Raw genomic sequence first — 111,516 nt, 5'->3', positions numbered from 1 at the left:
GAGCACCGCGGCGACCTGCTCGTCGGTGATGGTGAGCGGCGGCAGCAGTCGCAGCACCGCGTCGTGGCGCCCGCCGAGTTCGACGATCAGCCCGCGCGCCAGGCAGGCCTCCCGCACCCGGCGGGCGAGCGCCGGGTCGGCCGGCCTGGCCCCGCAGGCGTCCGGTTCGGCGGCGGGGTCGACGAGTTCGACGCCGAGCATCAGGCCGCGCCCGCGCACGTCGCCGATCACCGGCAGTTCGGCGGCGAGCCCGCGCAGCCGGGCGGTCATCCGCTCGCCGACGACGGCGGCGCGCTCGGCCAGCCCGTGGGCGGCGACGTGGCGCAGGGTGGCGGCGCCGGCGGCCATGGCGAGGGTGTTGCCGCGGAAGGTGCCGGTGTGGGCGCCGGGGCGCCAGCCGTCGTAGTCCTCCCGGTAGACGACGACGGCGAGCGGCAGGCTGCCGCCGATGGCCTTGGAGAGCACCATGGCGTCCGGGACGATGCCGCTGTGCTCGACGGCCCACATCGCCCCGGTGCGCCCGACGCCGGTCTGCACCTCGTCGACGATCAGCGGGATGCCCCGTTCGGCGGTGATCCGGCGCATCTCGCGCAGCCAGCCGTCGGGCGCGGGGACGACGCCGCCCTCGCCCTGGACGGCTTCCAGGATCATCGCGGCGGGCGGGACGACCCCGCCCGAGGGGTCGTCGAGCAGCCGTTCGACGTAGGTCGCGGCGAGGTCGGCACCGGCCTCGCCGCCGACGCCGAACGGGCAGCGGTAGCCGTACGGGTAGGGCAGCCGGACGACCTCGCCGCCGCTCGGCAGGGGTTCCTTGACGGCGACGTTGCCGGTGAGCGCCAGGGCTCCGGCGGTCATGCCGTGGTAGGCGCCGGTGAAGGCGAGCGCGCCGGACCGGCCGGTGGCGGTCTGCATCAGCTTGAGCGCGGCCTCGACGGCGTCGGTGCCGGCGGGCCCGCAGAAGTGGATCCGGGCGCCGGCGGCGAAGTCGGCGGGCAGGCTCTCGAAGAGGGCGCTGGTGAAGTCGTCCTTCTCGGCGGTGGCGAGGTCGAGCAGGTGCAGCGGGGCACCGCTGTCGAGGGTGCGGCGGATCGCCTCCAGCACCACCGGGTGGTTGTGCCCGAGGGCGAGCGTCCCGGCGCCGGAGAGGCAGTCCAGGTAGCGCCGCCCGTCGGCGCCCTCGACGGTCATGCCGTGGGCCCGTACCGGGACGATCGGGAAGGACCGGGCGTACGTACGGGCGGCGGACTCGCGTACGCGCTGGCGGCGCAGGATGGCCTCGCCGGAGGCCGGGGCACCGGCGGCTCCGGCGACACCGGCGGCTTCGACACCTCCGGCGGCTCCGGCGGCTCCGACAGTTCCGGAGGAGGAGGCCGGGGCCTGGGCGGGAACGGCGGCGAGCGACAAGGCAAACCCCCAAAAGAAGTTAGGTAAGCCTAACTTTACTGCCCCTGACCTGGCGGGATACCCCAGGGGCCCCCAGAACCACCCGAGTGAGTGAACCGCCCCCGGTCCTGCCAACGAGCCACCGGCGAAAAGGTCACGGCCCTCACCCCCGCCGACCCGGAGCCACCCCACCGCCCTTCCACCGGTAGCAGAGCTCCGGCCGCCCCACGCTCCCGTACTGCGGCTCCCGCACCGCCCGCCCGGTGTCGACGAGGTGTTCGAGGTAGCGGCGCGCGGTGATCCGGGAGACCCCGGCGGCGGCTCCCGCGGCGGCGGCGGACAGGCCCGTCGCCGTCTCGCGCAGTACGGCGGCGACGGCGTCCAGGGTGGGCGCGCTCAACCCCTTGGGGAGGCTGCTGCGCTCGGGCGTGCGGAGCAGGGCGAACGCCTGGTCGACCTCGTCCTGCCCGGTCGCCTCGCCGGTGCGCCCGAGGCTGTCGCGGTAGCGGGCGTAGCGCTCCAGGCGGTCGTGCAGGGCGGCGGCGCTGAACGGTTTCAGCAGGTACTGGACCACGCCCGCCGACACGGCCTGCCGCACCATCGCCAGGTCGCGGGCCGAGGTCACCGCGATGACGTCGGTGGTGTGACCGGCGGCGCGCAGCGAGCGGCAGAGCTGGAGGCCGTGGCCGTCCGGCAGGTAGAGGTCGAGCAGGGTCAGGTCGACGGGCCTCCCGGCAGCGCGGGCACGGTCCAGGAAGCGCAGTGCGTCGGCGCAGCTGTGCACCGTCCCGGCGGCGTGGAAGCCGGGTTCGCGCTCGACGTAGAGGGTGTGCGCGGCGGCGGCCACGGGGTCGTCCTCGACGACCAGCACGGAGATCCCCGGCCCGGCGGTCACCTCGGTCATCGCGACACCTCTTCCCGTCGGCCCGGCCGGCCAAGTTGCTCCGGACCCCCGGCTTGCCCCGGGCTCCCGAGTTGCCCCGGCTGTCGCTCACCGGATCGTGCCGACACCCCGGCGAGCGGCAGCCGAACGGTGAGCACCGCACCCCGGTCGCGCCCGACCTCGACGCTGCCGCCGTTGCGCCGGGCGGCCTGGGCCACCAGCGCCAGCCCGAGACCGTGCCCGCGCACGTCCTGCTTGGTGCTCCAGCCGCGCCGGAACACGTCCTCGACGACGGCCGGGTCGATCCCCGCCCCGGTGTCGGCGACGCGCAGCAGCAGGCAGTCCCCGCCACCCGGAGCCACGTCGCCGCCGCCTGAAGCCACGTCGCCGCCACCCACGCCACCCGCACCACCGCCGTCGATCCGCACGGTGACGGTGACCTCCGGCGGCACCGCGCTCTGCGCGGCTCCGGCGATGGCGGCGTCCACGGCGTTGTCGATCAGGTTGCCGAGGACGGTGATCAGGTCCCGCGCGGAGAGCCCGGGCGGCAGCAGTCCGTCGTCGATCCGACTGTCGTCGGTGAGGGTCAACTCCACTCCCCGTTCGGCCGCTTGGGCCGCCTTGCCGAGCAGCAGCGCGGCCAGCACCGGTTCGCCGACCGCCGCGACCACCCGGTCGGTGAGCTGCTGGGCGAGCGCGAGCTCGGCGGTGGCGAACTCCACCGCCTGTTCGTGGCGGCCGAGTTCGATCAGCGAGACGACGGCGTGCAGCCGGTTGGCCGCCTCGTGCGCCTGCGCCCCGAGGGCTTCGGTGAAGCCTCGCACCGAGTCCAACTCTCCGCTGAGCGCCTGGAGTTCGGTGTGGTCGCGCAGGGTGACGACCCGGCCGAGGCCGGTACCGATGGTGGAGGTGTTGAGCACCACCACCCGTTCGGCGGTCAGGTGCACCTCGTCCCGCACCGGCTCGTCGCCGAGCACGGCCGCGACCAGCGCCCGCGGTAGCCCCAGCTCCACGATCAGGCGGCCTTCCAAGTCGCCGCCCAGTCCGAGCAGTTCACGGGCCGCGTCGTTGCAGAGCACCACCCGGTGCGCGCGGTCCAGCAGGACCAGCCCCTCGCGCACCGAGCGCAGGGTCGCCTGGTGGTACTCGTAGAGGTGGCTGAGTTCGGCCGGTCCCATGCCGTGGGTGTGCCGCCGCAGCCGGGAGTTGGCGAGGTAGGTGCCCACGCCGCCGACCCCGAGCGCGGCCACCGCCACCCCGACCAGGGCGAGCAGCGGGCCGCTCAACTGCGCGGAGATGGATTCCACCGTGAGGCCCGCGCTGACCAGGGCGATCACCTGGTGCCGGTCGTCCAGCACCGGCGTCACCACCCGTACGGACGGCCCGAGCGTGCCGGTGTAGGTCTCGCTGCGGGTCTCCCCCGCGAGCGCCCAGTCGATGTGTCCGAGGAAGCGCTTGCCGATCTGCTCGGGCAGCGGGTGGGTCCAGCGCACGCCCTCGGTGTCCATGACGGTGATGAAGGAGACGCCGGTGTCCACCCGCACCTGCTCGACGTACGGCTGGAGCACCGCGGTCGGGTCCGGCGTGGTGACGGCGGCCCGCACGGAGGGCGAGTCGGCGACGGCGTGGGCGACAGTGGTGACCTGGCGGCGGGCCGCGTCCTCGGCCCGGTCGGCGGTGAAGAGGTACGCGAGCACCGCGCCGCCCGCCACCACGGCGGCGACGATGACCACCTGGACGACGAAGAGCTGCCCGGCCAGGCTGCGGACCAGCCCGCGGGGTGCCGGGAGCCGTCGGCGCGAGGGCGTGGGGGCGGTGCGCACGGACATGCCTGCCAGTGTGCACCACGCTCCCGGGGTCCCCCAGAGGCCCGCAGTCGGTCGGCGGCCTGCCGACAACCTGTCGACGACCTGCCGACGAACGCCCCCCGGCCCCGTCGCACCCCACGGCCCAGCGGCACCCGGTCGTGAACTCTATGAACGCAAACGTGACCTCCGTCACGCCCAGGCCCGATAGTCAGAGCGGCCCACCACCCGGGGCCGCCAGGACTGCACGGCGAAGGAGCCGCAGATGTCGATCGTTGGAGCCGCACCGGCGGGGGGATCCAGACGCAAGGACCGGACCCACTACCTCTACCTCGCCGTCATCGCCGCCGTGATCGCGGGCATCGTGGTCGGGCTGGCCGCCCCCGGCTTCGCCGTGGAGTTGAAGCCGGTCGGCACCGGCTTCGTCAACCTGATCAAGATGATGATCAGCCCGGTGATCTTCTGCACCATCGTGCTGGGCATCGGCTCGGTGACCAAGGCCGCCAAGGTCGGCAAGGTCGGCGGCCTCGCCCTCGGCTACTTCCTCGTCATGTCGACCGTCGCGCTGGCCATCGGCCTGGCCGTCGGCAACCTGCTGGAGCCCGGCGGCGGCCTGCACCTGACCGCCGCGCTCGCGAAGTCCGGCCACGCCCAGGCCGTCGCCGGCGGTGCCCAGTCGACGACCGACTTCCTGCTCGGGATGATCCCCACCACCACGTTCTCGGCCCTCACCGAGGGCAAGGTGCTGCAGACCCTGCTGGTCGCGCTGCTCGCCGGCTTCGCCCTCCAGGCGATGGGCCCGGCCGGTGCCCCGGTGCTGCGCGGCATCGAGCACGTGCAGCGGCTGGTCTTCCGGGTCATGTCGATGATCATGTGGGTCGCGCCGATCGGCGCCTTCGGGGCGATGGCCGCCGTCGTCGGGGCGACCGGCACGGCCGCGCTGAAGAGCCTCGCGGTCATCATGATCGGCTTCTACGCGACCTGCGTGCTGTTCGTCGTCGTCGTCCTGGGCGCGCTGCTGCGACTGGTCGCCGGGGTCAACGTGTTCGCGCTGCTGCGCTACCTGGGCCGCGAGTTCCTGCTGATCCTCTCCACCTCCTCCTCCGAGAGCGCGCTGCCCCGTCTGATCGCCAAGATGGAGCACCTCGGCGTGAGCCGCCCGGTCGTCGGCATCACCGTGCCGACCGGCTACAGCTTCAACCTCGACGGCACCGCGATCTACCTCACCATGTCGTCGATCTTCATCTCCGAAGCGATGGACAAGCCGATGTCGATCGGCGAGCAGCTCTCGCTGCTGGTGTTCATGGTGATCGCGAGCAAGGGCGCGGCCGGGGTCACCGGCGCCGGGCTGGCCACCCTGGCCGGCGGACTGCAGTCCCACAAGCCCGCGCTGGTGGACGGGGTCGGCCTGATCGTCGGCATCGACCGCTTCATGTCCGAGGCCCGTGCGCTCACCAACTTCGCGGGCAACGCCGTCGCCACCGTCCTGATCGGGCACTGGACCGGCGAACTGGACGCGGACCGCGCCCAGCGGGTGCTGGCCGGCGAGGACCCGTTCGACGAGCGGACCCTGGTCGACGCCCACGGCGGGCCGGTCACGGCCCCCGAGGCCGTCCCGGCGGCTCCGGAAGCCGTCCCCACCCGGAGCGGCACGGCCGCGGCCGCCTGAGCGGCCCCCTCATACGCCCCCGGTCCGGCGCCACCACCTCCCCCGGAAACGGCGCCGGACCGGGGGTTCCGCATGTCCGACGGGCCTTCGCCACAGGTCCTCACCGGTTCTCGCGGGGCCTCACAGGTCCCCGTAAGTCCTGACGGATTCTCGCGGGCCCCCAGGCCCCCCAAGGTCCCCCCAGGTCCTCACAGGTCCTCGGAACCGCTCACCGCCCATGCCAGGCCACAGGCCGGATCCTCCAGCGCGACGTGCAGATGGCGCAGCCCGGCGGCCGGCTCGTGCCAGATGAAGCAGCGCATCCGGGCCACCAGCGCATCGACCTCCGCCCGGCCCGAACCGTCCGTACCCTTCGCGCCGGCCATCGCGACCAGCGCCCGCCAGAGCGCCAGCCGCCCGTGCGCCGAGCCCCGCCCGCGGTCCACGACGGCGGCCTGTACCAGCGCCGGGTAGACCAGCGCGAACGGCAGGTACCCGCCGGTGACCCGGGAACTACGGGCCAGTTGGGCGGCCGCCTGCGGCGCCGGGCCCCGGACGCAGACCACCTCCGCCCAGTCCGCCAGCGCGGCCAGCGCCCGGGTCGCCCGCTGCCCGCCCAGCCGTACGCCCGATGCGGGCAGCGTCACCTCACCCAGGCCCTCCCGGCTGGCCGGCAGGGTCAGCAGCGCACTGCGCGCGCCCCCGCAGGGCAGGTACTGGCGCACCCGCGCCCCCTCGTCCCAGCCGGCCGTCTCCCACGGCGCCAGCAGCAGCGGCACCCCCTCCGGGTCAGGTTCGGCCCCGTACGAGAGGTCCTCGCCGAGCAGCACCCGGGTCTGCGCGACCAGTCGGCGCACCGGGGCCGGGACGAGCAGCGGGGCCAGCCGCAGCCAGGAATGCCGGGTCGCCAGCACCTCCCAGAGCGGACCGGCGTCATGGTCGGCGACCCCGGCGACCGTCCCCGGGCCGCCGTCCCGGTCGAACAGCCGGACGGCCAGCTCCGGCGGCGCCGAGTAGGCGATCAGGTGGCCGAGCGGCGCGGTCAGCGCCGCCGCGGGCTCCTCCCCGGCGCGCTCCACGGCTGCCGCCCGACCCTGCCGGTAGGCGGTCAGCAGTTCGGGCCAGCGGCCGTCGTCGGCCAGGGCGCGGAGGCGGTGGTCCTCGTACGTGATCACGATTTTCAGCGTACGGGCCGGGGCGGTGCATCAGCTGACTTAGCGTCAGCTCGGTGCGTCGGGTGCCGCTTCGGGCGCCGCCCCCGGGCCTGCGCCGGACCCCATAGCGGGCCCGGAAACCTCCCCCGCATCGGACCCCGCGCCGGGCGCCGCTTCGAGGGCGGGCCCCGGCCGATGATCCCGCTCGCCCTCCCGTTCATGTTCCCGCTCGCCCTCCCGCTCGTGTTCCCGCTCCCGCGCGAGGACCGCACGCAGCCTCCCGTGGGCGCGGCGACGGGTGACGGCCAGCGTGCTGCGATGCAGGCCCAGCAGTTCGGCGGCCTCGTCGACGGTGTAGCCGTCGAGGTCCACCAGCACCACCACGCGGGCCTGCTTCGCCGTCAGGCAGCCCAGCAGTCGGAGCACCTCCCAGCGCGCCTGCAACTCGGCCATCCCGCCCGACGGCGACTCGACCGGCTGCCGGTCCCGCTCCCGCTCGGCCGTCTCGCACGGATCGGGCAGCACGACCCTCCGCCGCTCCCGGCGCCACTGGTCGCGCAGGATGTTCGCCATCGTGGTGAACACGTAGGCGTAGGGCTGCGGATGGCTCAGGAACCGCTCCGGCCTGCGGGCGATCCGCAGATACGCGTCATGCACCACGTCCCCGGCGGCGAGCCCGCCGGTGAGCGACGCGGCCGCCCGGTGGAGCCTCGGCAGCATTTCCGTGAACACCTGGTTGAAATCGTCCGGTTGACGATCGGCAGGCCTCGGACCGAAGTCCTTCCCGCCGCCGCTCCCGCGCCCGCCGCCACACCTACCGCCGCATTCCGCCATGCCGCTCTCCCCGGAAATCGGCACTCCGAAAGCCCAGTTGGGCAGGTCACTACCCATCGAAGAGGTTGTGACACAGTTCACATCATAGGCCGTCGTCTCACTGTCCGCAGTCATTCGTGCGCAATACGTCATCGGCCGGACGGGAACCCGGAATTCACCCACCCCGTGGATCCGGACGGCCGGGGACGCACCGCCCGATCCGTACCGTTGAGCGAGGAGAAACCGCCATGCGAGGTCACATCGCCAGGAAGATCGCCACGTTCGGGGCGGCCGCCGCGGCCACCCTCGGCGTGCTCGGGACCACCACCCTGCCCGCCGCCGCCGCGCCCACCGTTGCCACGCCCGCCGTTACCACGCCTGCCGTTGCCGCCGCCGACCAGACCATCAGCGCCGACGCCATCGGGGCCTCGCCCGAGGTGGCCGCCGCCTCCTACCACTGCGTCATCACCGCCGACTACGGGTGGCGCTGGGAGGGCTACTGCAACGTCTACTCCGGCCAGTTGCGCACCATCACCTACTGTGCCAACGGCACGAGCACCACCGGCCTGTGGATCGGCGCCCGATCCCAGGCCTGGAACGTCTGGGGCAACTGCCCGGGCTCCAGCTGGACCAAGATCGTGTTCCAGAGCCGGGGCTGAGACACCGGCAGAGCCGATCGGGGGCGCCGTCCCACCGGGGCGGCGCCCCCGCCCCGCACCCTCACCCCCCGGTGGGCCCCGTGGCCCCCCGCGCCGTCACCCGGATCCGCATCGGGCTCGCCGCGCGGAGCGTGATGCCCTGGGCGAGCGCCACCCGCTCGTCCACCGCCTCCATCTCGAAGTCCCGCAGCAGCACGCCCAGGCTCAGCACCGATTCCAGCATCGCGAAGTGCTGCCCGATGCACGCCCGCGGACCGCCGCCGAACGGGTACCAGGCGTAGCGGTGCCGGTCCTTCTCCTGCTCGGGCAGGAAGCGGTCGGGGTCGAAGCGTTCCGGGTCCGGCCAGTGCGCCGGGTGCCGGTGGGTGACCAGCGGCGAGACGACGACCTGGGCACCCGCCGGGATCACGTACCCGTCGATGACCGTCTCGGCGACCGCCCGCCGCCCGACCAGGGCCGCCGCCGGGTAGAGCCGCATCGCCTCCTTCAACACCCGGGTGATGTACGGCAGCGACTCCAGGTCCGCCGCGGTCGGCTCCCGGCCAGCCAGCACGGTCTCCGCCTCCTGCTGGGCGAGCTTGCGCTGCTCGGGGTGCCTGGCGAGCAGGTGCAGCGCGAAGGCCAGCGAGGTGGCCGTGGTCTCGTGCCCGGCGAGCAGGAACACCAGTACCTGGTCACGGAGTTCGGCCGGGTCGAGTTGTTCCCCGTCCTCGCCGCGGGCCCGTCCGAGCAGTGTGAGCAGGTCGTCCGCGTCCTCGTCCAGGTCGCCGCGCGCGGCCCGCTCGGCGATGATCCGGTCGCATACCGCGTACAGGGCGCGCCGGGCATCGGCGCCGCGCCGGTTCGAGGGGGTCGGCCAGGTGCGCGGGATGCGGACCGCCGCGAAGCCCCGGTCCCAGACGTACTCGCCGAGCACCGGGAAGCTGCGGTCCACCACCGCCACCGCCTCCTCGACGTCCGCGCCGAACAGGATCCGGGCGACGGCTCGCAGCGCGAACCGGGACATCTCCTCCGCCGCGTCCACGACCCCGACCGGGAGCGCGCTCCACCGCTCGGTGAGCGCCCGCGCCTCCCGGGCGACGGCGCCCGCGTAGCCGTCCACCCGGCGGCGGGTGAACAGCGGCTGGACCAGCCGGCGCTGGCGCTGGTAGTCGCCGTCCTGGCTGGTCAGCAGGCCGTTGCCGACGCTGCTCCGCAACTCGTCGTAGAAGGCGTTCTCCTTGCGGAAGTTGGCGGCCTCGCTGCCCAGCACCTGCTGGACGCCCTCCGGGGAGAACACCCCGTAGAACGCGACCCGCAGCCCGGGCGGCCCGACCCGGAACCGGACCACGTCCCCGTGGTCGCGGTGGGCGGCGAGGTAGGTGCGCAGCGGGCGGCGGGTGAGGTCGAACAGCGACCCGACCAGGGGGCTTCCGGCCGGCCCGGGGATGAGGGCGGTGGCGCTGGTCATCGGCACTCCATTCTCCACAGGCGACCCATCAAGCTAACTGACGAGCCATCAGCACCGGAAGGCGCGAAAGCGCACGGGAGGGCGCGAGAGGGCGCGACGGGGCGGGGATCACTCGTACTCGGTGCCACCCTTGCGCGTCAGGTAGGCGTCACCGACCACCCGAGCTGCCCGACCACCTCAGCTGCCCGTCCACCACGGCCGACACGTCGAAGAGGCCGACCTGCGCGAGCTCCAGTGCGTCGGCGTTCGGGTGCTCCAGGACGACCAGCTTCTCGGCGGTGACGCGCAACGTGGACATGGACGGACCCCTCCTCCTCTTCTGGGCCGTTCGGCCCGGGTGGTGTGTACGGACGGCTGTACGGACTGCCGTACGAATCGCCCCCACTCTGTCCGCCCGGCCGCCCCCTGCGCGACGTAATTTCCCCGGCACCACGCGCACGCCGCCGCTCACGCCGGCCATCACGCCGCCCTCCGCAGCACTCCCGCCCCGGCGCCGTCCGTGCACGTTTGAGCCTTCGCACAGCCGGGCGGAGACCGCCGCCACACCCCGCCTGTGCGAAGCGACAGAGGACTTATCACTCGCATTTGCGGCACTATGATCACCGTAATGGCCGCACCTGCGGCCTCACTCCGCGCCCCTTCCGGCGCGCGCCCTGGAGGGGAAGCCCCGATGAGCACCCGTACGACCACCCGCAGACTCGCCGTCGCCGCCGCGGCGGCCCTCGTCCTCAGCCTCGGGGCCACCGCCTGCGGCAGCGACGGCGGTGGCAAGTCCGGCAGCTCCTCGGCCGCTTCGACGGCGGGCTCCTCGGCCTCGTCGGCGGCCGGTGGCGGCAGCGTCCCGAAGGCCACCGGCGACATCACCGTCTTCGCCGCCGCCTCGCTCAAGGAGACGTTCACCGACCTCGGCAAGAAGTTCGAGGCCGCGAACCCGGGCGCCAAGGTCAAGTTCAACTTCGGCGGCAGCTCCAGCCTCGCCACCAGCATCAACTCGGGCGCCCCGGCGGACGTGTTCGCCGCCGCCAGTCCGGCCACCATGAAGACCGTGACCGACGCGGGCGGCGCGAGCGGCGACCCGAAGACCTTCGTCAAGAACACGCTCACCATCGCCGTGCCCAAGGGCAACCCCAAGCACGTCGCGGGCCTGAACGACCTCACCGCCTCCGGTGTGAAGGTCGCGCTGTGCGCAAAGGAGGTGCCGTGCGGCGCCGCCGCCCTGACCGCGCTCAAGGCCGCCAACGTCAACCTCACCCCGGTCACCCTGGAGCAGGACGTCAAGGGCGCGCTGACCAAGGTCGAGCTCGGCGAGGTCGACGCCTCGCTCGTGTACAAGACCGACGTGAAGGCGGATGCTGGGAAGATCGACAGCGTGGACTTCCCCGAGGCCGACAAGGCCGTGAACGACTACCCGATCGCCGCCCTGGCCAAGGCCCCGAACAAGGACGGCGCCGCCGCCTTCGTCGCGTACATCCAGTCGCCCGAGGCCAAGCAGGTGCTCACCGCGGCGGGCTTCCAGGCGCCGTGAGCGACCGCACCACCAAGCGCACCACCGGCACCGGGCGCACCACCGGGCGCGCCACCGGCACCGGACGGCCCGGCGTGGCAGCAGCGGTGAAAGCCCTGCCACGCCCGCGCCGGCACACCCAGCGCGTCCCGGTCACGCTGCTGCTCCCGGCGCTGCTCGGGCTGGCGTTCCTGATCCTGCCGCTGGTCGGCCTGCTCGTCCGGGCGCCCTGGAGCGGCCTGTCCGAGCAGCTCACCAGCGCCGCCGTCTGGGACGCCCTGCGTCTGTCGCTGATCTGCGCGACGGCGGCCACGGCGGTCTCGCTGGTCCTCGGCGTCCCGCTGGCCTGGCTGCTCGCCCGCACCGAACTGCCGGGCCGACGGGTGATCCGGGCCCTGGTCACCCTGCCCCTGGTGCTGCCGCCGGTGGTCGGCGGCGTGGCGCTGCTGCTGGTCCTCGGACGGCGCGGCATCGTCGGCGCCTGGCTGGACTCGACCTTCGGCATCACGCTGCCGTTCACCACGACCGGGGTGGTCATCGCCGAGGCGTTCGTGGCGATGCCGTTCCTGGTGATCAGCGTGGAGGGCGCACTGCGCGCCGCCGACCCCCGCTACGAGGAGGCGGCCGCGACCCTGGGCGCCTCCCGGCTGACGGCGTTCCGCCGGGTGACCCTGCCCCTGATCGCCCCGGGGATCGCCGCCGGGGCGGTCCTCGCCTGGGCCCGGGCGCTCGGCGAGTTCGGCGCCACGATCACCTTCGCGGGCAACTTCCCGGGCCGCACCCAGACCATGCCACTGGCCGTCTACCTCGCCATGGAATCGGACCCCGAGGCGGCGATCGCGCTGTCGCTGGTCCTGCTGGTGGTCTCCGTCGCGGTCCTGGTCGGCCTGCGCGACCGCTGGATGTCGACCCCGTGACGGCCCTGCCGGCCCCGGGCCGGAGCCCGGCCTCCGCTGCCCCGACCCCCTGGACGCCGCCCCGATGAGCACCTCCCCCACCGACCCCACAGCTGCACCTGCACCCGCACCCGCCCTCGACGCCCGGCTGCGGGTGGAGCGCGCCGCGTTCACCCTCGACCTCGCCCTCACCGCCGCGCCCGGCGAGGTGATCGCGCTGCTCGGCCCGAACGGCGCCGGCAAGTCCACCGCCCTGCGCGCCCTCGCCGGGCTGCTCCCGCTCACCGGCGGCCACCTGCGCCTGGACGGGCGCCTGTTGGAGGAGCCCGGGCAGCGCGTGCACACCCCCGCCGAGGAGCGTCCCGTCGGCGTGGTGTTCCAGGACTACCTGCTCTTCCCGCACCTCAGCGCGCTCGACAACGTCGCCTTCGGCCCGCGCTGCCAGGGCCGCCCCAAGCGTGCCGCCCGGGCCGAGGCGGCCGGTTGGCTGGAGCGGATGGGCCTGGCCGACCACGCCTCCGTACGGCCCGGCAGCCTCTCCGGCGGCCAGGCCCAGCGGGTGGCGCTGGCCCGGGCGCTGGCCGTCCGCCCCCGGCTGCTGCTGCTGGACGAGCCACTGGCCGCCCTGGACGCCCGCACCCGGCTCGACGTGCGCTCCCAACTGCGGCGCCACCTGGCCGAGTTCGAGGCCGTGGCGGTGCTGGTGACGCACGACCCGCTGGACGCGATGGTGCTCGCCGACCGGCTGGTGGTGATCGAGGGCGGGCACGAGGTGCAGTCCGGCAGCCCGGCCGAGGTCGCCCGGCGGCCGCGCACCGACTACATCGCGCGCCTGGTCGGACTGAACCTGTACCAGGGCGTGGCCGAGGGCCACCAGGTCACGCTCACGGCCGGCACGGTCCTGGCCACCACCGAGGAGCTGTCCGGCCCGGCCTTCGTCGCCTTCCCGCCGTCCGCCGTGACCCTGCACCGCGAACGGCCCCAGTCCAGCGCGCGCAACGTGTGGAAGGCCGAGGTCACCGGTCTGGACCTGCACGGCGACCAGGTGCGCGCCGACCTCGCGGGCGAACTCCCGATGGCGGCCGACCTCACCCCGGCCGCCGTCGCCGAGCTGGGGCTGGCGCCCGGCTCCGAGGTCTGGGCCTCCGTCAAGGCCACCCAGACCCACGCGTACCCGGCCTGACCCCGACACCGCGCCGGCCCGCGCCGGACCACACCGGGCCGGACCACGCCGGGCCGGGCCGCCCGCGTCCCCGCCGAGCCACCGTCGGTGCGCCGTGCGCTACTCCGACGGCTCGACGAAGCCCGACTCGTACGCGGCGATCACCGCCTGGGTGCGGTCCCGCGCCCCGAGCTTCGCCAGCACACTGCTGACGTGGGTCTTCACCGTCTGCACGCCGAGGAACAGCAGTTCGGCGATCTCCCCGTTGCTGAGGCCGCGCGCGACCAGCCGCAGCACCTCCGCCTCGCGCTCGGTCAGCGCCGCCCGCTCCATGGTCGCGCGGGCGGCGGGATTGCCGTGGCCGGCCGCGAGGCGGCGGATCGTGGCCGGGAACAGCAGCGACTCGCCCGCCGCCACCAGCCGTACCGCGTGCGCGATCTCGGCCGCCCGGGAGCGCTTCAGCAGGAAGCCGTCGGCGCCCGCGCGCAGCGCCCGGTAGACGTAGTCGTCGTTCTCGAAGGTGGTGACGACCAGGATCTTCGGCGGCTGCTCCCCCGGCGCGCCGGGGCGCAGGAGCTCGCGGGTCGCCGCCAGGCCGTCGAGCACCGGCATCCGGACGTCCATCAGGACGACGTGCGGGCGCAGCGTGCGGGCCAGCGCCACCGCGTCGGCGCCGTCGGCGGCCTCGCCGACCACCCGCAGGTCCCCCTGCGCCTCCAGGACGGCCCGCATCCCGGCCCGGACCAGTTCCTCGTCGTCGGCGAGCAGGATGTCGATCATCCCGGCGGAGCCCCTCGACGGTCCGTCGCCCACAAGGTCGTTCGTCACGAGCCCAAGCGTAGGGGCAACCGGACGGCGAGCACCCACTCCCCGCCCCCGTCGCCCGAGACCCCGGCGGTGGCCTCCCCGCCGAGCAGCGTGGCACGCTCCCGGATGCCCCGCAGCCCCTTGCCGCCCTTGCCCGCCGCGCCGCCCGGGAGACCGGCCGGAACGCCGCCCACCGCCGAGCGGTTGGCGCAGCGCAGCTCCAACTGCCCGCCCTGGACGGCGATCCGGACGCTGACTGGCTCGCCGGGCGCGTACTTGAGCGCGTTGGTGACACCCTCCTGGACGATCCGGTAGGACTCGCGGGAGAGCACCCCGGGCAGCGCGCCCGCCGACACCTCGATCCGCGCCTCGACCGGGCTCCCGGCCGACCGGGCGGTGTCGAACAGTGCGGGCAGCTGGTCGACACCGGGCTGTTCGGTGGCCGTTCCGTTGCCGGCCGCGCCCTCCGGCGTCTCGCGGAGCAGGACGAGGGTGCGTTCGAGGTCCTCCATGGCCCGGCGGCCGGTCTCCTCGATGACTTCGAGCGCCTTGGCGGTGAACACCTGGTCCCCGACCTCCCGCGCGGCACCGGCCTGAAGGACCGTCACCGTCAGTGCGTGGCCGATGGAATCGTGCAGCTCGCGGGCCAACCTGTTGCGCTCCAGCAGCCGTTCGGCGCGCAGCTCCGCCTCCGCCAGCCGCTCCGCCGGGGAAGGCCCCAGCAGCCTTACGGCCATCGCGAGTTGGAGGCGTCCGGCGGACACCACCAGCCAGCCGTAGCCGAGCACCAGCAGCGGGGCGAGCGGGAGGTACCAGAACGAGTCCGGTCCGGTCAGCAGGTCGTAGCCGCTGGTGAGGCCGAAGGCCGTCGCGAACCCGACCACCGAGCCGAGCGCGACCCGCCCGATCAGCCAGCCGGCGGTACGCCGCCGGTCCGCCCAGGTGCGGGAGGACTCGGCGGCGATGTCCTCCTCGCGGTCGGGCAGCAGCAGCAGCCGCGCCTGCACCCCCTCGGCGCGCCGCGTCGCGGGGACGAGGGCGACCAGGGTGAGCAGGGCGGTGTCCACCGCGGCGCCCGCGACCACGATCTCGTCCAGGCTCTTGTGGTACGTCCCCGGGTAGACCATCAGGACGACGCCCACGAAGATCCACCCGACCAGCAGGTGCAGCAGGCGCGCGTACGTGGCGCCGGCCAGCAGCGGCGCGAGGATCCTGGGCATTCCACCATCCTGCCAGCTCAGCGGTCGGCCCGGGCTCCCCCGCCGGCCTGCCGCCGTCTCCCTCCCGGGAGGGAGACGGCTCCCGACCCCGGCGGGATCCGCCGGCACGGCCCGCTCCGGTCGAATGTGACCACCGGCCGGACGACCCGGCACCGGAGCACCGAGAGGGGAGCGCGGCCGTGATCGAGATCCAGGGCCTCACCAAGGAGTACGACGGTCGGCGCGTCGTCGACGACCTGTCCTTCGAGGTCCGGCCCGGACTGGTGACGGGCTTCCTCGGCCCGAACGGCGCCGGCAAGAGCACCACCATGCGCCTGATCCTCGGCCTGGACCGCCCGACCGCCGGAAGCGCCCTGGTCGGCGGCCGCCGGTACACCGAACTCGCCCAGCCGCTACGGCAGGTGGGCGCCCTGCTGGACGCCCACGCCCTGCACGGCGGCCGCACCGCCGCCGGCCACCTGCGCTGGCTCGCGGCGAGCAACGGCCTGGCGCCGCGCCGGGTGGGCGAGGTGCTCGCCCAGGTCGGCCTGACGGACGCCGCCGGACGGCGGATCCGCGGCTTCTCCCTCGGCATGCGCCAGCGGCTCGGGGTGGCCGCCGCGCTGCTCGGCGACCCGCCGGTGCTGCTGCTGGACGAACCGGTCAACGGTCTCGACCCGGAGGGCATCCGCTGGATCCGCACCCTGTTGCGCGAACTGGCCGCCGAGGGCAGGTCGGTGCTGGTGTCGTCCCACCTGATGACCGAAATGGCGCTCACCGCCGACCACTTGGTGGTCATCGGCCGTGGCCGGCTGCTCGCGGACGCCGCCACCGCCGAGTTCATCGACCAGCACGGCCGGACCAGGATCCGCGTCCGGGCCGTCAACTCGGCCAAGCTCGCCGCCCTGTTCGGCGGCGACCTGCTCCGGCAGTCGGACGCCGCCGGCAACCTCACCGCGACCGAGGTCGACGACGGCGCCTGGGAGGTGACCGGCGCCGAACCCGAGCAGATCGCCGCGCTCGCCGCCGCACACGGCGTGGTCCTGTACGAGATCGCGGTCCAACAGGACTCGCTGGAGGAGGCGTTCATGCGGATGACCGCCGACAGCGTCGAGTACCGCGCCGAGGCCACCGCATGAGCCCCGGCTCGACCCTCCGCTACCACCTGTGCGCCTTCGACGCCGAACGGATCAAGCTCACCACGCTGCGCTCGCTCTGGATCACCCCGCTGCTCGCCCTCGCGCTCACCGCGGGCACCACCACGGCGATCGGCGCGGCCCTCGGCGGCTCGGAGCACAACCTCACCGACGACCCCGGCATGGGCGTCTTCTACGGGCTCAACTTCGGCCAGGCCGCGCTGGTCTGCTTCGCGGTCCTGCTGATCGGCCAGGAGTTCAACACCCGCATGATCGACGTCTCGCTCACCGCCGTCCCCCGGCGCGGACGGCTGTACGGCGCCAAGCTGACGCTCGGCGCGCTGGTCGGCCTCGGCGTCGGCGCGGCGGGCACGGCGGGCGCCTTCGCCGGGTACGCGGCCACCGTCCCCGGCCGCTGGGACGGCCCCGCCTTCGCCCGCAGCGCCACCGCCGGCGTGCTCTACCCGGTGCTGCTGGTGGTGTTCTGCCTCGGCGCGACCGCGCTGCTCGGCAACCTCACCGCCGCCATGGCACTGCTGGTACCGGTCGTCTTCCTGCTCTCGCCGCTGCTCGGCGGCGTGGCCGGGGTGCGGCAGGTGGCCCAGTTCCTGCCCGACCGGGCCGGCCAGTACGCACTGCACTACGCCGACGACCCGCAGGTCTCGTACGGGCACTGGACCGGACTGCTGATCATGGCCCTGTGGGCCGGCGCCGCGGCCTACGGCGGCCTGCTCGCCCTGCGGCGCGCCAAGTGACCACGAACGAAGGGAAGACGACCATGAGCGCGGCCCACGCCCTGCGCGCCGAACGGATCAAGTTCACCACCCTGCCCTCCCAGTGGGCGGCCCCGCTGGTCGCCCTGGTCCTGACCGTCGGGGTCACCGCGGCCGTCAGCGCCGCCTCCGACCCCAAGACCGTGGCCCCCGGCACGGACCCGGCCAACGGGATCTACTACGGGCTGCTCTTCGGACACGTGGCCGTGGCCTGCTTCGGGATCCTGCTGATCGGGCAGGAGTTCAACACCCGCATGATCAGCACCTCGTTCATCGCCGTCCCCCGGCGCGCCCGGCTGTACGGCGCCAAGCTCACGCTCGGCGCCGGGCTGGGCCTGCTGCTCGGACTGGCGTCGACGGCAGGCTCGTTCCTGGCCGTCGACACCACCGTCGGACTGGACTGGTCAACGCCCGGCCTGGCCCGCAGCTTCGCGGCCGGCGTGCTCTACCACCCGCTGCTGGTGCTGCTCTGCCTCGGACTGACCACGATGCTGGGCAACTTCAGCGCCGCGCTCGGCCTGCTCGGCCCGATGGTGTTCCTCGGCACCACCTGGCTGGCGGCCATCCCCGGCGTCCGCGAGGTCGGCCAGTTCCTGCCCGACCGGGCAGGCCTGTACGCGATGCACACCCGGACCGAGGACGGCATCCACTACGGCCACTGGACCGGACTGCTGATCATGGCCCTCTGGACGGCCGCGACCGCCTACGGCGGGCTGCGGGCGATCCGGCGACACCAGGCCTCCGGCGAGTAGCGCCCGACGGCGGCTGGCGGTCGGCGGGCCGGTAGCCGATGACAACAAACAGATGACAGGTAACAGCGAACAGATAACAGATTTCGAAATCTGTTATCTGTTCGCTGTTACCTGTTCGCTGTCATCTGTCACTCGTCACCCGAGCCAGCCGGGCCGGACCAGGCCGGATTCGTAGGCGAGGACGACCAGTTGGGCGCGGTCGCGAGCACCGAGCTTGACCATGGCACGGCTGACATGCGTCTTGGCGGTCAGCGGGCTGACCACCAGGCGGCGGGCGATGTCCTCGTTGGAGAGCCCGAGCCCGACCAGGGCAAGCACCTCGCGTTCGCGTTCGGTGAGCATCTCGAGGCCGACCGCCCGCGGCTCCTTCGAGCGGGCGGCGAACTCTCCGATCAGGCGCCGGGTGACGCCCGGCGAGAGCAGCGCGTCGCCTGCGGCAGCGACCCGGACCGCCCGGAGCAGTTCGGCCGGCTCGGCGTCCTTGACGAGGAACCCCGCCGCGCCGGACCGCAGCGCCTCGAACACGTACTCGTCGAGCTCGAAGGTGGTCAGTACGACCACCCGCACCCCGTCGAGCTCCGGGTCGGCCCCGATCCGCCGGGTGGCCTCCAGGCCGTCGAGGCGGGGCATCCGGATGTCCATCAGCACCACGTCGGGACGCAGTTCGACGGCGAGGCGCAGGGCCTGCTCGCCGTCGTCGGCCTCGCCGACCACCTCGATGTCGGGCTGGGCGTCGAGCAACGCCCGGAACCCGGCCCGGACCAGCATCTGGTCATCCACCAGCAGCACCCTGATCATCGGTCACCTCTCGTCAAGCGGGCCCGGACCCGGAAGCCCTCGTCGTGCGGACCCGCCTCCAGAGCGCCCCCGAAGGCGGCGACCCGCTCCCGCATCCCGATCAGTCCGGCTCCCGAACCCCCCGCGTCGCCGCCGCCCACCGGGCCCGGGTCGTCGATCTGCACGGTGAGGCCGTCGGCCGTCCGGGAGAGCAGCACGGTGGCCGTCCGGGCGGCGGAGTGGCGGATCACATTGGTCAGGGCTTCCTGGACGATCCGGAAGGCGGCCCGCTGGACGGCGGCCGGGACCTCCCCGGGGACGCCCTCGGAACGGACGCTGACGGTCAGGCCCGCCCGGCCGGCCTGGTCGACCAGTTCGTCCAGCCGGTCCAGGCCGGGGGCGGGAGTGCGCGGCGCGGCGGCCCCCGGTCCGCGCAGCGTGCCGAGGACCTGCCGGACCTCGCCCAGGGCCTCCTTGCTGGCGGCCTTGATCGTCGTCAGGGCGCTTCTGGCCTGTTCCGGGCGGGTGTCGATGAGTTCGAGCGCCACCCCGGCCTGGACGTGGATCAACGAGATGCTGTGCGCCAGGATGTCGTGCAGCTCGCGGGCCATCCGCAGCCGCTCCTCGTCGACGCGGCGCCGCTGTGCCTCCTCCGCGGCGGCCCTGGCGGCGGCGGACTGCTCGCGGCGGACCCGGGCCAGTTCCGCGCCGGTCGCGACGAGCAGCAGCACCGCCGTGACGCCCAACTCCTGCCAGGCGTTGGCCTGCCAGCTCCTGGCCCGCAGCCAGTCGCGCGGAATCGCGTAGCTCATCAGTAGCTGACCGACGTAGAAGGCGCCGCCGCAGGCCCAGGCCGTCCGCCGTCGCCCGCACTGGACCGCGGCGAAGAACGCCACACCAAGGCTGACGAAGACCGGGCCGTACGGGTACCCGGCGAACAGGTAGCCGATGGTGACCGCCGTGGTGGCGACCATGACCGCCGCCGGGTGGCGGCGGCGCAGCAGCAGCGCGGCGGGGCCGAGCAGGAGCAGCGCGTAGCCGAGGGCGTCGAGTTGGACGCGGTCGGGCTGCCGGTGTCCTGCGCCGACCGTGCCCACCATCTGGAAGCAGGCGACGGCCAGCGACGAGAGCACGGGCGGGCCCGCCCGGCCGGAGCGGTTCCACGCCGGCTTCCACGACGGGCGTAACTCGTTCATGCCGGAAGGCTAGTGCGGCGCGCCACACCCGGTCATCAGCTCGCGGGTGCGGGTGCGGCTACTCCCGCCGTAGTACGCGACCGGCCCGTGGAGGGGGTGCCGCCTTCCCGACGCCACAGCGTCAGGCTCACCGCGACGAACCAGAGGAAGCCGACGTAACGTCCGACCGGGATCAGCAGCGTGGCCGGCTCGGCGACCAGCGAGAGCAGGGACGACACGCTCGCGACGGACAGGGCCAGTCCGGACCAGGCCACCCAGGCGGGCAGCGCCCGGCTCACCAGCGCGGTGCGCGACACCTGCCACAGGACCACGCCGAGCGTACCGATCGCGGGTGCGGCGCCGGTGATGAAGGCGAGGTCCATGAGGGCGCGGGACACCGACAGGTCCGCGGCGGTGCCCAGCAGCGACAGGACCCACCCCGCGCTCGCGGACAGCACCAGCAGGACCCCGGACGCACCGCCCGCCGCCCGGACCACACCCGCCCGCACCGGGGTGCCGTGGCGGCCCACGAACTCCGAGAGCCAGGGGACGAACGCCAGCAGCGCCAGCGCCGAGAGCAGTTGGAACAGGGCGCCCACCTGGAGCGAGCGGTGCAGCGCCGCCGGATCGGCGAGCAGGTACTTCCGCACCACGTCGTCGCTGGAGTACGGGGTGGCGAACGGCCCGGAGGGCGCGGTGATGCCGCTGATGACGAGACTGGCCACGAAGAGGAGCACGTACAGGATGCCGCTGAGCGCTCCCGCGGACGACCGGCGGGGCGAGGTGAAGGACGACAAGGTCGACAGCCTCCAGACAAGGGACGACGCCGGTTGGAAGGCCCACGTCCGGCGCGGTCCAGTTCACCGCGCCGGCCTCGCCGGGGCGTCCTCCGGAGGAAGGCCTCCGCCGTACGCCCGCGGAGGTACCGGATCACCGGCCGCCCTCAACACAGGCCTGGTGCTCCAGCCGTGGGTCGCACCAACGGCTGAAGCACCAGAAGCGCACTGTCCTTGGTCTGTATCAGCAGCCGCCCTGCGCCTGGTACTTCGGCCGCCTCCCGGCGTCGTACCACCGGGCCGCAACGCTACGACAGCGGGAGTATCCCGACGGCCGCCGCTCGGGCGACGACGGCGTGCAGGCGCGGCGGCGACGATTCCTGGGGTCGGCACGGGCGGCACCACAACGACCGCCGGCCGACCCACCGTCAACCGAGCATCCACGGAGCCACACCGATGATCACACCACTGCCCACCTATCCCGATCTCGCGGGTAAGGCCGCCCTCGTCACCGGAGGTTCCCGGGGCATCGGGGCCGAGACGGCAAAGGCCCTGGCCGCCAACGGTGTCAAGGCAGCCGTCGTCGGCCGCGACCGCAGTGCCGTCGACCGGACGGTCGGCGAGATCCGCGCGGCAGGCGGAACGGCGGTCGCGATGACGGCCGACTGCACCGATCCCGCCGACCTCGTACGGCTGCGTGCACAGGCCCAGCAGTCCGTCGGTCCGATCGAAGTGCTCTGCGCCTTCGTCGGCGGAGGCGGCGACCCGGTGCCGATCGAGCAGATGAGCCTGGAGCACTGGCGCTCGGTGGTCGACCTGAACCTGACCGCCACCTTCCTGGCCGTGCAGACCTTCCTGCCCGACATGATCGAGCGCGGCGGTGGTTCGATCATCACCATGGCGTCCACCGCCGGGCGGCTTCCCGGCGGTGCCGCCGCCTCCTACGCGGCGGCCAAGGCAGGCGTGCTGATGTTCACCCGCCAGATCGCACAGGAGGTGGGCCGGTACGGCGTGCGGGTCAACTGCCTGGCCCCTTCCCTGATCATGACGGAGAGCCAGGAGGAGCGCATACCCGCCGAAACGCTCCCGCTGATCCTCAGGCAGTTCCCACTGGGCCGCGCAGGAGTGCCCGCCGATGTCGCTCACGCCGCGCTCTTCCTCGCGTCCGAGTCGTCGTCCTGGCTGACCGGTCTGACGATCGACGTGGCCGGCGGGCGCATCATGCTCTGACGCCGGTGGCCGGCCGCAGCCACCGGCCGGCGACCACGGCGCTCACCACGGGGGCCTGACGCAGGCCCCCTCCCCTGGCCATCTCCCGAAGGACCCCGTATGACCACCCCCGCCGCGCCCTCCGTGGCAACGCCCCGTCCGGGCACCCGGCAGCCCAAGAACTTCCGCCTCTCACCGACTGCCCGCAAGAGCGCGGTGGTCGTGCACATCATCAGCTCGGTCAGCTGGCTGGGCCTGATGCTCTGCCTGCTCGCACTCGGCGCGACAGGGCTGCTGACGGACAGCGCGGAGACCCTGCGCAGCGCCTACCGGATGATGCCGCTCCTCGGCGACGCGCTGGTCCTCCCGCTGAGCCTGCTCTCCCTGCTGACCGGACTGCTCCTCGCACTCGGCACCCCCTGGCGCCTGTTCAGGTACCGCTGGGTCGCCGTCAAGTTCTGGCTCACCCTGGCCGCCACCGCCGCCTCGATCTTCGGACTCACCGCCCGGCTGCACGAAGCGGCCCGCCTGGTGGACCAGCACCCCACCGGCACCATCGCGGACATGCACCTCGGGTTCACCCGCTACAACCTGGTGATCATCCCGACCGTCGCGCTGTCGGTGTACGTCGCCAACGTCGTGCTCTCCGTCGCCAAACCGTCGGGACGCCGCCATGCCCGGTCACGGCCCAGCGGCGGGTGAGCCGAGGCCGGGCCGAGCCCGCTGTCAGACCTCGGCAGTCCCCCGCAGTGCCGGGTGATCCGCGATCACCGTGCAGCTGCCCGGCGCGATCTCCATGTGCCTGGGTCCTGCACCCGAACCGCACCAGTCGCGAGGGCAGCGCCCAGCTCTCCGCCACCGACACCATCCGCAACGCCCAGGAGGACGCCGTCTCCCTGGCCGCACTGGCCTGCCCTCACCGCAGGCAGAGGAGCCGCGTCAGCCCACCCTCGCCGAGCGGGCCCACCGCGAACAGCTGCTCCAGCGGGGTGGACAGTCCGCCCGAACCGCCCGGGCCGCGCCGCTCCGCCGGGTCGAAACGGCCGAACCGCGCCCCGACTCAGCACGCGGCCACGCCGCAGCCAGCGGCCCAGCCGCCACCGCGGGTCCGCCAGGACCAGCAGGCCCGCGTCTTCGGTGAACCGGGTTTCCGGCGGCAAGACGCTGGACGCTCTACTGGCCGACGCAGGCGTCACGATGCCTGACTACGATCCCGATGCCCCCGCCACAGCCGACATCTGAAACTACGCCTCAGAGGAATTTCGCCAGCCACGACTCCCTCAATACCTGGGTCGTACGAGGCACCACCGTACGACCGGACAACACCTGGGAGACGGTTGAGTTCCCCATGTTCAAGGCCAACCCCGACATCGCCTGCATCTTCCAGATCGACGCCAGCGCTGCGGTCAAGAGCTCGCCTGCTTCCGGGTGCTCCGTGACAGCGTTCCACGGGGCGGGGTCAGGGCAGGGGTGTACCGCCGGTGGCGTTGAGGATCTCGGCGGTGATGTAGGAGGACTCCTGGGAGGCGAGGAAGACGTAGGCGGGGGCCATTTCAGCGGGCTGGGCGGCGCGGCCGAGAGGGGACTGCTCGCCAAAGTGGGCAACTTTCTCCTCGTCCATGGTGGCGGGGATCAGCGGCGTCCACACCGGGCCGGGGGCGACGGCGTTGACGCGGATGCCGTCGGGGGCGAGCTGGAGTGCGAGGCCCTGGGTGAAGGCGACGATCGCGGCCTTGGTCATGGCGTAGTCGAGCAGGTGAGGGCTGGGCTTGTAGGCCTGGACGGAGGCGGTGTTGATGACGGAGGCGCCCGGGCGCAGGTGGGGCAAGGCGGCACGGGTGGTGAAGAACATGCCGTACAGGTTCGTTCTCATGACGCGGTCGAACTGCCCGGTGGTGATCGCGGTAAGTCCGTCGGGCTGGGACATCTGGTAGGCGGCGTTGTTCACGAGGATGTCGAGGCGGCCGAACATGTCGGTGCAGCGTGTCACCAGGTCGGTGCAGAAGTCCTCGTCGCGCAAGTCGCCCGCGACGGCGAGGGCAGGTCGGCCGGCGTCGACGACCAGGCGGGTTGTCTCCTCGGCGTCGGCCTGTTCCTCGGGCAGGTGGCAGAAGGCGACGTCGGCTCCTTCCCGGGCGAAGGCGAGCGCGACGGCGCGCCCGATTCCGGAGTCGCCGCCGGTGATGAGCGCGACCTGGCCGGTCAGGCGGCCGGTGCCGCGGTAGCTGGTCTCGCCGTGGTCCGGCCGGGGCGTCATCTCGTCAGCGGTGCCGGGGTGGGGCTGGGACTGTTCCGGGAACGGCGGCTTCGGGTGCTGTTCGGTCGGGTCCTGCGGCGCGGGCTGGTCACTCATCACGGCGGGTGCTCCCTGGGCTGCTGGGTGGTTCACGGGGGCGAGTCTGGCCGTACGCGAGCCGGTTCGCGCGGCGGGCTGCGGCATGCGGGTGGTCTGTTCGGCGCGTCCGCGTGCACCCCGGGCCGTCGGGTACGCGTCCGAGCGACCACCGGCCACCCGCCCAGCGAAGGATGCGTGCATGGACGCGATCGTGCTGTTGAAGGAAGATCACAAGACCGTCGAGAAGCTGTTCAAGGCCTTCGAAAAGGCAGGCGACCGGGCCTTCGCGGAGAAGCGCAGGATCGCAGACCGGGTGATCGAGGAGCTGACGGTGCACGCGGTCATCGAGGAGAAGGTCTTCTACCCGGCGGCCCGTGAGGCCGCACCTGAGACGAAGGACCACGTGCTGGAGAGTATCGAGGAGCACCACGTGGTGGTGTGGATGCTCTCCGAACTGTCCGGCCTGGACCCGGAGGACGAGCGGTTCGACGCAAAGATGACGGTGCTCATGGAGAACGTGCGCCACCATGTCGAGGAGGAGGAGAAGGACTGGTTCCCCGAAGTCCGCAAGGCCATGGGGCGCAACCGCCTTCAGCACCTCGGCGACCAGCTGGAGGAGGCGAAGAAGACCGCCACCCGCGACCCGCTCAAGGTGCCCAGTGCCACCGAGTAGGAGCCGTTCCCCGAGCCGCCTGTGCGGTTCGTGGTCCGACTGGACGAGACGACGGAGACTACGCTCACGGAACCTGGCAACGCTGATGGTCCGTACGCGGCCTGCCCACTGTCAGCGTCGGACGGGAGTACTTGCTGTGGCACCGAAAAGCGGCCACGGTCGGTCCAGGCGTTGCGGCCTGGGGTGACTTACGGGTTGAGCCCGGCGCTGCGGTGGGGTGCGCGGAGCCGCCGCCGGTCTACCGTCAGACCGGTGCCGGTGGCTCCGTCCAGCGGCCCGGGCTTCAGGAGGACGCCGTTCCCTGCGGGAGCGCAGCCCCGCAGGGCGCATGGTCCCGGAGTCGTTGAACCAGACTGGTAGGGGATCCGGCGGCGGGTGCGGGTATGCCGGAGGCGAGGAAGCCGGCCTGGCCTCGGCTGTGTGACCAGACCACCGCGCCGGTGCCGGCCCCTGCGCGGTGGTCGCGGTGTCGGTGCGGGCGTCGAGCGCGGTGAGGAAGTCAGCAAGGTTGTGCCCCTGTTGGAGCCCGGCGGCGCGGGCGAGCAGACGAGCGGGCGCGGTGCAAGGCGCCTCTTGCCGCAGCGTCGCCAGTGTGGGCATCACCTGGTTCTTCGTGGCCTGCACGGGCACCCCGTCCTCCGCAGCCCCGAGTCCGGCCAGGGTGGCAACGAACTCGGCCGCTCCGGGGGCAATCGGGCAACCGGGTGCCGCTCGCAGCCGCAGGCCGCTCCAGGTCCTGGGCGCGGTCGTGTCGGCACCCTGGTGCGAACCCGGCAACCCCGTGGAACACCTGCGGGGTAAACGGCTCGTCGTCCTGCACGCCGTGCGGACCGCGTCGCCAGCGCAGGCAAGTCCCATTCATTCGCTGCCAGGGCCCAGCGTGCCGGATCCGACGTACGCTTCATCGCCGTGCTCCGCGGCGGCCACACCGTGATCACCAGCACCCGCGGCTGGCACCCCTCGCCGCCCGATTCGTCACGGCAATCCTCGAGGACGCCTGCTTCCGGGGCTCCCTTCATCCTGCTGGCCTTCGAGAAGGAGCCGGTGTCCGGCCGGCGACGGCGCCGATTCCCCGAGGACGGCGGTTGCGGGGTCGCCGGCGTACGCGCCGGGCCGGGCGGCCGGGGTCCATGCCTTGGTCGGTTTGCGTTGCCGTGCCGGGCTTGTCGTTGTGACCGCGGTTGCCGAGGTCTGCGGACTCCTCGCCGGATCCCGATGCGCGAGATCCGCAGGCCCGCGCTGCGGCTGCCTACTGTCCGCGGGTGGCGTTGCGGGCCAGGTTGGTGAGCAGGTGGCGGTTGCGAAGGTGCAGGGCCAGCTCGATCGGTGGTCCGTGAAGACGGGCTCCGAGCCCGCGCAGCGGGTGTTCGTCGAGGATGACGAGAGTGTGGTCGGCCCAGGGAATGAGGGTGAAGGCGATCCTGGCGGTGCCGAACGGTTCGGCTTTGGCCTCCAGTTCCAGCCGTCGCCGGGCCTCGCAGATCCGGACCTCGCAGGTGTCCTCGAAGGTCAGCGGTCCCAGTCCCCCGCGAAAGCGCAGTGCGGCGCCGACCGTGGGCCAGTGGCTGTCGGCGTGGAGGATCTCCTTGGTGCCCACCACCCACTCGGCGTAGCGGTCTCCGTCCGCCAGGATGTCCCATACCTGGCTGGGTGGGCATTCGATCAGCTGCTGACGTTGTGCCATGTGCGCTGTCCCTCTCGCGTAGTCGTCACCCGCGTTCCGGGTTCCCGCCGAGCAACCGCTGGGCTGCACTGAGACCTGGTGACAGGATCCGCCCGGCCAGCAGACGGTGGGAACGCAGTGCGGCCCGTGCGGCGTTGGCCCCGCACGCGCCGTGCACGCCGCCGCCGGGGTGGGCGGAGGAGGAGGCGAGGTAGAGGCGCTCGATCGGGCCCTCGGGCCTGCCGGTGCCCGGGGTGGGCCGGAAGACGAACTGCTGGTAGATGGCGGTGGTACCGCCGTTCACCGCGCCGCCCACGAGGTTCTCGTCCAGGTCTTGGAGCACGGGCGGGGACAGGATCCGCCTGGCGGTGACCAGTTCCCGGAAGCCGGGGGCGAACCGCTCCACCTGGCGTTCCAGTCGCTCCGCCATCGCCTCGCTCTCGCGCGCGTCCCACCTTCCGGTGATGGCATCGCCGCCGAGGTCGTCGGCGATCTTCTGCGGGACGTGGGTGTAGGCCCAGGCCGACTGCGTTCCGGCTGGTGACCGGGAGCTGTCGGCCGTGGTCATCTGCCCCAGCAGCGCGAAGGGGCGGCGGGGAAGACGGCCGGTGGTCACCTGATGGGCGTAGTCACTGAGCTCGTCCAGGTCCGCTCCGAGGTGGACGGTGCCGGCGTCCGCCGCCTGTGCCGCCGTCCACGGGATGGGGCCCGACAGCGCCCAGTCGACCTTGAAGGTGGAGAAGTCCCACTGGAAGCGGCGCAGGTCCTGGCGCAGCCTCGGCGGGAGGTGGTTCCAGTCGATGAGCTTGCCGTAGAGAGCGGTGGCGGCGACGGCCGCGAGCACGGCTCGGCGGGCGCGGTAGCACTGGCCGTCCGCGGTGCGCACACCCAGTGCCTTGCCGCCGCGCACGATCACCTCCTCGACACGCTGGCCGCACCGCACCCGGCCGCCGCGTGATTCCAACCGGCGCACGAGGGCGTGGGTGAGGCTGGTGGAGCCACCGACCGGCACGGGCCAGCCGACCTGCTGCCCGAGCATCGCCATCAGCCAGCCGAACGCCGCGCTGCCGGGCGCCTCCGGGAGGAGGTCGGCGTGCAGGGCGCAGCCGGCCAGGAGCAGGCCGGCACCCGGCTGGGTGAACTCTTCCTCCGCCAGCCTGCGGACCGGCAGGGTCATGAAGCGCGCGGTCCGTATGAGGCCGGCCGGCCGGAGTCTGGCTGCCATCACGGCGGTCGGCTTGATCGGTGGGAACGGGGTGAAGAGGCTGCGCAGTAGGTGCGGGTGCAGGGTCTGCCACAGCGCGGTCAGCCGTTCCCACGCAGCCGCGTCGGGGGCCCCGAAGGCGGTCTCCAAGTGGTCGCGCGTGGCGGTGGGGCCGCGGTGGAGGGTTGCGCAGCGGCCGTCCGCGAGGGGGTGTGCGAGGACGGTGGGGGCGTGGCTCCACGCCAGTCCGTGCTGCTCCAGTTGCAGAGCCGCGATGGCGGGCGATGCCTTGGCCAGGGGGTAGAAGGAGCTGAACAGATCGTTGATGTAGGCGGGGTCGAGGGCGCGGTTGCTGCGGACGGCTCCGCCGGGCTGGGGCTGCGCTTCGAGGACCTCGACCTGCCAGCCTGCGTCGGCCAGTACGTTGGCTGCCACCAGGCCGTTCGGTCCGGCGCCGATCACGATCGCGTCAGCCATCCTCGCTCCCTCGCCGCCTCGGCCCCACAAATCACGGTACCCAACGCCACCCGAGCCGGCCCGGTGGACGGCCCGCAGCCCTTGGCACCGGCTCACGCGGCTGGCGGCCTGAGCGGCGGGGGACGAGCGGGCGTCGCGTCGGGACCAGGACGCCACTCCTGCCTCCACACGGTCCCGCTGCCGTGACGCGAGGCGCACCGGATGCGGTGGTGCGGCAACGACCGGGGCCCACCGGGCGTGGCCTGGTGGGCCGCTCGCCGGCCGGCGGGAAGGAGCCCTGGGCGGCTGTGCGGGTGACAGCGGTAGCCGGGTGCGCGGTGCCGCGTGGTCAGCGGTGCCTTGGCGCGCGATGATCGCGTTGACGTTTCCCCGAGTGAGGAGCTGACGGTCCATGGTGGAGCGCATGCGATGCCTGGACCGCACCGAGGTCGCGTTCGTCCTGCCCGCGGCTGCCCGGCCGGGGAGGTCGGCGTGGTCGGCGACGTCAACAGCCGGCAGCCCGGCGCCCACCCCGCCGGCCGAGCGCGCCGAGGGCGACCGTGTCGTAGTGGTCATCCTGCTGGTCGGCCGGCGCGACGGCTTCCGTCAACTCGCCCAGGGCGAGCACTGGCTCGACGAGGCAGGCACGGGCGGTCATGACGGCCGCAACGGCTTCCCGGGTACCTGACCGCCCGGTGCAACGTAGATCCCCGCAGCCTATCCAGAGAAGAGGAATCTCCGTGACCGACATGTGGAGCTACAACCCCGAGTCTCACTACACGCCCGGCGTGAGCCTGGTCGGCTTCAAGGTCGAGGCGACTGACGGCCATATCGGCAAGGTCGACGAGGCCACCGAGGAGGTCGGCTCCGCCTACATCGTGGTCGACACCGGTCCGTGGATCTTCGGCAAGCACGTCCTGCTGCCCGCCGGAACCGTTGTGCGCGTGGACATGAAGGAAGAGAAGGTCAACGTCAACCGGACCAAGGAGCAGATCAAGAACGCGCCCGAGTACGACCAGGACAAGCACCGCGGCGACAGCGGCTACCGTGACCAGGTCGGCCGGTACTACGGCGGCCACCACAGCTGATCCGCCCCCGGCTGATCCCTCCCGGTTGCGGCTCCCGACGTGCGCGGGAGCCGCAGGTCCGTGGGCGTGGCAGCCGGCCAGGACCCGCCGGGTGCGGGCCTCGCCCGTGCTGCAGGATGTTGCCCCGGGGGGGGGCGGGGCTATGGCTGGCGGCTCCGGCGCGGACGTGGCGGTGCTCAGGGTTTGAAGAGCACCTTCACGGGACCGTCCTGCTTCTTCTGGGACATCTCGCACGCTCTCGGCGCGCGCCGAGCGGGAGATGGTGGGTGGCGAAGGTGCCGCAGCCGGACCGTACTTCGCCGGGGCCGGGAGTGTCGCGCCGGGCAGGGCGTTGCCCGTCGGGATAGTCGTTCGTACAGCACCAGTACGCCCGTGGGCGCCGGTCCGGCAGATCGGGCCCTGAGGCTCGACGCCAACGCCGGAGGACAGATGGACGACAGGACGGGCCCCGTGAAGAAGATCGTCGACGCCGTCGCAGAAACCGTGCACGACGACAGGCGGCCGTCGGCCAGGGTGCCCGGTGCGCCCGGCAGCAGACCACCGCAGGTGGCGGAGCCCGCCGAGCCGAGGGCTCCGCTGCCCCCGAAGCCGGACCAGCAGGCGCCCCTGCCGCTGTCGCCCACCGGCCGTGACACCGGCGCGCCCGCGGACGTGCGGTCGCAGAGCGGCGGATACCTGACCACCGCGCAGGGCGCGCGGCTCCCGGACTCGGACCACTCGCTGAAGGCCGGTCCGCGCGGCCCGGTCCTGCTCCAGGACCACCACCTGCGCGAGAAGATCACCCACTTCGACCACGAGCGGATCCCGGAGCGGGTCGTACACGCCCGCGGCGCCGCGGCTCACGGGGTGTTCCGCGGCTACGGCACCGCCTCCGCCGTCTCGAAGGCCGCGTTCCTGAAGGAGGATGTGGAGACGCCGGTGTTCGTCCGGTTCTCCACCGTGCTGGGCTCGCGCGGCTCGGCCGACACCGTCCGCGACACCCGGGGCTTCGCGACGAAGTTCTACACCACAGAGGGCGTCTTCGACCTGGTCGGCAACAACATCCCGGTGTTCTTCATCCAGGACGCCATCAAGTTCCCCGACGTGATCCACGCCGGCAAGCCCCACCCGGACCGGGAGATCCCCCAGGCGCAGTCCGCCCACGACACGTTCTGGGACTTCGTCTCGCTGCACACCGAGGCCACGCACCACACCATCTGGAACATGTCCGACCGGGCCATCCCGCGCTCCTTCCGGATGATGGAGGGCTTCGGAATCCACACCTTCCGCCTGGTCAACGCCGAGGGCACCACCGTGCTGGTGAAGTTCCACTGGAAGCCGAAGGCGGGCGTGCACTCCCTGGTGTGGGAGGAGGCGCAGCTGATCGGCGGTATGGACCCGGACTTCCACCGGCGCGACCTGGCTGATGCCATCGAGGCCGGGAACTTCCCACAGTGGGAACTCGGCATCCAGGCCTTCCCCGACACACCGGAGCAGACGTTCGAGGGGATCGACCTGCTCGACCCGACGAAGATCGTCCCCGAGGAGCTCGCGCCGGTGCAGCCGATCGGGCTGCTGACGCTGAACGCCAACCCGGTCAACTACTTCGCGGAGACCGAGCAGGTCGCCTTCCACCCCGGCCACCTCGTCCCAGGCATCGACATCACCGACGACCCGCTGCTGGCCGGGCGGCTCTTCTCCTACCTCGACACCCAGATCACGCGCCTGGGCGGCCCGAACTTCGCCCAGATCCCGATCAACCGCACCCACGCCCCCGTCAACGACATGCTGCGCGACGGCTTCCACCAGGACGCCGTCCACAGTGGCGTCGCCCCGTACAAGCCGAACTCGCTGGACGGCGGCTGCCCGTTCTTCGCCGGCCCGGACGACCACGCCTTCGTCGAGTTCCCCACCCCCGTCGCGGCCTCGGCCAAGGTCCGGGCGGCGCCCGCCTCGTTCGCCGACCACTTCAGCCAGCCCCGCCTGTTCTGGCTCAGTCTGAGCCCGGTGGAGCGCGAACACGTCATCGCCGCCTACACCTTCGAACTCTCCAAGGTGTACGAACAGGCGATCAAGGAACGGGTCCTGACCGTCCTGGCGCAGGTCGACGACACGCTCTGCCAGGAGGTCGCCGCCGGGCTGGGCCTGCCCGCCCCCCAGGCCACCACCACGGGCCGCGCCGACATCGCCCCCAGCCCCGCCCTGTCCCAGCTCGGGCAGCGGTGGCCGGCCACCGGCCGCGTCCTCGGCATCGTCGCCGACCCCGGCAGCGACGTCGGCGCGGTGCGCGGGATCCGTGAAGCCGCCCTGAGCGCGGGACTGCTGCCGCTGGTCATCGCGCCCACCGGAGCGCCGCTGTCCGACGACCTTGCCGTGCAGCGGACCTTCGCCGCCGCCCGGTCCGTCGAGTTCGACGCCCTCCTGGTGGCTGCCGTTCCCGCGCCGGGCGCCGACGACCGCGGGGTCCGGGACGCCAAGTCCGGTGCCGTCGCAGCCAATCGGCCCGCGCTGGACTCCCGAGTCGCCTTGCTGGTCAACGAGGCCTACCGGCACGCCAAGCCGATCGCCGGCCTGGCGGACGCCCGCGCCCTGTGGGCGGCGGCAGGAGTCGACCCGCAGGCACCCGGTGTGTCCAGCGAAACCGACGGCGCCGACGCCGTTGCGGCACTGGCGGAGCAACTCGGGACACACAGGGTCTGGGAACGCTTCCCGGCCACGGCGCACTGATCCCGTCCTCACCCGTTTGTCTGCCGGAGTGACCGCTCCGGCAGACCTGCGTGTAAGCGTTGAGGGCGTGTGCGTCCAGGTCGCAGCTGTGCACGCTCCCGATCCTCGCCCCGATCACCCGTGCTCTCCAGGTTGTTCCCGGGTACGTAGCGGTCTTCTTCAGCGGCCCACGGCCGGGCCCGGGCTTGGGGGTGTAGGCGTCAGGGGGCGTATCCAGCCGTGGGCCTCGTTCTTCGGGATGCCTGCGCGCCGGTCCTGCTCAGCTACACGAGCTCGATGTGGCCGTCCGGGGGATCTGTGCGAGTTCTCCGCGCGTCCTGCGGATCCGTCGTAGGTGGCCGGGGTGGTGCGGTGGCCTGCGTCGTGACCTGGCGACCCGGCCTCCGCGGTGACCATCCCGCGGTACGTGTCCGCAAAGGGGGCCTGTACGGCTCAGTGTCGCCGGGTGTGCAGGCGGGAGGCGACGGGCCAGTGCACGTCGGTGATCCAGCCGACGCGTTCCAGCAGGCGGATGGCGGCGGCGGAGGGGTCGAGCTGACGGCGGTCGACGCCGTGGCGCGCGCAGGTGGGGTGCGCGTGGTGCGTGTTGTGCCAGCTCTCTCCGAAGGACAGCAGGGCGAGGGGCCACAGGTTGGTCGCGCGGTCGTAGCGGCGGGTGCGGAACGGCCGGTTCCCGATCATGTGGCACAGGGAGTTGACGCTCCACGTCACGTGCTGGAGGAGAGCGACGCGCACCAGCCCGCCCCACAGCAGAGCGGTCAGCGCGTCGTGCAGGGTGGTGCCGATCAGCCAGCCCGCACCGAAGGGCAGCGCGAGCGAGACGGCGCAGAGCACGGGGAAAGCGCGCGAAACGGCGCGCATGCGCCGGTCCGCAAGCAAGTCGGGGGCGTAGCGCTCGGCTGAGGTGACCGTGCCGGCGAACAGCCAGCCCACGTGGGCGTGGGCCAGGCCGCGCAGTTGGCCGCGCAGGCTGGTGCCGTAGCGAAACGGCGAGTGCGGGTCCCCGGGGCGGTCGGTGAACGCGTGGTGGCGGCGGTGGGTGGCCACCCACGCGATCACATTCCCTTGGAAGCTCGTCGACCCCGCCACCGCCAGCGCCACACCCACGCCGGGACGGGGGGTGAAGCCGCGATGGGCCAGGCCACGGTGGAAGCCCACCGTCACGCCCAGTCCGGTGACGACGTACAGCACCAGGGCGAGCGTCACGTCCGCCGGTCCGATCAGGCGTCCCCACAGCACCCATCCCGCGAGGGCCAGCGCCAGGAACGGGAACGCCACGATCACCGCGACCGGCGCCAACTGCCACCACCTCGGCGCCCCCGGCCCGACTGCCTGCTCATCCCGGGGGAAGGGTGACGTTCCGTCGTAGTCGCAGGGGCCCTGAGCCGCCGGCGGCCCTGGAGAGGCCCCGGGCTGCTTCGAAGTGGCCATCGCGGACTCCTTCGCCGTCTCGTCCACGCACGGCCAGCGCACAGGCCGAACTCCGGGGAACACGCCTGTTGTCCACGGTAGGCGGCATGCCGCCCGGAGCGGCGCCCGCCGAACGCCCTCGTACGCGAGGTCCACCCGTTTGCCCTCGAAGTGATTGCGTCCTGGCCGTCATCGGACTGGTCCGGAGCTGCTGGGTCCGTGGGTCACGTGGTCGGCGGCGGCCTCCGGGCGGCGGCGCTCAGCGCGGGGTTAGAGGCATGCCGCACCCCAGCGCAGGCGCCACCCTCCTGGTGGGGACCTCAGCAGGTCACGGGCTTGCGGATGGTCTCCCGGTGGCGTGTGGTCAGTGTTTGAAAGCGTCCTTGATCTTCGCCCCGGCCTGCTTGGTGTTGCCCTTGACCTGGTCGCCCCTGCCCTCGGCCTGGAGTCGGTGACTGCCGGTGACGCGACCGACCTTCTTCTTGACTCCGCCCTTGACCGCTTCTGCCTTGTGCGCGATCTTCTTGGTGATGCTCATGGCGAGCCGCCTTTCGTGAGTCGAACTGCCGGGCGGGGCCGGACGGCAGCCTGCGCGGGACGGTGGGGGCTTACCGGTGGGCGGCCCGATGCCCGAACAGGTGGAGCCTTGCGTGGTGGCCGTCGACCGCCTGCCGGCGGCGGTCATCGTGGGGTGGGCTGTTCTTCCGAGCGATGCGGCGTGAACCGCCCAGGAGGAGGATCAGCCCGAACAGGGCAGTCGCGCCGACGATCCCCTGCGCGGGCGCCCTGTCACCGGACCACCGCGTACGCGCCGGACGCCTACCAGTAGTGCCGCCGTCCGCCGACCGCGTGGCCCACCGACCCCAGGAGCAAAAGGATCAGTCCGATAACGGCCACGATGATTCCGATGGTCCACAGGATGGCGATCTTGGCGACGAACCCGACGACGAGCAGAATCACTCCGAGAACAATCATGGCGACCTCCAGGCTTGCAAGGCCCCTCCAAGCGGTCTGATTCCCGCTGGTCACGCAGTCAAACGAGTCACGATCGGGCCCCCGGGAACCGGACCCTCCGGGCAGGCCGCCCGCTCCCGTACGGAAGCGGGCGGTGTCCCACAGCGCTTCGAGGAGATGACGCCGGACCGAGCAGGAGTCGAGCGTCCGGCCGGGCGGCCCGCAGTCCGGGGCCGCCTACGCGTACCCGCCGGTCGAGTTCGGCCGACTGCCCGCCGGGCGGCCGACGGTGAGACCATGAAGAGGCGGGTCACCGTGCCTCGGCCACCGCACCTTCGGAACGAGGGATGATCATGGGCAAGGCCCTTCTGGTGCTGTTGTGCCTGGTCCTGCCGTTCCTGGCAGTGCTGATCAAGGACGGGCCGAGCATGAAGGTGCTCTGGGCCTTCCTCCTCCAGCTCTGCGGCCATGTGCCCGGAGTCATCTACGGCATCTACCAGGTGCTCAAGGACTGAGACCCCGAAACAGACACCCCACACGCCGGGTTGGCACCCATGTCACGACACGAGAACGAACACCGGCACACCAGCACGGCCGACGGGGCCGGGCCCGCCACCGGCGGCGCCGGTCCCACCGAGAGCCCGACCGACCTGTCCAAGAAGTCCTGGTGGGGCGTCCTGAAACGCACCACCAAGCAGTTCAAGGCCGACAGCCTCAGCGACGCGGCGGCCGCGCTCACCTACTACGGCCTGCTGGCGATCTTCCCCGCTCTCCTCGCACTGGTGTCGATCCTGGGACTGGCCGGCAGCTCCGCCACCACACCGCTGCTCGACCGCCTCCGCGACCTCGGCCCCGGCTCCGTCCGCCAGCTCCTCACCACCGTGGTGCAGCAACTCCAGGCGGACCAGAGCCGGGCGGGCATCGCGCTGGCCATCGGGATCGTCCTGGCCCTGTGGTCCGCCTCCGGCTACACCGCCGCGTTCATGCGCGCCGCCAACCGCGTCCACGGCACCGACGAGGACCGACCACTCTGGAAGACCCTGCCCACCCGTCTCGCCCTGACCGTCGTCATCATCGTGCTCCTCGCCCTGACCGCCACCGGTGTCGTCTTCACCGGCACACTGGCCACCCGGACGGGGAAGATCCTCGGAGTCAGCGAGAACGCCGTACAGGTATGGGGCATCGCCAAATGGCCCGTCCTCGTCATCATCGTCATCGCGATGGTCACCCTGCTCTACCGGGCCGCCCCCAGCACCGAACGACCCAAGCTGCGCTGGATCCTCCCCGGGAGCCTGGTCGCCGTCGTGCTCTGGGTCGTCGCATCCGGCGCGTTCGCCCTCTACGTCGCCAACTTCAGCAGCCTCAACAGCACCTACGGCAGCATCGGCGCCGTGATCCTCTTCCTCCTCTGGCTCTGGGTCTCCAACGTCGCGATCCTGCTGGGCCTGGAGTTCAACGTCGAACTGGAACGCGGACGAGCCACCGAAGCCAGCCACCCACCCGAGGACGGGCCCCATCCCGTACCCCGCGACACCCGCACACCACCACCCGGCACCCCACAGGACCAGGACAGACCCGGTCACTGACGCCTGTGTCTGCTCGCCGCTTCGGCTGTCGCCACGTGAGGCGGCACGCCAGCCGCAGGACGGCCGGGGCCCATCGGCGTGCCCGGGCCCGACGCTTGCACGGGTACCCGGCTGGGCGAAGCGCACACGGCCAGACGGAGACTGTGCCCGGTCAGCGGAACAGCCCTTCACCGGGTGGCGTTCCGGGCGCCGGGCGGCGAGCATCAAGGCTATGTCAGAGCGCGAACTCCCCTTGAGCAACGACGCCTTCTACCTGGACGCCACGGCCCGGATGTTCGGGTGGGACGTGAGACGAGGGGCGGACGAGACTCTGGTGCTGTCGCTGTCCGAGTGGACGGTACGGGCGCTGTTCTGGCGCGGAGTGTTCCGCTACGCACGGGCCACCGGCCCCGGCACCTCGGACGTGGAGCTGCCCCTACGGGAGGTGCTCGACATGCTGGAGGAGCACGGCAGCCCGAAACCAGACACCGTAGCCCGCCCTGAAAGCGAGTCCTGAGGGGCCGATCAGGGCAGCGGCTCGGCGTGCAGCACTGCTCCTGCCCGCTCCCACCTGCCCGGCAGTCCCTGCCGGCCAGAGGCTGGGCCAGGCGTCCTAGCTAGTGCCGCATTGGCTGCGGCCCCGCGCACGCGGCTCAGGCCAGAGCAGCGGCGTGCAACAGACCATTGGCCCCTGGCCCGCTGGTCAGGAGCCGGGCGCAGCCGTGTTCGTTGATCTCGACGCGTAGGCGGCCAGTCTCGTCGGTGTAGATCTCATGTCCGCCGGGCCCCCTTGTGTGGGTGGCGGTGACGATCACCTGGCGCTGTGGTGCGTGGGTGCCGGTGGTGCCGGGGAATGTGAGCAGATACCGGGGGGCTGGTGTCATGACGGTGCTCTCGTTCCTGCGCGTGTGCCATCGTGGACTGCCCCTCGCGATGGCGGGGACGATCGCGGTCGTACCGGGCGGCGGATGCATCCGAAGGCAGCAGTGTCTGCTACCCCAGTGTGCGTCGTGGGCGCAGCATGCCGATCGCTGCGGTGGCCCTGGCAGGGTATTTCGGTGGCGTGCCCCGGTGGCTGCGGTGGTTGCCGGTCGCGTTCCCGGTTTCTCCCGGCGGCGGTTAGTGAGGCGTAGGCGTAGCGTTTTGGCATGACCAGCGACGAGACGATGATCCCCGTTATCGGGGTCCGCGGGCTGGAGCAGGCGTTCGAGGCGATCGTTGTGGCTGGCGGCCGCCCCCGACCGTGGAGCGGCTTCGAACACGGCGTGCTCAAAGCCTACCGATGGGCGGTCGGCGCCCAGGCCGAGGCACCGGTTACCGCCACTGCCCCGCTTGGTGCCGCCGGCCCCTGTCGCGCGCAACTGCTCGCCGAATGCCAGGCCGCCGCCGTATGCGTTCGCGACACCGGCCGGCATGGCGCCGACGCCGGCTATGCACTGGGTGCTTACCGGGCACTCGCCTGGATTTGCGGCCACCACGACGACCGCCCCTGACATCCTCCGGCACAGGTACCGCGCATGCTGGTCGATGTTGCTCCGGGTCACGCGTCGCCGGATGCTGCACATCCATCGTGACAGGGCAGGTCATGCAGGGCGGCACCGTGGTCGTCACGCGCCACCACGCCGTCGGCTGTGAGGTGCGGTCGGCCTGCTGACCGGTCGTGGCCATCAGCGGCCAGTACCTCACCCGCCGGGCCGGAGAGGCCCAGCTTCCGGGGTGGAGCGGTTGTCACCGCAGGGCGCGCCGACTGCGCGTCGAGCGTACGGCGAGGAAGACCACGTCGGCGACGAAGAGAAGAACGCCGATGGCGAGTAGGTACAGCAGGCCGTGGACGACGACGCCGACGATGCCCAGCACGATCGCCACGATGACGACTAGGAGGAACAGAACCATCACATACTCCCTGCGGCCCAGGTGGGCCCGGGCCGATTGCCGGTGCACTTCCAGTCTGCGCCCCCGCCCGGCAGCAAGCGCGCACAGGTGGTGCTGTGATCCTGGCGGCGGCGTCTGGTTGACAAGCCGGACTGCAACGCCCTCGAATATTCGGATCCTGAACCCCGACCCTGGGGATGTGCTGTGCCCGGAGATTCCTGGCCGCGAACATCACGGGCCCATACCGGCCCGACCGCGCGCCCAGTGGCGATCGCTCGAATTCGCGCAACACCATCGGCCTGGGGACTGGCCAGAGCGCCTACCAATAGTGGCGCCGCCCGCCAACCGCGTGCCCCACCGATCCCAGGACAAACAGGATGGCTCCGATGACGGCCAGAATGATTCCGACGGTCCACAAGATTGTGATCTTGGTCAGGAAGCCGACGATGAGCAGGATGATTCCAAGGATGATCACGATGTACTCCGATCTCCGCAGAGCATTCCCTCCTCATCGTCCCCGCCCGCCACTTCCGGAGCAAACGCTAGCTGGCCTGACCTGAGGCCCTTCGAGCCGCTCGGCTTCCGAGAAGAGAGGGCGCAATCGCTACTAGATGAATGACGCGAAGGGGTTAGTGGTCATAGGTGGTCGGCGAGCGCATAACCAGGCTGGCCAGTGTGATCGTTGTGCCCGATCGCAGTGGCCAGAGTGAGGACGTGGTGCAGGACGCGGGTCATCGCCCTACAGGGATACAGCACTGGTGATGTTCGAGCCTGGGCGGTGAGGCGGATAGGTCTCGGCGGCGTCGGAAACGCCGGCCCTGGGGTGAGCACGCCCGCGTTGGCCCGGCCGACAGACCCTGGCTCGGAGAAAGGGCGTCTACGATGTCGTCCGCCCGCAGCGAACCCGTCGGGCGGACGGCGGCCGATGGCTGAACCAGGGCCCGCAATCGGGTGGACAGGTTCAGGCGGACCCGTGCCGTGGTGCGTCCTCCGCCGCCGCACGGCACCCCGCGCCCTGGTCGGCGTCGCGGCGCAGGAGATCACCCTCACTCAATGCGGCACGGAGGCCCTACAGAGAACAATCGCACCGGCCTGGGCGTGCCCGTTCGCGAGGTCACGGCGATGGCGCAGGGCCCTTCGCGATGCCTACCCGTCTTGACCGTTGGCGGGAGCGCCTTCCCCTACCCCCTCCAAGAAGATCCACCGGAGACATGCGACCGCCCGGGACGCGCGCACCTGATCTGCTACGTTGCCGTGTTGGGGGCCGGGTGGTGCATCACGAGCGCCGGAGGCGCGGGGTGGGGCAGTAGCGCTCGCCGCCTTCGAGTGCAACAGTTACCCCGGGGGCGATCTCGGTGAAGCCCGCGTCCCGGACCAGCGGCAGACCGCTGGCGACCAGCGCCTCCCACGCCTCCGCCGGGGCCGTCCGCACCGCGAGCGCGAATCCGGCCTCGGCCCACTCCTTGCGCTGCGCCTCGTCCAGCCGCCACCAGGCCAGCTGGGCGGCGTGGCCGGTCTGCGCCATCGTCTTGCCCGCGCTCATCTCCAGCTCCGGGTTGAGCCACAGCACCGGCAACCCGGGCTCAGGAGCGCCGACCTCGGCGGTCTCCTCCAAGTCCGTCCCGGAGACCTGGAGCTTGGCGAGGTCCTTCGGCCAGCCGTCCAACGGCACCGGCGGAAACACCCGTACCTCGGCCTCCCGTCCACTCACCGTGATCCCCGGCAGCTCGCCCGCCCGGCGCCACTCCCCGCCCCGGGCCCGCCGGACCACCTTGCGGATCCGGGCGTCCTCCCAGGCCTCGACCCGCTCCGCCCACTCGCCGTCCGCGTCGGTCACCCGCGAGTCGGACAGCAGGGTGAGCACCGCCCGGGCCGAGGTCTCCAGCGCGTCGGTCCGCCCGGGCGGCGTGGCCTTCTCCAGCCGGACGAGCAGCGGCAGCACGTACTGCGGCCGCGCGTCACGGTCCGCCGGGGTCGGGGCGCCGTCGGCAGCGGAAACGGGCGCCGGAACGGACCCAGGAACAGAGCCAGGAGCGGAATCGGAAGCGGCATCGGGAGCAGGGGTGTCGAACGGAGAAGTCACCCGTCCAGCATGCCAGCCCCGCCACCCCGGTGATCACGCGGTGCCGGGAGCCCGCGCACCCCCGCCCCTGCACACCGCCGCCACCCGCACACCGCCATCCCCGCACGCCACCGCTCAGCGCAGCCGCTGCCGCAGTTCGTCGACGGCCGACCGGATGCCCGCGCTGTAGGCGTCCTCGGGGAGCGCGTCCAGGCTGCGCACGGCGCGTTCCAGCTGCTCGCGCGCGAGGTCGGGCTCGCCGAGCTTGAGGTGGTCCGAGGCCAGGTTGAGGTGCAGCGAGGGGTAGAACGCGCGCACCTGGAGGGCGGACTCGTACGTCTGGGCGCGCTCGGCGGTCAGCGAGTCGGCGGCGGCCAGCGCCCGCCGGTCCCACTCCAGCTCGTCCTGCGGATCGTCCTGCAGGTCGGCCAGGTAGTGGGCGAGGACGCAGCGGTGGAAGACGTCGCCCCGCTCGCCGAGCGCCGCCCAGAGCTCCTCGAAGCTGGCCCGCGCCTCGGCCGTCCGCCCGCGCTGGGCGGCCTGGACGCCGTCCAGCCCGAGCGCGATCCGGGTGAGCACCTGGTCGTCCCGGCCTGCCGGAGGCCCACCCACCCCAGCCGGACCACCCACCCCAGCCGGACCACCTGCCCGGGCCGGACCGTCCGCCCTGTCCGGCCCCCGGGATACCGCACGCACATCAGACGTATCGGACATGCCCGCAGCCTAGTCGCCCACCCGTCGCAGCGCCCGAAAAGCCCTTCGAACCATCCCGACCAGGGCCGACCCATCCCGACCCATCCCGACCAGGGCCGAACCGGCCCGACGGCCGGTCAGCGCCGGTAGCCGCGCTGCGGGTCCCGCGCCTCCGCGTCCTCGTACGTCAGGAACCAGCCCTCCGGGTGCGTGGCCGCCAGCAGCACCTCGGTGCGCTGCTCGGCGCCCAGCTCCGGGTCGCCGTCGTCCGGTCCGTAGACGCCGAACAGTTCGTCGTGACAGCCGTCCCAGTCGTAGTCGTACAGGTCGGCCGGCAGGTCGCCCATCATGTCGGCCACCGACTCGGGCTGCGCGCCGAGCAGGGCCCGGGCGTCCACCAGGGCCATCCGCAGCCCGATGTCCTCGGCCAGACATCGCGGCAGCGGCCATTCGCCGAGCGCGAGGTCGTCGGCCAGGTCGTCGAAGGCCCGGGCCATGGCGCGGCGCCAGTTCCGGTGCAGCCGCCAGGTGCGCTGGGGCAGGCGGGCGTAGACCGCCCAGTCGGCGTCCTCGCCGTCGACGACCGGCTCGTCACCGTGCTCGTCGAAGTCGTCGTAGGCGGCGTCGGCCAGGCCGATCAGCTGGGCGTGCAGGAGGCAGGCGGTGCGCGGGGTGAGGGTCCAGTCCGCGCCTGCGCCGCCGTCCTCGTCCTCGTCGCCCTCCAGCGGGAACAGCTCGGCGAAGTCCGGCGCGAAGTCCTCGGTGACGCTGATCTCCAGCGTGCCGCCGATCGCCTCGACCCCGGCGATCGCGGCCACCAGCCGGTCCGGGTGCAGCAGTGCGCCGAGCGCCGCGTTGGCGTCCTCGGAGACCTCGCGCAGCAGCTCGCGGCGCTGGCCGGCCGGGTCGACGCCCTCGAACACCAGCTCCTCGACGGCCCTGATCGCGGCGGCGCGCAGCGCCGGCCAGTCGGTGATCCGCAGGCCCAGCACCACCGTCGCCTCGATCTCCTGCGCGCCGGAGTCCTCCGCCGCGCCCGGCCCCTGTGGATGATCGCTTCGCTCGCCCATGGGGCTACGGTACGGCCTTTCGGCCGCTCGATCACCGGTCTGAACCAGCTTCTGGACCCCTTCTCGGCCATCGCCCGGCCCCGCCTCGATCACTCGGACGTACGACACGGCAGGATGGACCCATGGCTGACATCAACGAGTACGGCGGCGGGCAGGGCCCGAACGCCGACGTCCTGGTCGTGACCACCAACGACATCCCCGGCTTCCGGGTCGATCATGTGATCGGCGAGGTCTTCGGGCTGACCGTGCGCAGCCGCCACCTCGGCAGCCAGATCGGCGCCGGACTGAAGTCGCTGATCGGCGGCGAGCTGCGGGGCCTGACGAAGACCCTGGTCGAGAGCCGCAACGAGGCGATGCAGCGGCTGATCGAGCAGACCAAGGCGCGCGGCGGGAACGCGGTGCTGATGATGCGCTTCGACGTGACGGAGGCGGCGGACGTCGGCACCGAGGTCTGCGCCTACGGCACGGCCGCGGTGATCTCCCCGGCCAGCTGACCCGTCGCCCGCGCGGGGCGCCACGCGGCGGGACCGCAAGCACCCGCAGACGCGGGAACACCCGCCGCACCCCCGATGTTTCACCGGCGTGACTGTTTACGGTGCAACCAATGGCGGGCAGCGGCAAGCGGACGTCCCGGGAGTGGACGTCCGCTTGGTGGACGTCCTGGTGGTGGGCGCCGGGCAGGCCGGACTGTCCGCCGCCTACCACCTCAGCCGCCGCGGCTTCGCCCCCTACCGGGCGGACGCCGACGGCGGCTTCGTCGTGCTCGACGCCAACCCCGCGCCGGGCGGCGCCTGGGCGCACCGCTCACCGTCCCTGCGGATGGCCACCGTGCACGGTTTCCACGACCTCCCGGACGCCGCACTCCCCGCGCCCGACCCCGAGGCCCCGGCGCGCGAGGTCGTGCCGGGGTACTTCGCGGCGTACGAGGCCCGGCACGCGCTCCCGGTCGTACGCCCCGTCGCCGTCCGCGCGGTGCGCGCCGAGTCGGACCGCCCGGACTCCCGGCTGCTGGTCGAGACCGACCACGGCACCTGGTCCACCCGGGCGCTGATCAACGCCACCGGCACCTGGACCCGCCCGTTCCTGCCCCACTACCCGGGCCACTTCGCCGGTCGCCAACTGCACTACGCCGACTACCGCGGCCCCGGGGAGTTCGCCGGCCGGCGCGTCCTGGTGGTGGGCGGGGGCGCTTCGGCGATCCAGGTGCTGTCCGAGGTGGCGGCGGTCGGCGAGACGGTCTGGGTCACCCGGACCCCGCCCGTCTACCACGAGGGGCCGTTCACCCCCGAGTACGGGCGCGCGGTGGTCGCCAAGGTCGAGGAACGGGTCCGGCAGGGCCTGCCGGTGCGCAGTGTGGTGAGCGTCACCGGGCTCGGCCCGTCCGTCGCCTACCGGCGTGCCGAGGAGCTGGGCGCGCTGCACCGCCGCCCGATGTTCGACCGGCTCACCGAGCACGGCGTCGCCTGGGGGGAGGAGGAGCTGGCGGTGGACGCGATCGTGTGGGCCACCGGCTTCCGCCCGGAGGTCGGCCACCTGGCCCCGCTCGGGCTGCGCTCCCCCGGCGGCGGCATCGCGCTCACCGGCACCCGTGCCACCGCCGACCCGCGCGTCCACCTGGTCGGCTACGGCCCGTCCGCCAGCACCATCGGCGCCAACCGGGCCGGTCGCGCCGCCGTCGGCGACCTCGTCCAGCTGCTCGGTGACCCGGCCGGGCTTCCCGCCCCGGCCGTCGTCTGAAGCAGCCAGGAGGCTGCCCGCCCCGGCCGTGGTCCGAAGCAGCCAGGAGGGGGAAGGACGGGGCGGCCGGCCGCTCAGCGGTCGTAGTCGACCGTCACCCGGTCGGTGACCGGGCGGGCCTGGCAGGTGAGGACGTAGCCGGCCGCCAGCTCCTTCTCCTCCAGCGCGAAGTTGCGGCGCATCTCGACCTCGCCCTCGGTGACCAGCGCACGGCAGGTGCCGCACACCCCGCCCTTGCAGGCGAACGGCAGGTCGGGGCGGGAGCGCTGGGCGCCGTCCAGGATCGAGCGGTCGCACGGCAGGGAGAGCGTGCTGCCGCGCCCGTCCAGGACGACGGTGACCTCGCTGTGCGGGCCGTCGGCCGCTCCCGCCGCGCCGTCCCGGTCCTCCGGTCGCTCGGACACCGGCTCGTCCTCGGCGTGGAACAGCTCCTGGTGCACGCGCTCGCCCGGCACGCCCAGCCCGGCGAGCAGTTCCTTCGCCCCGGCGACCATCCCGAACGGGCCGCACAGCCACCAGTGCCCGACGCCCCCGACGTCCACCAGCGCCGCCAGCAGCGCCCGCACCCGCTCCGGGTCCAGCCGACCGCTGAGCAGTTCGGCGTCACGGGTCTCCCGGGACAGCACGTGGACCAGCTGGAAGCGGCCGAGGTAGCGGTCCTTCAGGTCGGCCAGCTCGTCCGCGAACATCACGGTGTCGCTGCGCCGGTTGCCGTACAGCAGGGTGACGGTGGAGCTGCGGTCGGCGGCCAGGACGGACGCGGCGATCGACAGCATCGGAGTGATGCCGGAACCGGCCGCGAGCAGCACGTGCTCGGCCGGAACGCCGAGGTCGGGGGTGAACAGGCCCGACGGCGTCAGCACGTCCACCTCCTCGCCCGGCCCCGCGTCCCGCACCAGCCACCGGGAGAACAGCCCGCCGGGCACCTCCCGGACGGCGATCCGCAGCGGCCCGCCGGCGGGGGCGCAGATCGAGTACGAGCGGCGCTCGTCGACGCCGTCCACCACCTTGCGCAGCGTCAGCGTCTGCCCCGGCCGGAAGGCGAAGTCCGCCGCGAGCCCGTCCAGCACCGCGAAGGTCACCGCCACGGCGTCGTCGCAGAGCCGCTCGACCCGCTCGATCCGCAGCCGGTGGAAGGTCGGGCGGCGGGCGGGGCGCACCGTGGACACCGCGGACTCAACGGGAGTGTCGGCGTCAGCGTGCGCGGCGGCGTCGGCCCGGGAGGCGGCGTCGGCCGGGGAGGCTGCGTGCGAAGCGGCGGGCATTCAGATCTCCTTGACGCGTTCGAACGGCTCCCGGCAGGCGCGGCAGCGCCAGAGCGCCTTGCAGGCGGTGGAACCGAAGCGGGACAGCTCCTCCGTGTCCGCGCCGCCGCAGCGCGGGCAGGGCACGGGAGCGGCTGCGGAAGCGGCGGCGACGGTGGGAGCGGCGGTGCGGGTGGGACCGAGCGCGAGCGCGACCGGGCCGGCCACGCCGACGGCGGAGGTCGGACGCGGCGGGGCGATGCCCGCCGCGGCGAGTTTGCGGCGGCCCTCGGCGGTGATCAGATCGGTCGACCACGGCGGATCCAACCGCAGCCGGACCCGGACGTCCCGGTACCCGGCCGCGCGCAGCCGGCGGTCCACGTCGGCGGCCATCTCGGCCACGGCGGGGCAGCCCGAGTAGGTCGGGGTCAGCCAGGCCGTCACCGCGCCGTCGTCCACCGCCACCTCGGCCAGCACGCCCAGGTCGGCCAGGGTCAGCATGGGCAGCTCCGGGTCCGGCACGGCCGCCGCGACCTCCCAGGCCGTCCCGTGCTCCGTCAGCGCCGCGCTCACCACGTCGCCCCCGGGTGCGCGCGGGCCAGCACCTGGAATTCGGCGAGCAGCGGGCCGAGCGCCTCGGTGTGCACGCCGTCCCGGCCGGCCCGGCCGAGCACGGTGGCCAGCGGCTGCACGTCCGGCACGGTCAGCCCGGCCTCGGCGAGGACGGCGCCGAGCGAGCGCAGCACCGGTTCGCGCAGCGCCGCCGGATCGGCGCCCGTCCGCAGCTCCACCGGGTGGGCCGTGAACAGTTCCTCCAGCAGCGGCCAGAGCGCGTCCAGCCCGGCCTGCATCCGCGCCGAGGAGTACGGCGTGCCGTCACCGAGCCGAAGCGTCCAGGCGGTGGCGTACTCGCGGTGGTACGCCAGCTCCTTGACCCCCCGGGCGGCGACCGCCGCCAGCACCGGGTCCGGGTGCGCGCTCAGCGCCTCGTACAGGGCGCAGCGCGCGGTGGCGAACAGCAGCAGCCGGGCGATCGCGTGGGCGAAGTCGCCGTTCGGGGCCTCGACCAGCCGGACGTTGCGGAACTCGTGGTCCTCCCGCCAGTACGCCAGGTCGTCCTCGGTGCGGCCGGAGCCGTCCGCCTGGCCGGCCCGGGTGAGCAGCAGCCGGGCCTGGCCGAGCAGGTCGAGGCCCAGGTTGGCGAGCGCGACCTCCTCCTCCAGCTCGGGCGCCCGGGTGCACCACTCGATCAGGCGCTGGGAGAGGATCAGGGCGTCGTCGCCGAGCATCAGGCAGTAGGCGGCGAGGTCCGCGCCGTCCAGCCCGGCGGGCACGGCGGTGTCCACGCCGAGCAGCGGGTCGGCGAAGCCCGTCCCGTACGCCCAGCGGCCCTCGCCCTCGGGGCCGGGAGTGGCTTCGGCGAGGCCGAGGTAGACGTGGTCATCGGCCTCGACGTCGGCGCCGGCGTGCGTGCTGTGGTCCTGCATGGCGGGTCCCCCGTCAGATGTGCGGGACATCCTCGGGGATGTCGTAGAAGGTCGGGTGGCGGTAGACCTTGTCCCCGCTGGGCTCGAAGAACGGGTCGCGCTCGTCCGGGGTGGAGGCGGTGATCGCGTCCGAGCGGACCACCCAGAGGCTGACGCCCTCGTTGCGGCGGGTGTAGAGGTCGCGGGCGGCGAGCAGGGCCATCCGGTCGTCGGCCGCGTGCAGCGAACCGACGTGGACGTGGTTCAGCCCGCGTCGGGGGCGCACGAACACCTCGTACAGCGGCCAGCCGGCCTTGGACTCGGTCACTTTCCGTTCTCCTGTTCCGTGGGCTCGCCCGTAGGCCCGGGCTGCCCGGCTTCGACGGGCGGTTCGGATCCGGTGGGGTGCCCGGGTTCGGCGGACTGCTCGGCGGACTGTTCGGCACGGCGCTTGGCCGCGTAGGCGACGGCCGCCTCACGGACCCAGGCGCCGTCCTCGTGCGCCGTCCGGCGGCGTTCGACCCGCTGGGCGTTGCACGGGCCCTGGCCGTGGATGACCCTGGTCAGCTCGGACCAGTCCGGCTCACCGAAGTCCCAGCCTCCGCGTTCCTCGTTCCGGCGCAGCTCGGGATCCGGGAGCGTGACGCCCAGGTGCTCGGCCTGCGGGACGGTCATGTCGACGAAGCGCTGGCGCAGCTCGTCGTTGGTGTGCCGCTTGATCCGCCAGGCCATCGAGCGGGCGGTGTTCGGCGAATCGGCGTCCGGGGGACCGAACATCATCAGGGACGGCCACCACCAGCGGTCGACCGCGTCCTGGACCATCCGGCGCTGGGCGTCGGTGCCGCGCATCAGTGTCATCAGCAGCTCGTAGCCCTGACGCTGGTGGAACGACTCCTCCTTGCAGATCCGCACCATCGCGCGGGCGTACGGGCCGTAGCTGCAGCGGCACAGCGGGACCTGGTTGCAGATCGCGGCGCCGTCGACCAGCCAGCCGATCACGCCGACGTCGGCGAAGGTGAGGGTCGGGTAGTTGAAGATCGAGGAGTACTTCTGCCGGCCGGAGATCAGCTTCTCGGTCAGCTCGGCGCGGTCAACACCCAGGGTCTCGGCGGCGGCGTAGAGGTAGAGGCCGTGGCCGGCCTCGTCCTGGGCCTTGGCGAGCAGGATCGCCTTGCGGCGCAGCGAGGGGGCGCGGGTGAGCCAGTTGCCCTCGGGCTGCATGCCGATGATCTCGGAGTGGGCGTGCTGGGCGATCTGGCGGACCAACGTGGCCCGGTAGGCGTCGGGCATCCAGTCCCTGGGCTCGATCCGCTGCTCGGCGGCGACGACCGCCTCGAACCGGTCCTCCTGCGCCTGCGCGGGGACCGGCTCGGCCACCTCTGCTGTCACCACGATCACCTCTCGTGTCCCGCGCCGGCGCCCACGGCGCCAACCGACTGACCGTTCGGTCGGTACCATTCTGTGCGGCGAGATGGAGGGATGGCAAGGGATGCGGGTGGGGGGCGGGGTTTCGGGGGCGAGCGCCGGGGGCGGGCGGGCGACTGCGGGCAGGCGACAGACAGATAACAGCTAACAGATTTCATTATCTGTTAGCTGTTATCTGTCAGCTGTTACTTGTCATCCGTCTTCTGTTCTCTGCTCCCTGTCCTCTGCTCTCCGCTCTCTGCATCTCTGTACGCCGGCAGCCCCCGGCTGTCGGCGGCCTGCTCAACCCTCCGTACGGTCGCGCAGCCTCGGCAGCGGTACGGCGAGGAGCGCGGCCAGCAGGGCGATCCGGGGTGCCAGCTGGTCGAGCCGGATGTGCTCGTGCCGGGCATGAGCGCCGGCACCGACCGCGCCGAAGCCATCCAGCGTCGGCAACCCGCGCGAGCCCGGCAGATTGGTGTCCCCCGCGCCGCCCGCCGGACCGCCGTCCAGCTGCTGCCCGAGCACCGCGGCAAGTGAACGAACGTGCCGCAGCAGCGGGTTGCCGGTGCGCTCGGGCCACGCCGGACGACTGGACAGCACCTCGGTCCGGACCCTGGCCCCCGGGCGCAGCGCGGTGAGCCGAGCCAGGTTGTCGAGCGTACGGCGCTGCGCCTCGACGGTGGAGAACCGCAGGCCGAGCTCGGCCTCGGCCCGGCCCGCGACCACGTTGGCCCGCGAACCCCCGCTGATCCGACCGGCGTTGAGCTCCGTCCCCGGCTGTCCCGCGAGGCCGCGGACGACGACGAGCTGGTCGACGAGTTCGTCGACCGCCGACACCCCGTCCTGGGCGTCGTTGCCCGCGTGGGCCTCACGCCCGGTGACGGTGAGCCGGACCCGGGTGCTGCCGCGCCGGGCCGTCTTCAACCGGCCGTCGGGGTGCGGAGGTTCGAGCCCGAGGACCGCGGCCGCGCCGCGCAACTGGCGCTCGACCAGGCGCCGTCCGTCCGGACTGCCGACCTCCTCGTCGGAGACGACGACCAGCCGGACGGCGCGGTGCGGCCGCTGCCCGAGGTCGGCGAGCAGGGCGAACGCGCCTTCCAGGATGGCGAGTCCGCCCTTCATGTCGACGACGCCGGGGCCGCTGAGCAGGCCGTCCTGCTCGGTGACCGGCCAGTCGGCGAGGGTGCCGACCGGCCAGACGGTGTCGTGGTGGCCGACGATCAACAGGTGCGGCAGGGTCTCGTCCTGCCCCTCCCACTCCAGGACCAGGTGGTCGCCCGCCGGCCCGGGCTCGCGTCGCGCGGTGGCGCCGGTGGCACTGAATCCGGCGCTCAACTCCTCGGCGAGAGCGTCGAGTCTGGGCACGTCTCCGCTGGGCGACTCGATCCGGGCCAGGTCCGTGCACCGGCGCCGGACGGCCCCGGCCAGCGTACGGGCGCGAGTACTGAGGGCCTGCGGCAGGCCGGGGAGTGCGGCGGTCGCGGCAGCGGCGGCCGAGGCTGTGACGGTGACCGTGGCCTTGGCCTTGGCCTTGGCATGAGCGCTAGTGGTAGCAGTGGCAGTAGCGGTAGCGGTGAGGGCCTCACCGCCGGCAGCGGCCGGGAGGTCGACGGGGGCGCGGTCCGAGGCAGGGGCGGGCGCGGGGGCGGAGTCACCGTCGGGGGCGGCGGCGGCACTCGGCGCGGCGGGCGACCCGACGATCTGGGGACTCAACGTTCGCCTCCGCGGCCGCTGCCGGTATTCAGCGGCCGGACCGGCCGACCACCCCAACCCGGCTGCCAGGCCCGGCCGGACCGTGCCGATCGACCGGGATGGTGCCCGGCCCTTCGGAACGGACCGTCTGGCCCAAGTGCGGTGGAACGGCTGGGCGGCGTGCTTGGCATTGCGTCCTCCTCGCTCGATCCGGTGGCCCCGGTCCGCCCGGGGCCCCGTGGACGGCGGCTTCCTGACGGCGGGCGCAACGGGCCGGACCGCCGCAGGGAAGCCGAGATGTGAGCCTAGAAGAACCGTTCGGCTTCCTGCGAGGTGGCCCTGCTCCCAGCGTGCCGGGACCGGGCCCTCAGCCTCGGACACCCGTCGGAGAACAGCGGCGGGCGCGCGGCGCGCGGGCCTGGATCGGCGCGCGGGCGCGGTCGCCGGATCGCGCCCATCTCCACCATGGACCCGCCGCCCGGGTTCGGCAGCGCAAACCGCCAAGGCGCGGGATTTCCACGCCGGATGGGTGACAACGGCTCAGCGCGCGGTACGAATCGGGAGCACGTGACCGGCTCAGGGGGAGCCCGGTCCGACGCCCCGGGAACACTCGCGTGAACACCGGACGACATGACGCCCCACCCATCACCGTGCGCACCACCGGGCGTCGGGCATCGGCAGGACCAGCAACCACACGAGCCTCGATGGCACCCCACCACAGCGCCCCGCACCGCCCGGTGCCGGCTCAGGCACCGTCCCCGACCAGCCCGGCATCGCGCGCGAGCAGCGCGGCCTGGACCCGGTTGCCGACGCCCAACCCGGTCAGGATCCGGCTGACGTGCGCCTTCACGGTGCTCTCGCGCATCCCGAGGACGCCCGCGATCTCCGCGTTGGAGAGCCCGTCGGCGAGTTCGCGCAGCACGTCGGTCTCGCGCGGGGTCAGCCCGGCGACCCGGTTGCGGGCGGCGACCGACCGGGGCGCACCGGTGCGGTGGTAGCGGTCGATCAGTCGCCGCGCGGCCGCCGGGTGCAGCATCCCCTGGCCGCCGGCGACGACGTGGACGGCCCGGGCGATCTCGGCGGGCGGGGTGTCCTTGAGCAGGAAGCCGTCGGCCCCGGCGGCGAGCGCCTGGTACACGTACTCGTCGAGGTCGAAGGTGGTGAGCGCGATCACGCGCGGGGCGTCGGGCAGTTCGCGCAGGCGCCTGGTGGCGGCGATGCCGTCGAGCCGGGGCATCCTGATGTCCATGAGCGCCACGTCGATCCGCTGGCTGCGGGCGAGTTCGACGGCCTGCAGTCCGTCGGTGGCCTCGGCGACCACGGTGAGGGCCGGGTCCTGGGCGAGCAGGTCGACGAGGCCGAGCCGCACCAGCGCGTCGTCGTCGACCACCATCGTGCGGATCATTCGGCGTCCTTCGGCTGCGGGGTCGGGGAGGGGGCAAGGGCCGGGGAAGGCCCGGATCCGGGGTCGCGTCCCGGTCCTGGGTCCGCTCCCGGGAAGGGCCCAGGACCGGGTCCTGGCAGGGACCCTGGCACGGACCCCGGCACGGTCTGCGGCGGGCGCTCCGGTGCGGGCAGGCGGGCCGCGAGCCGGAAGCCGCCACCGCCGTCCGGTCCCGCGTCGAGGTGGCCGCCGAGCGCGTCGACCCGTTCGGTGAGCCCCACCAGACCGTACCCGCCGCCGGTGCCCGGCCCGTTCGGCGACACCTCCCCCGGACCGTTGCGGACCTCGACGGTGGTGGCCGGGGCGCCGTAGCGGACCCGGACGGTGACGGGCGCGGCGTGCGCGTACTTGCGGGCGTTGGTCAGCGCCTCCTGGACCAGGCGGTGCACGGCCAGCCGGTGGGTGGTGGGGACGGTCTCCGGGTCGCCGGAGAGGGCCAGTTCGACCTGTTGCCCGGCCGACGTGGCCTCACCGACGAGTTCGGTGAGGTCGCGCAGCGCGGGCGCCGGGACGGGAATCGGGCCTGGCGCCTGGATGCGCGCCGGGACGCGCGCCGCCCGGGGTGGTGCGGCCGGCACCTCCTCGGCGGCCGGTGCTGTCGGCGGGTCGGCCCGCAGGGCGCCGAGGACGTCGCGCAGGTCGTCGAGCGAGTGGGCGGCGGTGGTGCGCAGCAGTTCGAGGCGGTGGGTGAGCCGGTCCGGGTCGGCGGCGACGGTGCCGGCGAGGGCCTGGTCGCGCAGCACCCCGGCGTGCAGCACCAGCAGGCTGAGACGGTGGGCGAGCACGTCGTGCATCTCCCGGGCGATCCGGGCCCGTTCGGCGGCCCGGGCCCGTTCGGCGCGCAACTCGCGCTCCCGGCGCAGCACGTCCACCTGCTCGTGCAGGGTGCGGATCAGCACCCGGCGGCCGTGCAGCCACAGGCCGAAGGACAAGGTCGCCGCCTGGACGAGGAGTTGGGATCCGGTGGTGCCCGCCCAGCCGACCAGCGAATCGGCTCGGGTCGCGCTCACCACCGCGATGAGGGCGCCGCCGGCCGCCGCCGGGCCGGTCCGGCCGAGGGAGGCGAGGTAGTAGACGCTGAACAGCCCGGGAAAGGCGCGGTTGAACAGGCCGCCGGTGAGCACCGGCAGGACGGCGGAGGCCATCGGGTAGCGGCGGGCGAACAGCAGGGAGAGCGGGGCGAGGACGGCCGCGACGGTCCGGGGCAGCCGTAACGGCTCGTCGGCGTGGACCCACTGGGAGAGGCCCTCCTCGACGGTGAGCGCGAGGATGCCTAGCAGCAGCAGGGTTTCGCTCCACAGCCGGCGGTCCGGGCCGTACCAGCCCAACAGGCCTGTGCGCATCGGGCCGCTCCCGTCCTCTGGCATCGGGCTCCCTCCGCGCTCGCTCCGTCCGCCCGTCGTCCGTCGCCTGTCTGTCTGCCTGTCCGCTGGTTCGTCCGTCCGTCCGTCCGTCCGTCCGTCCGTCCGGCTCGATGCTACGGGCGGGCGACGGGCGGGTGCCCCCTTCTCCCGGGTACCCGCACCCTCGACTTTCGTCGGGGGTACGCGTCGCTCGTCGGCCGATTCGGGGTGCGGCGGGGCTGCCTAGCGTCGACGGCATGACCTCCGAACAGCTCCGCCCGCGCCCCGACTTCCTCGCCCCGCAGCGCAGTTCACGGTCCACCGAGGAGCACCTGCTGTTCCTCGCCGAGGCCCTGCGCACCTTCCACGACACCGGAGCGCTGGCCCCGAGCGGCGAGGACCTGGTGAACGCCCTGGTGGTTCCGGCCACCAGCCGCCCGAATCGGCCGATCTCGGTGCTGGAAGTCGGCGCCGGGACGGGCGTGGTGACCCGTCGGCTGGCCCAAGTACTGCTCCCGGGCGACCGGCTGCACGTCGTCGAGGCGAACCCGCGCTTCGCCGACCGGCTGCGCGAGGACCCGGTGCTGGCCGCACGACGCCCGGGCGTCGCCCTGCGGCTGTCGGCCTGCCGGGTGGAGGAACTGCCCCAGCACCAGACGAACGGGACAGGCGAGACGGACGAGCGGTACGACGTGATCGTGTCGGGCCTGCCGTTCACCAACTTCGAGCCGGCCCAGGTACGCCACCTCCTCGACCTCTACCTGCGGCTGCTTCTGCCCGGGGGCGAGCTGACGTACTTCGGCTACCTCGGCACGACGACGGCCCGCACCCTGTCCTCGGGGCCCCGGCAGAGCGCCCGCCACCGGGCAGTGGTGCGACTGCTACGGCGGTTCGAGGCGGCGTACGGGTTGGGCGAGCGCACGGTGTGGCGCAACCTGCCGCCGGCCCGCGCCTATCTGCTGCGGTCACCGGGCGGGCGGGAGGACTGGGGTCCGGCCTCGCCGCCGGAGCCCCCGGCCGGCGAGGCCACGACCGACGTGGCACTCACGTACGAGAACTGCGGCCGGGCGGCCGATCGGGTCGGCGGGTGACAGATAACAGGTGACAGCTTTCAGATAACAGATAACAGACGACAGCGAACAGATTTTGAAATCTGTTCGCTGTCGTGCCATAGTGGATCCCGGGTCACCCCACCCATCGCCGCACCCACCCCTGGAGTCCCCGTGGCCACGACCTCCCGCCCCACCCAGCGCACCCTCGGCACCTCCGGACCGGTCACCTCCGCCCTCGGCCTCGGCTGCATGGGCATGTCCGACATGTACGGCCCGGCCGACGAGGCCGAGAGCATCGCCACCATCCACGCCGCGATCGACGCCGGGGTCACCCTGCTCGACACCGGCGACTTCTACGGCATGGGCCACAACGAGCTGCTGATCCACGAGGCCCTGCGCGGCCGCGCCCGCGAGAGCGTGCAGATCAGCGTGAAGTTCGGCGCCCAGCGCGGCCCGGACGGCCAGTGGCTCGGCTACGACGCGAGCCCCGCCGCCACCAAGACTGCCCTCGCCTACACGCTGCGCCGCCTGCGCACCGACCACATCGACGTCTACCGCCCCGCCCGCCTGGACCCGAGCATCCCGGTCGAGGAGACCGTCGGCGCCATCGCGGACCTGGTGAAGGCCGGCTACGTCCGTCACATCGGCCTGTCGGAGGTCGGCGCCGACACCCTGCGCCGGGCCGCCGCCGTCCACCCGATCAGCGACCTGCAGATCGAGTACTCGCTGATCTCCCGCTCGATCGAGGACTCCATCCTCCCCACCGCCCGCGAGCTCGGCATCGGCGTCACCGCCTACGGCGTGCTCTCGCGCGGCCTGCTCAGCGGCCACTGGGACCAGGGCCGCGCCCTGGCCGGCACCGACTTCCGCGGCCACAGCCCGCGCTTCCAGGGCGACAACCTGGCCCACAACCTCGCGCTCGTCGAGGCGCTGCGCGCGGTGGCCTCCGCGAAGGAGGCGAGCGTCGCCCAGGTCGCCATCGCCTGGGTCGCCTCGCGCGGGGAGGACGTCGTTCCGCTGGTCGGCGCCCGCCGCCGCGACCGCCTCACCGAGGCGCTGGGCGCGCTGGACGTCACGCTCACCGCGGCCGACCTCGCGGCCATCGAGGCGGCCGTCCCCGCCGGCTCCGCAGCGGGCGACCGCTACGCTGCCGCCCAGATGGCACACCTGGACAGCGAGCACTGACCCACCCGAACCGGCCCGACGGCCGGGGACGGCAGCACCACCCTCGACCGCACGACCCTAAGGACGGACCTCCCCGTGACCACGGACACCACACTCACCGCCGAGCAGATCCTGATCGCGGCGGAGGACGTCCTCCGGCGGTTCGGCCCGGCCAAGGCCACCGTCGTGGACGTCGCCCGGATCCTCGGCGTCAGCCACAGCAGCGTCTACCGCCACTTCCCGAGCAAGGCCGCGCTGCGCGAGGCGGTCACCCAGCGCTGGCTCGACCAGGCGCACAACCAGCTCGCCTTCATCTCGACCGAGGCCGGCTCTGCCGTCGAGCGGCTGCACCGCTGGCTGGTGACGCTGTTCGCAGCCAAGCGGAAGAAGGCGCTGGACGACCCGGAGCTGTTCGCCACCTACATGGTGCTGGTCGAGGAGAACAGCGGCATCGTCGAGGCGCACATCGACACCCTGGTCACCCAGATCGCCCAGATCGTCCAGGACGGCATGGAGAGCAAGGAGTTCAAGCTCGCCCACATCCTCTCCACGGCCCGCGCCGTCTTCGACGCCACCGGCCCCTTCCACGACCCGGCGTACGCGTCCTCGTGGTCCGAGCCGACCATCGAGGACCGTTTCGAGGCCCTCTGGAAGCTCATCCTCGGCGGCCTGCTCGCCAAGTGACGCACCTCCGACACCCCAGGCTCCCCTGACCCGGGCACCGACGGCCGGGCCCGCCGGCATCGGATCGAAACCCGGTCGCCCGCAGGCCCGGTCGTCCGGCAGACTGCCGCGCACAGTTGATCTCACCTGGAGGATGACATGTGTGCGGCCCGTCCGGCCCTGGACAGTCTGCAAGGGCTGGCCCTCGGCGACGCCTTCGGCGACCGCTGGTTCTCGGCCCCGGTCGACGAGGCGCCCGCCGCGCTGGCCACCCGCCAACTCCGCCCGGCGCCCTGGCACTGGACCGACGACACCGCGATGGCGCTGGTCCTCGTCCGCCACCTGGCCTCCTGGGGCGAGGTCCGGCAGGATGCGCTGGCCGGCGAGTTCGCCGAGGAGTACGCCCGCGAGTACGGGCGCAAGTACGGCCCGTCGATGCACCGGGTGCTGCGTGAGATCGGCGCCGGCGGGGACTGGCACGCCATCACCTCGCGCCAGTTCGAGGGTCAGGGCTCGTACGGGAACGGCGCCGCGATGCGGGTCGCCCCACTGGGCGCCTGGTTCGCGGACGACCTGGACGCCGTCGCCCGGCAGGCCGAACTCCAGGCTCTCACCACGCACTTTCACCCGGAGGCGGTCGCGGGCGCGGTGGCGGTCGCCCTCGCCACGGCACTCGCGGTCCGCAGCCGGGGCCAAACCCCGCCCGGCCGTGCCGAGTTGCTGACGGAGGTGGCCGGGCGCATGCCGGACGGCGAAGTGCGCTCCGGCCTGCGGATCGCCGCCCGGCTGCCCGGACACACGAGCGTCCGGCAGGCCGCCAACGTGCTCGGCTCCGGGTTCATGATCTCCGCCCCGGACACCGTCCCGTTCGCCCTCTGGTCCGCCGCCGGGCACTTGGGCTCACTGCCCGAGGCGATCTGGCACACCCTGGAGGGCTGGGGCGACATGGACACCACCTGCGCGATCGCCGCCGGGGTGGTCGCCGCCCGCACCGGCCTCGCCGAGGTGCCGGCCGCCTGGCTGACCGCCCGCGAGGACCTGCCGGAGTGGGTCTCGGAGGCGTCGGCGCCCACGCGCTGAGCCGAGCCGGCCGACCGGCCCGTGGGCCTGGTCGGGTGGCTCGGCTCGGCTGCTCGACGCCGGGTCGGCGCTCCGGCCCGGCGTCGGCGTTTCGGCGCAGCTCGGTTCCCGGCGACCGGGCTAGCGTCGGGAGCTGCCGAACACCAGCCGGTAGATGATCAGCAGCACCAGGGCCCCGCCGATCGCCGACACCCAGGTCGCCATGTCGAAGAAGTGCGCCGTCACCGACCTGTGCAGGAAGTGCGAGGCGATCCAACCGCCGACGAAGGAGCCGGCGATACCGATCAGGGTTGTCACGATCAGGCCGCCCGGGTCCTTTCCCGGCAGCAGCAGCTTGGCCAGCGCACCCGCCAGCAGGCCAAGCACGATCCACGCGACGATGCTCATCTGTCCCTCCCGTCCACGGCGCGGCGGCCCCGTTCCGCCGCTCTGCCAGGAAGGACGCCGCCCGCCACCGCCCGGTTCCGGCGCTGCGGGAGTACCGGCCCGAACCGGCCACCCCGGACCGGGCCGCTCCGGGCGAGGCACCCTCCCGGCGGGGCGCCCGAGCCGGGATACTGCGGCCATGCGCATCCTGATCGCCACCGCCGGATCCCGGGGCGACGTGGCCCCGTTCACCGGGCTCGGCGCCCGCCTCCAGGCGGCCGGACATCAGGTGGCCGTCGCAACCCACGCCACCTTCGCCGCTTCGGTGCGGGCCGCAGGGCTGGAGTTCCGCCCGCTGCCGGTCGACCCGCGCGCCGAACTCGCCTCCGCCGAGGGGCGGCGCCTGCTCCAGGCCGGCACCGGACCGCGCGCCGTCCTACAACTGATGCAGCTGGGGCGGAAGTTCATGCCGGAGCTCGCCGACGGCATCGCCGACGCCACGGCACTCGGCACCGACCTGCTGCTCACCACCAGCACCACCAGCCCGCTCGGCCAGGTCGCCGCCGAGGCCGCGGGCATTCCCAGCATCGGCCTACACCTCCAACCTCTCTCCCCCACCAGGGAGTTCGCGCCAGCTGTCACCGGCGCCCGCTCACTCGGCCGCCCGGGCAACCTGCTCGCGGGGCACGCCGTCCAGGTCGCGACCGACCAGCTCTTCGCCCCCGCCGTACGCGGGCTGCGCCGCCGCCTGGGCCTGCCGCCGCTCGGCGCCGCCCGCGCCAGGCGCAAGTACCCCGTCCTGCACGGGTTCTCGCCCGCGGTGGTCCCGCGGCCCGCCGACTGGCACCCGGGACTGGACGTGGCCGGTTACTGGTGGCCGGTACGGGATCCGGGCTGGCACCCCCCGGCCCGGCTGCTCGACTTCCTCGCCGCCGGACCGCCGCCGGTCTTCGTCGGCTTCGGCAGCCTGGTCGTCCCCGACCCCGGCCGGCTCACCGCGACGGTGGTCGCCGCGATCCGCGCCGCCCGGGTCCGGGCCGTCCTGCAGTCGGGCTGGAGCGACCTCGGCGCCGGCGAGGCGGAGGACGTCCTGACCATCGGCGACGCCCCGCACGACTGGCTGTTCCCCCGCATGGCCGCCGTGATCCACCACGCCGGCGCCGGCACGACCGCCGCCACCCTGCGCTGCGGCACGCCCGCCGTCCCGGTACCGGCGCAGCTCGATGCCCCGTTCTGGTCCGACCGGCTCACCCGCCTCGGCGTCTCCCCCGGACCGGTACCGTTGCGCGCCCTCACCGCCGCACGCCTCGCCGCCGCCATCCGCCAGGCCCTCGACGACCCCCGCTACCGCGACCAGGCCCGGGCGGTGGCCGCCACGCTCGCGGCCGAGGACGGTGCGGCGAAGGTACTGGCGGCCGTCGACCGGGCAGCGGCTGGCGGATGACAGCGGGCAAACGGCCGTGAACAAGTGACAGCGAACAGCAAACAGATAACAGATAACAGATTTCGAAATCTGTTATCTGTTTGCTGTCATCCGTTCGCTGTCACTTGCCAGCCGCCCGCCACCGACCACCAGGACGCCCCCGGCCGGCAGCGCCGTCACCGCCCGCCGACCACACCCGGCCAGGTGAAGATGTACACGTGCGGGTCGGAGATCAGCCTCCAGCCGGGCAGCAGGCTGGTGAAGCCGTCGGACGGCAACTCTCCTGCGGCGTTACGCCCGGGATTGGCGGGACAGGTGCGGGATGACGTCGGCCCCGTAGGCGTCGATGGTGGCCTCGACGGCGTCGTGCATGGCGTAGACGGCGAACTGGTCGACGCCGAGGGAGCGGAGGTGCTCCAGGCGGGCGAGTTGGGCCTGCGGCGGGCCGATGAGGCAGAAGCGGTCGACGATCTCGTCCGGCACGAAGGCGGTGTCGGGGTTCCCGGCCCGGCCGTGGTGGCTGTAGTCGTAGCCCTGGCGGCCCTTGATGTAGTCGGTGAGGGCCTCCGGGACGAGCTCGGAGTGCGCGCCGTAGTGGCTGACCAGGTCGGCCACGTGGTTGCCGACCATCCCGCCGAACCAGCGGCACTGCTCCCGGGCGTGGGCGAGTGCGGCAGGCGAGTCGTCGGCGGTCACGTAGGCGGGGGCGGCGACGCAGATGGTGACGGCGTCCGGGTCCCGGCCGGCCTCGGCCGCGGCGGACCGCACGGCCTTGACCATGTACTCGGTGAGGTACGGGTCGGCCAGCTGGAGGATGAACCCGTCGGCCTGGCGACCGGTCAGTGCGAGCGCCTTCGGCCCGTACGCGCCCATCCAGATGGGGAGTTGGGCGCCGGGGCCGACCCACGGCAGGTGCATCTCGGTGCCGTCCACCTCGACCGTCCGCCCCTCGGCCAGCTCCTTGACGGCGTGCATGGCCTGGGAGAGCCGGGCGAGGGTGGCGGGGCGGCGTCCGGCGACCCGCATGGCGGAGTCGCCGCGGCCGATGCCGCAGACGGTGCGGTTGCCGTACATGTCGTTGAGCGTGGCGAACAGGGAGGCGGTGACCTCCCAGGTCCGGGTGGAGGGGTTGGTGACCATCGGTCCGACGGTCAACCGCCGTGTCTCGGCGAGGATCCGGCTGTAGATGACGAACGGCTCCTGCCACAGGACGCAGGAGTCGAAGGTCCAGCCGTGGCTGAACCCGGCCTGTTCGGCGCGGATCATCCGGTCGATGAGCAGGCGGGCGGGCGGGTCGGTCTGCAGGACGAGGCCGATGTCCATGGGTGGCTCCGGGGAGGGTGGTTCCGCCGCCCGGGCGGTCGTGCGCACAGGCCCGGGCGGCGGCGCGGGAGAGTGGTCAGGTCAGGTACTGGCAGGTGTCGCGGCGCAGGAACGTGCCGTGGCCGGCCCGGCCGAGCCAGGTTTCGCCGTCCAGCACGACGGTGCCGCGCGAGAGCACGGTGCGGGCGCGGCCGGTGAGTTGGCGGCCCTCGTACACCGAGTAGTCGACGTTCATGTGGTGCGTGGCGGCGGAGACGGTCTGCACGGCGGTGGGGTCGTAGACGACGAGGTCGGCGTCGGCGCCGGGCGCGATGGTGCCCTTGCGCGGGTGCAGTCCGAACATCCGGGCGGGCGTGGTGCAGGCGATCTCGATCCAGCGGCGGCGGGTGATGTGCCCGTCCACGACGGCCTGGTGGAGCAGGTCCATCCGGTTCTCGACGCCGGGCAGCCCGTTGGGGATCTTCGAGAAGTCGCCGCGGCCGAGTTCCTTCTGCCCGGTGAAGCAGAACGGGCAGTGGTCGGTGGAGACCACCTGGAGGTCGTTGGCGCGCAGTCCGCGCCAGAGCGCCTCCTGGTGCTCGCGCGGCCGAAGCGGCGTGCTGCACACGTACTTGGCGCCCTCGAAGCCGTCGGCACCGGTCTCGGCGAGGTTGTCGGTGGAGAGGAACAGGTACTGCGGGCAGGTCTCGCCGAAGACGTTGAGCCCGGCGTCGCGGGCCTGGACGAGTTCGGCGAGGGCGGCGGCCGCGGAGACGTGGACGACGTAGAGCGGGCTGCCGGCGACCTGGGCGAGCTTGATGGCCCGGTGGGTGGCCTCGGCCTCCAGGAGTTCGCGGCGGACCTCGCCGTGGTAGCGGGGTGCGGTGTGCCCGGCGGCGAGGGCCTGTTCGACCAGGACGTCGATGGCGATGCCGTTCTCGGCGTGCATCATGATCAGCCCGCCGTTGACCGCGCCGCGCTGCATGGCGCGCAGGATGCGGCCGTCGTCGCTGTAGAAGACGCCGGGGTAGGCCATGAAGAGCTTGAAGGAGGTGGACTCGCCGGAGTCGACGAGGGCGTCCATCTCCTTGAGGACGGCCTCGTTGACGTCGGAGACGATGGTGTGGAAGGCGTAGTCGACGGCGCAGTTGCCGTCGGCCTTGGCGTGCCAGGTGTCCAGGCCCTCGCGCAGCGAGCCGCCGACGGACTGCACGGCGAAGTCGACGATGGTGGTGGTGCCGCCCCAGGCGGCGGCCCGGGTGCCGGTCTCGAAGGTGTCGGAGGCCGAGGTGCCGCCGAAGGGCAGTTCCATGTGGGTGTGGGCGTCGACGCCGCCCGGGATGACGTAGTGGCCGGTGGCGTCGATGACGGTGTCGGCGCTCCAGGCCTCGGCGGCGGAGCTGCCGGTGGTGGCGAGGGCGGCGATGCGTTCGCCCTCGATGAGGACGTCGGCGTGGAGTTCGTCGGCGGCGGTGATGACGAGGCCGCCGCGGACGATGGTGCGCTGGTGCGGGTCGCGGGTGGTCATCGCGCTGCTCCTCAGGCCTCGGCGAGCGGTCCGTAGGCGTCGGGGCGGCGGTCCCGGTAGAACGCCCACTGCTGGCGGACCTGTTCGATCAGGCCGAGGTCGAGGTCCCGGACGACGAGCTCCTCCTCCTTGTCGGAGGCGACGTCGCCGACGAACTGGCCGCGCGGGTCGACGAAGTAGGAGGTGCCGTAGAAGTCGTTGTCGCCGTACTCCTCGGTGCCGACGCGGTTGATGGCGGCGACGAAGTACTCGTTGGCGACGGCGGCGGCGGGCTGTTCCAGCTGCCAGAGGTAGGCGGAGAGGCCTCGGCTGGTGGCGGAGGGGTTGTAGACGATCTGCGCTCCGGCCAGGCCCAGGGCGCGCCAGCCCTCGGGGAAGTGGCGGTCGTAGCAGATGTAGACGCCGACCTTGCCGACGGCGGTGTCGAAGACGGGCCAGCCGAGGTTGCCGGGCTTGAAGTAGTACTTCTCCCAGAAGCCCTTGACCTGCGGGATGTGGTGCTTGCGGTACTTGCCGAGGTAGCTGCCGTCGGCGTCGATGACGGCGGCGGTGTTGTAGTAGACCCCGGCCTGTTCCTCCTCGTAGACCGGGACGACGATCACCAGGCCGAGTTCACGGGCGAGGTCCTGCATCCGGCGGACGGTGGGGCCGTCGGGGACGGCTTCGGCCCAGCGGTAGTGCTCGGCTTCCTGGACCTGACAGAAGTACGGGGCGTTGAAGACCTCCTGGAAGCCGATGATCTTCGCGCCCTGGGCGGCGGCCTCGCGGGCGTACCGCTCGTGAAGGGCGATCATGCTCTCCTGGTCGCCGGTCCAGCGGGTCTGGACGAGCGCGGCACGGACGATCTGCGACATGGATACCTCCGCAACTCCGCTGCCCGGCCATGGGGTCGGGCCTGCGGTCTGAGGGTTGACGGGGCGGGCGGGTCTCGTCTGCGGACCGCCGGGGATCCGCAGGGGTCTACGTGCGTAGAAAGCGGTCTGTAGACCGTAGGCCGGGCCTCGGTGGCCTGACAATACGTTGGCGGTAACGCATCTGGGGCGATCTCGTGACGCGGACACGCAGAGGGTCCTGGATGGGATGAAACGATCATTTACCCCGCGCGTGGGGTCCTTACGCATGCGAGTGCCGTTCGGCCGTTCCGGTCCAGAACGGCTCGACGGCCGGTCGGCCGGGGGTGGAGCGGCGCGGCGCAGCCGGCGGCGGTCGGCCCCATCCGGCTTGACTTCGTCCGGTTGGCTCGGGAAGGATCCGGCGCATGGACACCGGCACCACTCTGGTCTGCCGCCTGCACGTCGATCTGCGACGCCAGGCGAGTTCCATCTGTGCCTGTTGACCTTGACTCTCCCCGCTGCCCCCGCCCTGTGACGTCCGCCAGGGCCCGCGCCGCACACCCACACCCAGCGTTCTGATTCCCGCCCCGCCCGGCGCACCCGCGCGTGCCGTGCCGCTCCGTCGGCCCGTGCCCTCGCCCGCCGCCGGACCAGGGCGCACCCCGCCGACGTTCCCGCTGCACCCGAGGACGCCCCCATGAGCCTGAACCTCGCCCCCGACGAACCCGCTGCCGCCCAAGCCCCGGCAGCGGCACCGACCCCGACGCCGACCAGAACAGCCAGGGCCACGGCCACCGCCACCGCCACCGAGGAGACCCGTGCGCCGCTCACCCCGAGCGCCCTGCGCACCGTCGTCCGCGAACTGGCCGAACAGCCCGACCAGTGGATCCACCTCGTCCGGCTCTCCACCGAGGAGCGCTGGTACCGGCGGCTGGTGGCCGACGACGACCACGAGGTGTGGCTGATCAGCTGGCTGCCCGGCCAGTCCACCGGCTTCCACGACCACGGCGGCTCGCGCGGCGCGTTCACCGTCGCCCTCGGCGAGCTGGAGGAGCTGTCCCTCGGCGGGCCGGAGCAGGGCCTGCTGATCCGCAGGGTCCCGGCCGGCACCGCCCGCGCCTTCGGCCCCGAGTACGTGCACGACGTGCGCAACACCGCGTCCGGCCCGGCCGTGACCCTGCACGCCTACTCGCCCCCACTGGGCTCGATGGCGCACTACGACCTGCGGGCCGGCGGGCTCGTCCGCACCTCGGAGGAAGGACCGGAGCAATGGTGACCACGATCGACGACCTGGTGGAGCGGGCCCGCGAGGGCGTCCACCGTCCGCGCGCCCGGGAGGCGTACCAGTCGCAGCTGGACGGCGCGCTGCTGGTGGACATCCGTCCGGCGGCGCAGCGGGCGGCGGAGGGGGAGATCCCCGGCTCGCTGATCATCGAGCGCAACGTCCTGGAGTGGCGGCTGGACCCGACGGGCAGTCACCGGATCCCCGAGGCGTCGGGTTACGACGTCGAGGTGATCGTGGTCTGCTCGGAGGGGTACGCCTCCAGTCTGGCGGCGGCCTCGCTGCGCGAGCTGGGGCTGCACCGGGCGACCGATCTGGACGGCGGCTTCGTCGGCTGGGCGGCCTCCGGGCTGCCGACACGCCGGGGCGGCTGAGAGCCTGGAGGGCCGGGGCGCTCGGCGGCTGACGGGCCGATCGTCCGGGGCCCGAGCCCTCGACCCGCCGTCAGGGTGTCCGCGCCCTGCCCCTCTGACCTGCCGGAACGTCGGGCGCCTGGTCGGACCCGGCCGTCCGGAGGCGGGCTCCGGTCCCCGTGCCGGGTGGTAAGTGAGAGACAGGAGATGATGCAGGTCATAGTCTGATCAGAGTTTCCGCCGGTCCGAAGCTGGGCAGCCACGCGGGCGGAAGAACGCCCGGGCGGTCGATCCGACAGACGCCGTCACGGCAGCGGCCGGTACGGCCCACGCCGTCGCCGCTTGTCGACAAACCGCCATCAACCGTACGACCGAAACAGGCGCCGCCTCCCCGGGGCGCCCTGACGAGGAAACTCCCCGTGATCAGATTCGAGGGCGCCGGCAAGCGCCACCCCGACGGCACCATCGCCGTCGAGGGCCTGGACCTGGACGTCCCGACCGGTCGGATAACCGTCCTGGTCGGACCGTCCGGGTGTGGCAAGACCACCCTGCTGCGCATGGTCAACCGGATGGTCGAGCCGACCTCGGGCCGGGTGCTGCTGGACGACACGGACGTCGCCGAGCTGGAGCCCGCCAAGCTGCGCCGTGGCATCGGCTACGTGATCCAGCAGGCCGGCCTCTTCCCGCACCGCAAGGTGATCGACAACGTCGCCACCGTGCCCTACCTGCTCGGCTGGGACCGCAAGAAGGCCCGCGCCCGGGCCGCCGAACTGCTCGAACTGGTCGGGCTCGCTCCCGAGACCGGCAAGCGGTACCCGTTCCAGCTGTCCGGCGGCCAGCAGCAGCGGGTGGGCGTGGCCCGCGCCCTCGCGGCCGACCCGCCGGTGCTGCTGATGGACGAGCCGTTCAGCGCCGTCGACCCCGTGGTGCGCGCCGGGCTCCAGGAGGAACTGCTGCGGCTCCAGTCCGAGCTGCACAAGACGGTGCTGTTCGTCACCCACGACATCGAGGAGGCCGTCCGGCTCGGCGACCAGGTGGTGGTCCTGCGCGAACACGGCCGGATCGCCCAGCTCGCCGACCCGCACACCCTGCTCACCACCCCCGCGGACGACGGCGTGGCCGCCTTCCTCGGCCGCGACCGGGGCCTGCGCGGCCTCGCCCTGCGCCCCGCGACCACCATCGCCGTCCGCCCGGTGGCCGACGGGCTGCGCTACGGCGGCTGGGAGCTGACACTGGACGACGAGCGCCGCCCGATCGGCTGGATCGACCGCGACGCCGCCACCGCCGAGCTGCACCCGGTCTCCGGCTACCGGCCGGACGCCGACACCCTGCGCACCGCGCTGGACGCCGCCGTCCTCTCCCCCGCCGGGGCCGCCGTGGCCCTGGACGCCGACGGGCGGGCCACCGGCACCGCGAGCCGCGAGGCCGTCCTCGCCGCGCTGTCCGGCCCGGTGGCCACCCCGACGGCCGACGCAGCGGGCGCGGCGGCCGGCGCGGCGGCCGGTGACCTCACGGACGGGGCGGCCGGTGGACGGTGAACCGATCGTCCGGTGGTACTGGATCGGCGACCACCTCGGCTACCTCGGCGACCTGCTCGCCGACCACGCCGTGATCGCCCTGGTCCCGGTGCTCATCGGCCTGCTGCTGGCCGTCCCGCTGGGCCTGGCCTGCACCCGCTTCCCCCGGCTGTACCAACCGCTGTCCGCCGTCTTCAACGTCGTCTACGCGCTGCCCTCGCTGGCCGTGTTCGTGGTGCTCATCCCCTACACCGGCCTCGCCACCCAGGCCACCGTGATGATCCCGCTCACCTTCTACGCGCTCGCCGTGCTGCTGCCGACCACCGTGGACGGCCTGCGCGCCGTCCCGGACCCGGTCCGGCAAGCCGCCACCGCGATGGGGTACGGGCCGTGGCACCGGCTGACCTCCGTCGAGCTGCCCGCCGCCGTGCCGTACCTGATCGCCGGGCTGCGGGTCGCGGCGGTGTCCAGCATCTCGCTGGCCAGCGTCGGCGCGCTGGTCGGGCGTGGCGGGCTCGGTTACCTGTTCATCGACGGCTTCCAGCGCACCTTCCCGACCCCGATCGTGGCCGGCATCGCGCTGATCGCCGTCCTCGCGCTGGCCGTCGACCTGCTGCTGGTGGGCGCCCGCCGGCTGCTCGCGCCCTGGGCCGTCCGGGAGAAGGGAGCCGGTTCGTGAACTGGCTGAACTGGCTGGGCGACTTCTTCTCCGCCCCCGACCACCGCAGCGGCCCGGACTCGATCGTGCACCGGATCACCGAGCACCTGGTGCTCTCCGGCGAGGCCCTGCTGTGCGCGGCGCTGCTCGCCGTGCCGCTCGGGCTGCTGATCGGTTACACCGGGCGCGGCGTCACGCTCGTGACGGCCTTCGCCGGTGCCACCCGCGCCCTGCCGACGCTCGGCCTGGTGACGCTGGCGGTGCTGCTCGCCGGGGTCGGCGACACGGCCGTGCTGATCCCGCTGGTCGCGCTCGCCGCGCCGCCGCTGCTGGTGGCCGCCGTCGAGGGGGTGCGCGGCACCGACCCGGACGTCCGGGACGCGGCGCGTGGCATCGGGCTGACCCACCCGCAGGTGCTGTGGCAGGTCTGCCTGCCGTCCGGGGCGCCGACCCTGCTGGCGGGCTTCCGCACCGCGACCGTCCAGGTGATCGCGACCGCCACCGTGGCCGCGTACGTCGGGCTGGGCGGCCTCGGCCGCTACGTCATCGACGGACTGGCCACCCGCAAGTACGCCGTCACCGTCGGCGGCGCGCTGCTGGTGGTGCTGCTCGCGGTCGGCGCCCAGCTGTTCTTCGCCCTGCTCGCCCGGTACGCGCTCCCGCCCGGGATGCGCGCCCAGCGCCGGGCCCGCTGAACCTCGTTCCCCATCCTCTCCGGAAGGACATCTGTCACCATGTCGACAAACCACGGAAGCAGGCGCGCCGTCGTCCTCGGCACGCTCGCCGCGCTCGCCCTCGGCGCCACCGCCTGCGGCTCCTCCGGCGGCGGCGACCCGCTCGGCGGCGGCTCCACGGCGGGCTCCCCCGCCGCCTCGGGCGCCGGCGCCGGCTCGACGGTGGTCGTCGGCTCGGCGAACTTCCCGGAGAACGTGCTGCTCGGCTCGATCTACTCGCAGGCCCTCAAGGCCAAGGGCGTCAAGGTCGAGGAGAAGTTCAACATCGGCAGCCGCGAGGTGCTCTACGGGCAGCTCCAGAGCGGCAGCCTGAGCGTCCTGCCCGAGTACAACGGCTCGCTGCTCGCCTACCTGGACGCCAAGTCCACCGCCGCCACCACCGAGGAGGTGAACGCGGCGCTGGCCAAGACCCTGCCCGCCGCGCTGGGGATCCTCGATTCCTCCCCCGCCGAGGACAAGGACTCGCTCAGCGTCACCCAGGAGAACGCCGACAAGTACGGCCTCAAGAGCATCGCCGACCTGGCCGCCAAGGCGGGCGAGTTCACGATAGGCGGTCCGCCGGAGTTCAAGTCCCGCCGCGAGCAGCAGCTCAAGGACGTCTACGGGCTGAACTTCAAGGAGTGGAAGCCCACCGGCGACGCCACCGCGAACGCGCTCAAGGACGGCACCATCCAGGTCGGCAACGTGTTCACCACCGACCCGAAGATCGTCCAGCTGAAGCTCGTCCCGCTGACCGACCCGAAGAACCTCTTCGGCGCGCAGAACGTCACCCCGCTGGTCAACAAGGCGAGCGTGAACCCCACCGCGACGGCGGCCCTCAACGCGGTGTCGGCCAAGCTCGACACGGCAGGGCTGACGGCGCTGATGAAGCGCGTCGCGATCGACAAGGACGACCCGTCGGCGGTGGCCAAGGACTGGCTGAAGGCCAACGGCCTCGGCTGACCACGCCTCGGCGGGCGCCTTGCGCGCCTTACGCGCCTTACGGGCGCGGCGAGTCGGCGGCCCGGGAGGTCCCCCCTCCCGGGCCGTCCGCGCTCGCGGGAGGATCTTCCCTTCGGCGCCGCGGACATGACAGTGTGACGCCATGCGCACTCGTCTCCTCGCCGCCACCCTCACGGCATTCGCCGCGGTGAGCCTCGCTGCCTGCTCCAGCTCCGGACCGGGCCCCCACCCGGCCACCGCCGCGGCCGGCTCCCCCACCACCCCGGCCGCCGCCTCGGCCCCTGCCCCCGGCACCGCCTCGACGCCGCCGGCGCCCGAGTCGCCCTCGGCCTCCGCGCCCGACCCTGCCACCTCCCCCTCGGCGCCCGCAGCCCCCTCCGCGCCCGCGGCCGACAGCCCCTCGGCCGCCGCCCCGGACTCCGGTTCCCCCGGCACCCCCGCCCCGGCCAAGCCCACGCCCCCCAGCGACGCCGGCCTGCCCGGAAAGCCGGGCGCCGACCTGACCGGCAAGCTGGTCGCCGCGCTGGACGCGATCGACCCGGCAATCGTCGGCGGCAAGCCGGACCAGGCCGTGGACCGGGCCCGCAACCAGTGCCAGGCGCTGTTCCAGTTCCCCAAGGACAAGTCGAAGCTGGTCGAGCTGGCCAACCAGCGCTTCACCTCGCCCGAGCACCCGCAGGGCTTCGGACCGGACACCGCCGCGAAGATCAACGACGCGCTGCGGACCACCCTCTGCCCGCCGCCGGCGTGACCCGGAGCGCCCACCCGAACCGCCCGGTGTCCTGAGCACCGGGCCGCCGTGGCCGCGCCCCCGCCGACGGGCGCGCGGCCACGGCACCTTCACTCTTCGGCGGATCCGCCCTTCGGTGCATCCGCCCTTCGGCGGCACGGCCACCCCGCCCCACCGGCCAGCTCCGCCGCACCGCCCACCTCCACAGCCCCGGCCGCACCGCGCACACCCGGCCGATCGGACGGCCCTTCGGCCACGGGGGCGGTGTGTTGACGAACTGTTAGGTCTCTTGACAGACCAGTGGTCTAGTCCAACCATAAGCATGTCGATCCGACCGGGATGCACTGTGGGGGTGTGACCACCGGCGGCTGAGGCACTGCCCTGCCCTGCCCTGACCCGCACCACCCCCGCTCCGTACGGCGTGCGCACACGCGTTCCCGCCACCCGCCTCCGCGCGAGTCGGTGGGCTTCCGCGCGCCCGCACATCCGGACACTTAGCAGTCCCGCACGTCCGCACACCCACACGTCCGCACGTCCGGGCCCGCGCAGCCGACCCCACACGGCTGTCGCGCCCCGATCATGCGCGCATCCCCAACGTCCTGCCCCACCACGTATGTTGGAGAATCCATGCGTCTACGCAGAACCATCCAGGCAGCCCTGACAGCCTGTGCCACGCTGGCCGCCTCGGCCGGCCTGGTCGCCACCGGGACGGGCTCCGCCCAGGCCGCGACCCCGCTCCCCAGCCGGGTCTTCGCCCCCTACTTCGAGTCCTGGACCGGTCAGAGCCCCGCCGCCCTGGCCGCCCAATCCGGGGCCAAACACCTGACGATGGCGTTCCTCCAGGCCGCCACCAAGGGCTCCTGCACCCCGTACTGGAACGGCGACACCTCCAAGCCGGTCTCCTCCTCGACCTTCGGCGCCGACATCGCCACCATCCGGGCCAACGGCGGGGACGTGATCCCCTCCTTCGGCGGCTACACCGCCGACAACACCGGCACCGAGCTGGCCGACAGCTGCACCGACGTCAACCAGATCGCAGCAGCCTTCGAGAACCTCGTCACCACCTACGACGTCAGCCGGATCGACCTCGACATCGAGGACAACTCGCTGACCAACACGGCCGGAATCGACCGCCGCAACAAGGCGATCAAGATCGTGCAGGACTGGGCCGCCGCCAACGGGCGGAACGTCCAGTTCTCCTACACGCTGCCGACCACCACCTCCGGGCTGGCCGCCAGCGGTCTCGCCGTGCTGAAGAACGCGGTCAGCAACAACGCCCGGATCGACGTCGTCAACATGATGACCTTCGACTACTACGACGGCGCCACCCACGACATGGCGGCCGACACCCAGACCTCCGCGCAGGGCCTCTACAACCAGCTCGCCAAGCTCTACCCGTCCAAGACCCCCGCCCAGCTGTGGGGTTCGATCGGGATCACCGAGATGCCCGGCATCGACGACTACGGCGCGGCCGAGACCTTCACCGTGGCCAACGCCACCACCGTCTACAACTGGGCGGTGTCGAAGGGCATCAACACGCTGTCCTTCTGGGCGCTCCAGCGCGACAACGGCGGCTGCCCGGGCAAGGCGGGGGACGACTCCTGCTCCGGCATCAGCCAGAACACCTGGGACTTCACCCACATCTTCGCGCCGTTCACCAGCGGCTCGACGGTGACCAACGACTTCTCCGTGGCCGTCAACCCCAACTCCGCGACGGTCACCGCCGGTTCGTCCACGTCGGCGGCCATCGCCACGGCAGTGACGGCGGGCTCGGCACAGAGCCTCAGCCTGTCGGTCAGCGGCGCCCCGGCCGGCGTCACCGCCACCGTCACCCCCGGCAGCGTCACCGCCGGCAGCGGCGCCACCCTCAACGTCACCACCACCTCGGCGGTGACGCCCGGGAGTTACCAGCTGACGGTCACCGGCAGCGCGGCCTCCGGCAGCCACACCGGCATCTTCACCCTGAACGTCACGGGCACCCAGCCCGGCAACGACTTCTCGGTCGCGGTGAACCCGAACTCCGGTACCGTGGCCGCCGGTTCGTCCACGTCGGCGGCCATCGCCACGGCGGTGACGGCGGGCTCGGCACAGAGCCTCAACCTGTCGGTCAGCGGCGCCCCGGCCGGTGTCACCGCCACCGTCACCCCCGGCAGCGTCACCGCCGGCACCGGCGCCACCCTCAACATCGCCACCACCTCGGCCGCCACGGCGGGCAGCTACCCGCTCACCGTGACCGCCACCGGGCCGTCCGGCACCCACACCGCCACGTACGCGCTGACCGTCACCGGGACGACCCCGCCGCCGACCGGCCTGGTCAACGGCGGTCTGGAGACCGGCAGCCTCGCCCCGTGGACCTGCCAGAGCGGCGGCGCCGTGGTCTCCACCCCGGTCCACTCCGGCTCCTACGCGCTCCAGGCGGCGGCGACCGCCGGCCAGACCGGCGAGTGCTCGCAGACCGTCACGCTGAAGGCCAACACCAGCTACACGCTGAGCGGTTGGGTGCAGGGCAACTACGCGTACCTCGGCGTCAGCGGTGGCGCCACCGCCAGCGCCTGGACCCCCAACGCCTCCGGCTGGACCAAGCTGACCGTCCCCTTCACCACCGGCGCCTCCGGCACCGTCACCGTGTACCTGCACGGCTGGTACGGCCAGGGCAACGTCTTCGGCGACGACTTCTCGATCGCCTGAGCTGCGCTTGACGCCTGGCCGCTGACGGCTGACGGCTGACGGCTGACAGGGAACGAATAACAGATAACAGCTGACAGATTTCATCATCTGTCAGCTGTTATCTGTTTTCTGTTTGCTGTTTGCTGTTTGCCGTCAGGCGGCCGGCGGCCGGCGGCCGGCGGCCGGCGGCCGGCGGCCGGCGGCCGGCGGCCGTCAGCTCCCCGCCGCCGCCTCGGCCTCCGCCGTTCTCATCCGCCCGGGCCGACACAGCGTCACGTACGCCGCCATCGCCAGCACCCCGCTCGCCAGGACGACCACCGCCAGCAGCACCGCCGACGGCCGGCCGCCGAGGCTGCTCAGCGGTGCGACCACCGCCCCGCACAGGAAGTTGCCGGTGCCGAGCAGCGCCGACGCCGTCCCGGCCGCCTTCGGCTCGACCAGGCTGAGCGCCTGCGCGGCCGTGTTCGGCAGGACCACACCCATGCTGCCCATCATCACGAACAACGGCGGGCAGAACCCGAGCAGCCCGAAGTCCCAGACCGCCGTCAGCAGCACCAGTGCCACCCCGGCGACCACCGCCGTCGCCAGTCCGACCAACATCAGCCCCCGCGGGGCGAAGCGGCGCGCGAGCACCCGCCCGTTCAACTGCGTCATGACGACGATGGCCAGCGAGTTCGCCCCGAACAGCAGGCTGTAGGTCTGCGGCGAGACCTGGTACACGTGCTGAAGCACCGTGGACGACCCGCTGATGTAGCCGAACAGCGCACCGAAGGCGAAGGAGCTGGTCAGCGCCAGCCCGAGGAACGGCAGGTTGCGCAGCAACCGCCCCATCGTGCGCAGCGTCGCGCCCACCCCGCCGGTGCCCCGGTTCTGCGTCGGCAGGGTCTCGCGCAGCGCCCCGAAGGCGGCCAGGGTCAGGAGCAGCCCGAGCGCGGTCAGCGCGCCGAAGGTGCCGCGCCACGAGGTGAACCGCATCAGTTGCGCGCCGAGGATCGGGGCGAGGATCGGCGCCAGCCCGGATATCAGCGCGATGGAGGCCAGGAACCGCAGCATCGCGACGCCCTGGAAGCGGTCCCGGGCGACGGCCCGGCCGATGACCAGCCCGGCGGATCCGGCCGCGCCCTGGATGAAGCGGGCGATGATCAGCACCGTCAGGCTCGGCGCGATCACGCACACCACGCTGGCCAGGGTGTAGAGGACGAGCCCCGCGAGCAGCGGCGGGCGGCGGCCGTAGCGGTCGCTGAGCGGTCCGAAGAGCAACTGCCCGGCCGCGACCCCGAACATGGAGAAGGTGAGGGTGAGCTGGACGGCGGCCGGTTCGGCGACCAGGTCGTCGGCGATCGCGGGCAGCCCGGGCAGGTAGAGGTCGGTGGTGAGCGGGCCGAGCGCCACGAGACCGCCCAGGACGGCGATGGTGGCCCGGCCGGGGCGGGACTGGCCGGTGGTGGGGGCGGCGGAGGGAGCGGTCGACGTGTCGCCGGCAGAGCCGACGGTCGGGCCGGGCATGGGGCTCCTCACGGAACGGGGAACGGGACGGGGAACGGGACGGGGACGGGACGGGTTTGTCCACGCCCCGTCCTATCGCAGCCCCGGCCGTTTCCGACAGCGGGGGTCCTCCCACTGGTCCACCGTCGGCCACACCGGCGGCACCCGCGCACGACGACGGCCCGCCCGCACCTGTCGGTGCCTGGCGGGCCGGTCGGGGCCTGGCGGCGTCCTCGGAGCCTCACGCCGTGCTCGGCGCGGGCACCCGACTCGGTGCCCGGAACCCGGCTCAGCGCACGGTGCCCGGCACTCGGCGCGGGATGCCCGGCTCAGCGCACGGTGCCCGGCACTCGGCGCGGGATGCCCGGCTCAGTGCTTGGTGGGCCGCTCCGCGCGCAGGGCCGCCTGCACCGCCGCGCCGTCCTGCCACGCGTAGAGCTGGTTGCCGGTGAGCGTCACGTTGTAGTGCCCGCAGGTGCCGCTGGCCTTGGCCGCGACGCCCTCGGGGAACCAGCCGGCCTTGAGCGACAGCGGCACCGAGTGCGCGGACTTGCCGGGCAGGCCGGTGCTGCAGCCGACGGGCAGCCGGCCCTCCGGGAGGGTGGCGCGCAGCAGGCGGTCGTCGCCGGTGGTCGACATCAGGTACTTCACCGAGGAGGCGTTGTCGGGCAGCCAGGTCGGCATCGAACGGCGCTCGGCCTTGGCCTGGCTGCCGGTGTCGTAGGTGGCCTGCTCCTGGTGGCGTCCGTCGTACCACTCGGACACCCTCGGGCCGATTGCCACGGCCGCCACGGCGACGGCCATGCCGGTGCCCGCGACTCCCAGTGCGACCTTGCTCACGATGCCCTTCATGCCCGTCTGTCCTCTCCGTCTCCGGTTCCGGTCCGGTCGGCGAGGTCTGCCGTCCGGGTGTATCCATCGTGGCCCTTGCCGTCCCTCCGGAGCGTCACCACGAGGTCGCGATCTTGTCTCCATCCCACGGGGTAGCGTCTCCACCTTCAGAGGTATGTCCAGCGACCCGGTCTCGGGGTTACACGGTGGGGCGACCAGGCTGGCACACCGTCTTCAAGTGCCGCCCGGGCCTCGATCGAGCGTCACTCAAGCCGGTCTCCGGCGCAGCCCGGCCTGCTGCACCCGGATGCATCAGCGCGTCCTGAGGCGTCGTCGGGCCCGGGGCCGGCGACGGTGCCGGCCCCGGGTCGGATCACCGGCCCCGGGCCGCCGGCCGGACCGCCGGTCAGAGCACAGGCCGGACCCCCGATCAGAGCGCCGATCAGATCCGCGCCGACACCGCCTCCGGCACCGGCACCGGCACCGGCCGGGCGAGCGGGAAGGGCCGGCCGTCGAGGGTCCAGTGCGGGTCGATGGGGCGCAGCAGCGAGGCGTACACCTGGGCGGCGACGTCCGGGTGGCGGATCTCCCCGGTGGGCGGGCCGGCCGGGATGCCGTGCCCGGCGCAGGCGACCCAGGCCGTGCGCTCCTCGACGGTGCGGCCGCCGTGGCCGCCGGCGTCGACGTGGCCGTGGTCGGTGACGACGATGACGGTCCACTGCTCGTCGGCGTAATCGGCGCGGCCGCGGACGGCGTCGAGCAGTCGGCCGAGGCGTTCGTCGGCGGTGCGCATGGCGGCACGGTACTCGTCGCCGCAGCCGAGGAAGTGGGCGGTCTCGTCGACGGCGCCGAGGTAGACGAAGGAGGCCTCCGGGTCGGCGGTGCCCAGGACGTGGACGGCCTCGCGGGTGACCTCCTCGTCGACGGCCTCCCAGGCCTCGGGGGTGTCCTCGGCCGGGGCGATGTACGAGAGCCGGCCGGGGGCGCGGAACAGCGGGCCGCCGGACTCGTTGATCATCAGCGGGTCCCAGCCGGCCGCGACGAAGGTGCGGCGGCGGTCGCCGCGGGCGAGCCGGGTGGCGAAGTCAGGGAACACGTCGAGCCGGTTGCCGCCGAGGTGGTTGCCCCAGACGCCGTGCTTGGCGGGCTCGACGCCGGTGACGATGGTGGCCCAGCACGGCCCGGACATGGTGGGCGTGGTGTCCGCCACGGTCACCGGCACCAGGAACCCGGCCTCGGCGAGCTCCTGGAGGCGCGGCATCGGCACGTGCTCCAGGTAGTCGTGGCGGACGCCGTCGATCCCGACGACGAGCACCCGGGGGCGGGGCCACTGGGCAGCGGACATGGCGGGGGTTCCTTTCGGTCGTACACACCCGGCCGCGCCCGCCGAGGGCGCCGCCGACCGCGCCATGCTCCACCGCCCGCCGTACCGTCCGGCATCCACCCGCCGAACGCGGGGTGTCCGCCGGGTGTCAGGCGGCCGTACGGACGAATCGACTGTCGGCCTGGGCCAGTTCGGAGACCGGTCCGGCGGCGCGCAGCACGACGTCCAGGACGCGGTCCGGGTCGGCGGCGTAGCAGTGCGCGAACCACGGCAGGTTCGCCTCGACGACGGCCCAGTGCTCGGCCGGGTCGTAGGGGTCCGCGATCGGGCCGACGTCCAGGGCGACGGCGCCGGGCAGGGTGTCTCCGACGTCCGCGAGCAGGCGCCGGGCGAAGGCGCCGGCCTCGGCGGTCAGCGGTGCCGGGTCGAGCCGGCCGAAGCGGGCGTAGCGGCTGCCGGTGAGCACCTCGCCGTCGCGGACGAACAGCCGGTACTCGGCGGCGAAGGTCACCGGCTCACTGACCAGGACGGGCGTGTCGGGGCCGATCCGGTCGCCGGTGCGCGGCAGGCGGGTGCCGTCCGGATAGACCGCGGGCGGGAGCGACTTGTCGGCGGGTGGCTTGACGAACGCCGGGCGGCGCAGCGTCCACGCCTCGGCGAGGGTGGTGATCTCGATCCGGCGCCGGGTGAACTCCTCGGGCAGGCGGGTGAGCCAGTCGTCGTCGGGTTCGAGCAGGGCGAGGCCGAGCGGGCCGGCGATCCGGGCTGCGGAGAGCGGGCCGCCGTACCAGTGGACGGGCCGCCCCGCGAGGCGCTCGACCGTGGCCGGGCCGTCCAGGACGGCGGTGTCGAGGCCGCGCCGGGCAGCGGCCTCGGTGAGCAGCGCGGTGGTGCTGGTCCGCTGGGCGGAGGTGAGCAGCACGCGGTCCCCGCGCGCCTCGCGCGCCGTCGTTGACGGGTAGGGCACGGCTGCGGGCGCCCCACCCGGGCGCTCCTCACCTGGGCGCTCCTCACTCGGGCGCGCGCCAACCGGGCCCGGCGCGGCGGGGCGCGTCACGGCTGGGGGCGGAACTCGTGGACGACCTCGATGCGGCCGACGATGTTCCGGTTGAACTCCGGCAACTCCTCGGCCGGGACCCAGAGTTCGAGGATCGTGCGGCCGCCCGCCTGCTGCACCGGGTAGCGGGCGAGGAAGGCGGTGTCGACCTCGAAGCGGGTGACGTAGCCGACGCCGGAGGCGGGGACGTTCCAGTCGCGGGCGATGCGGATCGCGTAGTCCTCGTTGAGGACGGGGTAGAAGATCGGCTGCTCGGGCAGCCGGGGCGGCCAGGCGCGCCGGCCGGACGCCTCGACCAGGGCCAGTTCCTCGGGGCCGGTGGGGCGCCAGAGGGTGGTGGTCGGGGCGGTGCCGGGCGTGGTGGGCTCGCTGTTCACGGTGGGCACGGTAGCCGGGCCGCGACGGTCCCGGCCACCGGATTTCCCGAGGTGGGCGGCCCGTCAGTGGTAGGCGGACTCGCCGGTGATGGCCTCGCCCAGGATCAGGGTGTGGATCTCGCTGGTGCCCTCGTAGGTGAGCACCGACTCCAGGTTGTTGGCGTGCCGCAGCACCGGGTACTCGGTGGTGATGCCGTTGGCCCCGAGGACGGTCCGGGCGCTGCGGGCGACCTCCAGCGCCGTGCGGACGTTGTTGAGCTTGCCGAAGCTGACGTGCGGCGGGCGGGCCGCGCCCTCCTCCTTGAGCCGTCCGATCCGCAGGGCGACCAGGTAGGCCTTCTCCACCTCCAGCATCATCTCGACGAGCTTGTGCTGGGTGAGCTGGAATCCGGCGATCGGGCGGTCGAACTGGATCCGGCTCTTCGCGTAGTCGAGGGCGGCGGTGTAACAGTCGCGGGCGGCGCCGACGGTGCCCCAGAGGATGCCGTAGCGGGCCTCGTTGAGGGAGGAGAGCGGTCCGCGCAGGCCGGTGACGCCCGGCAGGACGGCGTCGGCGGGCAGCACCACCTCGTCGAAGGCGAGTTCGCTCGTGACGGAGGCGCGCAGGGACAGCTTGCCGTGCACGTCGGTGGCGGTCAGGCCGCGCGCTCCGCGCTCGACCAGGAAGCCGCGCACGCCCTCCTCGGTCTGCGCCCAGACGACGGCGACGTCGGCGATGCTGCCGTTGGTGATCCACATCTTGCTGCCGGAGAGCACCCAGTCGCCGCCCTTGCGCACCGCGCGGGTCCGCATGTTCGCCGGGTCGGAGCCGAAGTCCGGCTCGGTGAGGGCGAAGCAGCCGATCAGCTCACCCGCGGCCATGCCGGGCAGCCAGCGCTGCTTCTGCTCCTCGGAACCGAAGGCGTGGATCGAACGCATCGCGAGCGAGCCCTGCACCGAGACGAAGCTGCGCAGCCCGGAGTCGGCCGCCTCCAGTTCCATGCAGGCGACCCCGTACGCCACCGCGCCGGCGCCCGCGCAGCCGTAGCCGTCGAGGTGCATGCCGAGCACGCCGAGGGCGCCGAGTTCGGGGGCGAGTTCGCGGGCCGGGAAGACGCCGCGCTCGAACCAGTCGCCGATGTTCGGGCGGATCCGCTCCTCGGTGAACCTCCGGACGGTGTCGCGGATCAGCCGCTCCTCGTCGGAGAGCAGGTCGCCGACGGCGAGCAGGTCGGACGGGTCGATCCGGGTCGGCTTCGTCATCGAAGCTCCTTGTAGTGTCGGCGGGATATCGACGGGATCCCGGTCTCGGCGCGGTACCGGCGAGTATGGCGCAACCGCCCGGACGGTGGGCGGGCGCGAGCGAGTGAGGAAGGCGACATGGCGGGCGAGGCCTACACGGTCGGTCAGGTGACGGCGGAGGAGTTGGACGGCGCGGCGGAGGAACTGGCCGGGCTGCTGGTGGACACCGTCCACGGTGGCGGGTCGATCGGCTTCCTCGCGCCGCTGGAGCGGGCCGAGGCCGTGGCGTGGTGGCGGGCGCTCGCCCCGGAGGTCGCGGCGGATCGACTGCTGCTGTGGACGGTCCGGGCGCAGGCCGACGGGCGGCTCGCCGGGACGATCCAGCTGCGCCCGGCGGCGCCCGCGAACGGGCGGCACCGGGGCGAGGTCGCCAAGCTGATGGTGCACCCGGCGGACCGGGGGCAGCGGCTGGCCGGGCGGCTGCTGGCGGCGCTGGAGGAGCGGGCGGCCGAGCTGGGGCTCCGGCTGCTGGTGCTGGACACCGAGACGGGCAGCCCGGCCGAGCGGCTGTACGAGGCGGCCGGGTGGACCCGGGTCGGTTCGGTGCCGGACTACGCGACCGACCCCTCGGGGCGCGCGCACCCGACGACGATCTTCTTCAAGGCGCTGGACGGCTGACGGACCGCCCCTCACCCCACCCCGCACAGCCGCAGCAGCGCCGTCGTCGCCGCACCCGCGACCACCACCGCCGGAAACGGCGCCCGCCGCAGCGCGAGCACACCGGCGACCAGGACGCCCGCCGGGCGGGCCCAACCGGCGAAGCCCTGGCCCTGGGTGAGGGCGCCGGTGGCGACCAGGGCGACCAGCAGGACGGCCGCGGCGACGGCGAGCAGGTGCCGCACGCGCTCCGAGAGGGCGAGCCGGTGGCCGAGGAGCGGCCCGGCGAGGCGGAAGGCGTACGTCCCGACGGCCAGCAGCAGCACCGCGTACAACGGCATCATCGGGCTTCCTCCCGCTCGATCACCGGGACGCGCGGCTCCTCGACCGACGCCCCCTTCCGCGACTTCCGTGAGTTCTGCGGCTCCCGCACCTCACGGCCCTCCCCCGCCTCATGCCCCTCCCGCACGTCACGACCGGCACCGCCCTCGCGCGTTCCGGGCCGTCCGGCGAACAACAGCCCGACGAGGGCGAGCAGGACGGGCAGCCCCGGCGGGACGAACGGCGTGGCCGCGACCGCGACGACGGCGCCTGCCACGGCGGCGGTGCGGACGCGCCGGTCCGCGAGCGAGGGCAGCACGAGCGCGAGCAGCACGGCGGGGAAGGCCGCGTCGAGGCCCAGCGCGTCCGTGTCCCCGATCAGCCCGCCGGCCAGGGCCCCGAGGACCACCGAGACGTTCCACACCACGAACAGCGCCAGTCCGCAGAGCCAGAAAGCGGCCCGTCGCCGTCGCCCGTCCTCCTGCCGCAGGACGAACGCGGCGGTCTCGTCGGTGATCAGCTGCGCGCCGAACAGCCGCCGCCACCACGGGCCGTCGAGCACGTCGGCCACGGCGAAGCCGAAGGGCAGCAGCCGGGCGTTGAGCACCAGTCCGGTGGCGACGGCGGCGAGCGCACCGCCGCCGGACAGCACCACGCCGACCGCCGCGAACTGGGAGCCGCCCGCGAAGACGAGGACGGAAAGCGAGACCGGCGCCCACAGGGGCAGGCCGCCGGAGGCGCTGATCGCGCCGAAGGAGGCGCCGACGAGCGCGTCGGCGAGGCAGACGAGAGCGATGTCCCGAAGGGTGGCACGCTCCAGTGTTCGGAGTAGCGAACGCATGTCCACCAGACTGAACCCATCGCCCGTCGTTCGTCAAGGCGAACGATTGGACCGACAGGGCGAACGACGGGCGGATGCGGACAGCCGCCCTCACGAGTGGCAGCATGAACGGCACCAGCCGCACGGGAGCCGGAGAAGGAGCCAGGAGAGCGTGAGTGGCAAGCATGAGTGACCGGACCACCCCGGGCGCGGGTTCCGGCGCGGACCTGATCGGCCTGATCTCCGTCTCCATCCGGCGCGAGCGCGAACGCGGCGGGCTGTCGATGGCGGAGCTGGCCCGGCGCGCGGGCATCGCCAAGTCGACGCTCTCCCAGCTGGAGTCGGGCGCGGGCAATCCGAGCGTGGAGACGCTCTGGGCCCTCGCCGTCGCGCTGAACGTGCCGTTCAGCCGCCTGGTCGACCCCCCGCGCCCGGCCGTCAAGGTGATCCGGGCCGGCGAGGGCCCGGTGACCCACTCCGAGCGCGCCGACTACGCGGCGACCGTACTGTCCTCCTGCCCGCCGAACGCCCGGCGCGACATCTACCGGATCGAGGCGCAGCCGGGCGAGACCCGGGCCTCCGACCCGCACATGCCCGGCACCGTCGAGCACGTGCTGGTCGGCTCGGGCCGGGCGCTGGCCGGGCCGACGGAGGCCCCGGTCGAGCTGGGCCCGGGCGACTACGTGAGCTACCCGGGCGACGCCCCGCACGTCTTCCGCGCGCTGGCGCCGGACACCCTCGCGGTGATCGTCATGGAACACATCTGACGATCCGTCACATGCACTCCACTACTTCAACAACCCGTCCAGGAAGGGGTTTCCGAACACCCGGTGCGGGTCGTGCCGGTCCAGGACGGCGACCGCCTCGTCCCAGCCCGGACCGCCGCCGTCGCGCAGGCTCGCGGGGATGACCCGACCGATCAGGTCCGGATCGGACCAGGCCGCGTCGGCGGTGTACGCCCAGCCCTTGGACCACTCGACCCGCAGGCCCGCCCGGGTGCCGTCGAAGGTGCGCAGCAGCCACTGCTCCAGGTCGCGGGCGAAGCGTTCCAGCCCCGGGGTGCCGGGGAAGGCCAGGACGTCGAGCCAGACCGCGGTGTCCCACTCCGGGCGGTCCGCCCGAGGACGCAGCGCGGACAGCAGCGGCGGCCGCGCGCCGGGGACGCCGGAGGAGGTCGGGTCGTCCACGCCGGTGACCCGGATCTCCACCGCGCCGTTCACCGGGAACTCCCCCCGGGCCTGGTAGTCGGCGAGCAACTTCCGGTAGTAGGCGGCGAATTCGCTGACCACCCACTGGAGGTCGGCACGCTTGGCGAGGACCGCGTAGCCGTTGGCGGTGACCCGCAGGGTGGTAGGCCGGACGTACTGCAGCAGGCTGCGCGACGGGCCCCAGAGGTCGGAGCGCAGGCCGCCCGCGAGCAGGTGGGTGATCAGGTCGCCGCTGAGCAGGTCGCGCAGCAGCCCGCCGGAGAGGAGGACGTCCGTGAGGTCGCCGGTGAGCGCCACCTTGGCGATCAGGTACTGGAGTTGGCCGAACAGCGGGGCCGATCCCCAGGCGCCGGCGAGGATCTGGCCGGCGAGCCGGGCGACCGGTTCCGGAATGTTGTCCGAGAAGGGGTAGTTGTAGGGCTGGTCGACGGGCAGGGAGCCCAGCGGTTTGGCCGGGGCGACGCTCCAGGTCTTCAGCCAGGGGTACTCGGTGTAGGCGAACCAGATCGCCTCGACCCGGCCGTCGCGCTCGACGAAGTCGGCGAGGGTGCGCGGGCCGCCACCGCCGAGCAGACCGCCCAGGATCCCACCGCCGCCGCCTCCGGTGCCGGGGCGGGCGAACAGTTCGCTGGCCGGGATGTCGAGACGGCTGACGCAGCGCAGCGGCCGGTCCGCGCCGGCCCGCAGCACGACTTCGGTGAGGAAGGCGCGGCCCAGGTGCACCAGGAAGGCGGCGCTGTCGGCCTCGGCGCGCTCGAAGGTGCGCAGCGTGTAGCGGCCGGTGGCCGGGTCGAGGACGACGGCGGTGAGCCGGACGACCTGGTTGCTGACCGAGCCGTAGCCGTGCCCCTCCGGCCGGAGTTCGTGGGCGGCGGGTACGGCGGTGCCGTGGCCGCCGATGGCGAGTACCCCGCCGACGGTCAGTTCGCCGGGTGCCGGGCACGCGGTCAGGCCGAGGCCCCGGCCGGCCAGGTGGGCGAGCAGGTCCTCCATGGTGGCGCCGGTCTGGACCCGGACGGTGGTCGGCGAGTCGGCGGTCACCGCGGTGAGGTGGCGGCTGGTGTCCACGAGCAGGACGCGGGCGCTGTCCGGGGTCCCGTTGGCGACGGTGAGCGGTGCCCAGGTGTGCCGGTAGCCGGTGGCGCGCAGGCGCCAGCCGTTGGCGTGCGCCCAGTCGGCGAGCGCCGGTACCTCCTCCGGTGTGCGGGGCGCGCAGGTCCACAGCTGGTCGGTGCGGATCTCGCCGGACCAGTTCTGGAAGACCCGCTGGTACAGCTCGGTGCCGGCGGGCAGGCCGGGCGGCACCGGGGTGGCCGCCTCGGCGCTGTCCGGGCCGATGGTGCCGCGCAGCAGCCAGGCCGCGCCGCCCAGGGCGGCCGAGGCGCCGAGCATCTGCCGCCTGGTGAGCCCGCCGCCCCCGGCGGTTCCACGCTGCTTCCCCGGGCCCGTCCCCCCATGGTCTTCCGTGCCCCCGGCCATGCCCCGCCCTGTCGTCGTCATGAGTCCGCCCCCACTAGCCGGTCACCCGCGCCGAGCGGCGGTGATGCCGCACAGCGATGAAGCCGCACAGCGGTGATGCCGAGCAGCGGCGATCAGGGTGGGGCCGGTGTGAATCCGGCCCGGTCAGGAGCGTACGAAGTGGCGCACGGCAGTTTGAAGCACTCCACGCAGCTATTCATCCATTCGGGTGATCATGCTCCGGGTCGGCGCCCGCTCCGGGCACAGCGCGGAGCGGTGCGTGCGTCCGCCCCGGCCGCCGCCCTCCCGGCTGACACGCGAAACCCTTGTCCACCGCCCGGACCTGCGCATACGTTGATCTTTTCCACCTCGTGCCCGGAGGCACCGCCATGCCCGCGCCCCTGATCGCCACCGCCACCGCCACCGCCACCGTGACGGTGGCCGTCGCCCAGCCCGCCTGCGCCGACGCCGGCCGCCCGGACACCGTGGCCGTGAACGTCGAACGGCACGCGCAGGCGGTACGGGAGGCCGCCGCGCGTCTGGTGGTGTTCCCCGAGCTCTCCCTGACCGGTTACGACCTGGCCGCGCCCGCGCTCGGCCCGGCCGATCCGCGCCTCGCCCCGCTGGTCGCCGTCTGCGCCGCGACCGGCACGACCGCCCTGGTCGGCGCGCCGGTCACCGAGCCCGACGGGGGCGAGTCCATCGCCACCCTGGCCGTCACGGGCGAAGGCGCCGTCGTCGTGTACCGGAAGACGCGGCTGCACGGCGCCGAGCACGACCGGTTCACCCCCGGCGAGGGGCCCGCCGTCCTGGAACTGGACGGCCTGCGGTTCGGCCTCGCGATCTGCGCCGACGCCGCCGATCCCGCGCACGCCGAGGAGACCGCCGCGCTCGGCATCGACGCCTACGTCGCCTCCACCCTGTACGGCGCGGGGCCCGCGCAGGCCGCCCGCCGGGACGGGCACCTCCGCGACCGCGCCGCCGCCCACGGGGTGTGGGCCGTACTGGCCACGTCCGCCGGGGCGAGCGGCAATCAGCCGCAGACCTCGGGCGGCTCCGGCTTCTGGGCGCCGGGCGGCGCCCTGGTCGCCCAGGCCGGCACCGCGCCGGGCGAACTGCTCCGCGCCGAGCTGCCCCGGCGGTGACGACGGAGGCGGCCCGGCGGACACGGCCCGAGGGTAACGACCGGACGCGGTCCGGCCGTAACCGTGGACGCGGCCGGGCCGGAACGGCGAGCGTGGTCGGGCCGGAACCGCGAGCGTGACCTGGCCGCGACACCGGATGCGGCCGGGCGGAAATACCCGGGGCCCGCGCGCGGCTGTGGTGATCGGAGACCGCTCGGGGCCGGACCACCGGCCCGTTCAGGAGGTGCAGCGCGTGATGGGTGACGAGCAGGAGAACCAGCGGGAGTACCGCGTCGAGCACGACTCGATGGGCGAGGTCCGGGTGCCGGCCGCCGCGAAGTGGCAGGCGCAGACGCAGCGCGCGGTGGAGAACTTCCCGGTGTCCGGCCAGCGGCTGGAGCGCGCGCACATCGCCGCGCTGGCCGGGATCAAGGCCGCGGCGGCCCGGGTGAACGCCCGCCTCGGCGTCCTGGACGAGGACACGGCGGCGGCGATCGCGGCGGCGGCCGAGGAGGTCGCCGAGGGGCGGTGGGACGACGAGTTCCCGGTGGACGTGTTCCAGACCGGTTCGGGCACCTCGTCCAACATGAACGCCAACGAGGTGATCGCCACCCTGGCCGCCGAGCGGCTGGGCCGCCCGGTCCACCCGAACGACCACGTGAACGCCAGCCAGTCGTCCAACGACGTCTTCCCGTCCTCGATCCACATCGCCGCCACCGCCGCCGTCACGCACGACCTGATCCCGGCGCTGGAGCACCTGGCGGAGGCGCTGGAGCGCAAGGCCGCCGAGTTCGCACAGGTGGTCAAGTCGGGCCGGACGCACCTGATGGACGCCACGCCGGTCACCCTCGGCCAGGAGTTCGGCGGCTACGCCGCCCAGGTCCGGCACGGGCGGGAGCGGCTGCTGGCGACGCTCCCCCGGGTCGCCGAACTGCCCCTCGGCGGCACGGCGGTGGGCACCGGGATCAACACCCCGCCGGGCTTCCCGGCGGCGGTGATCGAGGAGGTCGCCCGCACCACCGGCCTGCCGCTGACCGAGGCGCGGGACCACTTCGAGGCGCAGGGGGCCCGCGACTCCCTGGTCGAGCTGAGCGGGCAACTGCGCACGGTGGCCGTCGGCTTCACGAAGATCGCGAACGACCTGCGGTGGATGGGCTCGGGCCCGCGCACCGGCCTCGGCGAGATCAACCTGCCGGACCTGCAACCCGGTTCGTCGATCATGCCGGGCAAGGTGAACCCGGTGCTCCCCGAGGTGGTGCTGATGGTCGCCGCCCAGGTGGTCGGCAACGACGCGACGGTCACCCTGGCCGGCGCGAGCGGCAACTTCGAGCTGAACGTGATGCTCCCGGTGCTCGCCCGCAACGTGCTGGAGTCGGTGCGGCTGCTCGCCAACAGCGCCCGGCTGCTGGCGGACCGGACGGTGGACGGCATCACCGCCAACGTCGAACGGGCCCGGGAGTACGCGGAGTCCTCCCCCTCGGTGGTCACCCCGCTGAACCGCTACCTCGGGTACGAGGAGGCGGCGAAGGTCGCCAAGCAGGCGCTGGCCGAACGGAAGACGATCCGACAGGTCGTGCTGGAGCGCGGCTACGTGGAACAGGGCAAGCTCACCCGGGAGCAGCTCGACGAGGCCCTGGACGTCCTGCGGATGACCCGCCCGTGACGGCCACCGACCCGCCCGTGACGGCCGCGGCTCCCTGACGACGTGCGCCGGGGCGCGGAGGACGGTTCGGCCCTCCACGCCCCGGACGCGGACTGTCGGTGACGTCAGCCCTTGGCGCGGCCGGCCCGGCCGAGCCGCATCGCTGCTCCGTTCGCCGTGATCGTGGCCATCGAGATCGCCGCGAGACCGAGCAGGAACATCACGGCACCGACGATGACGCAGGTGACGATGTTCCTGCCCTGCGCGGCCGATCCGGAGACGAGCCAGGGAGAGACGATCGTCCACGCGCCGAGCACGGTGGCCGCCCAGGCCCTCGCGTGGGTGCGCTCGTAGGCCGACCCGTAGCCCGCCATCAGCACGCAGTAGGCCAGGCCGACGATCAGGCAGGTCACGGTCAGCGTGTTGAAGGCGGTGAAGCCGACGATCCATGGCGATGCCGCCAGGAAGAGACCGGCCAGCACGGCCAGGGCCTCCGTGGCCTGGGCGCGCGGGGTCGAGGTGATCCGCTCGTAGTGCTCCCGTAGTTCGACGATGTCCGGGTGATGCTCCATGCCCATCGGAATCTGGGTAGACACCGATACCACCTCCTAGGGTTCGGAACATGGAGGGCTCTTGCCCCGTACCCATTCTGGCGCCTATCCGCCGATTTGCGCCTTTTGGCCGTAAATGCTCGATAACCATCCGATCACGCCGGTGACCTGCGTCTCACCACTCCGAACCCCCATTGCCTATGCAATTCGTTGCATAGCAGGATGCCGGGCATGGCACTGGAGCACGCGATCCTCGTCTCACTGCTGGAGCAGCCGGGCTCGGGCTACGAACTGGCCCGGCGCTTCGACCGTTCCATCGGACGCTTCTGGACCGCCACCCACCAGCAGATCTACAAGGTGCTGCGGCGGATGGAGGCCGACGGCTGGGTCGCCGCGGAAGAGGTCGCCCAGGACGGCCGGCCGGACAAGAAGGTCTACTCGGCGGCCGACGCCGGACGGGCCGTGCTCGCCGGCTGGCTGCGCGAACCGGTCGAGCCGGAGTCCGTCCGCCACGAGCTCGCGGTCAAGATCCGCGCCGCCGCCTTCGACGACCCGGCCGCGCTGATCTCCGAGGTCGAACGGCACCGCGAGAGCCACGCCGCCCTGCTCGCCCGCTACCTGCACGGCGAGCAGCGCGACTTCCCCGACCTCACCGCGCTCGACACCCAGCAGGAGCTCCAGCACGTGGTGCTGCGCGGCGGCATCGAGTACGAGCGGATGACCCTCGCCTGGCTCGACGACGTGCTCGCCACCCTGCACCGCCTCGCCGCGGATGACGGGCCACAGATGACGGGTGACAGATAACAGAATCTGAAATCTGAAAGCTGAACTCTGTCAGTTGTCATCTGTCGGCTGTCATCTGTCCGCTGTTCGCCGTCATCCGCCGGCCACCACCCGCCGCCTCCTCACCCGCCACCCCTCACCCTCGACCCCCGGGAGCCCGTGATGCTCTTCAACCCGCGTACGTACGACCCCGCGCAGTTCGACGAGCCGACCCGCCGGCTGCTGCGCGCGACCGTGGACTGGTTCGAGTCCCGCGGCAAGAAGGCGCTGATCGACACCTACGTCGACCGCACCTGGTACGCCGACTTCCTCGAATTCGCCGCCAAGGAGGGTCTGTTCGCGGAGTTCCTGACCCCGTCCGCGGCCGACCCGGGCAAGCGCTGGGACACCTCCCGGATCGCCGAGCTGAACGAGATCCTCGGCTTCTACGGCCTCGGCTACTGGTACACCTGGCAGGTCACCATCCTCGGCCTCGGGCCGGTCTGGCAGAGCAAGAACGAGGCCGTCCGGGCCCGCGCCGCCAAGCTCCTGACGGAGGGTCACGTCATGGCGTTCGGCCTCTCCGAGCGCACCCACGGCGCCGACATCTACTCCACCGACATGATCCTCACCCCGGACGGCGAGGGCGGTTTCACCGCGACCGGCTCCAAGTACTACATCGGCAACGGCAACGTGGCCGGCCTGGTCTCGGTGTTCGGCCGCCGCTCCGACGTCGAGGGCCCCGAGGGCTACGTCTTCTTCGCCGCCGACAGCCGCCACGACGCGTACCACCTGGTCAAGAACGTGGTGAACGCCCAGATGTACGTCAGCGAGTTCCGGCTGGAGGGTTACCCGGTGCGCGCCGAGGACGTGCTGCACACCGGGCAGGCCGCCTTCGACGCCGCGCTGAACACCGTCAACGTCGGCAAGTTCAACCTCTGCACGGCCTCGGTCGGCATCTGCGAGCACGCGATGTACGAGGCCGTCACGCACGCCCACAACCGGGTGCTGTACGGCCGGAAGGTCACCGACTTCCCCCACGTGCGACGGGAGTTGACCGACGCGTACGCCCGCCTGGTGGCGATGAAGATGTTCAGCGCGCGGGCCGTGGACTACTTCCGCACCGCCTCCCCCGAGGACCGCCGCTACCTGCTGTTCAACCCGATGACCAAGATGAAGGTCACCACCGAGGGCGAGAAGGTCATCGACCTGATGTGGGACGTCATCGCGGCCAAGGGCTTCGAGGCGGACACCTACTTCGACAAGGCGGCGAAGGACATCCGCGGCCTGCCGAAGCTGGAGGGCACCGTCCACGTCAACCTGGCACTGATCCTCAAGTTCATGGGCAACTACCTGTTCGCCCCGAGCGACTACGCTCCGGTACCGACCCGGCTGGACGCCACCGACGACGCCTTCCTGTTCCGCCAGGGCGCGGCCCGCGGCCTCGGCGCGATCCGTTTCCACGACTGGCGCACCGCGTACGACCGCCACACGCAGCTGCCGAACGTCGCCCGCTTCCGCGAACAGGCCGACGGCTTCTGCGAGTTGCTCCTCAGCCACGCGCCGAGCAAGGAGCAGCAGGCGGACCTGGACTTCCTGCTGGAGATCGGCCAGCTGTTCGCACTGATCGTCTACGGCCAGCTGGTGCTGGAGCAGGCGGAGCTGACCGGCCTGGACGAGGACGTCCTGGACCAGATCTTCGACGCGCTGGTCCGCGACTTCTCCGCGCACGCGACCGAGCTGCACGGCAAGGCCTCGACGACCCCGGAGCAGGCCGCCTGGGCGCTGGCGAACGTGCGCCGGCCGGTCGCCAACGCGGAGCGGGCCGCCGCCGTGTGGGCCCGGGTCGAGGAGCTGTCGGGCGCGTACGAGATGCGTCCGTAGCCGCCGCGCGGAACGTGGAACGGCCCCGGGGGCGGGGCACCGGGGGGTACGGGCCCACGCCCCCGGTGCCCCGCCCCCTCGGCGCCTCCCTCGGTGCTCCCTCGGTGCCCCCCTCGGCGCCCCGCGCGACGCCGCCCGGACGTACCGTGGAACACGGAGGGCGCGTCATGCACGGCACCGGGACCCACTTCACCGACCGGACCGACGCGGGCCGGCGGCTGGCCGCCCGCGTGGGCCACTTGGGCGGCGCCGACACCGTGGTGGTGGCGCTGCCCAGGGGCGGGGTTCCGGTGGCCGCCGAGGTGGCGGCCGCGCTCGGCGCGCCGCTGGACATCTGCGTGATCCGCAAGCTCGGCGTGCCCTACCAGCCCGAGCTGGGCATGGGGGCGATCGGCGAGGACGGCGTCCGGGTGCTGAACGAGCAGGTCATCCGGCTGGCCGGGGTCGGCGACGACCAGCTGGCCGCCGTGGAGCGGCGCGAGCGCACCGAGTTGGAGCGCCGGGCCCGCCGCTACCGGGGCGGCCGCCCGCCCGCCGACCTGCGCGGCCGCACGGTGATCGTGGTGGACGACGGCGTCGCCACCGGCTCCACCGCCCGGGCCGCCTGCCGGATCGTCCGGGCCCGGGGCGCGGCCCGGGTGGTGCTCGCCGTCCCGGTGGCCCCGGCGGACTGGACGGAGCGCCTGTCCGAGGTCGCCGACGAGCTGGTCTGCGTCGGCACGCCGTCGCCGTTCTTCTCGATCGGCGAGTTCTACGGGGACTTCGCGCAGACCGGCGACGAGGAGGTCCTGCGGCTGCTCGCCGAGGCCGCGGGCGGGCGGCGCGCGCCGGGGCCGGTGGACGTGGACCGCGAGCTGGTCCTGCGCGCCGCCGGTGTGCGCCTCGCCGGCCGGCTGACCGTCCCCGCCGCGCCGAGCGGCATCGTACTCTTCGCGCACGGCAGCGGCAGCGGCCGGCGCAGCCCGCGCAACCGTCACGTCGCCCGGTATCTGAACCGCTCCGGGCTGGCCACGCTGCTGTTCGACCTGCTCACCGAGGCCGAGGAGCCCGACCGCCGCAAGGTGTTCGACGTCGGTCTGCTCGGTGACCGGCTGACCGCCGTCGCCGAGGAGCTGGGCCGGCTGGAGGAGACCCGCGGCCTGCCGCTCGGTCTGTTCGGCGCCAGCACCGGCGCCGCGGCCGCGCTGCACACCGCCGCCGCCCTGCACACCGCCACCGCGCTCGGGCCCGCCGTCGGCGCGGTGGTCTCCCGCGGCGGGCGCCCCGACCTCGCCGGTCCCGACGTCCTGGGCCGGGTGAGCGCCCCGACGCTGTTCGTGGTCGGCGGCCTGGACACCACCGTGATCGACCTGAACCGGCGGGCCCGGGCCCGGCTGCACTGCGTGAGCGAACTGGCGGTGGTGCCGGGTGCGGGCCATCTGTTCGAGGAGCCGGGCACGTTGGACCAGGTCGCCGAGCTCGCCGGGGCCTGGTTCCTGCGCCACCTCGCCCCGCTCGGGACCGCCCAGGACCCGGTGTCGCGGGCCCCGTGAACCGGTCCCGATCGGCAGCACATTTTGCGCAGCCGAATGCGGGATTTCCTGATCAGCTTGTACACATTGAACAGTGAAATCCCGACCTGTTGCCCAGCCACCCGGACAGGAGCAAGCTCTCCGCCAGCCGCACCGCCCACCCGTTCGCGGCGCGGCCGCCTCAAGCGGACGCCTCAGAGCCGAGGCCAAAAGTGGAGGAACGACCGATGACCCCGCAGTCCCACGCCCTTGAGCTGACCCCCGAGGAGCGCGAGGCCGGTCTCGACGCCGACCAGCTGCGCCGCCTCGTCGGCCTCGTCGAGCACGACCCGGCCACCGACCCGTTCCCCGTCACCGCGCAGGACGCGGTCGTCTTCGTGGTCGGCAACGCCACCCAGACGGCCCAGTTCTACCAGGCCGTGTTCGGCATGGAGCTGGTCGCCTACTCCGGCCCGGAGACCGGCCGTCGTGACCGCAAGGCCTTCGTGCTCCGCTCCGGTTCCTGCCGCTTCGTGATCAAGGGCGGGGTGCTGCCGGACAGCCCGCTCCTGGACCACCACCGCCGCCACGGCGACGGCGTCGTCGACCTGGCCCTGGAGGTCCCGGACGTCGACAAGTGCATCGCGCACGCCCGCGCGACCGGCGCCACCGTCCTGGAGGAGCCGAACGACGTCTCCGACGAGAACGGCACCGTGCGCCGCGCGGCCATCGCCACCTACGGCGAGACCCGCCACACCCTGATCGACCGCTCCCGCTACCACGGCCCCTACCTGCCGGGGTACATCACCGCGCAGAGCAAGGTCCAGCACCCGGAGGGCTCGCCCAAGCGCCTGTTCCAGGCCCTCGACCACGCCGTCGGCAACGTCGAGCTGGGCCGGATGGACGAGTGGGTGTCGTTCTACAACCGGGTCATGGGCTTCGTGAACATGGCCGAGTTCGTCGGCGACGACATCGCCACCGACTACTCCGCCCTGATGTCCAAGGTCGTCGCCAGCGGCAACCACCGGGTGAAGTTCCCGCTCAACGAGCCGGCCATCGCCAAGAAGCGGTCGCAGATCGACGAGTACCTGGAGTTCTACACCGGCCCCGGCTGCCAGCACATGGCGCTCGCCACCAACGACATCCTCACCACCGTCGACGTGCTGCGCTCGCGCGGCGTGGAGTTCCTCAACACCCCCGACTCGTACTACGACGACCCGGAGCTGCGCGCCCGGATCGGCAAGGTGCGGGTGGACATCAACGACCTGAAGTCGCGCGGCATCCTGGTCGACCGCGACGAGGACGGCTACCTGCTGCAGATCTTCACCAAGCCGATCGGCGACCGCCCCACCGTCTTCTACGAGTTCATCGAGCGGCACGGTTCGCTGGGCTTCGGCAAGGGCAACTTCAAGGCGCTGTTCGAGGCGATCGAGCGCGAGCAGGACGCCCGCGGCAACCTGTGAGTGCCGGGGAACTCTGAGTACGGTCGGGCGTACCGTGAGGACGGTCGGCTGAGCACGGTCGAGGAGGAGCAGGGAGATGGCGTACTACCGGCAGCTGGGCAGCATCCCGCCCAAGCGGCACACCCAGCACCGCACACCCGAAGGCGGGCTGTACTACGAGGAGTTGATGGGCGAGGAGGGGTTCTCGTCGGACTCCTCGCTGCTCTACCACCGGGGCATCCCCTCGGCCGTGGTGAACGCGGTGCCGTGGGAGCTGCCGGACCAGTCCACGGTGCCCAACCACCCCCTGCTCCCCCGCCACCTCAAGCTGCACGAGCTGTTCGCGGACCAGGAGTGGAAGTCCGCGGACGTCGTCGGCAGCCGCCGCCTGGTCCTCGGCAACGGCGACGTGCGGATCTCGTACGTCGCCGCCGGGGCCCCGAGCGAGCTGTACCGCAACGGACTCGGTGACGAGTGCGTGTACGTGGAGTCCGGCTCCGGCACGGTCGAGACGGTCTTCGGCTCGATCGAGGTCGGCCAGGGCGATTACGTGATCATCCCGCGCGCCACCACCCACCGCTGGGTGCCGGCCGGGGACGAACCGCTGCGCGCGTACTGCATCGAGGCGAACAGCCACATCACCCCGGCCAAGCGCTACCTCTCCAAGTACGGGCAGCTGCTGGAGCACGCGCCGTACTGCGAGCGGGACTTCCGCGGCCCGGTCGGCCCGCTGGTCGTCGACGCCACCGGGGACGCCGCCGGGGGTGCCTCCGGAGACGTCGACGTGCTGGTCAAGCACCGCGGCCCGAACGGTGTCTCGGGCACCCGCTACACCGTGCCGCACCACCCCTTCGACGTGGTCGGCTGGGACGGCTGCCTGTACCCGTACGCCTTCAACATCCGGGACTTCGAACCGATCACCGGCCGGGTCCACCAGCCGCCGCCGGCCCACCAGGTGTTCGAGGGCAACGGCTTCGTGATCTGCAACTTCGTTCCCCGCAAGGTGGATTACCACCCGCTGTCGATCCCGGTGCCGTACTACCACGCCAACGTGGACAGCGACGAGGTCATGTTCTACTGCGGCGGCGACTACGCGGCCCGCAAGGGCTCGGGCATCGGCCAGGGCTCGATCTCGCTGCACCCCGGCGGGCACACCCACGGGCCGCAGCCCGGCGCGTACGAGCGCAGCATCGGCGTGGAGTTCTTCGACGAACTCGCCGTCATGGTGGACACGTTCCGCCCGCTGGAGCTCGGCGAGGGCGGCCGGGCCGGCGAGGACGGCAACTACGCCTGGACCTGGGCCGGGCGGGGGCCCGGGCGATGAGCGCCGCCTCGTCCGCCGCGCCCGACTCACCGGCCACCGGGGCGATCCCCGAGCTGTTCCGCAGGCTCTTCGACGACGCCGCGGTGTTCCCCCCGGGGAACCTGCCGGTCGCCGAGGCGGTGCCCGCGCACCGCGGGCACCGCGCGGCCTGGTACGCCGAGGCGGTCGGCCCGCTCCTGTGCGGGGCGGGCCGGCTGGGCGAGTTGGCCGCGGCGGTGGCGGGCGGTGCGGCGGCGGCATCGACCGGCGCGCCGGCTTCGGGCGGTGCGGCGCTCAGGGTCGGGCTCGTGCTGCCGGGGGGCAGTGCCGAACTCGGCCCGGCGCTCGCCGCCGCCGCGCCCTTCGAGCTGGCCGGCGTCGAACTCGCCGTCCGGGACGCCGCCGAGGCGGTCGCCGCCCTGGACCGGCTGCTGCCGCCGGACGTCCCGGCCGCCATCGAGCTGCCGCGCGAACTCCTGCGCGGCGACGGCCTGGGCGAAGTGCTGGACGTGCTCATCGACAGCCCCTACCGGGCGAAGTTCCGCACCGGCGGGGTGGTGGCCGAGGCGTTCCCGGACGAGGAGGAGCTGGCCGCCTTCCTCACCGGCTGCGCGCTGCGCGGACTGCCGTACAAGTGCACCGCCGGACTGCACAACGCCGTCCGGCACACCGACCCGGCCACCGGCTTCGAGCACCACGGCTTCCTCAACGTGCTGCTGGCCGCGCAGGAGACCGACCGGGCCGCGGCAGCGGCGGTGCTGGCCGAACGCGACGGAGCGGTGCTGGCCAAGGCCGTCCACGCATTGACCGATCGTCAGGTTACGGTGATCCGGAACTCGTTCACCGCGTTCGGCACGTGCAGCATCGCCGAACCCCTGGACGACCTGGCCGCGCTCGGCCTGCTGCCGTCCACGCCACAGCCCCAGGAGGACCGTTGAGCACCACCCCCCGCAGCTGGCTCGCCAGCGCCCAGGACTCGCCGTTCGGCGTGCATAACCTGCCGTACGGCGTGTTCACCGCCGCCGACCAGCCCGGCCGGCGCCGGATCGGCGTGCGCGTCGGGGACTTCGTACTGGACGCCGCGGCGGCCGCCCAGGCGGCCGGGGCGCCGTCCGCGCTGCTGGCCGCGGACTCACTCAACCCGCTGATGGCGGCGGGGCGTTCGACCTGGACGCAGGTCCGGGCCGACCTCACGCGGTGGCTGACGGACGAGTCCTACCGCGAGGCGCTGTCGCCCGCGCTGCTACCGGCGGGCGAGGTCCAGCTGCACCTGCCGTTCGAGGTCGCCGACTACGTCGACTTCTACGCCTCCGAGCACCACGCCACCAACCTGGGCCGGATCTTCCGCCCGGGGTCGGAGCCGCTCACCCCCAACTGGAAGCACCTGCCCATCGGTTACCACGGGCGGGCCGGCACGGTGGTCGTCTCCGGCACCCCGGTGGTGCGGCCCCACGGGCAGCGCAAGGCGCCCGCCGACCCGGCGCCGTCGTTCGGGCCGACCCGGCGGCTGGACATCGAGGCGGAGGTCGGCTTCGTCGTCGGCACCCCGTCCGAGCTGGGCCGACCGGTCGTCCTGGACGACTTCCGCGAGCACGTGTTCGGCGTCTGCCTGGTCAACGACTGGTCCGCGCGCGACATCCAGGCCTGGGAGTACGTGCCGCTCGGCCCGTTCCTCGGCAAATCCTTCACCACCTCCGTCTCCCCGTGGATCGTCCCGCTGGACGCCCTGCAGCACGCCCGGGTCGCGCCGCCCGAGCGCGACGTCGAGCCGCTGGCGTACCTGGACGACCGCGGCGGCGAGCCGTGGGGACTGGACCTGGCGCTGGAAGTCCGGCTGAACGGGCACCTGGTGTCCCGGCCGCCGTTCGCCTCGATGTACTGGACGGCACAGCAGCAGCTCACCCACATGACGGTCAACGGCGCCTCGCTGCGTACCGGCGACCTGTTCGCCTCGGGCACCGTCAGCGGACCGGAGCCGGAGACCCGTGGCGCGCTGATCGAGCTGACGTGGAACGGCGAGGAGCCGCTGAAGCTCCCGGACGGCACCACCCGGACGTTCCTGGAGGACGGCGACGAGGTCACCATCACCGCCACCGCTCCGGGGGCGGACGGCGCCGTCATCGGCTTCGGTGAGGTGACGGGGCGGGTCCAGCCGTAGGCGGTCCGCCGCCGCCGGCCGACAACTGACGGCGAACAGATCACAGATCACAGATCACAGGCGACAGATAACAGCTGACAGATTTCATCATCTGTCAGCTGTTATCTGTTACCCCCACCCCTTCCCCGAACTTCCCCTCGCGTGCCGAACCCACCGCGCCTACAGGCCCGCCCCACCGGTGGCGACGATGTCCTCGCGGCCCGTCGGCCGGCCGGTCAGGTGATCACGGCTCCGCGCCGCCCCGGTACGGTGGACGACAGGAGTCGTCAAGACCGAGGGACGACCGGACGACGGGAACGGACCCGATGAGCGCAGAGGTGGCGGAGGTCCAGGTCTCCCTGGACGGCGAGGCCGGACGGATCGTGCTGAACCGGCCGCGGGCGCTCAACTCGCTGACCCACGGCATGATCACCACCGTCCACACGACGCTGGCCGAGTGGGCCTCGGACGACCGGGTGCGCACCGTCGTCCTGACCGGCGCCGGCGAACGCGGCCTCTGCGCCGGGGCCGATCTCCGCGCACTGCACGACGACGCCAAGGCCGGCGGGGCCGGCACCCGGGCCTTCTTCCGCGACGAGTACCGGCTGAACGCGCTGATCGCCCACTACCCGAAGCCGTACGTCGCGGTGATGGACGGCATCACCATGGGCGGCGGCGTCGGCCTGTCCGCCCACGGCGCGGTCCGGATCGTCACCGAACGTTCCACCGTCGCGATGCCCGAGACCCGGATCGGGCTGGTCCCGGACGTCGGCGGCAGTCGGCTGCTCGCGCTCGCCCCGGGCGAGTTGGGCACGCACCTCGGCCTCACCTCCGCCTCGATGGGCCCCGGTGACGCGCTGCTGTGCGGGTTCGCGGACCACTTCGTCCCCTCGACGCGGATCGCGGCGCTGCTCGACGCCCTGGCCGAGAGCCCCGACCCGGCCGCCGTCGTCGCCGCGCACGCCGAGCCCGCGCCAGGGCCCCCGCTCGCGGAGCAGCGCGGCTGGATCGACGCCTGCTACGCGGCCGACACCGTCGGGGAGATCGTCGAACGACTGCTGAACTCCGGTGTGGCGGAAGCGAAGGAAGCCGCGGAGCTGCTCCTCGGCAACTCCCCCACGGCCGTCACGGTGACCCTCGCCGCGCTGCGCCGGGCCCGCACGCTCCCCTCCCTGGAGGCCGTGCTCGACCAGGAGTACCGCGTCTCCTGCGCCGCGCTGGGCGGGCACGACCTGGTCGAGGGCATCCGCGCCCAGGTGATCGACAAGGACCGCACCCCGCGTTGGTCCCCGGCGGCGCTCGCCGAGGTCGGGGAGGCGGACGTCGCCCGCTTCCTCGCCCCGCGCGTGGGCGACGAGTTGGGCCTGGCCTGACCGGACGGCGCCGCCGGCCCCGCACCGCACCGCCGCGCGCCATGAACCACGCGCCATGAACCACGATCAAGGAGCCCGCATGACCCGCCCGAGCCCTCCGCCACCCGCCGGGGACGCCGACCCGCTGTCCCGGGTGCCGCTCGGCGAGCAGGTGCGCGGACTGCTGCTGGAGGGCCTGCTGAACGGGCGCTGGCAGCCCGGCGACCGGATCGTGGAACGGCGCCTGGCCGCCGAGTTGAACGTCAGCCAGGCGCCGGTGCGCGAGGCGCTGCGCTCGCTGCAGTCGCTCGGGCTGCTCGACGCCGAGCCCAACCGGGGCGTGCGGGTGCGCGAGATCAGCCCGGCCGAACTGCGCGAGGTCTACCAGGTGCGGGCCGCGCTGGAACGGCTGGCCGCCGAGTCGGCGGTCGTCCGCCTGGCCGGGGACACCGCCGCCCTGGAGCGGCACGCGGAACGGATGGCGGCGGCGGCCGGGGCGGGTGACGCGCTCGGGCAGGCCCGGCACGGCGTGGCCTTCCACCGCGAGATCGTGGCCGCCGCCGGCAACGGGGCGCTGCTGCGGACCTGGGAGGGGCTGGGCGTGGAGGTGTGGACGGTGCTGTCGCTGCACCGGGTCCGTCCGGAACTGCACGAGAACGCGGCCGACCATGCTCCGCTGATCGAGGCCTTCCGGCAGCGGGATCCGGAGGTCGGACGACTGCTGGCGGAACACGTCCTGGAGTACGCCGACCGCTCCGCCTGAGCGGATCCGGGCGAGGTCCTGGCGGGTTCTGGCTGGTGTCGGCGGGTCCCGCCCCGAGATTATTGTTCGCATGAAGATGATCGATCATCGCTCACATTACTCTCCAGTAGCGGTTGACGCGCCGCCGGAGCACTCCCTACCGTCCATAGAGACCTTCCATGGAGAGAAATGCTATTCCGCATCCCGGAATCGGCACTCTGAAGCACCGGCAAAGGGGAACCATCCGTGTCCCAGCTCGACCAGCTTCCCGACCGCGACCCCGAAGAGGTCGCGGAGTGGCGCGCCTCCCTGGACGCCGCCAGCGACTTCGGCGGAGCGCACCGCGCCGCCCACCTGCTGCGCCGCCTCGTCGAACACGCCGAACTGCGCCGGCTCGACGTCCCGCCGCTCCTGGACACCCCGTACGTCAACACCATCCCGACCGGCGCCGAGCCCGAGTTCCCCGGCGACGAGGCGATCGAGCGCCGGATCACCGCCTGGAACCGCTGGAACGCCGCCGCCATGGTGACCAGGGGCAACCACCGCGGCGGCCTCGGCGGGCACATGGCCACGTACGCGTCGGCCGCCTGGCTGTACGAGATCGGCTTCCAGCACTTCTTCCGCGGCAAGGAGGCCGACGGCTCCGGCGACCAGCTGTACGTCCAGGGCCACGCCGCACCCGGCGTCTACGCCCGTGCCTTCCTCGAAGGGCGCATCGGCGAAGCCCAGTTGGACCGCTTCCGGCAGGAGGCCGGCGGCGACGGCCTGCCCTCGTACCCGCACCCGCGCCGGCTGCCGTGGTTCTGGGAGTTCCCGACCGTGTCCATGGGCCTCGGACCGCTGTCGGCCATCCACCAGGCCCGGTTCAACCGGTACCTGACCGCGCGCGGCATCAAGGACACCTCCGGCTCGCACGTCTGGGCGTTCCTCGGCGACGGGGAGATGGACGAGCCGGAGTCGACCGCCGCGCTCGCCCTGGCCGCCCGCGAGGGGCTGGACAACCTCACCTTCGTGGTCAACTGCAACCTCCAGCGCCTGGACGGACCGGTGCGCGGCAACGGAAAGATCGTCCAGGAGCTGGAGCGCCAGTTCCGCGCCGCTGGCTGGAACGTCGTCAAGTCGCTGTGGGGCGAGGCCTGGGACGACCTCCTGGCCCGCGACACCACGGGCGCTCTGGTGCGCCGGCTCGGCACGGTGCCGGACGGACAGTTCCAGACCTACGCCGCCTCGGACGCCCGCTACGTCCGCGAGCACCTGTTCCAGTCCGCGCCCGAACTCCGGGCCATCGCCGAAACGGTGGACGACCAGCGGCTGTTGGAGATCGTCGCGACCTCCCGGGCCGGGCACGAACCGCGCAAGGTGTACGCCGCCTACCGAGCGGCGCTGGAGCACCGGGGCGCCCCCACGGTGGTGCTGGTGCAGACGGTCAAGGGCTGGACGCTCGGCCCAGGCTTCGAGGCCCGCAACGCCAACCACCAGATGAAGAAGCTCTCCGGAGCGGAGTTCCGGGCGATGCGCGACCTGCTCGAACTTCCCATTCCTGACAGCGCCTTGACCGGCGGGCTGGTCCCGTACGCGCACCCGGGCCCGGACTCCCCGGAGGCCCGATACCTCCGGGAGCGGCGCGCCGCGCTGGGCGGCCCCGCGCCCGCCCGCCGGGTGCGCTTCACCCCGTTGCCCGAGCTGCCCGCGAAGCCCTTCGAGGCGCTGCTCAAGGGCTCCGGCACGCAGGAGATCGCGACCACCATGGCGTTCGTCCGGCTGGTCAAGGACCTGATGCGGGACAAGGCCACCGGCCACCGCTGGGTGCCGATCGTCCCGGACGAGGCACGCACCTTCGGCATGGAGTCGCTCTTCCCGAGCGCCGGCATCTACTCGCCGCTGGGGCAGACCTACGACCCGGTCGACCGTGACCAGCTGCTCCACTACAAGGAGTCGGCGACCGGCCAGATCCTCAACGAGGGCATCACGGAGGCCGGTTCGATGGCCTCGCTGACCGCCGCCGCGACCGCTTACGCCACCCACGGCGAGCCGGTGATCCCGTTCTACATCTTCTACTCGATGTTCGGCTGGCAGCGCACCGCCGACCAGATGTGGGCCCTGGCCGACCAGCTGGGCCGGGGCTTCCTGATCGGCGCCACCGCCGGACGCACCACGATGACCGGCGAGGGCCTGCAACACGCTGACGGCCACTCGCAGTTGATCGCCTCCACCAACCCGGCGACGCTTTCCTACGACCCCGCCTTCGGGTACGAGGTCGCGGTGATCGTCCGCGAGGGCCTGCGCCGGATGTACGGCAGCAGCCCCCAACACCCGCACGGTGAGGACGTGTTCTACTACCTGACCGTCTACAACGAGCCGCTGCCACAGCCGCCGCTGCCGACCGGCACGAATGTCACCGACGCTACCGACGCCACTGACATCACTGACATCACTGACGGCATCCTGCGCGGACTGTACCGCTACCGCCCGGCGGAGCCCTCGCCGGACGGCGACGCGCCGCGGCTCCAACTGCTCGCCTCGGGCACCGCCGTACGCTGGGCACTCGCCGCCCAGCAACTGCTCGGCGAGGACTGGGGCGTGGCGGCGGACGTCTGGTCGGCGCCCTCCTGGACGGAGCTGCGCCGGGAGGCACTGGACTGCGACGCGGCCAACCTGGCGCAGGCGGCGGCCGGTACGGGCGCGGCGGCGCGCGTCCCCTACGTGACGCGGGCACTGGCAGGGGCGCCCGGGCCGGTGCTGGCGGTCAGCGACTGGATGCGCGCGGTGCCGGACCAGATCCGCCCGTGGGTGGAGCAGGACTGGACGTCGCTCGGCACGGACGGCTTCGGCCTCTCCGACAGCCGGGACGCGGCACGGCGACACTTCGGCGTGGACGCCCAGTCGATCACGGTGGCGGCGCTGGCCGCGCTGGCGCGCCGGGGCGAGGTCAAGGCGGAGACCGTCCGGCAGGCGGCCGAGCGCTACGGGGTCCGCTTCTGACCCCTGACGTCCCGTGTCCGGAGGCCGCCCGCGTCCGGAGCCCTGGGCCCCGGCTCCGCAGCGGGGAGCCGGGCCCGTGACGACCGTCTCGCATACCAAGACTGGCGCGAGTCGGGGCGCGTCGTAGATCGTTGGACGGTCAGGGCGCGCCCGCGCGGCGCCGAGCAGCGGAATGGGAGTCAACGGCGATGACCGAGACCGAGACCTACGAGACGATCCTGGTCGAGCGCAAGGGCCGGGTGGGGCTGATCACGCTCAACCGGCCGAAGGCGCTCAACGCGCTGAACACCCAGCTGATGAACGAGGTGGTCGCGGCCGCCACCGCCTTCGACCGGGACCCGGAGATCGGCTGTCTGGTGATCACCGGCTCGGAGAAGGCGTTCGCGGCCGGCGCCGACATCAAGGAGATGCAGGGCAACCGGTTCCCGGACGTCTACCTGGACGACTGGCTGGGCCCCTGGGACCGGCTCGGCGCGCTGCGCAAGCCGGTCGTGGCGGCGGTGGCCGGGTTCGCGCTGGGCGGCGGCTGCGAGCTGGCGATGCTGTGCGACATCCTGCTGGCGGCGGACACCGCGAAGTTCGGGCAGCCGGAGATCAAGCTCGGCGTGATCCCGGGCATCGGCGGCTCGCAGCGGCTGACCCGGGCGGTCGGCAAGGCGAAGGCGATGGAACTGTGCCTGACCGGCCGGATGATGGGCGCCGAGGAGGCCGAGCGGGCCGGCCTGGTCTCCCGGATCGTCCCGGCGGACCAGCTGCTCGCCGAGGCCCTGACGGTGGCCGAGACCGTCGCGGCGATGTCCACCCCGGCGGCGGTCATGATGAAGGAAAGCGTCAACCGCGCCTTCGAGACGACCCTCGCCGAGGGCGTCCGCTTCGAGCGCCGACTGTTCCACGCGGCGTTCGCCACGGCGGACCAGAAGGAGGGCATGGCGGCGTTCGCCGAGAAGCGCCCGCCGTCCTTCACCAACCGGTGACCTGGCCGCTCACGGCTGACAGCTGACAGCCGACAAGTAACAGATAACAGCTAACAGATTTCGTCATCTGAAATCTGTTAGCTGTTATCTGCCGGCTGTCTGCTGTTACCTGCCGACCGCCGTCACGCCTCGTCCACCAGCGCCGTGTTGAGCCGGGCGAGCCCACTGCGGGTGGCGGCGACCACGATCTGGTCTCCGGGGGTGAGGCGCCGCGTGCGGTCGGGGAAGTTCCACTGCAACTGCGCGCTGCGGGCGAACCGGACGGCGATCACCCGGACGCCGCCCGGGTCCTCCAGGTCGTGCCGGTTCATCCCGATCAGCCCACTGCCGTCCTCGACCGTCAACTCGGCGATCAGCAGCACGTGCCGGAACACCGACAGCATCCCGCGCACCTCGCGCCCCATCAGGGCGGCGGCGAAGGCGGGTGCGGCCAGGTACGAGACCGAGCGCGAGGCCGCGTTGTCCAGCGTCGCGTAGAAGTGCCCGGCGAAGTTGTCGTCGAACAGCCGCACCACCACGCGGACTTCGGGATTCCCGTGGCGCGCCTCCAGGGCCGCCTCCAGGTTGGTGGCGTCGTCGCCGCTCACCGCGACCAGCGCCCGGCTGTGCTTCAACCGGGCACGGCGCAACTGCTCCTCGAACGGGCCGTCGCCCAGGACCACCGGAATGCCGAGCGCCCGGGCGGCGGCGATGCCCCGGGCCTGCGGGTCGCGCTCCATGCAGACCACCGGCACGCCCAGTTCGTGCAGTTGGGCCGCGACCCGGGTGCCGACGTTGCCGAGGCCGACGACGATCACGTGGTCCCGGGTGCCGGCCCCGGGGTTGCGGGGCTGCCCGCGCCGCCCGGAGCCGAGCACCTCGACCGCGATGGCGGTGGCGACCGGGGCGAAGGTGATCCCGCAGATGGTGATCACCACCTGCGCCACCCGCTGCCACAGTCCGCCCGTCCCCGTCCCGGCGGCGATGTCGGCGAGCTGGTCGGGCTGGGCGGCGCCCGCGAGGTCGAGCAGCGAGATGTAGAGGGTCCAGCCGAAGTTCCGGTTCAGGTACCAGAGCACGCCGAAGGCCATCAGCACTGCGGCGAGGGCGGTGAGCAGCACCAGCCGCATCCGGGCGCTGGTGAAGAAGCGCATCATGTCGAGCAGCCGCCAGCGCGCCCGCCGCGCCCAGCTGATCGGTTCCCTGGGTTCGATGCGCAGCGCCTGGAGAGCGGCCACGCCGCCCGGCTCCTCCTCGGGCACCGGCTCCGGGTCCGCGTCGCGGCGAACGCCACCGGGGCGGACCGGTCCGTCGTCGCCGAACTCGCTGGCGAGCCGGACGAAGTCGGCCGAGTCGCCGCGCTGTTCGGGCAGCAGGCGGATCCTGCTGAGGTCCTGGCGGTCGATGTGGTCGGCGACCACGCAGATCCGGTCGGAGGTGATGGCGTCGTCGAAGGCGATGTGCAGGAAGCGTCCGCCGATCTCGACCGAGTTGGGCCGCCCGAGCGCCGCCGCGGCGAAGGCGGGTGCGGCGGTGGCGGAACCGGAGAGCGCGGCACCGTTCCTGAGCAGCCGTTCGATGTTCTCGCCGAGGCGCTGGTTGAACATCCGGAGCACGATCCGGAGGTCCGGGTTGTGGCCTTGGGCGCTGAGCGCGGCGTGGATGTTGTCCTGGTCGCTGCCCTCGACGAGGGCGAGGCCGCGGGCGGTGTCGATCGACACCTCGCGCAGCGCCTCGTCGGTGATGCTGGCGTACTCGACGACGGCGGCGACGCCGGGGAGTTGCTCGATCTGCGGCGCGTGGTCGCGGGTGCGATCGGTGACCAGGACGACGACCGGGACCTCGTAGTGCTCGACGAGTTCCAGGACCAGCCGGTGGGCCAGTGCGTTGCCCCCGCAGACGATGTAGTGCTGACTGACCGGCTCGACCGAACGGGTCCCCCACCCTTCAGAAGTCATACCGCCGGATGATATCGACGGCAGGCGGCCGGACGGTGTCGTTCCGGCGACCGGAAGGCCACCGGTGCCGTTCCATCGAACATTCGTCTCCCCCGAACGGCCGTACCCGGCGCGCCGGTCGGCGGTGGCCCGGCCAGTCTGGGGTTCGGCCCCTGCCCGTCCCCGGCCCCGAGGAGTACACCACCGTGGTTTCCCCGATCATCACCCCCGACGGTTCCCCGGTCCAGGGTCCGCTCGGCCAGCTCGCCAAGGCCGCCTGGCAGGTCCTGCTGCTCGCCGGAATCGTCTCGCTGGCCCTCGGAATCGTCGTCTTCGTCTGGCCGAAGGAGACCCTGCTGGTGGTGGGCGTGCTGTTCGGCCTCTACCTGCTGGTCATCGGCATCGTGCAGTTGGTCGCCGCGTTCGGCACCCACGCGTCCACCGCGATGCGGGTGCTGGCCTTCATCAGCGGGGCGATCTGCGTCCTGCTGGGGCTGCTCTGCTTCCGCAGCGCGGCGCAGTCGCTGGTCCTGCTCGCGATCTGGATCGGCATCGGCTGGCTGTTCCGGGGCATCACCCAGCTAGCCGCCGCGGTTTCCGACCCGGCGATGCCGGCCCGTGGCTGGCAGGCCTTCGCAGGCGCGGCCAACACGGTGGCCGGTGTGCTGCTGCTGGTCTGGCCGGTCGGTTCGATCGCCGCGTTGGCCGTCCTGGCCGGCTGCTGGCTGGTGGTCCTCGGGCTGATCGAGATCGTGACGGCCCTCCAGATGCGCGGCCGGGCCAAGCAGATCCCGGCGGGGGTCTGACTTCACTACCTGACTCCACGACCTGACCCGACGGTTCTGACTCGACGGTTCTGACTTCACGGGCCAGACTCCACGGGCCAGCAGACTCCGCAGCTAGCGCGTCGGCGCGTAGCCGATCCGGAAGGTGGCGGCCTCCAGCCGTTCCGGTGTGAGCCGGACGCCTGTCAGCCGCTCGGCCAGCGCGAACGCGGCCTCGGTGTGCAGGTCGTGACCCTCCCCGTCGAGCCGGAAGCCGCAGGCCGTCAGCAGCGCGGGGACACCGGGGGCGTCGGCGTCCGAACCGTGCCGCTGGGCGGGGAACAGCGGCTCGAACCGGAGCCGGCAGCTGCCCTGCTCCCACCAGTTGAAGTGGTCCACCGCGACGGCGTTCCGGAAGTGCGAGACCAGCCGGGTGCCGTCGGCGAGGCGGCGGATGACGTCGGGCAGGCTGCCGAGGTGGCCGAAGACCTCGACGACGACGGCCCACCCGTCGAGTTCGGTGACCGCGACGAGCAGCCGGTCGTCCTCCGGCTCGATCCGGGCCTCCGCCTCCTCGTCCTCCCCGTCGTCGAAGGTCTCCCAGGCGGCGACCACGGCGTCCAGGCCGGTGACCTCCCGACCGGGCAGGGCGCCGAAGCGGCTCAGCAGTTCGTCGGCGGTGATCCCCTCGACCAGCGTCAGGCAGTGGGCCGCCCCGGGGACGGGGTAGCGCTGCTCGAACCAGGTGTAGTCGGTGGCGTGTGCAGTCATGCGCCGATGCTGTCAGCTGCCTGTGACACCGTCGGCCGGGCGGCGGTTGCGCGGCGTCCTCAGAGCCAGACCGGCGCGTCCGTCCCCCAGCGCCCCGGCGGGCGGGACCAGTCGGTGGGCGCGCCGGTGTAGGCGATGGGCGTCAGGGCGTGGCGCAGCCGTCCGTAGGCGGAGTCGGTCTCGGCGAGCCACCGGGCCGGGTCGTACGCCCCGGTGTCCGGAGCGCCGTCCGCCGGGGCAGCAGGGGCGGCAGGGGCGGGCGCCTCGGGCGGGATGCCGTGCAGCAGCCACGAGGCCGTACCGGCGAGGGAGAACCGCAGGTGGCGGCCGCCGGGCCGGCCGGTGCGCTGCTCGGTGAGGGCACGCAGGACGGCGGCGGCGACGAGGTAGCCGGTGCCGTGGTCGAGGGCCTGGGCGGGCAGTACGCCCGGGCGGCCGTCGGGGCCGGCCTCGTGGGCGGCGATGCCGACGCCGGCCTGGACGAGGCTGTCGAAGCCGCGCCGGCCGGCCCAGGGGCCGGCCCAGCCCCAGGCGCAGAGCTGCGCGACGATCAGGCCGGGGTGGCGGGCCGACAGTGTGTCGGGGGCGAGGCCGTACGCGTCGAGGGCGCCGGGGCGGTATCCGGTGACGAGGACGTCGGCGGTGGCGAGCAGGCCGTCGAAGACGGCGCGGTCGGCGGGATCGGCGAGGTCGAGGCGGGTGGAGCGCTTGCCGAAGCCGGTGTCGGTGTGGGCGTCGTCGGCCTCGGGGAGGTGGGGCGGGTCGACGCGCAGGACGTCGGCCCCCAGCAGGGCGAGGGTGCGGGTGGCGACCGGTCCGGCGATGACCCGGGTGAGGTCGAGGACGCGGATCCCGGCGGCGGGCCGCTCCGGGCCGGCGTCGCCGAGCGGACGGACGGGCGCGGTGCCGGTCACCCGGCTCTCCACCAGGGGGTGCACGGTGGCACTCACCGGCGCGACGGCCACGGCGAGCGCCCCCGCTTCGAACGCCCGCTCCTGGACCTGCTCCGCCGGCAGTTCACCCAGCAGCTCGGCGAGTTGCTCGGGCCCGGCGTCGGCGGGCAGGTCGAGGGCGGCGAGCAGTCGGGTGCGGTGGTGCGGGTAGTTGGCGTGGGTGCGGACCCAGCCGTCTGCGGTGCGCCAGAAGCCGGAGTGCGGGGCGAAGCTGACGGGTGTGCGGCCGTCGACGGTCAGGTGGCGTTCGCTGACGAAGGCGGTGGCGACGGCGCCCTGGTCCACCCGGACGGCGGGGACCGGGCCGCCGGCGCGGTGGGCGGCGAGTTCGGCGGCGGCCAGCGAGCAGGCGGCCACGGTGGCCCGGGCGAGCCGGCGCACCGGCAGGCCGGAGGGCAGGACGTCGCCGGGGCCATGGAAGGAGACCCGCCCCAGCAGGTCGGCCGATCCGCCGAGGGCGGCCCAGAGGTCGGCGGTGGGCCGGTCCGCGGGTTCCCCGCCGGGGGCGGGCTGATCGGTGGACGCAGCCTGTTCGGCGGGCACGGGCCGATCGGCGGACGCAGCCTGTTCGCCGGACGCGGGCTGATCGGCGGGCCGGGTGCCGGGGGAGGTCGGACGCTCTGTCATGCCCGGCATTGTGCTCCCGTTCTCAGGCGCTCGCCGTGACGCCCGCCACCAGCATCAGCAGCACCGCCGAGACGAGGGTCATCCGGCGCGCCGCGCGCGGGGTGCCGCCGAGCCGTCCGCCCAGGCGTCCGCTGGCGTGCGCGACCAGCCCGTACACGACGGCGCAGGCCAGCACGTTGAGCGAGCCGAGGGCGAGCACCTGCCCGCCGACCGGCAGCGCGGCGCCCGGCTCGACGAACTGCGGCACCAGGGAGAGGTAGAGCAGCAGTCCCTTGGGGTTGAGCAGGGCGGTCAGCATGCTCTGGCGCAGCACGGTCGCGGTGGGCTGCGGCTTGGGCTCGGTGAGGGCCGTGGCGCCCCCGCCCTTGCGCAGCGTGAGCAGCATGGTGACGGCCAGCACCAGCAGGTACGCGGCGCCGGTGAGGCGCAGGACGGGCAGGGCGGCGGGGACGGCACGCAGCGCGGCGGCCAGGCCGGCGCTGGAGAGCAGGGTGTGGACGGCGTAGCCGGCGCAGACACCGCCGACCGCGATGAAGGCGGCGCGCCGGCCCTGGCCGAGGCCCCGGGCGGCGATGTAGAGCCAGTCGGGCCCCGGTGTGCAGACCAGCAGCAGGTCGACTCCGAGGAAGAGGAGGAGGGCGTGGGTGTCCATGGGTGGCGGTGACCTGTCGTGCTCGTTCGGGCGGGTCCCGGCCGTTGGTCCGGTGATCCTCGCGGCACCTGTCCGGTGCGTTCGGTCACTGAAGGTAGCCGGATAGCCCTGGCACGCGATGGCCACTTCCTGCTCGCCCGGCCCGCGTTTTGGCAGAATATTGCGCCATGGACCGAATCGACCGCAGAATCCTCCGCGAGCTCCAGCAGGACGGCCGCCTGACCAACGCCGACCTGGCCGCCCGGGTGGACCTCACCCCCTCCCCCTGCCTGCGCCGGGTCCGACAACTGGAGCAGGACGGCGTGATCCGCGGCTACCGCGCTCTCCTGGACGGCACGGCGGTCGGACGCGGCTTCCAGCCCTTCGTCACGATCACCATGCGTCACGAGGATCAGGTGACGGTCGCCGAGTTCGAACGCCGGGTGGCGGAGCTGCCGGAAGTGGTGGAGGCGCACCGCCTCTTCGGGGAACCCGACTACCTGCTGCGCATCGCGGTGGCCGACATCGCCGCGTACGAGCGCTTCATCACCGACGTGCTCTCCAGCCTGCCGGGGATCGCTCAGGTCAACTCGCATCTGACGATGAAGCAGGTGAAGGCCGACCGGGGGCTGCCGATCGGCGGATAGGCTGCGAACGGGGGCCGCCGCGGCCGCCCGTACGGGGAACAGCGCGACAAGGGGGGCTCCATGCACGCGGTCCACCGCCTCGATCTGGGGTACTTCGTCCGGCCTGCGTCCGAGGTGGGCGGCCCGGAACCGCGGGTGGAGCCGATCCTCGCGTACCTGGTCCGCCGCCCGGAGGGGCTGCTGCTGTTCGACACCGGGATCGGCGCAGGGGAGCCCGAGACCGAAGCGCACTACCGCCCGGTCCGCCGCCCGCTGACGGAGGCGCTCGCGGCCGTCGGCGTCGCCGGCGCCGACATCGACCTGGTGGTCAACTGCCACCTCCACTTCGACCACTGCGGCGGCAATCCGCTGCTCGCCGGCACGCCCGTCCTCGTCCAGGCGGCCGAACTGGCCGCCGCCCGGCGCGGCGCGTACACCATCGACGCGCTGGTCGACTTCCCCGGCGCCGACTACCGCGAGCTGGACGGCGAGACGGAGGTCTGGCCGGGCGTACGGGTACTCCCGACGCCCGGGCACACCGACGGCCACCAGTCACTGGTGGTCGAGCGGCCCGGCGGCGACACGGTGATGCTGGCCGGGCAGGCGTACGACTTCGCGTCCGAGTACGGCCAGGCGGTGCTCGCCCGGCGGGCGTCGCGCGAGGGCGTGGCCGCGCCGCTGCCCGGTTACCGGGCCTGGCTGGACCGGGTGGCGGAGTACGGGCCGCGCCGGGTGCTGTTCGCGCACGACCACGCGGTCTGGGAACCGGTCGGATAGGGCCGACGGCCGGGCCGGGCACAGTTCAGGGGGTTCGGAGACTCGGACGGCTCGGAGGGCTCGGAGGGTTCAGAACGTGAAGCGCAGCGACCGGACCCGGTGGTCGAAGTTGGACGGCACGATGTCCGGCTCGCCTACCGACCGCGCCTCGGGCAGCCGGGCGAACAGCTCGCGGAACAGCACCTTCATCTCCTGCCGGGCCAGGTGCGCCCCGATGCAGTAGTGCGGCCCTCCGCCGCCGAAGCCGAGGTGGGGGTTGGGCGTGCGGGTGATGTCGAACGCGTCCGGGTCGGGGAAGACCGTCTCGTCCCGGTTGGCCGAGCCGAAGAACAGCGCGACCTTATCCCCCGCGCGCAGCAGCGGGCCCCCGGGGCCGCCGAGCTCGTGGTCGACGGCGAGGGTCCGGCGGAAGTGGATGATCGGCGTGGCATGGCGGATGATCTCGTCGACCGCGCCGCCGAGCCGCCCGTCGAGGTCCGCGAGCAGCAGGGCGCGCTGCTCCGGGTGCGCGGTCAGCAGGTGCAGGCCGTGGGCGAGCGCGTTGCGGGTGGTCTCCACGCCGGCGACCAGCAGCAGGGAGAAGAACGCGCCGAGTTCGCGTCCGGTGAGCCGACGGCCGTCCACGTCGGCGGTGACCAGGGCGGAGATCAGGTCCTCGGTGGGCCTGCGGCGGCGCTCACGGCCGATCGAGGCGACCATGCCCTGCATGCGGGCCAGTGCCAGCAGCCCGCGCCCGGGCATCCGGATCCGGCGGCGCAGCGGGCGGGCCACGCCGATGTTCTCGGAAGCGTGGTTGACCTGGTCCAGGATCATGCGGCGCGGGTGTTCCGGGATCCCCATCATGGTGCAGATCACCTGGAAGGGGAGCTCGGCGGCCACGGAGGTGACGAAGTCCTCCGGGCGCCGCCGCTCGACGTCGTCGACCAGGCGGGCGGCGACGCGGCGGATGTCCTCCTCGACCTGGCCGAGCAGCCGGGGGGTGAAGGCGCGCGAGACGATCCTGCGCAGTTGGGCGTGCCGGGGGTCGTCGAGGTTGACCATCGAGTCGCCGAACACCAGCCGGACCCAGCGGGGCGGTTCCGGGGTGGTGACGCCGGGGCCGCTGAGGAACACCGCGGGGGTGCGGCTGGCCTCGACCACGTCGGCGTGACGGACCAGCGCGTGGAAGCCCCGGCCGGTGGCGGGATCGCCGAAGAACACCGGCGCGGGGAGTCGGCGCAGTTCGGCGAAGGCGGCCGCGCGGGCGGGGGCGGGCAGCTGCCAGAAGCGGGGGTCGGCGAGGTCGGCGGCGGGGGCCGCCAAGCCGGTCGAGGTCTCCATGGCCGGGCCTCCTGCTTCGCGTTCGGCGTCCGCCCGGCCACCACTATCGGTGCCGGGGTGTGCACATTAAGTGAGCAAGCGGGGGGCGATGTCAAACCGCGTCGATGGTCGTACGAACGGGTCGGTGCGGCGGCCGGGCCGGGCGTCCCGACGCGCGGCGGCACGGGGCCGGGCATGGTCTCACGGGGTGGAACCGGCCAATACCGGAGGGTGCGGTCCGGGCCGGGCGGGGCGGGTGCGACGATGAGTGCCATCGTGATGACCGACCGGATCCGCCTGCTGCGCGCCGTGGTCTTCGCCGCGCTGTGCGTGGCGCTGGCCGCCGCGGCGCACGTCGCCATGGCCGGAGCCGGGGTCTCACCGCCGGTGCTGGCCAGCGCCTTCGGGGCCGTCCTCGGTCTGACCTGGCTGCTCGCCGGCAAGCGGCGCGGGCTCGGCGCGATCAGCGCCTGGATGGTCGCGGCGCAGAGCGCGCTGCACCTGCTGTTCGAACAGGCCGCGGCGCTCGGCCGGGGAGGCGGCGGTCTCGGCCGGCTCGCCACCACGGACTGGGCCGCGCTGCTGCTCTGCAACCCCGAGCGGATCCCCGGCGGGCTCTCCCCCGTCGACCTGGCCCGGATGGCGGGCCTCGACCCGGACGTCCCGCCCGCCGCCAACGGCCTGCACGCCATGGCGGGCATGCACCACGGGACGGCGGCGGGTGTGGTTTCCGCGCCGGTATCGGTGTCCACGTCCGCGTCGGTCTCCACGTCGCTCTCCGCGTCGGCTTCGGCTTCGGCTTCGGCTTCGGCCGATGGGACGGCGCTGGACGTGGCCGGGATGGCGGGGATGCCCCCCGGGACGACACACGGCATGGCACACGACATGGCGCACGGGATGTCCCTCGGGATGATCGCCGCCCACGCGCTCGCCGCGCTGGCCTGCGCACTGCTGCTGTGGCGCGGTGACGCCGCGCTGGTCCGGCTTTTCGACCTGCTCGGCGCGCTCGGCACCGTGGTCGCGGGAGTGCTGGTGCTCCCGCTGCTGGCGCTGTTCGCGCGCCCCTTCGGCTACCGCCCGCCGACTGCGCCCCGCCCCACCGGCGGCCGGGCCCGGCCGTCCCGGTCGGTGCTGCTCACGCATGCCGTGGTCCGGCGAGGCCCGCCGGCGCTCGCACTCGCCTGCTGACGCGCCCGCCGTCCCCACTCCTCCGCCCACCGCCCCCGGCAGCCCACCGCCGCCGGGGACTCGGGGCCCACGGGGTTCGCTCGACGGGCAGGTCGCCCTGCCGCTCGGCCGTGCCTTCGCCGCCGCGCCGTCAGGGCCCGGGCCCGCGCGCGCCCGCCCGCCGTCTCCCCCGTGGAGGCGCCGTGGGCCGCACGGAAGTCCCATGGACGCCGGCGACGCCACCTCGGGTGGCGTCGCTCCCAGCCCTCCCCTCAGGACCTTCGCATGCCTGACTACGACGGCGCACCGGCTTGGGCCGGCGCCACCGTCCTACCGCTCCACGGCCTCCGGCCCGTCCGGAGCCTGACCGCCCCCGAGCTCCCGTACGCCGAGTCCGTCCAGCAAGCGGGCCGACCACTCCTCCGACGGACCGGCGGCGCTCTCCCGGACGTGGCCGCGCAGTTGCTCGGCCCGCTCCAGCCATCCTCGGCAGCCGGCGCAGCGCGCGACGTGCCCGTCCAGCCGGCCATCCGGCAGTCCGGTCGGTTCGCCGTCGAGCCGGGCCGACAGGGCGGTACGGAACTGCGCGCATCTCATACGACCATCGTCCCGCACTGCCCTCACGGCGGGACCGGCCGGGTGGGAGGCCGCCGTGGATGACGAGCAGCTCACCGCGCTCGCGCTGACCGCCCGCGCGGGCCGGGCCCCGGACGTCGAGGCCTTCGTCCGCGCCACCCAACGGGACGTCTGGCGGTTCGTCGCCCACCTCACCGACGTCCAGTCCGCCGACGACCTCGCACAGGAGACCTTCCTGCGCGCGCTGCGCGGCCTGCCCGCGTTCGCCGGCCGCTCCTCGGCCCGCACCTGGCTGCTGTCGATCGCCCGGCGCACGGTGATCGACCGGTACCGGACGGCCGCCGCCCGACCGCGCTGTGCGGCACTGCCGGACTGGCAGGAGGCGGCGGAGCGGCAGGGGGCCGAGCCGGCGGCCGGGTTCGAGGACGGCGTCGCGCTCGGGGACCTGCTCGACCGGGTGCCCGCCCAACGGCGGGAGGCCTTCGTGCTCACCCAGGTGGTCGGCCTGAGCTACGCCGAGGCGGCCGAGGTCGCCGGCTGCCCGATCGGCACCGTGCGCTCCCGAGTCGCCCGCGCCCGGGAGGAGCTGATAGCCCGGCTCCGCGCGGCCGAGGGCGGGGAGCTCGCAGCTGCCTGCTGAACGGACGGCGGCAAGCGCCGGGCAACAGATGACAACCAACAGATGACAACTAACAGATAACAGATTTCGAAATCTGTTATCTGTTAGTTGTCGGTTGTCATCTGTCCGTCGCCCACCACCCCCTCCCGTCCGCCTGCCCGCCTGCCCGTCCGAAAATTCCCCCACATGTTCGGAACTGGAGCCCCCGCGCCTCCGACTGCTGTACCGGACCCCGCCGCCGAGGCGGTGTCCGGGACAGCAGCCGGGCAACGGAGGGACTCCATGGCAGCGCAACAGCCACTGGCCGCCGCCACACTGACGGATCGTCAATCCGACTCGGCGGACCGGTGGATCCTGGTCGTGGCCGCCGGGCTGCTCTCGTTCGTCGCGATGCTCGACATGAACGTGGTCAACCTGGCCCTCACCGACATCTCGGCCAGCCTGCACGTGTCCGCCGGGGTCGCCCAGTGGGCCACCCTCGGCTACCAACTCCCGCTGGTGGCGCTCCTCCTGCCCGCCGGGCGCTGGCTGGACCAGGTGGGCACCCGCTCGGCGCTGCTGCTCGCCGTCAGTTGCTTCGCCGCGTGCAGCGTGCTGGCCTCCCTCGCCCCCTGGGCGGGCTGGCTGATCGCCGCCCGGCTGCTCCAGGGCGCCTTCGGCGCGGTGCTGTTCGTCCTGATGCCGGTGCTGGCCGCCACCTCCGTCCGCCCCGAGTCCCGCGGACGGGCGATGAGCGTTCCGGCGACGCTCGGCCCGCTCGGCGCCGTCACCGGGCCGGTCATCGGCGGCCTGCTGCTGGACCACTTCGGCTGGCGGGCGGTCTTCCTGATCAAGCTGCCGGTCTGCCTGGCCGCCGTGCTGATCGTGCACCGGTACGCCCCGCGGCGGGGCCGTCTGCGCCCGCCCGACCGGGCCTCGCTCGGCGACGCCACCCTGATAGGCGCGGCCGTCGCCGCCGTGCTGCTCGCGCTGACCCTGGCCCCGGAGGCGCCGTTGTGGCTGCTGCTGGCGCTGTCCGCCGCCCCTCTGGTGCTGGTCTGGCTGCGCCGCCCCGGGGGCAGGCCGGTCGCCGAGGTGCTGCGGGCCGCCGGAACCGTCGGGGTCAACGCGTCGGTGCTGGCCCTCGCCGCCGGCTTCGCGGCCTGCCACTACCTGCTCGCCCAGCACCTGCGCGGCCCGGGTGGCGAGAGCGCCACCGCCACCGCGCTCACCATGCTGGCCTTCCCGCTCGGCATGGTGCTGGCCGGCCGGGTCGGCGGGCGGCTGGCCGACCGCTGGGGCACCCGCCCGACCGCGCTCGCGGGCGC

The 111,516-nt window shown here is 73.1% G+C and carries 107 protein-coding genes (2 of these 107 only partly in view); 55 read left to right on the top strand and 52 right to left on the bottom strand.

From position 1 onward, the window contains the following. The 3 genes from OG556_RS27290 to OG556_RS27280 all read right to left on the bottom strand — a co-directional run. Positions 1-1,272: the 5' portion of a diaminobutyrate--2-oxoglutarate transaminase gene (locus OG556_RS27290; protein ID WP_371522918.1), read on the bottom strand. 93 nt of this gene lie to the left of the window's left edge; 1,272 of the gene's 1,365 nt are visible here — the first part of the coding sequence; the start codon lies at positions 1,270-1,272; its stop codon lies beyond the left edge, outside the window. A 274-nt stretch (positions 1,273-1,546) separates the two neighbouring features. Continuing rightward, complete coding sequence (locus tag OG556_RS27285; RefSeq protein WP_371520521.1) at positions 1,547-2,287, bottom strand: response regulator; 741 nt, start codon at positions 2,285-2,287, stop codon at positions 1,547-1,549. Beyond that, complete coding sequence (locus OG556_RS27280) at positions 2,284-4,095, bottom strand: ATP-binding protein (RefSeq protein WP_371520518.1); 1,812 nt, start codon at positions 4,093-4,095, stop codon at positions 2,284-2,286. The genes OG556_RS27285 and OG556_RS27280 overlap by 4 nt, the downstream gene beginning before the upstream one ends. 241 nt (positions 4,096-4,336) lie before the next feature. Here OG556_RS27280 and OG556_RS27275 point away from each other — a divergent pair, with 241 nt between their 5' ends. Then, entirely contained in the window at positions 4,337-5,740 is a 1,404-nt protein-coding gene (locus tag OG556_RS27275; protein WP_371520515.1) for a cation:dicarboxylate symporter family transporter, read from the top strand. A gap of 188 nt (positions 5,741-5,928) precedes the next feature. Here the strand turns inward: OG556_RS27275 and OG556_RS27270 are convergent, their stop codons facing one another. Then, positions 5,929-6,894 (bottom strand): hypothetical protein, encoded by a 966-nt coding sequence (locus tag OG556_RS27270; RefSeq protein WP_371520512.1) that lies wholly within the window; start codon positions 6,892-6,894, stop codon positions 5,929-5,931. A 45-nt stretch (positions 6,895-6,939) separates the two neighbouring features. Beyond that, positions 6,940-7,764 (bottom strand): RNA polymerase sigma factor, encoded by an 825-nt coding sequence (locus tag OG556_RS27265; RefSeq protein WP_371520509.1) that lies wholly within the window; start codon positions 7,762-7,764, stop codon positions 6,940-6,942. A 170-nt stretch (positions 7,765-7,934) separates the two neighbouring features. Here OG556_RS27265 and OG556_RS27260 point away from each other — a divergent pair, with 170 nt between their 5' ends. Continuing rightward, a complete protein-coding gene (locus tag OG556_RS27260; RefSeq protein ID WP_371520506.1) occupies positions 7,935-8,345 on the top strand; it encodes a hypothetical protein in 411 nt (136 codons plus the stop codon). A 61-nt stretch (positions 8,346-8,406) separates the two neighbouring features. Here OG556_RS27260 and OG556_RS27255 read toward each other — a convergent pair whose 3' ends face one another. Both OG556_RS27255 and OG556_RS27250 read right to left on the bottom strand, forming a co-directional pair. Further along, positions 8,407-9,795: a cytochrome P450 gene (locus OG556_RS27255; protein WP_371520503.1), complete on the bottom strand. Its 1,389-nt coding sequence runs from the start codon at positions 9,793-9,795 to the stop codon at positions 8,407-8,409. A gap of 148 nt (positions 9,796-9,943) precedes the next feature. Continuing rightward, positions 9,944-10,093 carry a hypothetical protein gene (locus OG556_RS27250; protein WP_371523019.1) on the bottom strand — a complete coding sequence of 50 codons (150 nt, stop codon included), beginning with the start codon at positions 10,091-10,093 and terminating at the stop codon, positions 9,944-9,946. A 372-nt stretch (positions 10,094-10,465) separates the two neighbouring features. Here OG556_RS27250 and modA point away from each other — a divergent pair, with 372 nt between their 5' ends. The 3 genes from modA (at position 10,466) to OG556_RS27235 (ending at position 13,378) form a co-directional block, all read left to right on the top strand. After that, positions 10,466-11,320, top strand: a complete 855-nt coding sequence (gene modA, locus OG556_RS27245) for a molybdate ABC transporter substrate-binding protein (protein ID WP_363627575.1) — start codon at positions 10,466-10,468, stop codon at positions 11,318-11,320. A 74-nt stretch (positions 11,321-11,394) separates the two neighbouring features. Beyond that, positions 11,395-12,216: an ABC transporter permease gene (locus OG556_RS27240; protein WP_371522916.1), complete on the top strand. Its 822-nt coding sequence runs from the start codon at positions 11,395-11,397 to the stop codon at positions 12,214-12,216. A gap of 64 nt (positions 12,217-12,280) precedes the next feature. Then, a complete protein-coding gene (locus tag OG556_RS27235) occupies positions 12,281-13,378 on the top strand; it encodes an ABC transporter ATP-binding protein (RefSeq protein WP_371520500.1) in 1,098 nt (365 codons plus the stop codon). A 99-nt stretch (positions 13,379-13,477) separates the two neighbouring features. Here the strand turns inward: OG556_RS27235 and OG556_RS27230 are convergent, their stop codons facing one another. Together OG556_RS27230 and OG556_RS27225 are read right to left on the bottom strand one after the other, a co-directional pair. Further along, positions 13,478-14,137, bottom strand: a complete 660-nt coding sequence (locus OG556_RS27230; RefSeq protein WP_371522913.1) for a response regulator — start codon at positions 14,135-14,137, stop codon at positions 13,478-13,480. Positions 14,138-14,181: 44 nt separating this feature from the next. Continuing rightward, on the bottom strand, positions 14,182-15,384 hold the full coding sequence (locus tag OG556_RS27225; protein ID WP_371520497.1) for a sensor histidine kinase: 1,203 nt from the start codon (positions 15,382-15,384) through the stop codon (positions 14,182-14,184). A 179-nt stretch (positions 15,385-15,563) separates the two neighbouring features. Between OG556_RS27225 and OG556_RS27220 the strand changes: the two genes are divergently transcribed. Genes OG556_RS27220 through OG556_RS27210 form a run of 3 tightly spaced genes read left to right on the top strand, consistent with a single transcriptional unit; the run spans position 15,564 to position 18,024 of the window. Next, positions 15,564-16,502 carry an ABC transporter ATP-binding protein gene (locus OG556_RS27220; protein ID WP_371520494.1) on the top strand — a complete coding sequence of 313 codons (939 nt, stop codon included), beginning with the start codon at positions 15,564-15,566 and terminating at the stop codon, positions 16,500-16,502. Beyond that, positions 16,499-17,254: a hypothetical protein gene (locus OG556_RS27215; protein ID WP_371520492.1), complete on the top strand. Its 756-nt coding sequence runs from the start codon at positions 16,499-16,501 to the stop codon at positions 17,252-17,254. The genes OG556_RS27220 and OG556_RS27215 overlap by 4 nt, the downstream gene beginning before the upstream one ends. A 23-nt stretch (positions 17,255-17,277) precedes the next feature. Beyond that, positions 17,278-18,024 (top strand): hypothetical protein, encoded by a 747-nt coding sequence (locus OG556_RS27210; protein WP_371520489.1) that lies wholly within the window; start codon positions 17,278-17,280, stop codon positions 18,022-18,024. A gap of 135 nt (positions 18,025-18,159) precedes the next feature. Here the strand turns inward: OG556_RS27210 and OG556_RS27205 are convergent, their stop codons facing one another. From OG556_RS27205 to OG556_RS27195, 3 genes are read right to left on the bottom strand one after another with little or no spacing between them, the layout of a single operon-like run. Beyond that, positions 18,160-18,822, bottom strand: a complete 663-nt coding sequence (locus OG556_RS27205) for a response regulator (protein ID WP_371520486.1) — start codon at positions 18,820-18,822, stop codon at positions 18,160-18,162. Continuing rightward, complete coding sequence (locus OG556_RS27200) at positions 18,819-19,997, bottom strand: sensor histidine kinase (protein WP_371520483.1); 1,179 nt, start codon at positions 19,995-19,997, stop codon at positions 18,819-18,821. The genes OG556_RS27205 and OG556_RS27200 overlap by 4 nt, the downstream gene beginning before the upstream one ends. A gap of 35 nt (positions 19,998-20,032) precedes the next feature. Next, positions 20,033-20,773: a hypothetical protein gene (locus tag OG556_RS27195; protein WP_371520481.1), complete on the bottom strand. Its 741-nt coding sequence runs from the start codon at positions 20,771-20,773 to the stop codon at positions 20,033-20,035. A 435-nt stretch (positions 20,774-21,208) separates the two neighbouring features. Here OG556_RS27195 and OG556_RS27190 point away from each other — a divergent pair, with 435 nt between their 5' ends. Next, a complete protein-coding gene (locus tag OG556_RS27190; RefSeq protein WP_371520479.1) occupies positions 21,209-21,982 on the top strand; it encodes an SDR family NAD(P)-dependent oxidoreductase in 774 nt (257 codons plus the stop codon). A gap of 99 nt (positions 21,983-22,081) precedes the next feature. Next, entirely contained in the window at positions 22,082-22,663 is a 582-nt protein-coding gene (locus OG556_RS27185) for a DUF2269 domain-containing protein (protein ID WP_371520477.1), read from the top strand. 757 nt (positions 22,664-23,420) lie between these two features. On the opposite strand, the gene OG556_RS27180 is transcribed toward OG556_RS27185, so the two are convergent. Continuing rightward, the gene (locus OG556_RS27180) at positions 23,421-24,314 is read right to left on the bottom strand and encodes an SDR family oxidoreductase (RefSeq protein WP_371520474.1); all 894 of its coding nucleotides are present in this window, start codon (positions 24,312-24,314) and stop codon (positions 23,421-23,423) included. Between the two features lie 181 nt (positions 24,315-24,495). On the opposite strand from OG556_RS27180, the gene OG556_RS27175 reads away from it, so the two are divergent. Then, positions 24,496-24,969: a hemerythrin domain-containing protein gene (locus tag OG556_RS27175; protein WP_371520471.1), complete on the top strand. Its 474-nt coding sequence runs from the start codon at positions 24,496-24,498 to the stop codon at positions 24,967-24,969. Between the two features lie 1,249 nt (positions 24,970-26,218). On the opposite strand, the gene OG556_RS27170 is transcribed toward OG556_RS27175, so the two are convergent. Both OG556_RS27170 and OG556_RS27165 read right to left on the bottom strand, forming a co-directional pair. Then, on the bottom strand, positions 26,219-26,653 hold the full coding sequence (locus OG556_RS27170) for an SRPBCC family protein (protein WP_371520468.1): 435 nt from the start codon (positions 26,651-26,653) through the stop codon (positions 26,219-26,221). Positions 26,654-26,678: 25 nt separating this feature from the next. Next, entirely contained in the window at positions 26,679-28,313 is a 1,635-nt protein-coding gene (locus OG556_RS27165; RefSeq protein ID WP_371520465.1) for a phytoene desaturase family protein, read from the bottom strand. A 391-nt stretch (positions 28,314-28,704) separates the two neighbouring features. On the opposite strand from OG556_RS27165, the gene OG556_RS27160 reads away from it, so the two are divergent. From OG556_RS27160 to OG556_RS27150, 3 genes are all read left to right on the top strand, one after another. Next, positions 28,705-28,980 (top strand): hypothetical protein, encoded by a 276-nt coding sequence (locus OG556_RS27160; RefSeq protein WP_371520462.1) that lies wholly within the window; start codon positions 28,705-28,707, stop codon positions 28,978-28,980. A gap of 61 nt (positions 28,981-29,041) precedes the next feature. Then, positions 29,042-29,380 (top strand): PRC-barrel domain-containing protein, encoded by a 339-nt coding sequence (locus OG556_RS27155; protein ID WP_371522911.1) that lies wholly within the window; start codon positions 29,042-29,044, stop codon positions 29,378-29,380. Positions 29,381-29,809: 429 nt separating this feature from the next. Next, complete coding sequence (locus OG556_RS27150; protein WP_371520459.1) at positions 29,810-32,086, top strand: catalase; 2,277 nt, start codon at positions 29,810-29,812, stop codon at positions 32,084-32,086. Between the two features lie 432 nt (positions 32,087-32,518). On the opposite strand, the gene OG556_RS27145 is transcribed toward OG556_RS27150, so the two are convergent. The 3 genes from OG556_RS27145 to OG556_RS27135 form a co-directional block, all read right to left on the bottom strand. Beyond that, positions 32,519-33,517: an acyl-CoA desaturase gene (locus OG556_RS27145; protein ID WP_371520456.1), complete on the bottom strand. Its 999-nt coding sequence runs from the start codon at positions 33,515-33,517 to the stop codon at positions 32,519-32,521. A 343-nt stretch (positions 33,518-33,860) separates the two neighbouring features. Next, a complete protein-coding gene (locus tag OG556_RS27140) occupies positions 33,861-34,034 on the bottom strand; it encodes a CsbD family protein (protein WP_371520454.1) in 174 nt (57 codons plus the stop codon). Positions 34,035-34,315: 281 nt separating this feature from the next. Beyond that, a complete protein-coding gene (locus OG556_RS27135) occupies positions 34,316-34,471 on the bottom strand; it encodes a DUF6131 family protein (protein WP_371520451.1) in 156 nt (51 codons plus the stop codon). Between the two features lie 332 nt (positions 34,472-34,803). Here OG556_RS27135 and OG556_RS27130 point away from each other — a divergent pair, with 332 nt between their 5' ends. The 3 genes from OG556_RS27130 to OG556_RS27120 all read left to right on the top strand — a co-directional run bounded on the left by OG556_RS27130 (position 34,804) and on the right by OG556_RS27120 (position 36,532). After that, on the top strand, positions 34,804-34,965 hold the full coding sequence (locus OG556_RS27130) for a YqaE/Pmp3 family membrane protein (RefSeq protein WP_371520448.1): 162 nt from the start codon (positions 34,804-34,806) through the stop codon (positions 34,963-34,965). A 39-nt stretch (positions 34,966-35,004) separates the two neighbouring features. Further along, the gene (locus OG556_RS27125; protein ID WP_371520446.1) at positions 35,005-36,036 is read left to right on the top strand and encodes a YihY/virulence factor BrkB family protein; all 1,032 of its coding nucleotides are present in this window, start codon (positions 35,005-35,007) and stop codon (positions 36,034-36,036) included. 211 nt (positions 36,037-36,247) lie between these two features. Next, a complete protein-coding gene (locus OG556_RS27120; protein WP_371520443.1) occupies positions 36,248-36,532 on the top strand; it encodes a hypothetical protein in 285 nt (94 codons plus the stop codon). 136 nt (positions 36,533-36,668) lie between these two features. Here OG556_RS27120 and OG556_RS27115 read toward each other — a convergent pair whose 3' ends face one another. Then, positions 36,669-36,899, bottom strand: a complete 231-nt coding sequence (locus tag OG556_RS27115) for a DUF6296 family protein (RefSeq protein ID WP_371520440.1) — start codon at positions 36,897-36,899, stop codon at positions 36,669-36,671. A gap of 264 nt (positions 36,900-37,163) precedes the next feature. On the opposite strand from OG556_RS27115, the gene OG556_RS27110 reads away from it, so the two are divergent. After that, positions 37,164-37,508, top strand: a complete 345-nt coding sequence (locus OG556_RS27110; RefSeq protein ID WP_371520437.1) for a hypothetical protein — start codon at positions 37,164-37,166, stop codon at positions 37,506-37,508. 235 nt (positions 37,509-37,743) lie between these two features. On the opposite strand, the gene OG556_RS27105 is transcribed toward OG556_RS27110, so the two are convergent. From OG556_RS27105 to OG556_RS27085, 5 genes are all read right to left on the bottom strand, one after another. After that, positions 37,744-37,908: a hypothetical protein gene (locus tag OG556_RS27105; RefSeq protein ID WP_371520434.1), complete on the bottom strand. Its 165-nt coding sequence runs from the start codon at positions 37,906-37,908 to the stop codon at positions 37,744-37,746. A gap of 298 nt (positions 37,909-38,206) precedes the next feature. Next, complete coding sequence (locus OG556_RS27100) at positions 38,207-38,362, bottom strand: DUF6131 family protein (RefSeq protein ID WP_371520432.1); 156 nt, start codon at positions 38,360-38,362, stop codon at positions 38,207-38,209. Positions 38,363-39,163: 801 nt separating this feature from the next. After that, positions 39,164-39,970 carry a peptidyl-tRNA hydrolase gene (locus tag OG556_RS27095; RefSeq protein WP_371520429.1) on the bottom strand — a complete coding sequence of 269 codons (807 nt, stop codon included), beginning with the start codon at positions 39,968-39,970 and terminating at the stop codon, positions 39,164-39,166. 114 nt (positions 39,971-40,084) lie between these two features. Further along, positions 40,085-40,528 (bottom strand): hypothetical protein, encoded by a 444-nt coding sequence (locus tag OG556_RS27090; RefSeq protein WP_371520426.1) that lies wholly within the window; start codon positions 40,526-40,528, stop codon positions 40,085-40,087. A 251-nt stretch (positions 40,529-40,779) separates the two neighbouring features. Next, positions 40,780-41,712: a hypothetical protein gene (locus OG556_RS27085; RefSeq protein WP_371520424.1), complete on the bottom strand. Its 933-nt coding sequence runs from the start codon at positions 41,710-41,712 to the stop codon at positions 40,780-40,782. Positions 41,713-41,834: 122 nt separating this feature from the next. Between OG556_RS27085 and OG556_RS27080 the strand changes: the two genes are divergently transcribed. Both OG556_RS27080 and OG556_RS27075 read left to right on the top strand, forming a co-directional pair. Beyond that, a complete protein-coding gene (locus OG556_RS27080) occupies positions 41,835-42,206 on the top strand; it encodes a YbjQ family protein (protein WP_371520421.1) in 372 nt (123 codons plus the stop codon). Positions 42,207-42,348: 142 nt separating this feature from the next. Next, positions 42,349-43,449 (top strand): NAD(P)-binding domain-containing protein, encoded by a 1,101-nt coding sequence (locus tag OG556_RS27075; RefSeq protein ID WP_371520418.1) that lies wholly within the window; start codon positions 42,349-42,351, stop codon positions 43,447-43,449. A gap of 74 nt (positions 43,450-43,523) precedes the next feature. On the opposite strand, the gene paaE is transcribed toward OG556_RS27075, so the two are convergent. From paaE to OG556_RS27035, 8 genes are all read right to left on the bottom strand, one after another. Next, positions 43,524-44,714 (bottom strand): 1,2-phenylacetyl-CoA epoxidase subunit PaaE, encoded by a 1,191-nt coding sequence (gene paaE, locus OG556_RS27070; protein WP_371520416.1) that lies wholly within the window; start codon positions 44,712-44,714, stop codon positions 43,524-43,526. Next, positions 44,715-45,269 carry a 1,2-phenylacetyl-CoA epoxidase subunit PaaD gene (paaD, locus tag OG556_RS27065; RefSeq protein ID WP_371520413.1) on the bottom strand — a complete coding sequence of 185 codons (555 nt, stop codon included), beginning with the start codon at positions 45,267-45,269 and terminating at the stop codon, positions 44,715-44,717. It lies immediately after the preceding gene. After that, on the bottom strand, positions 45,263-46,180 hold the full coding sequence (gene paaC / locus OG556_RS27060; RefSeq protein WP_371520410.1) for a 1,2-phenylacetyl-CoA epoxidase subunit PaaC: 918 nt from the start codon (positions 46,178-46,180) through the stop codon (positions 45,263-45,265). Before paaC ends, paaD begins: the two co-directional genes overlap by 7 nt. A 13-nt stretch (positions 46,181-46,193) precedes the next feature. Beyond that, positions 46,194-46,487, bottom strand: coding sequence for a 1,2-phenylacetyl-CoA epoxidase subunit PaaB (gene paaB, locus OG556_RS27055; protein WP_030056311.1), 294 nt, complete (start codon positions 46,485-46,487; stop codon positions 46,194-46,196). Next, on the bottom strand, positions 46,484-47,548 hold the full coding sequence (paaA, locus tag OG556_RS27050; protein WP_371520407.1) for a 1,2-phenylacetyl-CoA epoxidase subunit PaaA: 1,065 nt from the start codon (positions 47,546-47,548) through the stop codon (positions 46,484-46,486). The genes paaB and paaA overlap by 4 nt, the downstream gene beginning before the upstream one ends. Before the next feature lie 318 nt (positions 47,549-47,866). Then, the gene (locus tag OG556_RS27045; RefSeq protein ID WP_371520404.1) at positions 47,867-49,279 is read right to left on the bottom strand and encodes a M20/M25/M40 family metallo-hydrolase; all 1,413 of its coding nucleotides are present in this window, start codon (positions 49,277-49,279) and stop codon (positions 47,867-47,869) included. A 724-nt stretch (positions 49,280-50,003) separates the two neighbouring features. Next, positions 50,004-50,663 carry a response regulator gene (locus OG556_RS27040; protein ID WP_371520401.1) on the bottom strand — a complete coding sequence of 220 codons (660 nt, stop codon included), beginning with the start codon at positions 50,661-50,663 and terminating at the stop codon, positions 50,004-50,006. Next, positions 50,660-52,045, bottom strand: a complete 1,386-nt coding sequence (locus tag OG556_RS27035) for a sensor histidine kinase (protein ID WP_371520398.1) — start codon at positions 52,043-52,045, stop codon at positions 50,660-50,662. Before OG556_RS27035 ends, OG556_RS27040 begins: the two co-directional genes overlap by 4 nt. Positions 52,046-52,302: 257 nt before the next feature. Here OG556_RS27035 and OG556_RS27030 point away from each other — a divergent pair, with 257 nt between their 5' ends. The 4 genes from OG556_RS27030 to OG556_RS27015 all read left to right on the top strand — a co-directional run bounded on the left by OG556_RS27030 (position 52,303) and on the right by OG556_RS27015 (position 56,004). Then, complete coding sequence (locus OG556_RS27030) at positions 52,303-53,136, top strand: class I SAM-dependent methyltransferase (RefSeq protein ID WP_371520395.1); 834 nt, start codon at positions 52,303-52,305, stop codon at positions 53,134-53,136. Between the two features lie 132 nt (positions 53,137-53,268). Then, positions 53,269-54,282 carry an aldo/keto reductase gene (locus tag OG556_RS27025; RefSeq protein ID WP_371520392.1) on the top strand — a complete coding sequence of 338 codons (1,014 nt, stop codon included), beginning with the start codon at positions 53,269-53,271 and terminating at the stop codon, positions 54,280-54,282. 75 nt (positions 54,283-54,357) lie between these two features. Continuing rightward, complete coding sequence (locus OG556_RS27020; RefSeq protein WP_371520390.1) at positions 54,358-54,945, top strand: TetR family transcriptional regulator; 588 nt, start codon at positions 54,358-54,360, stop codon at positions 54,943-54,945. A gap of 138 nt (positions 54,946-55,083) precedes the next feature. Further along, positions 55,084-56,004, top strand: coding sequence for an ADP-ribosylglycohydrolase family protein (locus OG556_RS27015; protein ID WP_371520387.1), 921 nt, complete (start codon positions 55,084-55,086; stop codon positions 56,002-56,004). 120 nt (positions 56,005-56,124) lie between these two features. On the opposite strand, the gene OG556_RS27010 is transcribed toward OG556_RS27015, so the two are convergent. Next, positions 56,125-56,391, bottom strand: coding sequence for a GlsB/YeaQ/YmgE family stress response membrane protein (locus OG556_RS27010; protein WP_350875097.1), 267 nt, complete (start codon positions 56,389-56,391; stop codon positions 56,125-56,127). Between the two features lie 178 nt (positions 56,392-56,569). Here OG556_RS27010 and OG556_RS27005 point away from each other — a divergent pair, with 178 nt between their 5' ends. Further along, on the top strand, positions 56,570-57,814 hold the full coding sequence (locus tag OG556_RS27005; protein WP_371520384.1) for a glycosyltransferase: 1,245 nt from the start codon (positions 56,570-56,572) through the stop codon (positions 57,812-57,814). 270 nt (positions 57,815-58,084) lie between these two features. On the opposite strand, the gene OG556_RS27000 is transcribed toward OG556_RS27005, so the two are convergent. From OG556_RS27000 to OG556_RS26990, 3 genes are all read right to left on the bottom strand, one after another. Further along, on the bottom strand, positions 58,085-59,116 hold the full coding sequence (locus OG556_RS27000) for a TIGR03842 family LLM class F420-dependent oxidoreductase (protein ID WP_371520381.1): 1,032 nt from the start codon (positions 59,114-59,116) through the stop codon (positions 58,085-58,087). Between the two features lie 76 nt (positions 59,117-59,192). After that, a complete protein-coding gene (gene hydA, locus OG556_RS26995; RefSeq protein ID WP_371520378.1) occupies positions 59,193-60,623 on the bottom strand; it encodes a dihydropyrimidinase in 1,431 nt (476 codons plus the stop codon). Positions 60,624-60,634: 11 nt separating this feature from the next. Beyond that, positions 60,635-61,477 (bottom strand): nitrilase-related carbon-nitrogen hydrolase, encoded by an 843-nt coding sequence (locus OG556_RS26990; RefSeq protein WP_063349907.1) that lies wholly within the window; start codon positions 61,475-61,477, stop codon positions 60,635-60,637. Positions 61,478-61,881: 404 nt separating this feature from the next. Between OG556_RS26990 and OG556_RS26985 the strand changes: the two genes are divergently transcribed. The 9 genes from OG556_RS26985 (at position 61,882) to OG556_RS26945 (ending at position 70,360) form a co-directional block, all read left to right on the top strand. Then, positions 61,882-61,959 carry a putative leader peptide gene (locus OG556_RS26985; protein ID WP_106981192.1) on the top strand — a complete coding sequence of 26 codons (78 nt, stop codon included), beginning with the start codon at positions 61,882-61,884 and terminating at the stop codon, positions 61,957-61,959. A gap of 194 nt (positions 61,960-62,153) precedes the next feature. Continuing rightward, complete coding sequence (locus OG556_RS26980; protein WP_371520375.1) at positions 62,154-62,732, top strand: cysteine dioxygenase family protein; 579 nt, start codon at positions 62,154-62,156, stop codon at positions 62,730-62,732. Continuing rightward, positions 62,726-63,112: a rhodanese-like domain-containing protein gene (locus OG556_RS26975; protein ID WP_063349906.1), complete on the top strand. Its 387-nt coding sequence runs from the start codon at positions 62,726-62,728 to the stop codon at positions 63,110-63,112. The genes OG556_RS26980 and OG556_RS26975 overlap by 7 nt, the downstream gene beginning before the upstream one ends. A gap of 398 nt (positions 63,113-63,510) precedes the next feature. Further along, positions 63,511-64,629, top strand: a complete 1,119-nt coding sequence (locus tag OG556_RS26970) for an ABC transporter ATP-binding protein (protein ID WP_371520372.1) — start codon at positions 63,511-63,513, stop codon at positions 64,627-64,629. After that, on the top strand, positions 64,619-65,287 hold the full coding sequence (locus OG556_RS26965; protein ID WP_371520369.1) for an ABC transporter permease: 669 nt from the start codon (positions 64,619-64,621) through the stop codon (positions 65,285-65,287). Before OG556_RS26970 ends, OG556_RS26965 begins: the two co-directional genes overlap by 11 nt. Further along, positions 65,284-65,961 (top strand): ABC transporter permease, encoded by a 678-nt coding sequence (locus OG556_RS26960; protein ID WP_371520366.1) that lies wholly within the window; start codon positions 65,284-65,286, stop codon positions 65,959-65,961. Before OG556_RS26965 ends, OG556_RS26960 begins: the two co-directional genes overlap by 4 nt. Before the next feature lie 39 nt (positions 65,962-66,000). Then, positions 66,001-66,942, top strand: coding sequence for an ABC transporter substrate-binding protein (locus OG556_RS26955; protein WP_371520364.1), 942 nt, complete (start codon positions 66,001-66,003; stop codon positions 66,940-66,942). A 142-nt stretch (positions 66,943-67,084) separates the two neighbouring features. Then, the gene (locus tag OG556_RS26950) at positions 67,085-67,693 is read left to right on the top strand and encodes a hypothetical protein (protein WP_371520360.1); all 609 of its coding nucleotides are present in this window, start codon (positions 67,085-67,087) and stop codon (positions 67,691-67,693) included. Positions 67,694-68,299: 606 nt separating this feature from the next. Beyond that, positions 68,300-70,360, top strand: a complete 2,061-nt coding sequence (locus OG556_RS26945) for a glycosyl hydrolase family 18 protein (RefSeq protein WP_371520358.1) — start codon at positions 68,300-68,302, stop codon at positions 70,358-70,360. A 192-nt stretch (positions 70,361-70,552) separates the two neighbouring features. Here the strand turns inward: OG556_RS26945 and OG556_RS26940 are convergent, their stop codons facing one another. From OG556_RS26940 to OG556_RS26915, 6 genes are all read right to left on the bottom strand, one after another. Next, entirely contained in the window at positions 70,553-71,845 is a 1,293-nt protein-coding gene (locus tag OG556_RS26940) for a multidrug effflux MFS transporter (RefSeq protein ID WP_371520355.1), read from the bottom strand. A 348-nt stretch (positions 71,846-72,193) separates the two neighbouring features. Then, positions 72,194-72,676, bottom strand: a complete 483-nt coding sequence (locus tag OG556_RS26935) for a hypothetical protein (RefSeq protein WP_363579474.1) — start codon at positions 72,674-72,676, stop codon at positions 72,194-72,196. 421 nt (positions 72,677-73,097) lie between these two features. Continuing rightward, on the bottom strand, positions 73,098-74,000 hold the full coding sequence (locus OG556_RS26930) for an alkaline phosphatase family protein (protein WP_371520353.1): 903 nt from the start codon (positions 73,998-74,000) through the stop codon (positions 73,098-73,100). Positions 74,001-74,127: 127 nt separating this feature from the next. After that, positions 74,128-74,901 (bottom strand): ATP-grasp domain-containing protein, encoded by a 774-nt coding sequence (locus OG556_RS26925; protein WP_371522909.1) that lies wholly within the window; start codon positions 74,899-74,901, stop codon positions 74,128-74,130. A gap of 131 nt (positions 74,902-75,032) precedes the next feature. Then, complete coding sequence (locus tag OG556_RS26920; RefSeq protein ID WP_371520350.1) at positions 75,033-75,413, bottom strand: ADP-ribosylation/crystallin J1; 381 nt, start codon at positions 75,411-75,413, stop codon at positions 75,033-75,035. A 63-nt stretch (positions 75,414-75,476) separates the two neighbouring features. After that, positions 75,477-76,655 carry an acyl-CoA dehydrogenase family protein gene (locus OG556_RS26915; RefSeq protein ID WP_371520347.1) on the bottom strand — a complete coding sequence of 393 codons (1,179 nt, stop codon included), beginning with the start codon at positions 76,653-76,655 and terminating at the stop codon, positions 75,477-75,479. 117 nt (positions 76,656-76,772) lie between these two features. On the opposite strand from OG556_RS26915, the gene OG556_RS26910 reads away from it, so the two are divergent. After that, a complete protein-coding gene (locus tag OG556_RS26910; protein WP_371520344.1) occupies positions 76,773-77,312 on the top strand; it encodes an N-acetyltransferase family protein in 540 nt (179 codons plus the stop codon). Between the two features lie 11 nt (positions 77,313-77,323). On the opposite strand, the gene OG556_RS26905 is transcribed toward OG556_RS26910, so the two are convergent. Continuing rightward, positions 77,324-77,632, bottom strand: a complete 309-nt coding sequence (locus tag OG556_RS26905) for an AzlD domain-containing protein (RefSeq protein WP_063349896.1) — start codon at positions 77,630-77,632, stop codon at positions 77,324-77,326. Beyond that, positions 77,632-78,453: an AzlC family ABC transporter permease gene (locus OG556_RS26900; protein ID WP_371520341.1), complete on the bottom strand. Its 822-nt coding sequence runs from the start codon at positions 78,451-78,453 to the stop codon at positions 77,632-77,634. Before OG556_RS26900 ends, OG556_RS26905 begins: the two co-directional genes overlap by 1 nt. A gap of 164 nt (positions 78,454-78,617) precedes the next feature. On the opposite strand from OG556_RS26900, the gene OG556_RS26895 reads away from it, so the two are divergent. Next, positions 78,618-79,199, top strand: a complete 582-nt coding sequence (locus OG556_RS26895) for a helix-turn-helix domain-containing protein (RefSeq protein ID WP_371522907.1) — start codon at positions 78,618-78,620, stop codon at positions 79,197-79,199. A 21-nt stretch (positions 79,200-79,220) separates the two neighbouring features. Here OG556_RS26895 and OG556_RS26890 read toward each other — a convergent pair whose 3' ends face one another. Beyond that, positions 79,221-81,032 carry a cholesterol oxidase substrate-binding domain-containing protein gene (locus OG556_RS26890; RefSeq protein ID WP_371520337.1) on the bottom strand — a complete coding sequence of 604 codons (1,812 nt, stop codon included), beginning with the start codon at positions 81,030-81,032 and terminating at the stop codon, positions 79,221-79,223. A 455-nt stretch (positions 81,033-81,487) separates the two neighbouring features. Here OG556_RS26890 and OG556_RS26885 point away from each other — a divergent pair, with 455 nt between their 5' ends. Next, complete coding sequence (locus OG556_RS26885; protein ID WP_371520334.1) at positions 81,488-82,243, top strand: carbon-nitrogen hydrolase family protein; 756 nt, start codon at positions 81,488-81,490, stop codon at positions 82,241-82,243. A gap of 235 nt (positions 82,244-82,478) precedes the next feature. Further along, positions 82,479-83,885 (top strand): class II fumarate hydratase, encoded by a 1,407-nt coding sequence (locus OG556_RS26880; RefSeq protein WP_371520332.1) that lies wholly within the window; start codon positions 82,479-82,481, stop codon positions 83,883-83,885. Positions 83,886-83,989: 104 nt separating this feature from the next. Here OG556_RS26880 and OG556_RS26875 read toward each other — a convergent pair whose 3' ends face one another. Further along, positions 83,990-84,460, bottom strand: coding sequence for an SPW repeat protein (locus tag OG556_RS26875; RefSeq protein WP_063349890.1), 471 nt, complete (start codon positions 84,458-84,460; stop codon positions 83,990-83,992). A gap of 186 nt (positions 84,461-84,646) precedes the next feature. Between OG556_RS26875 and OG556_RS26870 the strand changes: the two genes are divergently transcribed. From OG556_RS26870 to OG556_RS26820, 11 genes are all read left to right on the top strand, one after another. After that, a complete protein-coding gene (locus OG556_RS26870) occupies positions 84,647-85,219 on the top strand; it encodes a PadR family transcriptional regulator (RefSeq protein ID WP_371520330.1) in 573 nt (190 codons plus the stop codon). A 141-nt stretch (positions 85,220-85,360) separates the two neighbouring features. Then, on the top strand, positions 85,361-87,061 hold the full coding sequence (locus OG556_RS26865; protein WP_371520327.1) for an acyl-CoA dehydrogenase family protein: 1,701 nt from the start codon (positions 85,361-85,363) through the stop codon (positions 87,059-87,061). 167 nt (positions 87,062-87,228) lie between these two features. Continuing rightward, the gene (locus tag OG556_RS26860; protein WP_371520324.1) at positions 87,229-88,593 is read left to right on the top strand and encodes a phosphoribosyltransferase family protein; all 1,365 of its coding nucleotides are present in this window, start codon (positions 87,229-87,231) and stop codon (positions 88,591-88,593) included. Positions 88,594-88,799: 206 nt separating this feature from the next. Further along, entirely contained in the window at positions 88,800-90,014 is a 1,215-nt protein-coding gene (hppD, locus tag OG556_RS26855; RefSeq protein ID WP_350875044.1) for a 4-hydroxyphenylpyruvate dioxygenase, read from the top strand. Between the two features lie 76 nt (positions 90,015-90,090). Next, positions 90,091-91,317 (top strand): homogentisate 1,2-dioxygenase, encoded by a 1,227-nt coding sequence (locus tag OG556_RS26850; protein WP_371520321.1) that lies wholly within the window; start codon positions 90,091-90,093, stop codon positions 91,315-91,317. Beyond that, complete coding sequence (locus OG556_RS26845; RefSeq protein WP_371520318.1) at positions 91,314-92,234, top strand: hypothetical protein; 921 nt, start codon at positions 91,314-91,316, stop codon at positions 92,232-92,234. The genes OG556_RS26850 and OG556_RS26845 overlap by 4 nt, the downstream gene beginning before the upstream one ends. Further along, positions 92,231-93,454: a fumarylacetoacetase gene (gene fahA / locus OG556_RS26840; protein WP_371520315.1), complete on the top strand. Its 1,224-nt coding sequence runs from the start codon at positions 92,231-92,233 to the stop codon at positions 93,452-93,454. Before OG556_RS26845 ends, fahA begins: the two co-directional genes overlap by 4 nt. A 305-nt stretch (positions 93,455-93,759) precedes the next feature. Further along, positions 93,760-94,806, top strand: a complete 1,047-nt coding sequence (locus OG556_RS26835; protein ID WP_371520312.1) for an enoyl-CoA hydratase/isomerase family protein — start codon at positions 93,760-93,762, stop codon at positions 94,804-94,806. A gap of 79 nt (positions 94,807-94,885) precedes the next feature. Beyond that, positions 94,886-95,548, top strand: a complete 663-nt coding sequence (locus tag OG556_RS26830; protein WP_371520309.1) for a GntR family transcriptional regulator — start codon at positions 94,886-94,888, stop codon at positions 95,546-95,548. A 225-nt stretch (positions 95,549-95,773) separates the two neighbouring features. Then, positions 95,774-98,509 (top strand): pyruvate dehydrogenase (acetyl-transferring), homodimeric type, encoded by a 2,736-nt coding sequence (gene aceE / locus OG556_RS26825; RefSeq protein WP_371520306.1) that lies wholly within the window; start codon positions 95,774-95,776, stop codon positions 98,507-98,509. A 188-nt stretch (positions 98,510-98,697) separates the two neighbouring features. Further along, the gene (locus OG556_RS26820) at positions 98,698-99,483 is read left to right on the top strand and encodes an enoyl-CoA hydratase (RefSeq protein WP_371520303.1); all 786 of its coding nucleotides are present in this window, start codon (positions 98,698-98,700) and stop codon (positions 99,481-99,483) included. A 122-nt stretch (positions 99,484-99,605) separates the two neighbouring features. On the opposite strand, the gene OG556_RS26815 is transcribed toward OG556_RS26820, so the two are convergent. Beyond that, positions 99,606-101,420, bottom strand: a complete 1,815-nt coding sequence (locus OG556_RS26815; protein ID WP_371520300.1) for an NAD-binding protein — start codon at positions 101,418-101,420, stop codon at positions 99,606-99,608. A 185-nt stretch (positions 101,421-101,605) separates the two neighbouring features. Here OG556_RS26815 and OG556_RS26810 point away from each other — a divergent pair, with 185 nt between their 5' ends. Next, entirely contained in the window at positions 101,606-102,205 is a 600-nt protein-coding gene (locus tag OG556_RS26810; RefSeq protein WP_371520298.1) for an HdeD family acid-resistance protein, read from the top strand. Between the two features lie 93 nt (positions 102,206-102,298). Here OG556_RS26810 and OG556_RS26805 read toward each other — a convergent pair whose 3' ends face one another. Genes OG556_RS26805 through OG556_RS26795 form a run of 3 tightly spaced genes read right to left on the bottom strand, consistent with a single transcriptional unit; the run spans position 102,299 to position 105,166 of the window. Beyond that, the gene (locus tag OG556_RS26805; protein WP_371520295.1) at positions 102,299-102,934 is read right to left on the bottom strand and encodes a DUF6461 domain-containing protein; all 636 of its coding nucleotides are present in this window, start codon (positions 102,932-102,934) and stop codon (positions 102,299-102,301) included. A 59-nt stretch (positions 102,935-102,993) separates the two neighbouring features. Next, positions 102,994-104,514 carry a CoA transferase gene (locus OG556_RS26800; protein ID WP_371520292.1) on the bottom strand — a complete coding sequence of 507 codons (1,521 nt, stop codon included), beginning with the start codon at positions 104,512-104,514 and terminating at the stop codon, positions 102,994-102,996. A 22-nt stretch (positions 104,515-104,536) separates the two neighbouring features. Further along, on the bottom strand, positions 104,537-105,166 hold the full coding sequence (locus OG556_RS26795; RefSeq protein ID WP_371520289.1) for a LysE family translocator: 630 nt from the start codon (positions 105,164-105,166) through the stop codon (positions 104,537-104,539). Between the two features lie 167 nt (positions 105,167-105,333). On the opposite strand from OG556_RS26795, the gene OG556_RS26790 reads away from it, so the two are divergent. Both OG556_RS26790 and OG556_RS26785 read left to right on the top strand, forming a co-directional pair. After that, the gene (locus OG556_RS26790; protein ID WP_371520287.1) at positions 105,334-105,792 is read left to right on the top strand and encodes an Lrp/AsnC family transcriptional regulator; all 459 of its coding nucleotides are present in this window, start codon (positions 105,334-105,336) and stop codon (positions 105,790-105,792) included. Positions 105,793-105,852: 60 nt separating this feature from the next. Further along, positions 105,853-106,548 (top strand): N-acyl homoserine lactonase family protein, encoded by a 696-nt coding sequence (locus OG556_RS26785; protein ID WP_371520284.1) that lies wholly within the window; start codon positions 105,853-105,855, stop codon positions 106,546-106,548. A 69-nt stretch (positions 106,549-106,617) separates the two neighbouring features. Here the strand turns inward: OG556_RS26785 and OG556_RS26780 are convergent, their stop codons facing one another. Then, positions 106,618-107,868, bottom strand: a complete 1,251-nt coding sequence (locus OG556_RS26780) for a cytochrome P450 (RefSeq protein ID WP_371520281.1) — start codon at positions 107,866-107,868, stop codon at positions 106,618-106,620. 243 nt (positions 107,869-108,111) lie between these two features. Here OG556_RS26780 and OG556_RS26775 point away from each other — a divergent pair, with 243 nt between their 5' ends. Beyond that, a complete protein-coding gene (locus tag OG556_RS26775; RefSeq protein ID WP_371520278.1) occupies positions 108,112-109,035 on the top strand; it encodes a hypothetical protein in 924 nt (307 codons plus the stop codon). A gap of 309 nt (positions 109,036-109,344) precedes the next feature. Here OG556_RS26775 and OG556_RS26770 read toward each other — a convergent pair whose 3' ends face one another. Next, complete coding sequence (locus OG556_RS26770) at positions 109,345-109,611, bottom strand: zf-HC2 domain-containing protein (RefSeq protein WP_371520275.1); 267 nt, start codon at positions 109,609-109,611, stop codon at positions 109,345-109,347. 55 nt (positions 109,612-109,666) lie between these two features. On the opposite strand from OG556_RS26770, the gene OG556_RS26765 reads away from it, so the two are divergent. Both OG556_RS26765 and OG556_RS26760 read left to right on the top strand, forming a co-directional pair. Beyond that, entirely contained in the window at positions 109,667-110,230 is a 564-nt protein-coding gene (locus OG556_RS26765; protein WP_363579536.1) for a sigma-70 family RNA polymerase sigma factor, read from the top strand. Positions 110,231-110,491: 261 nt separating this feature from the next. Beyond that, on the top strand, positions 110,492-111,516 hold the 5' portion of the coding sequence (locus tag OG556_RS26760; protein ID WP_371520272.1) for an MFS transporter. 349 nt of this gene lie beyond the right edge of the window; 1,025 of the gene's 1,374 nt are visible here — the first part of the coding sequence; its start codon is at positions 110,492-110,494; its stop codon lies beyond the right edge, outside the window.

Source organism: Kitasatospora sp. NBC_01300, assembly GCF_041435235.1.
Classification (GTDB): domain Bacteria; phylum Actinomycetota; class Actinomycetes; order Streptomycetales; family Streptomycetaceae; genus Kitasatospora.
This window is presented reverse-complemented; position numbering and strand designations above follow the sequence as displayed.

Bases quoted from the DNA above. Each gene is read 5' to 3' on its own strand.
- OG556_RS27040 (WP_371520401.1), bottom strand. From the start codon at position 50,663: ATGATCCGCACGATGGTGGTCGACGACGACGCGCTGGTGCGGCTCGGC.
- OG556_RS26885 (WP_371520334.1), top strand. From the start codon at position 81,488: ATGCCCGCGCCCCTGATCGCCACCGCCACCGCCACCGCCACCGTGACG.
- OG556_RS27120 (WP_371520443.1), top strand. From the start codon at position 36,248: ATGTCAGAGCGCGAACTCCCCTTGAGCAACGACGCCTTCTACCTGGAC.
- OG556_RS27275 (WP_371520515.1), top strand. From the start codon at position 4,337: ATGTCGATCGTTGGAGCCGCACCGGCGGGGGGATCCAGACGCAAGGAC.
- hydA (WP_371520378.1), bottom strand. From the start codon at position 60,623: ATGACCACCCGCGACCCGCACCAGCGCACCATCGTCCGCGGCGGCCTC.
- hppD (WP_350875044.1), top strand. From the start codon at position 88,800: ATGACCCCGCAGTCCCACGCCCTTGAGCTGACCCCCGAGGAGCGCGAG.
- OG556_RS26795 (WP_371520289.1), bottom strand. From the start codon at position 105,166: ATGGACACCCACGCCCTCCTCCTCTTCCTCGGAGTCGACCTGCTGCTG.
- OG556_RS26775 (WP_371520278.1), top strand. From the start codon at position 108,112: ATGAGTGCCATCGTGATGACCGACCGGATCCGCCTGCTGCGCGCCGTG.
- OG556_RS26835 (WP_371520312.1), top strand. From the start codon at position 93,760: ATGAGCGCAGAGGTGGCGGAGGTCCAGGTCTCCCTGGACGGCGAGGCC.
- OG556_RS26770 (WP_371520275.1), bottom strand. From the start codon at position 109,611: ATGAGATGCGCGCAGTTCCGTACCGCCCTGTCGGCCCGGCTCGACGGC.
- OG556_RS26895 (WP_371522907.1), top strand. From the start codon at position 78,618: ATGAGTGACCGGACCACCCCGGGCGCGGGTTCCGGCGCGGACCTGATC.
- OG556_RS26780 (WP_371520281.1), bottom strand. From the start codon at position 107,868: ATGGAGACCTCGACCGGCTTGGCGGCCCCCGCCGCCGACCTCGCCGAC.
- OG556_RS27150 (WP_371520459.1), top strand. From the start codon at position 29,810: ATGGACGACAGGACGGGCCCCGTGAAGAAGATCGTCGACGCCGTCGCA.
- OG556_RS26990 (WP_063349907.1), bottom strand. From the start codon at position 61,477: ATGTCGCAGATCGTCCGTGCCGCGCTCGTCCAGACCCGCTGGACCGGC.
- OG556_RS26800 (WP_371520292.1), bottom strand. From the start codon at position 104,514: ATGACAGAGCGTCCGACCTCCCCCGGCACCCGGCCCGCCGATCAGCCC.
- OG556_RS26790 (WP_371520287.1), top strand. From the start codon at position 105,334: ATGGACCGAATCGACCGCAGAATCCTCCGCGAGCTCCAGCAGGACGGC.
- OG556_RS27115 (WP_371520440.1), bottom strand. From the start codon at position 36,899: ATGACACCAGCCCCCCGGTATCTGCTCACATTCCCCGGCACCACCGGC.
- OG556_RS27230 (WP_371522913.1), bottom strand. From the start codon at position 14,137: ATGATCGACATCCTGCTCGCCGACGACGAGGAACTGGTCCGGGCCGGG.
- OG556_RS27135 (WP_371520451.1), bottom strand. From the start codon at position 34,471: ATGATTGTTCTCGGAGTGATTCTGCTCGTCGTCGGGTTCGTCGCCAAG.
- OG556_RS27155 (WP_371522911.1), top strand. From the start codon at position 29,042: ATGTGGAGCTACAACCCCGAGTCTCACTACACGCCCGGCGTGAGCCTG.
- OG556_RS27255 (WP_371520503.1), bottom strand. From the start codon at position 9,795: ATGACCAGCGCCACCGCCCTCATCCCCGGGCCGGCCGGAAGCCCCCTG.
- OG556_RS26980 (WP_371520375.1), top strand. From the start codon at position 62,154: ATGAGCCTGAACCTCGCCCCCGACGAACCCGCTGCCGCCCAAGCCCCG.
- OG556_RS27180 (WP_371520474.1), bottom strand. From the start codon at position 24,314: ATGAGTGACCAGCCCGCGCCGCAGGACCCGACCGAACAGCACCCGAAG.
- OG556_RS26785 (WP_371520284.1), top strand. From the start codon at position 105,853: ATGCACGCGGTCCACCGCCTCGATCTGGGGTACTTCGTCCGGCCTGCG.
- OG556_RS26805 (WP_371520295.1), bottom strand. From the start codon at position 102,934: ATGACTGCACACGCCACCGACTACACCTGGTTCGAGCAGCGCTACCCC.
- OG556_RS27085 (WP_371520424.1), bottom strand. From the start codon at position 41,712: ATGGGCGAGCGAAGCGATCATCCACAGGGGCCGGGCGCGGCGGAGGAC.
- OG556_RS27210 (WP_371520489.1), top strand. From the start codon at position 17,278: ATGAGCGCGGCCCACGCCCTGCGCGCCGAACGGATCAAGTTCACCACC.
- paaC (WP_371520410.1), bottom strand. From the start codon at position 46,180: ATGCAGGACCACAGCACGCACGCCGGCGCCGACGTCGAGGCCGATGAC.
- OG556_RS26845 (WP_371520318.1), top strand. From the start codon at position 91,314: ATGAGCGCCGCCTCGTCCGCCGCGCCCGACTCACCGGCCACCGGGGCG.
- OG556_RS27165 (WP_371520465.1), bottom strand. From the start codon at position 28,313: ATGGCTGACGCGATCGTGATCGGCGCCGGACCGAACGGCCTGGTGGCA.
- OG556_RS26880 (WP_371520332.1), top strand. From the start codon at position 82,479: ATGGGTGACGAGCAGGAGAACCAGCGGGAGTACCGCGTCGAGCACGAC.
- modA (WP_363627575.1), top strand. From the start codon at position 10,466: ATGAGCACCCGTACGACCACCCGCAGACTCGCCGTCGCCGCCGCGGCG.
- OG556_RS27200 (WP_371520483.1), bottom strand. From the start codon at position 19,997: ATGAACGAGTTACGCCCGTCGTGGAAGCCGGCGTGGAACCGCTCCGGC.
- OG556_RS26815 (WP_371520300.1), bottom strand. From the start codon at position 101,420: ATGACTTCTGAAGGGTGGGGGACCCGTTCGGTCGAGCCGGTCAGTCAG.
- OG556_RS26860 (WP_371520324.1), top strand. From the start codon at position 87,229: ATGCACGGCACCGGGACCCACTTCACCGACCGGACCGACGCGGGCCGG.
- OG556_RS26985 (WP_106981192.1), top strand. From the start codon at position 61,882: ATGGACACCGGCACCACTCTGGTCTGCCGCCTGCACGTCGATCTGCGA.
- OG556_RS27250 (WP_371523019.1), bottom strand. From the start codon at position 10,093: ATGTCCACGTTGCGCGTCACCGCCGAGAAGCTGGTCGTCCTGGAGCAC.
- OG556_RS27140 (WP_371520454.1), bottom strand. From the start codon at position 34,034: ATGAGCATCACCAAGAAGATCGCGCACAAGGCAGAAGCGGTCAAGGGC.
- OG556_RS26945 (WP_371520358.1), top strand. From the start codon at position 68,300: ATGCGTCTACGCAGAACCATCCAGGCAGCCCTGACAGCCTGTGCCACG.
- OG556_RS26870 (WP_371520330.1), top strand. From the start codon at position 84,647: ATGGCACTGGAGCACGCGATCCTCGTCTCACTGCTGGAGCAGCCGGGC.
- OG556_RS26865 (WP_371520327.1), top strand. From the start codon at position 85,361: ATGCTCTTCAACCCGCGTACGTACGACCCCGCGCAGTTCGACGAGCCG.
- OG556_RS27225 (WP_371520497.1), bottom strand. From the start codon at position 15,384: ATGCCCAGGATCCTCGCGCCGCTGCTGGCCGGCGCCACGTACGCGCGC.
- OG556_RS26955 (WP_371520364.1), top strand. From the start codon at position 66,001: ATGTCGACAAACCACGGAAGCAGGCGCGCCGTCGTCCTCGGCACGCTC.
- OG556_RS27105 (WP_371520434.1), bottom strand. From the start codon at position 37,908: ATGGTTCTGTTCCTCCTAGTCGTCATCGTGGCGATCGTGCTGGGCATC.
- OG556_RS27265 (WP_371520509.1), bottom strand. From the start codon at position 7,764: ATGGGTAGTGACCTGCCCAACTGGGCTTTCGGAGTGCCGATTTCCGGG.
- OG556_RS26915 (WP_371520347.1), bottom strand. From the start codon at position 76,655: ATGACGAAGCCGACCCGGATCGACCCGTCCGACCTGCTCGCCGTCGGC.
- OG556_RS27110 (WP_371520437.1), top strand. From the start codon at position 37,164: ATGACCAGCGACGAGACGATGATCCCCGTTATCGGGGTCCGCGGGCTG.
- OG556_RS27235 (WP_371520500.1), top strand. From the start codon at position 12,281: ATGAGCACCTCCCCCACCGACCCCACAGCTGCACCTGCACCCGCACCC.
- OG556_RS27280 (WP_371520518.1), bottom strand. From the start codon at position 4,095: ATGTCCGTGCGCACCGCCCCCACGCCCTCGCGCCGACGGCTCCCGGCA.
- OG556_RS27130 (WP_371520448.1), top strand. From the start codon at position 34,804: ATGGGCAAGGCCCTTCTGGTGCTGTTGTGCCTGGTCCTGCCGTTCCTG.
- OG556_RS27030 (WP_371520395.1), top strand. From the start codon at position 52,303: ATGACCTCCGAACAGCTCCGCCCGCGCCCCGACTTCCTCGCCCCGCAG.
- OG556_RS27160 (WP_371520462.1), top strand. From the start codon at position 28,705: ATGGTGGAGCGCATGCGATGCCTGGACCGCACCGAGGTCGCGTTCGTC.
- OG556_RS27005 (WP_371520384.1), top strand. From the start codon at position 56,570: ATGCGCATCCTGATCGCCACCGCCGGATCCCGGGGCGACGTGGCCCCG.
- OG556_RS26975 (WP_063349906.1), top strand. From the start codon at position 62,726: ATGGTGACCACGATCGACGACCTGGTGGAGCGGGCCCGCGAGGGCGTC.
- OG556_RS27080 (WP_371520421.1), top strand. From the start codon at position 41,835: ATGGCTGACATCAACGAGTACGGCGGCGGGCAGGGCCCGAACGCCGAC.
- OG556_RS26935 (WP_363579474.1), bottom strand. From the start codon at position 72,676: ATGAAGGGCATCGTGAGCAAGGTCGCACTGGGAGTCGCGGGCACCGGC.
- OG556_RS27185 (WP_371520477.1), top strand. From the start codon at position 22,082: ATGACCACCCCCGCCGCGCCCTCCGTGGCAACGCCCCGTCCGGGCACC.
- OG556_RS27125 (WP_371520446.1), top strand. From the start codon at position 35,005: ATGTCACGACACGAGAACGAACACCGGCACACCAGCACGGCCGACGGG.
- OG556_RS26940 (WP_371520355.1), bottom strand. From the start codon at position 71,845: ATGCCCGGCCCGACCGTCGGCTCTGCCGGCGACACGTCGACCGCTCCC.
- OG556_RS26910 (WP_371520344.1), top strand. From the start codon at position 76,773: ATGGCGGGCGAGGCCTACACGGTCGGTCAGGTGACGGCGGAGGAGTTG.
- OG556_RS27215 (WP_371520492.1), top strand. From the start codon at position 16,499: ATGAGCCCCGGCTCGACCCTCCGCTACCACCTGTGCGCCTTCGACGCC.
- OG556_RS27170 (WP_371520468.1), bottom strand. From the start codon at position 26,653: ATGGCACAACGTCAGCAGCTGATCGAATGCCCACCCAGCCAGGTATGG.
- OG556_RS27035 (WP_371520398.1), bottom strand. From the start codon at position 52,045: ATGCGCACAGGCCTGTTGGGCTGGTACGGCCCGGACCGCCGGCTGTGG.
- OG556_RS26890 (WP_371520337.1), bottom strand. From the start codon at position 81,032: ATGCTCGGCGCCTCGGCCGCCCTGGGCGGCGCGGCCTGGCTGCTGCGC.
- OG556_RS26820 (WP_371520303.1), top strand. From the start codon at position 98,698: ATGACCGAGACCGAGACCTACGAGACGATCCTGGTCGAGCGCAAGGGC.
- OG556_RS26950 (WP_371520360.1), top strand. From the start codon at position 67,085: ATGCGCACTCGTCTCCTCGCCGCCACCCTCACGGCATTCGCCGCGGTG.
- OG556_RS26900 (WP_371520341.1), bottom strand. From the start codon at position 78,453: ATGCGTTCGCTACTCCGAACACTGGAGCGTGCCACCCTTCGGGACATC.
- OG556_RS27205 (WP_371520486.1), bottom strand. From the start codon at position 18,822: ATGATCAGGGTGCTGCTGGTGGATGACCAGATGCTGGTCCGGGCCGGG.
- OG556_RS26930 (WP_371520353.1), bottom strand. From the start codon at position 74,000: ATGTCCGCTGCCCAGTGGCCCCGCCCCCGGGTGCTCGTCGTCGGGATC.
- OG556_RS27145 (WP_371520456.1), bottom strand. From the start codon at position 33,517: ATGGCCACTTCGAAGCAGCCCGGGGCCTCTCCAGGGCCGCCGGCGGCT.
- OG556_RS27260 (WP_371520506.1), top strand. From the start codon at position 7,935: ATGCGAGGTCACATCGCCAGGAAGATCGCCACGTTCGGGGCGGCCGCC.
- paaE (WP_371520416.1), bottom strand. From the start codon at position 44,714: ATGCCCGCCGCTTCGCACGCAGCCTCCCCGGCCGACGCCGCCTCCCGG.
- OG556_RS27175 (WP_371520471.1), top strand. From the start codon at position 24,496: ATGGACGCGATCGTGCTGTTGAAGGAAGATCACAAGACCGTCGAGAAG.
- OG556_RS27285 (WP_371520521.1), bottom strand. From the start codon at position 2,287: ATGACCGAGGTGACCGCCGGGCCGGGGATCTCCGTGCTGGTCGTCGAG.
- OG556_RS26905 (WP_063349896.1), bottom strand. From the start codon at position 77,632: ATGCCGTTGTACGCGGTGCTGCTGCTGGCCGTCGGGACGTACGCCTTC.
- OG556_RS27190 (WP_371520479.1), top strand. From the start codon at position 21,209: ATGATCACACCACTGCCCACCTATCCCGATCTCGCGGGTAAGGCCGCC.
- OG556_RS26850 (WP_371520321.1), top strand. From the start codon at position 90,091: ATGGCGTACTACCGGCAGCTGGGCAGCATCCCGCCCAAGCGGCACACC.
- OG556_RS27000 (WP_371520381.1), bottom strand. From the start codon at position 59,116: ATGGACATCGGCCTCGTCCTGCAGACCGACCCGCCCGCCCGCCTGCTC.
- OG556_RS26830 (WP_371520309.1), top strand. From the start codon at position 94,886: ATGACCCGCCCGAGCCCTCCGCCACCCGCCGGGGACGCCGACCCGCTG.
- OG556_RS27010 (WP_350875097.1), bottom strand. From the start codon at position 56,391: ATGAGCATCGTCGCGTGGATCGTGCTTGGCCTGCTGGCGGGTGCGCTG.
- OG556_RS27015 (WP_371520387.1), top strand. From the start codon at position 55,084: ATGTGTGCGGCCCGTCCGGCCCTGGACAGTCTGCAAGGGCTGGCCCTC.